Genomic DNA, 112,472 nt, shown 5'->3' on the forward strand with positions numbered 1-112,472 from the left:
CCCGCAACCACACAGACCTACAGCTTCCACGCCGACGTCACAATCTTCGAGAAGGGACTTGCCTCCCGTCCCCGACGCTAAACGCAACGGCGTTGTGCTCAACCCCGCTCTGTGATCATGCTGGACGGGGCCGGTCCGTCAGGCGGGCGCGATGAGACGGCCACTCGTCGTCGAGGATCGAGTAGTAGGCGCTGTCCCGCCAGGTGCCGTCGGGGCGCCGGTACTGCCGGCGCAGGGTGCCTTCCCGGACGCCGCCGACGCGTTCGATGGCCGCCTGCGACCGGAGGTTGAGGATGTCGGTCTTGAGCACCACACGGCTGAACCCGAGGGTGTCGAAGGCGTGGTCGAGCAGCAACACCTTGCATTCCGTGTTGACGGCGGTTCGCCAGTAGGCCCGGCCGTACCAGGTCGAGCCGATCTCGATGCTCGTGTCGAAACCGCCGACGTCCCAGAAGCCGGTGGAGCCGACGGCCCGGCCGGCCTCCCGCAGGATGACGGCGAACTGGACGGTCTCAGGCCGGTCCAGGAGGCCGGCGACCTGGCGCCGCAGGTCGGCCTCGGAGGCGGGCATGGGGGACGACCGCCACCGCCAGACCTCCTCGTCACCGCCGCCCGCCGCGTAGAGGTCGGGCACGTGGTCGAGCGTGAGCGGCGCGAGCCGTACGGAATCGCCTTCGAGGACAACGGGGTCCGGCATCTTCGCGGTCATGCGCGACACCGTAGTGAGACGCGGCGGCACTTCTGGATAGCCACTTCACGCCGCTTTCCCCGCACCACTTTCTCCGCGCCGCTTCCCCGGCGGTCCCCGGGTGGTCTCCGGGATGTTCGTTAGCGGGGGTTCCGGGTGAGGGAGGGGATGGTCCGGGCGTTGGCCGAGTCCTCGATCAGTTGGGCGAGGCGCCTGCGCCGAGTGTCCTCCCGCTTGGCGCTGATCACCCAATGGGTCGAGGCCCGGCGATACCAGGCGGGCCGGCTCTCGAACCACGCCCACGCGGTCGCGTTGGCCCGGAACTCGGCCTCGTACTCCTCGGGGAACTCGACCGGCTGCCGCTGCTCGTGCGAGTAGATCCCCGAACGATCCTCGGATCGATTCTCGAACGCCTTGAGCCCCGCCGGATGCATCAGCCCGGCCTCGGTGAGCTCTCCGACCTTGGCGATGTTGACGGCGCTCCACGTGCTCCGCGCCTTACGAGGGGTGAAGCGAATCTTGTAGGAGTGCTCGTCGACGCTCTTGCGGACGCCGTCGATCCAGCCGAAGCGCAGGGCCTGGTCCACGGACTCGGGCCAGGTGATGCCGGGTTTGCCCGTGCCCTTCTTGTAGTAGCCGACCCACAGCTCGCTCTCGGTGGCGTGGTTCGCCGAGAGCCAGGCGCACAGTTCCTCGGGGGTGGCGAAGAACGTCGGTTCCATGAGCCGAGGGTACCGTTCGACAGGCATACCGTCTGGTCGGTACGCTACTGGCGTGAACGCTGACCCGCCCGGCCTCGACCTCGCCCGTCTCGCCGACCACCTCCAGAGGGAGGGGCTCACCGAAGGGCCGCTCACCGCCGAGATGATCACGGGCGGCAAGTCGAACCTGACCTACGTCGTCCGGGACGGCTCTGGGCACTCTCGGGGCGCTGGGGAGTCTCAGACACCTCGGACGTTCGTGGTCCGCAGGCCGCCGCTCGGGCACGTGCTCGCCACCGCTCACGACATGGGCCGGGAGTATCGCGTGATGAGCGCCCTCCAGGACACCCCCGTGCCGGTGCCCCGGACCTACCACCTCTGCCAGGATCCCGACGTCATCGGCGCGCCCTTCTACGTCATGGAGTACGTCGAGGGAGACCAGCCGCCGCTCACCCCCCGGCTGGCGCATGGACTGGTCGACGTGCTGGCCGCGCTGCACTCGATCGCGCCCGACGGCGTCGGCCTCGGTGACTTCGGTCGGCCGGACGGCTTCCTGGAGCGACAGGTCGGCCGGTGGAAGCGCCAGCTCGACGCCTCGCGCAGCCGCGAGGTCCCCGGGATCGACGACCTGTTCGTACGGCTCTCGCAGGCGATCCCCGACTCGGGCAAGGCGGCCATCGTCCACGGGGACTTCAAGCTGGGCAACACTCTGATCGACGGCGACGGCCGGGTCAGTGCCGTCCTGGACTGGGAGATGTCCACGCTCGGCGACCCGCTCACCGACTTCGCGCTGTTCCTCCTGTACGGCGAGTTCACGACGCTCGACAACGGGGCCCTGGGCGAGGCGCCCGACACGGGCGAGCTGGCCGCCCACTACGCCGAGGCGTCCGGCCGCGACCTGTCCCGGCTGGGCTGGTACATCGGCCTCGCCTGTTTCAAGCTCGCGGTGATCGCCGAGGGCATCCACTTCCGCTACACCCAGGGGCTCACGGTCGGGGACGGCTTCGCCGAGATCGGCGAGCAGGTGGCCCCGCTGGTCGCCCGAGGTCTCAGGGAGGTCTGAATGAATTTCGCGTTCGACGACACCACGATCGAGCTTCAGGCGAAGCTGCGGGCCTTCATGGACGAGTGCGTCTATCCGGCCGAGCACGCCTTCGAGGAGCAGTCGGCCGAGAGCGGCTGGAGCCCGCCGCCCCTCCTGGACGATCTCAAGGGCGAGGCGCGTAAGCGCGGCCTGTGGAACCTCTTCCTGCCGGGCGAGGAGGGGGCCGGGCTCACCAACCTGCAGTACGCGCCGCTCGCCGAGATCATGGGGAGATCGCCCGCCATCGCCCCGGCCGCGACGAACTGCGCCGCGCCCGACACCGGCAACATGGAGCTGCTCGCCCAGTTCGGCAGCGAGTGGCAGCGCAAGGAATACCTCGAACCGCTGCTCAACGGCGAGATCCGGTCGGCCTTCGCGATGACCGAGCCCGACGTGGCCTCCTCGGACGCGACGAACATCTCGACGTCCATCACCAGGGACGGCGACGAATACGTCATCAACGGCCGCAAGTGGTTCATCACCGGCGCCATGAACCCCAACTGCAAGATCTTCATCGTGATGGGGAAGACCAACCCGGACGCCCCTTCGCACCGCCGGCAGAGCATGATCCTCGTGCCGCGCGGCACCCCGGGGGTCACGGTCAAGCGCGGGATGAAGGTCCTCGGCTACGACGACGGCGACCACGGCGGTCACGCCGAGATCGTTTTCGAGGACGTGCGGGTGCCCGCCGACCATCTGATCGGCGAGGAGGGCGGCGGCTTCGCCATCGCCCAGGCCCGCCTCGGGCCGGGCCGCATCCACCACTGCATGCGGCTGATCGGCATGGCGGAGCGGGCCGTCGACATGATGTGCGAGCGCGCCCTGTCGCGCAGCACGTTCGGCAAGCCGATCGCGCAGCAGGGCGTGGTGCAGGACTGGATCGCGGAATCCCGCGTGAAGATCGAGCAGCTCCGCCTGCTCGTCCTCAAGACGGCCTGGCTGATGGACACGGCCGGCAACCGCGGCGCCCACGCCGAGATCCAGGCCATCAAGATCGCGACTCCGGTTACCGTCGAGTGGATCCTCGACAAGGCGATTCAGGTGCACGGCGCCGGAGGGCTCAGCCAGGACTTCCCCCTCGCCGGCCTCTGGGTGGCCGCGCGGAGCCTCCGGTTCGCCGACGGCCCCGACGAGGTCCACAAGCGCTCCCTGGCCTACCGCGAGCTGAAGAAGCACATGTCCTGACAAGCCCGGTTCTCATGCCGGATCATGTCGTACGGCCCAGCCCTCGTGAGGCAGAGCAGGCTCAGCGTGACCGCAGGCGACGACTTTGAGGTGATATTTCGTGGCATGGGATGAGGCGGCGATAAGGGAGCGGGCCCGAGCCTTCCTGGCGGAGCACGATCCGGCGGCGATGGACCGGCTCGACTTCCTGCGCGCCCGGTTCGACGCCGGGCTCGCCTGGGTTCACTTCCCCGAGGGTCTGGGCGGGCTGGGCGCGCGACGTGACCTCCAGCCCGTCGTGGAGCGGGAGCTGGCGGGCACGCCGGGCAACCGGCCGGGGCGCATCGCCATCGGCCTCGGCATGGCGGCGCCCACGATCCTCGCCTTCGGCACGGACGAGCAGCGGAAGCGGTTCCTGCGGCCGCTGTGGACGGGGGAGGAGGTCTGGTGCCAGCTCTTCAGCGAGCCGGGCGCCGGGTCGGACCTCGCCACCCTCGCCACGCGGGCCGTCAGGGAGGGCGACGAGTGGATCGTCGACGGCCAGAAGGTGTGGACGTCGGTCGCCCACTTCGCCCGCTGGGCGATCCTGGTCGCCCGCACCGACCCGGACGTCCCCAAGCACCGGGGGCTCACCTACTTCGTGTGCGACATGCGGGCTCCCGGGGTCGAGGTGCGGCCGCTCCGCCAGATCACCGGTGAGGCCGAGTTCAACGAGGTCTTCCTCACCGGGGTGCGGCTGCCCGACTCGCTGCGGCTGGGCGAGGTCGGCGACGGCTGGCGGGTCGCCCAGACCACGCTCATGAACGAGCGGGTGGCCATCGGCGGCACGCCCACCAAGCGGGCGATGATCGACGTTGTCGCCGAAACCTGGCGCTCCCGGCCGGAGCTGCGTACGCATGCGCTGCACCAGCGGCTCCTCGGGCTCTGGGTCGACTCAGAGATCATGCGGCTCACCGCCGCGCGGCTGCGCGAACAACTCGCCGCCGGACATCCCGGGCCGGAGGGGTCGGGCATGAAGCTCACCTTCGCCCGGCTTCACCAGGAGCTGTCCGGGCTGGAGGTGGAGTTGCTGCGCGAGGACGGCCTGGCCTACGACGACTGGACCTTCCGCCGCCCCGAGAGCGTCGACTTCCTCGGACGCGAGGCCGGCTATCGCTACCTGCGGGTCAAGGGGAACTCCATCGAGGGCGGCACCTCGGAGATCCTGCGCAACATCATCGCCGAACGCGTCCTCGGGCTGCCGTCGGAGCCCCGTGCCGACAAGGACGTCCCCTGGAAGGACCTTCCCCGTTGATGGTCTCCTCCCGGCGAGGATCCCGCGCGGCGCCCCGCCGCGTTTCCTCCGCCGCCCGAAGTCTCCACGGTCGAGCAGTTGTGATGAGTGAGGAAGTGGGAAGCCCGTGACTCTGCTCTATACCGAGGTCGAGGAGGAGTTGCGGGCGGCGGTCCGCGATCTGCTCGCCGACAAGAGCTCCTCGTCGGCGGTGCTGGCTCGGGTCGACGCGGCCGCTTCGCCGGGCGGCATGCCGTACGACATGGATCTGTGGAAGGCGCTGGCTCGGGACATCGGCGTCGCCGGGTTGCTCGTCCCGGAGGAGCTGGGCGGCGCCGGGGCGTCGGCCCGCGAGGTCGCCGTGGTGCTGGAGGAGCTGGGCCGCGCGGTCGCTCCCGTACCGTTCCTGAGCAGCGCCGTCCTCGCCACGACAGCTCTGCTGGGCGCCGGGGGCGGCGCCGCCGCCCGGGGCTTGCTGGAGCGGCTGGCATCGGGGGAGACCACGGCGGCACTGGTGGTGTCGTTCGCCGCCTCGCCGTACCAGCCCTTGAGCCCGGCGGTGACGCTGGACCCGAGCCCGGAAGCGGCCCCGATGCCGGATGGGGCGGGCGCGACGGGCCGGGTCACCGGCGTGATCGGGGCGGAGGCCGCCGACGTGCTGCTCGTTCCGGTACGGCTCTCGCCCGGCGACGGCGTGGCACTCTGCGCGGTGGACGTCTCGGCGGCGGAGGTCACGACCGTGCCATCGCTCGACCTCACACGGCCTATCGCGACGGTCTCGTTCTCCGAGGCCAGAGCGGAGGTCCTCGGAACCGCCGCCGGCGTCCGGGACGCTCTGCTGCTGGGCGCGGGGCTGCTCGCGTCGGAGCAGCTCGGGGTGGCCGAGTGGTGCCTTAACACCACGGTGGCGTACGTCAAGGAGCGCAAACAGTTCGCCCGGCCCGTCGGCTCGTTTCAGGCGATCAAGCATCGGCTCGCCGACCTGTGGCTGGAGGTCGTCGGCGCCAGAGCCGCCGCCCGGAACGCCGCCGACCTCCTCGGGACCGTGAACTCGGCGGCCTCGGAGGCGGCCGGCTCAGACGCTGCGAGTTCGGCCGGTTCGGGCGCGGCTCCTTCGAACGTGGCGGTCGCGGTCGCGGTGGCGCAGGCGTACTGCGGGGCGGTAGCCGTACACGCCGCGGAGGAATGCGTGCAGTTGCACGGCGGGATCGGGATGACCTGGGAGCATCCCGCGCATCTCTACCTCAAGCGGGCCAAGGCCGACGAGATCGCGCTGGGCACTCCGGGCGACCACCGCCAGGCCCTCACGGAGCCGGCCGGCCTGCCGGGACCAGTGAGCTGAGCAGGAGGTCGGCGAAGTGGCGGCCGACCTCCGGGCCGGAGAGCGGCCCGTCGGGGTGATACCAGGTGCCGAGGTGGTGGACCGAGCCGAAGAAGAAGTCGACCACCATCTCGGCGGGGATGTCGTCACGGAAGACCCCGGCGCGCTGGCCCTCGATCACCAGGTCGCGGAAGCGCTCGTGGTAGCGGCGGCGCTCGGCCCGGACGTTCTTGTAGGTCTCGGGGGAGAGCTGGTGCATCGACCGGAAGAAGATCTTGGAGTCGTCCAGGTTCTCGACCGTGGTGACCACGACGTCGGTCGCGGCGGCGTGCAGGCGCTCGGCGATCGGCCCCTCCGCGTCGGCGAACCGGGTCAGGCGCTCCATCTGCATGCGTAGCACGCGGCCGTAGATCTCATGGAGCAGATCATCTTTCGAGCCGAAATAGTGGTACATAGCGCCCTTGGTGACGCCGGCCGCCGCGACGATCTCCTGGACGGACGTGCTCTCGAAGCCGCGCTCGGCGAAAAGCCGGGTGGCTTCGGCGAGCAGGCGCTGCCGCACCGGCTCCTCCACGGTGGCTGCGCTGCGCGCCATCGTGACCTCCTTATCGACTGTGCGACACCAGCATACCGACTGGTCGGTCAAGAGGGTCGCCGATGCGGGAGATTCCCCGGTACGGGTGGCGGAAATGCGCTACTTCCCTCACCTTAGGGGAGCTGGGGTTCCCACTCGGGTATTCCGCGTATAGCTTCGTGCGGTCGTTTCCTAGTGCCGGGTCCTAGTGTCGGGGAGTTGCGGTGCCCAGCGGGTCGATCTATGTGCCGCGTGACGAGAAGTTCACCGGGGCGTCGCCCCAGAACCTCTATGAGACGTTCTGGTTCGCCGGGCGGAAGAACCGGATCCGGGTCCGCGTGGCCCTCGCCGTGGCCGGGTTCGCGGTGGGGAACGTGCTCGCATACCGGTCGGGGGCGGCGGCCGCGTTCTTCGCCGGCCTGGCGCTCGGCGCGGCGGCGGGGCTCACCCATCTCCTGATCGTCTGGCGGCTCCACGAGCGCACCGCCGTGTGGCGCGGCAGGCGCCGCGGCGAGGTCCTCACCGGCCGTCTCCTCCGGCGCGGCCTGCGCCGGTACGGCTATCGCGTCATGGACGGCCGGGCCGTACCGGGCGAGGCGTCGATCGACCACCTCGTCATCGGGCCGGGCGGCGTCTGGATCGTGGACAACGAGGCATGGGCGCCGGACACCTACATCGCGCGGTACGGCGAGCGCCTCTTCTTCGACGAGAAGTTCGGCACCTCGGTGGCCAAGGGGCTCATCGGGGCCGCCACGTCGATGGCGGAACTGCTCACCCGGGAGACCGGCATCCCGATCACGATCTCCCCTGTGCTGGCCGTGCACAGCGGCAAGATCGGGGCGCGCGGCGGGATGCTCGCGGGGGAGGGCCTGACCGTCGCCTACCCGCGCAGTGTGGCCCGGTGGATCCGGTCGCAGCGGACCGCCACCCTGACGGCCGACGAGATCGAGCTCCTGTCCCGCACCGCCGCCCGCATCCTCCGCCGCCTCCCCTAATTGGTAGACGTTGGTAGATGTTGGTAGACGTTGGTGGTGATCGGTGGTGATCATGCACACCTTCCCTGAGTGCGGCCGTTGCCTGTGCCATCCCTCATCGTGATCATGCGGAGATTCCCTCGCGGCCCCGCGGCCTGGCCACTTCTCGTTCGTGATCACGCGTAGCCCGCAGGGCTGTCGACGCGACGAAGGTTCCAGCGGGCGAATCAGGCGAGGGTCTCGATGAACTCGGCGAGCTGGGCGACGTTGCGGCACTCGTACATCGGGACGACCGCGCCGTAGGCCGTGGCGACGGAGTCGCCGGTGTCCCACTGCGGGCGCGGCTCGGGGTTGAGCCAGTAGGCGTGGCGGGCCTGTCCCGCCAGCCGCTTGAGCGTGTCGACGGCGGCCGCCTGATAGTTGGATCGGGCGTCGCCGAGGATAAGGAGCGAGGTCTTCGGGCCGATGGCGTCCGGGTAGCGCTCGGCGAACCTTTCGAAGACCTGGCCGTAGTTCGTGCGGCCGAACCGGATGATGTCGGCTTCCTTGGACATTCGGCTGATCGCGTCGAGGACGTCGGCTCCGGGGCTGAAGAGCTTGGTGATCTCGTCCACGACGTCGACGAACGCGAACGCCCGCACCTTGGTGAACTGCTCGCGGAGCGCGAACGTCAGCAGCAGCGTGAAGTGGGAGAACGTGGCGACCGAGTCGCTGGCATCGCACAGCACGACCAGCTCGGGCTTGTGCGGGCGCTTCGGCCGGAGCCGGGTGGTGAGCGGCACGCCGCCCGTGGACAGCGACGCCCGGACCGTCCGGCGGAAGTCGAGCCGTCCACGGTGTCCCAGCTTGTGCTTGATCGTCAGCCGGGTGGCGAGCCTTCGGGCGAGGGGATAGACCTCCCTGCGGAGCTGAGCGAGCTCGGCATGCGTGACCCGGAGGAAGTCGATCTTGTCGATGGGCGGCTTGACCGTCGTGCGGGCGATCTTCTCGATGCCCGACTCCTCCGCGATCCTGCGTCTGACATCGGAGGCGACGGCCTCCTGAAATGCTGCGATATTTCGCCTTATCTGCTGACGAGCCACCTTCTCGGGAAGGCCGCCTCGCGCCTCCAGCATTCGATCGAGCAGCCTCGCCACCAGCGTGTCGGGGGAGAGGGCGCGCAGCACCGCGTAGGAGAACCACGACTGCCGTCCGGCCGCTGCCTGGACCCGCCCGAACCGGCCCACCATTGCCCTGGCGAACTCCCGGAACGCGGGATCACCGGGGTCGCCCATCAGAAGCTCGGCCAGCCGGTCCCGCAGCTCGGGCAGCTCCGCGCGCTCCAGATCGATGCCGAGATCGCTCGCGCCCTCATCGGTGCCGGCGTCCTCGCGAGAGCCGTACGAGTCGTACCAGTCGTACGAGCCTGGGACGACGGGCGGGAACCACAGGTCGAAGAGCGCGTCGAAGCCGGGCCGGTGCGTCGGCCGCTTCACCAGTGTCGCCGCGTACGCCTCCCGGAGCGTCTCGCGCTCGGCCAGGTCGATCACGGTCAGGGCGTTGGCCGCGTCGAGCCCCTCCGCGAGCGACACCGGCAGCCCGGCCCGCCGCAGCGCGTGGACGAACCCGATGTGCCGGTCGACCAGCGATGGCGGCGTCATGACCGAGCGGGCAGTCCGAGCTCTTTGGCGGCCCGGACCTGGTCGGAGTTGTGCTTGAGGACCACGCCCAGCGTCTTGCCGATCGCCGCCTCGTCGAGCTCCGTACGGCCGAGCGCGAGCAGGGTGTGGGCCCAGTCGATGGTCTCGGCGATCGACGGCGACTTCTTCAGCTCCAGGCCGCGCAGCGTGGCGACCGTACGGGCGAGTTGCTCGGCGATGCTCCCCGGAAGGCCGGGGACCTGGGCGAGCACGATGTCCCGCTCCCGCTCCGGCGTCGGGTAGTCGAGGTGAAGGTAGAGGCAGCGTCGCTTGAGCGCCTCCGACAGCTCGCGGGTCGCGTTCGAGGTCAGCACGACGTACGGCTTGCGCGCGGCGCTGATCGTGCCCAGCTCGGGGATCGTGATCTGGTAGTCGGAGAGGATCTCCAGGAGCAGCCCCTCGACCTCGACATCGGCCTTGTCGGTCTCGTCGATGAGCAGCACGGTCGGCTCTTCGCTCCTGATCGCCTTCAGGAGAGGGCGCTCCAGCAGGAACTCCTCCGAGAAGATGTCGTCCCAGGCGTCGTCGTCGGCCTGGATGCGCAGGAGTTGTTTCTTGTAGTTCCACTCGTACAGCGCCCGCGCCTCGTCGAGCCCCTCGTAGCACTGCAGCCGGATCAGGCGGGCGCCCGTGGCCTCCGCGACGGCCTTGGCGAGCTGGGTCTTCCCCACACCGGCGGGCCCCTCGGTCAGCAGAGGCTTGCCGAGCGCCCCGGCCAGGAACACCGATGTCGAGATGCCGTCGTCGGCAAGGTAGTCCACGGCGGTCAGCCGTTCCCGGACCTCGTCAGGCGAGGCGAACCACATCTGCGCTCCCAACCGTAGACCGAACGTTGTTCTAGCGTAGCCTGGTTTGACTGGTTCGGGCGGTGCGATAATCTCTAAGAGCTCTGCGCCGCTAGCTCAGTTGGTTAGAGCAGCTGACTCTTAATCAGCGGGTCCGGGGTTCGAGTCCCTGGCGGCGCACAGATCCAAGCCCAGATCATCTGATCTGGGCTTTTGTGGTCGCCATGCCAGCGGATCCGTCGTGGACGTTGGTCGAAGCCGGTTCAGTCCTTCATCAGTCGGCTCACGAATCCCGCGTCAAGAAGGCGCTCATAAGCGGCTCGCACCTGATCGGGGACATCTTGCTCGATCGCGAAGCCCCATTTCGGATATTCGATGATGCGCTGAAGATCCCCTACGAGCATGTCGACGACCAAATGATCATCACCGATCGACTTCACGTAATCGTTCAGGGCGAGCGGCTCGGAGGCACACACCACGTCGACCTCCGGCCAGACTTTGCGACAGGTGGCGAAGGCGCGACGTTCCATATAGGGCTTCGAGATCAGCAAGACGGAATCCACTTCGAAGGGTGCCAGCAACTGGCGGGAGAAGGCGATGTTGTCGCCAGTGTTTCGGGCACGCGACTCTACGACGATGGCTTCTTCGGGAACGCCGAGCTCGATCGCGTGTTCCTGGTAGTGCACCGCTTCTCCTCTTGGGAATCGGCTCGCGGTGGTGGGGCTGGTGGCGCCGCTGAAGACCAGGAGGGGAAACAGGCCGGAGTGGTAGAGACGCGCGGCGAACGTGGCCACACCGAGATCGTGGCTGCCGAGCCCGATCCCGGCTGAACATGGCCGGACCAGGTGATGCATCTGGTGATAGTCCCAGACCACTTCGGCATCAGCCCACTGGTCGTTGGTGACGGCGGTTCGCTCGTTGTTCACGAGGCTTCCCTTCGGTGTTGATGATCGTTACGGATCGATTCGATGCTGGTGAGCTGATGGGCGAGGCCGTAGCGCGCTGCGGTTCGCGATGTCGCGTTCCAGGTTGTCAGCTGGAAATCTCGCGAGCCATCGGCTCAGGAGGGCAGTAGCAAGGCGATAGTCCTGACGGCTCAACAAGATCGCTGATCGTTCCAGATCATCGGTCCAGCTCTCGTACTCCCAGGCGACAGACCAGGCGTCGCGGACTGGCACAAGATTTCCGGTGTCAGCGAGCAGTCGCTGGAAGCGCACCTGCTCGGCGGCAGCGAGCCGGGCCGGCGCGGTATCGAGCACGGCCTGTGTGTCCGGCCGAGGCCGGGTGCCCATGCCCTGGGCCTCCCATTTCGACACGGTTCGTACGGCGACACCAAGATGCTCGGCGAAGGCTCGCACGCTCATTCGCTTGGCGAGCCGGAGTGCGCGAGCCTCTCTGCCGGTCCATTCGCACACGGTGAACACAGCCGACTCCCTTCTCCTGCCCTCATCGAAACACACACCCGGCATGGGTTCCGTGTAAGTGCAACGGAGGTGCCACTCCTGGTGCGCGTGCTGCCGCCCGGCACGGTCGCCCGCCGAGCCCGCGTACTGCTCCGCGAGGTGCTGGCGAAAGCCGGGGTGGACGAGGAGAAGGTGGGTGACGCTGAGCATCGTCACTGAGCTGTCGGCCAACGCGGAGGCGCACGCATACCCGCCTTTCGAGTTGCGCATCGCTTACCTGGACGGCAGACCGGCGTGGTGTGAACTCGTCGGGATTGCGACCTCGGTGGCATCCCCGCCACCAACGCCACCATCGCCGCGGGCACCGCCTACCTCCCCAGCAGCGTGATCAACGTCGGAGCAGGCAGCCGCGCCAGCCTCAACGACGCGGTCGAACTCGCCCGCCACCTCGTCGGACGACACCTGTCTATCGAGCAGACCACCGCCGGCAGCGGCGATGTCCCAGTCACCTGCGCCGATCCATCTACTGCGCAGCGCACCCTCGGCTGGAACCCGCGAACGGACCGGGTGACCGGCATGACGGCGCAGCTCCAATGGCTGAAGAATGCTTCGAGATCAGGCCACCTGCTGGTGGCCGGAGGGAGCGCTGGACCATGATTAAGCACGACGGAGACTTCGGCATGCCCGGCTCGCTGGCCCAGGTGCTGGCCGACGTCGGTGCGGAACGCGCCGCTCAAGACGCGATGTGGGGAATCCAGGACCTCCCCGACGGGACAGGCCCCCACGGCGAGGCCGCCGCGGAGCTCGCCAAGCAAGAGACATCGGCCGCGTCGTCCGATGGTTCGCTGACCTGGCGGCACATCTTGATCGAGGAGGTGCTTGAGGCCTTCGCAGAGGACGATCCAGACAAGCTCCGAGCCGAACTCGTCCAAGTCGCCGCCGTCGCCACCAAGTGGATTCAGGCACTCGACCGGCGGCTTTCGCCGGGCGCGGCACAGGATAGTGGGGACCGCTGAGCCGCTCAGCTTCAGGACCAGCCGCGCTTCAATGCGGCTCTGGCGGATGATCAGGTGTGCCCTCGCGGTGCTCCTGCCTGATGTGCCACCTCCGAAACCACCACATGACGGCCTCAGCTCCGTGCCCGATCGCCGTTCATCGGCGGCCCGAATATGGGGCGGCTATTCGGAGTAGGAGGCGTGGCACTCGCCGTCGCTGGTGGACTGGTCGACGATGTTCCTGTCCACGATGATCGTGCAGGTGACGGGCGCCTTCTTCCTCTTCTTCTTTCCGCTCACGTAGTGGGCCTCGCTGGCGGAGACGGTGACGTCCGAAACGGAACCGGAAATGGTGTAGGTCTTCTTGTGGGGAAGCCCGACTTCCTCGGACGAACCTTCGCGGGGGGTCGTGATGTCTATCTGCCCGGCGACGGAGCCTTCGGCGCTGGAGATCTCCACCTCGACCGTGTGCAGAGTATTCGCATGGATGACGGCCACACCCAGGCCGACGAGGGCCACTATGCCGATGACGGATGCGACGATGACACCGGTATAGCTCCGAGCGCGCGGTGCAGCGGGAAACTTGCCCGGGACGTAGGTGGGGACGGAATTCCTCCTGGAGGCCGCCACGATGGCGAGAATGATGGCCGGGATCCACGTGAGTCCACCGGTGAAGAATCCGAGAATGAAGCAGGCCCAAGCCGCCATGCGCGGGCCACTGCCCGGATCGTGAGCGGGCACGACGACCGGAGGTGCGAGGTAAACGCCGGTCGGCGGCGGCGGGGGGGACGGCATAGGCAGGGCCGTCGGGCTGATTTCCATTCCTGGGATGCGAGGCAGGTCGGCGAAGATTTGGTCCAGATCGCCCCAGGTGATCGCGGACTGCGCCGCGGCCACTCGGAGCATCAGTTCGTCCTTGGACAACCGCCCGACAGCGAAGTGCTCTCGCAATATCGCACAGGCCCGATCCCGCTCCATGTCCGCGACGCGCATCTGAGGGTTCACCAGAACTTCTCCATGCTGTTCGGGGCCTCGTCTCCGTGAACAACCTATCCAAGGAAAGCCGCAAAGGGCGCCGGCGTATATTTATCCGCCTATCGCTCATTCACCGGCTGTCCCATTACGACTCCCCGCCGTACGAAGAATGACCACACGCCGAGGCCGCGCCCGCCGGCAGATCAATACAGCGTTGAACGTGCCGCTTCCCCTCGGACGAACCCGTGGACGAGCTCGTGCGAGAGATCCAGTTGCTGCTCGGCGACTCCTCAACCACGCTGTTGACGACCCTTTTCGACTACTACGGGCTCCCTGGCGACCTTCCGGGAATGGCGACGCGGCCGTCTGGCAGTCCGTACGAAAGGGTCGCCCATGTGGAGCGGGGCCACGGCGCAAGCGTCGCAGGGATGCCGTTGCAGTCGGCTGATGCGCTGACCGTGATGACCTCGACGTACGCCGCCGGGACGTGGTCGGCCGCCGGCGCGGCGGACCGGCCACGGTCGCCTCCGCCGTGCCCGAGGCTCCGGGCCCTCTTCCGACGGGGGGTGAGATGGCACTTGCCGTGGGCGGCGCCGTACGACAGCCTAAAAATGATCTAACAACACCATAAAGGGGGCACAGCATGGAACAGCGTCGTGTCGTGGTGTCGGGCGGAGGCACCGGGATCGGGCTCGCGACGGCGGAGGCCTTCGCGGCGGACGGCGACAAGGTGATCATCCTGGGCCGCCGCAGGGACGTGCTCAGCGAGGCGGCGGCCAAGCTGAACAGCGCCTACGACGGTGAGTTGGTGAGCTGGATCCCCGCGGACCTGTCCGACCCGGAGCAGACTAAGTCGGCGGTGGAGACGATCGCGCGGCAGGGCCCCGTCGATGTGATCGTGACCAACGCGGGCGGCAACGTCGCCTCCAGCCACGACGGCACTCTGGCCGGCATCGCCGACGCGTACCGGCGCAACTTCGAGGCGAACGTGCTCACCGCCGTGCTGCTCACCGAAGGGCTCCTGCCGCACCTCAACCGGCCCGGTGGCCGGGTCGTCCACCTCTCGTCGATCGCGGCGCTCCGCGGCCCGGGCTCGTACGGCGGCTCCAAGGCCGCGATCCACGCCTACACCTTCGACCTGGCGCAGCAGCTCGGGGCCGAGGGAGTGACCGTGAACGCGGTGGCGCCGGGATTCGTGGCCGACACCGAGTTCTTCGGCGACAGGGCGACGCCGGAGTTCGTCCAGGCGCGGATCAAGCAGAGCCTCACCGGAAAGCCGGGCATGCCGTACGAGATCGCGGCGGCCATCAAGTATCTGGCCTCACCCGAGGCCGCCTACATCACCGGCCAGATCCTCCACGTCAACGGCGGGGCGATGCTGGGCCGCTGACGCCCAATCACCCAACGCCCAATCACCCAACGCCCAATCGGCCAACGCCCAATCCTGGGTCGGGGACCCCACCGGCTCCGCCGCGATCCTCGCTTCGATGGCCACAGTCTCCACTGGCGTGCCCGGTGGGGGCTGTTTCTGCCATAACGAGCCGCCGTACGGCCCGCGCCTTCGACGCCGAGATCCGGCAGCCCGTTGAGTGTGATCGTCGTCATGTTCGAGGCTCGGGGTGCCCGCTCGGGTTGACTCCCCCTATTCCTACTTGAAATACTGGGAATGTCCGAAACGTACTACCCCTGACGGCTCGGCGCGAGGTGATCCATGCACCTCAGCGGCCCCCCGCCGCTTCTGATCGCGCCTCCATCCCTCCGCTCTCCGCCGTGTCCTCCGATCGTGTTAGGGGCTTTATCGCCATGTGGAAATTCCGGCGTCGTGCACTTGTGGCACTCTCCCTCGTCGCCCTCTCGCTGGCCGCGGCCTGCGGCTCCTCGACCGACGCGGCGGGCGGGCGGTCGCCCGGCGGCGCGGTGCTCAAGCTGCAGGACCCCGGGAACTCCGGTCCGCTGGCGTACGCCAAGCGCGAGGGCATCCTCGAAAAGCGGCTGGCGGCCGTCGGCGCGTCCGTCGAGTGGGGTGGCAACTACGCCTCGTTCACCGCCACGTTCGACGCCGTCCGCTCGAACAGCATCAACCTCCTTCAGGGCGCCATCTCTCCGGCGCTCGGCTACCTGGCGAACGGCAAGGACATCAAGATCTTCTCGGTGGCGGATTCGGTCACCGACCCCGCCGCGCCCCAGACGGACGGGCTGGTCGTCCCGCCCACCAGCCCGATCAAGGGCGTCAAGGACCTGGTCGGCAAGCAGGTGGCGGTCAACAAGGGCGGTAAGGGGGAATACCTGCTGCTGCTCGCCCTCGAACAAGCGGGCGTGCCGGTGGACCAGGTCAAGCGGGTCTACCTCAACCCCGACCAGGCGGCCTCCGCCTTCGCCACGGGGAAGGTGGACGCCTGGTGGGCCATCGTCCGGGCCTATCCGGAAGTCGTGGCGAAGGGCGCCCGCGTCCTCGTGCACGGCCGCGACCTGCCGGACCGCGACCTCACCATCTACGCCGCGCGCACCGACCTGCTGCAGCAGCACCCTGACGCGGTCCGCGTCTTCCTCCAGGTGCTTCAGGAGCTGACCGAGCAGTCGAAGAAGGAGCCGGAGAAGTTCCAGAACGTCTTCCTCTCCCAGGGGCCGACGGCCGTCTCGGGTCCGCGCCTCGAGGTGGAGATCGCCAAGACGAGGAGCGCCACGATCCCGCGGGCGATCACTCAGGCGGACTACAAGTACATCTCCGACGTGGCGGCGGTGTTCCGCAAGTACGGCGTGCTGTCCGTCGACGTGAACCCGGCCGACGTCGCCTTCGACCTGCAGAAGTCATGACGCTCCAAGCGGTACGGCCGGACGCCGTCGGGCTCGAGCCACCCGAATACCTCGGCTCGGCGGGAAGGCCCCGGACGCTGTCCATCGGGATCCGGTTCGTCGTCCCCCTCCTCCTGCTGGCCGTGTGGTGGTACGGATCGAGCAGCGGCCGCATCCCGGCCGATGTGCTGGCGTCTCCCGGCGCCGTCGTGGGGGCGTTGCGCGAACTGATCGCGACCGGCCAGCTCGGAGATTTCCTGCTGGCCTCGGGCCGGCGGGCCGGGCTGGGCGTGCTCCTGGGGGCGGGCGCCGGGCTGCTGCTCGGCGTGGCCTCGGGGCTGTCGGCGCTCGGCGAGGAGCTGATCGACCCGGTGATGCAGATGAAGCGGGCCGTCCCGTTCCTGGCGCTGGTCCCGCTGTTCATCTCCTGGTTCGGCGTCGGCGAGACATTCAAGATCGTGCTGATCGCGGTCGCCGCCACCGCCCCGATGTACGCCTACACATACCTGGGGGTTCGCGGAGTCGACCGGAAGGTCGTGGAGGCGGCACGCGGGTTCGGGCTCACCGGGATCCGGCTCGCGGTCGCGGTGGTCCTGCCCAGCGCCTTGCCGAACATCCTGATGGCCCTGCGCATCTGCCTGTCGGTCTCGCTCACCGGCCTGATCGCCGCCGAGCAGATCGGCGCGACCGAGGGCATCGGATATCTCGTCACGCTGGCCCAGCAGTACTACCGGAGCGACTACATGGTGCTGTGCATCGCGATCTACGCGCTGCTCGGCCTGACCTTCGACCTGCTCATCCGGGGCGTGGAACGGCTGGCCATGCCCTGGCACGGACACGTGGCGGCGCGATGAACGACACCGGAACCGAAGCGGTGAAAGACACCGGAACCGAAGCGGTGAAAGACACCGGAACCGAAGCGGTGAAAGACTCCGCGCCGGACGCGGGCACGCCCGATTTCAACGTGAACGGCCTGGCGGTGAGCATCCGCGGTCTCCGCAAGTCGTTCGGCCCCAAGACCGTGCTCGGGGGGAGCGGCCTGCCCGTCGACCTGGACATCGAGCGGGGCGAGTTCCTCGCGCTGCTCGGGCCCAGCGGCACCGGGAAGACAACGCTGCTCCGCATCCTGGCCGGGCTGGAGCGTCAGGACGAGGGAACCGTGCTCGTTCCTCCTCGGCGTACGACCGTCTACCAGGAGCCGCGGCTGGTGCAGGCGCGGCGGGTCCTGGCGAACGTCACCCTCGGGCTGCCGCGCTCGGCGCGCGCCGCCGCGCTGCGCGCGCTCGCCGAGGTCGGGCTGGAGGGGTACGGCAGGGCATGGCCCGCCACGCTGTCGGGCGGGGAGGCGCAGCGGGTCGCGCTCGCGCGGGCGCTCGTGCGCGACCCGGAGGTGCTGCTGCTCGACGAGCCGTTCGCGGCCCTCGACGCGCTGACCCGGCTGCAGATGCAGGAGCTCGTCGCCGAGCTGTGCGCCCGGCACCGCCCCGCCGTCGTGCTCGTCACCCACGACGTCGAGGAGGCCGTACGGCTAGCCGACCGGGTCCTCGTGCTCCGCGACGGGGAGTTCGTGCTCGACGAGCGCATCGACCTGCCCTCTCCGCGCGACCGCAACGATCCCGCCTTCGTGGCCTACCGGCGCCTGTTCCTCTCCCGGCTCGGCGTCGCCGCCGCCTCCCACTGATCAACCACTGATCAACCACTGATCGACTCCGGTCGCACAGTCATTCAGTAAGGAGTCCTGTGTCCTCCATCGGCAAGATCGACAAGATTGACAAGATCTGGTTCACGCGTTGCCCCGTGCCCACCGCCAGCGGGCTGGCCTACAACCTCGGCTGGCTGACCGAGGAACTGGGGGACGTCGGCGTCCTCCAGGACGCCCCTCCCGAGCTGGCCGACCGGCATTTCGATCATCAGCTTCTCGGCCTGTTCCGCGAGGGGGGCAACGTCCCCGCGCTGGCCGCCCGGTCCGAGGGGGCGCAGACCCGGCTCGTCGGCCTCACGTGGATCGAGGAGTGGCAGGTCATCCTGGTCCGCCCCGGCTCCGGCATCACGGGGGCCGCCGGCCTCAAGGGCGCCAGGGTCGCGCTCCCCGCCTGGGCCGCGACGCGGGCCACGAGCTTCCCCCGTGCCATGGCGCTCCACGGCGTCAAGGGCGCGCTCACCCAGGCCGGGCTGACCCTGGACGACGTCACCTTCGTCGAGGTCGCCCAGCCGCAGCCGTCGGTCGGCGCTCTCGCCGGGGCCGCCCCGCTGGGTGCCGGGCCGCGCTCGTTCTCCTGGCCCGGCATCGCGGAGCTGGCGCGGGGCGAGGTCGACGCGGTGTACGCCAAGGGCGCCCGGGCGGTGGACCAGGCCAGGGAGATCGGCGCGGTCGTGGCGGTCGACCTGGACGCGCATCCGGACCGCCGGACCCGGGTCAACAACGGCACGCCGCGCCCGATCACCGTCCACGAGCAGCTTCTCACCGACCACCCGGACGTGGTCGTCGCGTTCCTGGCCCAGACGCTCCGGGCGGCCGACTGGGCTGCGGACAACCTCGACGGAGTCCGTACGATCCTGGCCCAGGAGACCCGCTCCGGCGCGGAGGGCGTGGCCACCGCCTACCGGAACGGCTTCCACACGTCGCTGCATCCGGACCTGTCCCAGGAGCGGCTCGATCTTCTCCGCATCCAGAAGGACTTCCTCCTCGTCCACGGATTCCTCGCCGCCGACGTGGACCTCGACGCCTGGGTCGCGCGAGAGCCACTGGAGCAGGCCCGGCTCACGCTGAAGGCGGCCGCATGACCGAGTTCTTCGTCACCCTGCCGACGCGCGGGGACGGCGTCCGCGGCGACTGGCACCCGGACTTCCAGCGTCCGCTCCCGCCGTCCTTCACCGACGTACGGCAGGGCGTCTACGGGCCGTTCGACCATCTGGCCCAGATCGGCCGGGCGGCCGAGATCGCCGGCCTGACGGGCGTGCTCGCGCCGTTCGATCCTCAAGGGGAGGAGTCGACCGTGGTCGCGGCCGGTCTGCTGCGGCAGAACCGGAACCTGCGGGTGCAGGCCGAGTTCCACCCCGGGATCGCCACTCCGGTGTACGCCGCCAAGATCGCGGTCTCGCTCCAGCGGTTCTCCGGCGGGCGTCTCGACTGGCGGCTCGCCGTGGACCTCGATCCGGACGTCGCCCGGTCCCAGGGATACCCGCTGGAGGACCGCTACGCGAGGGCCGACGAGTTCCTCACCGTCGCGAAGGGCGTGTGGCACGAGCCGGGCTACACGTTCGAGGGGCGCTTCTACGAGGTCCTCAATGGCGGCTTCTCCGAACCGCCTTTCATCGGGCAGGCCTTCCCCCGCGTCCACCTGTCGGGCACCTCGCCCGAGGCGCTCGCCCTGTCCGCCCGCCACGCCGACGTGCACGTCTTCGACCCCGGCGACGACCTGGAGGCGGCCATCCCGAAGCTTCCCGGCGTGCGGTACGGCCTGCGCCTGCCGAGTCCCGCCGGGCGGGACGAGGAGGAGCAGGCGGCGGTGATCCGCGACTACATCGACCGCGGCGTCTCGGCCTTCTTCCTGGAGGTCGAGCCGCACATCGAGGAGACCTACCGCTTCGGGGAGCGGTTGCTCCCGCTGCTCGTGAAGGAGGGCGCGCATGCCCATTGACATCTACTGGCGCATCCCCACCCACGGCGACCAGCCGTTGCTGCGCCACCGGACGCCGACCCGCGGCGATTTCGCGCCCACGGCCCCGGGGAGCGTGACACCGGGCCTCAGGAGCGGCGCGCCCGACGGGTACAGCTACCTCGACCACATGGCCGACATCGCCAGGGCGTCGGAGCTCTCCGGGTTCGTCGGCGGCCTGCTGCCGTCCTTCCCCTTCACCGACGACCCGTGGGCGGCGGCGGCCAGCCTGGCGCGCGAGACGACCACCTACCGCTTCATGATCGCCTTCCAGCCCGGGTTCCTCCACCCGGTGCAGGCGGCGCGCATGTCCGCCAGCCTCCAGCGGGCCACCGGCGGCCGGGTCGTCTACAACATCATCTCGGGCGGCGGGGGGCCCGGCCAGCTGTGGTGGGGCGACAAGGTCGACCACGACGACCGCTACGCGCGCACCTCCGAGTTCCTCGACGTGCTCAAGGGCGTCTGGAACGGCGGGCCGTTCGACTACGAGGGCCGTTTCTACCGGGTGGAGGGCGCTCGGCTGCCGGAGCCGCTGGCCCGCCAGCCGTTCCCCGAGATCTACTTCTCCGGGTCCTCCAAGGCCGCCATCGAGGCGGCGGGGAGGCACGCCGACTACTACCTGTCGTGGCTGGAGCCGTTCGGGCCGCTCGCCGAGAAGTTCGACCAGGTGCGCGCGCACAGCACCACCCTGGACCGCTCGCCCAAGTTCGCCGTCCGCATCGACGTGCTCGCCCGCGAGACCGAGGAGGAGGCCTGGGACGAGATCCGGCGGGGATGGGACGGGATCGATCCCTCGGTGCTGCGGGACGCCACGGGTGACTCCATCGGCTGGCAGCGCAGCCAGTCGTTCGTCACCGGGAAGATCACCGGCTACCGCGACCTCGAGGTCGAGCCCAACGTGTGGGGCGGATTCCATCTGCTCCGCGGCGGCCCCGCCTTCGGCCTGGTCGGCAGCTACGAGCAGGTCGCGCGGCGGCTCGACGAACTGATCGAGCTCGGCGTCGGCGCTTTCATCCTCGCGGGCGTTCCCCACCTCGAAGAGGCCTACCGCGTGGGCGAGCGGGTGCTCCCGCTGCTGCGCGGCCATGACATCCGTTACGAATCACCAGTTTTGGAAGGGACCCGTTCATGACCATCCGCGTCGGCTACTTCCCGAGCAACAACTCCCTGTGGGTGCTGCGGCACCGGGGCATCTTGGAGCGGTCGATCCCCGACGTCGAGTGGGTCGATCTGCGCAGCCTCCCCGCCGGCGTACGGCCCGCCCCGGCGGACGGCCTGCCGTCGCTGCACGGGGACCACCTCTTCGACGGCGGCTACGACTTCATCGGCACGGGATCCACTCCGCCCGTGACCGCCCAGGCGAAGGGCCACGACATCGTCTATGCCGGAATCTCGGGCCCTCGGCACGAGAACGGCCGGCTCATCGTGCTGGAGGACTCGCCCATCGCCGGGCTGGCGGACCTGAAGGGCAAGCGGGTCGCGCTCGCCCACGGCTCCTGGCAGACCACGCTTCTCCTGTTCGCCCTCGAACGCGCCGGTCTGACCTGGAAGGACATCGAGCCGGTCGACGCCGGTGTGGACGCGGGACGGCTCTTCCTGAACGGGGAGGTCGACGCGTGGGTCGGCTCCTATCCCTCCCTGACGTCGGTGGAGAAGGAGGCCGCCACGCGCGAGCTGGTCGCGACGGACGGCCTGTTCAGCCACCGCTCGCTCTGGTTCACCCGCCGGGACTTCGCCGAGAAGCACCCCGAGGAGTTCGCGGCCATCGTCGCCGCGATCAAGGAGTCGGACGCCTGGATCCAGGAGAACTACCGCGAGGCGGCCGAGTTGTTCGCCGCCGACGACGGGGGCGACGTCGACGCCTGGGAGAACGCTCTCCGCAAGAGGCCCTTCGGCGTCCTCCCGGTGACTGAGGAGTTCGTCGCGGAGCAGCAGCGCGCGGCCGACCTCTTCTACGCCAACGGTCTCATCGACCGGAAGATCGTCGTCGCCGACGCCGTGCTCAAGTAGACCCCGCCGAACGCGGATCGCCACCTCATGACCGCCGCCGGACTGTACGGCTGCCCGGCGGCGGTCTTCGGCGTGCCGCCGCGCGCTCGGGCACGGCCCCGGAGGCTTCGGCGAGGTTTCGGTCCGCCGGCACTCGCTTTGGGAGCGCCGGAGGCGGGTGAATGGTCCGGTGAATGGGACGATTCCGGCCTTTCGGATGTGAACGCGGGGTGATGGATCTCCCGCTGGAGGGGGCGCCCTGCCGCGCCCCTCCCATCGACGTACGGAACGTCCGGTTGGGGGTGACCCGTACATCATTTCCCTTTTTCTGAATCGGGAGTCCCAGGTGATGGGGCAGTGACCCCGCCCGCCGGGCCCGCGCCCGAAACCCGCCGTCGCGATATCCGGTCAATCGCCGTACCGAATTCCGCGACAATTCATCCCCGATTTTACATCGACGAATTCCCGCCGTTTTCCTCTGTGTTCGCTTTCTATTCACTGCTTTGTTTTGATCCGCCATGTGGCGAGTTCCGGGCGGTCCGCAATCCGCGTCAACAGGCATTTGATCTGTTCGTGAGATGTTTCCTCGCGGGACGGTCCCCTCCGGCCGTTCGGGGCTTTCCTGGGAACTCGTCTTGTGGTGCAATTCATTTCGGCTGACTCCTTGACAGGACGGCGGATGCACACGGACGATGGCCGGAGAGTTAGGAAACGTTCTTAACTACAGCCGCATGGACGGTCTCACCGGGGGGCCGCCGCCGTGCCGGCCGTACCACCTGTTCCACGTCGCGCTCTCGCGTCCTCGGCGGCGGCGAAGCGGCGGCGGCTCGTTGGGCGTATCTCACGCTGGGTGACCGAGGTGGAAGAAGGGGGCCCGCCGTCGATGTCCGATAACGCGGCGTCCAATAACGCGGCGTCCGATAACGCGACCGCCCGCGCCCCCGTGGCCGTAGCCGAAACCCGAAGACCGCAGAGCCGGAGCTGACGGGGCGGAACGGGGCGGGGCGTGGCGGAAATGACGATCGTGAGTGACGTGGAGAGGGGATCGATGCTGTACTCCGGGATCGCCTGGACTTCCAACGGCTACGAGATCGAGGTGGTCGGCGAGGACGGGCGGCACGCCACGCCACCGGTCCGGTTCGGGGCGGGACAGCAGCGCGAGATGATCGCGTACCTGCAGGGCATCGCGAAGCCGTCCGGGCAGTCCCTCGTCACGGTCGTGGAGAGCACCAACGGGGTCCTGGACGGCGGCATGATGGTCTCCGGGCTGGACGTCTACCGCGCCGATCCGTGGGTGCTGCCCGAGCGGCCGCTCTTCGGCTCGGTCACGGCCGGCGCGCTGGCGCAGGCCGCCCGGCAGGACCTCTCCGCCCTCGCCAGGTTGCAGATCGATGGCGGCACGCTCACCGGCCGCATCCACGAGCTCGACGCGGGGATCGCCGAAGCCGCGGCGGCCGAGGACGCGCTGACCAGGGCGGGACGCTGTCTGCGCCACGGCGGGCGGGAGCGGGCGGACATCGCGCTCACCTTCGACGACGGCCCCAACCCGCCCTACACCGGGCAGATCCTCGACATCCTGGAGCGGTACGGCGTGCCGGCCACGTTCTTCTGCGTCGGGCTGCACGCCAGCGCGCGGCCGGGGGACATCGCCCGCATCGCCGGAATGGGCCACGCCGTGGGAAACCACACGTGGTCGCATCCCTTCCTCCCCGACCTGTCCCGCCCGCAGCTCGGCGAGCAGATCGAGCGCACCGAGGAGGTGCTCGCCAACGCCGGGGGCACCGTGTCGCGGCTGTTCCGGCCCCCCTACGGCTCCCGCACCCCCGAGGTCATGGACTGGCTGGCCGCCCAGGACGTGACGGTCGTGCTGTGGGACGTCGAGCCGTTCGACTGGGCGCTGCCGGGGCCCGGCGTCATCACGGAGAAGGTGCTCGCCCAGGCACGCCCCGGCTCCATCGTCCTCATGCACGACGGCGGCGGTGACCGCTCGCAGACCGTCGCGGCCCTTCCCGGCGTGATCGAGGGGCTCCTCGACCGCGGCTACCGCTTCGTCCTGGTGGACGAGCTGCTCGGCCCCCACCAGGCCGCCTGACCTTTCCCGTTTCCCCCTATCGCCCATAGAGGATCATTCTTCCCACCCTCGACGACCATCGACGACCTCACTCGCTCCGGCATCCGCCGATCGGCGTGAGACGTCTCGCGCATGCACTGACTCGCACCTGTTATGAAGTTCCACACCTCATGTGACAGGAGAGCACCATGACGATCTCCATCGAGGACACCGAGCCCGGCATCGGCCCCAGCACGCTCCGGCGGCTCGTCGCCGCGTGGCCGAAGCGGGCCACCATCCGCACCGACATGAACAAGGTGGCCAACCCCGACGAGCCGTACGACCCGGAGCTGCTCGACTACCCGATCCGGCTCATGCCGTTCGGGCAGCACCCGGACTACCTCGCCGCGTCCGAGGAGCAGCGGATGCAGGTGAACACCCTGGCCTGGCTGGCCTACAACGAGCGGGTCATCGCCGCCGAGGAGTACGTCGCCAACCCGACGTTCGAGATGCTCGCGCACGGCGTGTTCCCCGGAGTCGACCGCTACGAGGCCAAGGAGGCCGTCCAGCAGTCCCACATCGACGAGGTGTGGCACACGTACATGCACATGATCGCCATGCAGCGGACCCGGGAGGCGCGACAGGTCACCGCGGAGCCGGGGGGCTACTCCCACCCGGTGACCAATCGCAGGCTGTACGCCCTGGAGGCCGAGACCAGCGAGCGCTGGGAGAGGGACCTGCTCTACCTGCTGTGGACGGCGGTGGGGGAGATCAGCGTCAACGCGTTCCTCGACCTGATGGCCAGGGACAAGACCGTCCAGCCCATGCACGCCCTCGTCGCGCGGCTGCACGCCCGGGACGAGGCGGCGCACGGGCCGGTGATGCTGGAGGTGATGAGGGAGGTCTACCCCCACCTCAACAAGGAGCAGAAAGAGCTCTTCATCAGGGCCCTGCCCGCGTCGATCATCGCGTTCGGCGCCGAGGACTACGAGCTGTGGCCGCAGATCCTGGAGTTCGCCGGCATCCCGAAGGCCAGGGAGATCATCGAGGACTGCCAGTCCGCGCCTGGCAACGAGCTGCTCGTGACCGACTTCTCCGGGGTCCACCGCCTGGTCAGGGAGCTGGAGATCGAGCATCTCGTCGAGTTCGACTTCTCGACCAACCAGATCACCGCGTGACGCCGACATACAGAGGGTTCGATGATTCTCACGGGGCCAGAGATAACCGCTGCGGCCGAGGACGGGCGGATCGGCATCTCGCCGTTCAGCATCGACCAGGTCAATCCCAACAGCTACAACGTACGGCTGGGCGAGACGCTGCTGACCTACACCAACGAGGTGGTCGACGCGTACGAGCCCAACCCGACCGAGGTCATCCCGCTCGGTGACGAGGGGTACGTCCTCCAGCCGAACCAGCTCTACCTCGGGCACACGGTGGAGAGGGTCGGGTCGGACGTCTACGTTCCGCTGCTGTTCGGCCGGTCGTCCGTCGGACGGCTGGGACTGTTCGTGGAGATCACCGCGCCGATCGGCGACATCGGCTTCCACGGGCAGTGGACGCTGATGCTGTCGCCGGTCCGCCCGTTGCGGGTGTATCCGGGCATGAAGATCGGCCAGATCATGTTCTTCGTGTCCTCGGGTGAGATCGACCTGTACTCCGGGAAGTACCAGGCGTCGGAGGGCCCGCAGGCGTCCCGTTACTGGCACGACAGGATGGCCACGCTGTGATCCTCACCGCGAAGGCCATCGCGGCGGCCATCAGCCGGGGGGACATCGTCATCGACCCCTTCGACCCCGGCCGCATCTCGCCCAACGCGTACGACTGGCGCCTCGGCGACCACATCCGGGTGTGCGACACCGACCTCGACGCGGCCGTCTCCACCCCGTTCACCGAGCTCCGCATCCCCTCGGAAGGGATGGTCCTGCTCCCCGGGAAGCTCTATCTCGGCGTCACCCACGAGCGGACCTCATCCGAGCGGTACGCGCAGATGATCAACGGGGACCACACGATCGGGGCGCTGGGCATCTGGGTGCACGTCTCGGCGCCGCTCGGCCACGTGGGCCACGCGATCCGGTGGACGCTGGAGATCCGGGTGGCCCGGCCGGTGCGGGTCTATCCGTACATGACCTTCGGAAAGATCATCTTCTTGACCACGTTCGGGTCGACGGCCAGTTACCAGCGCATGGGCAGCAAGTACATGCGCACCGGCGGCATCGACATCTCCCGCCTCTACGAGGAGCTGATGTGACCACGATCACCGGAGTGGACCTCCCTCCGGGCAGTCCCGGTGGCAGCGTCGAACTTCTCCGGGACCTCTACCTCGCGCCTGACCGGCTGATCCCGGCCGACGTGTTCATGCTGGCCCCGCCGGACGCTGCCTCTGGCTCCGCCTCCGACTCCGGCGCGCCCGGATCGGACCGTCCGGCGCTGCTCGCGGTGCCGGGCAAGCAGGTGGACGGCGCGGGGTTCTGGGCCTACGTGGACGCCCTCGCCGCCGCCATCAGGGAGCGCTTCCCGGCCGCCGGCTACGGGGTGGTTCACCTCCAGCACCTCGCCTTCGGCGCCACCCCGGCGCTGCTCCGCGCCTTTCCCCGGCACCCGCATCTGGCGCTGGTCCACGGCACGGACCTGCTCTTCGCGGCCGACCACCCCACCCAGGCCGAGGTGCTGAAGGAGGCCGTCGCCGCCGCCCGCGCCATCGTGGTGCCCACGACCGCGATGGCGACCCTGCTGGGCCGCCTCGCCCCCGCCGACTCCAGCCGCATCGCCCACATCCCCTGGGGCATCCCCGACCACCTCCTGTCGGAGCCGCCCGAACGGCACCGCCACGCCGGGGGAGACCTGCGTCTCCTCTACGCGGGCCGGCTCACGGCCGAGAAGGCGGGGAGCGGCCTGTTCGAAGCCCTCGCCGGCCTCGACGGCGTCACGCTCAGCGTGGCGGCCCCTCCCGCGGAGTATCGGAGGCTGGACGAGGAGTCCGGCCTCGCGGGGGTCCGCTATCTGGGCTGGCTGTCGCGGCCCGACCTCTGGCGGGCCTTCGCCGAGCACGACCTGCTCATCGTCCCCTCGACGAGGCTGGAGGCGTTCGGCCTGGTCGCGGTGGAGGCGCAGGCGTGCGGGCTGCCCGTGCTGTACCAGCCGGTCCCGGGGCTGCTGGAGGTGCTGGGCGATTCCGCCATCCCGGTCGACCTCGCCGCGGGCCCGCACGCCATCGCCGAGGCCGTCTCCTGGCTCAGGAAGGACCCGGCGGCGCTCGACGACGTCAGGGCCGCCGGCTACCGCAACGCCGCCAGGTTCCCCCTGTCGCGCACCGCTAAAGAGCTTCAGGCGCTGTCGGAGCAGATCCAGGGCTGACCACCGCCACCGGCCCGTCCGGCGGGATGTCTCAAGCGGCCGTCATGGGCCGGGGGCGCCCACCTCTTGTTCCCTCAACGTCCACACCCCCGGGTGCCTGTACGGCCCGCCGGGGCCGCGCAGCCGTACGTCTCCATGATCACGACGAGGAGTCAGCCAGTGAACGAGCTCGACCGCTTGGTCAACGCCTGCCTGCTGCCCGGCTTCGGGGGCACCGAGGCGCCGCCCTGGGTGCACGAGGCTCTGGAGCACGGCCTGGCGGGGGTCACGATCTTCCCCGCCAACCATGCCGGCCGCCCCGGGTCGATCGCGGAGATCGCACGTGCCCTCCGTGAGACCCGGCCCGACGCGCTGGTCTCGATCGACGAGGAGGGCGGCGACGTCACCCGGCTCGACTACGAGACCGGCAGCGCCTATCCCGGCAACCTCGCGCTCGGCGTGGTCGACGACCTCGACCTCACCCGCCGGGTCGCGGCGGCGATCGCCGCGGACCTCGCGGCCAGCGGCGTCAACTACAACCTGGCGCCGTCGGTCGACGTCAACAGCGACCCGGACAATCCGATCATCGGGGTGCGCTCGTTCGGTTCGGATCCCGAGCGGGTCGGGGCGCACGGCGCCGCCTACGTCCGGGCCATGCGGGACGCGGGCATCGCGGTGGCGGTCAAGCATTTCCCCGGCCACGGCGCGACCGTCAGCGACTCCCATCACTCCCTCCCGGTGATCGACTGCGATCTCGACACGTTCCGGCGGCGCGAGCTGGCCCCGTTCGTCGCGGCCATCGAGGCCGGGGCGGCGAGTCTCATGACCGCGCACGTGGTGTTCGAGGCGCTGGATCCCGGCACGCCCGCGACGGTGAGCCGCCGCATCCTGCACGACCTGGTGCGGGTCGAGCTCGGCTACGAGGGCGTGCTGGTCAGCACCGCCGTCGCCATGGAGGCCGCCGCCGGGCCGTCCGGCATCGTGGCCACCGCCGTACGCGCCTTCCAGGCCGGGGCGGACCTGCAGTTGCTCGGCCCCCTCGACGGCGAGCCGTTCTGCGCCGCCATCCGGGCCGGGGTCGCCGACGCCGTCCGCGCGGGCGAGCTGGACGTGTCGGTGCTGGAGACGGCCGCCGCGCGGGTCGCCGCCATGCGCGCCGGGGCCGTTCCGCGCCCTGGACCCGCCCCCGACCGCTCGGTGGGCCTCGAAGCGGCGCGCCGCGCGGTCCGCGTGACGGGCGACGTCGTCCTGAGCGGCCCCGCGACCGTCGTGGAGCTGCGCGCCCCGGCCAACGTGGCGGTCGGCGAGGCGCACTGGAGCGTGACCGAACGGCTCGCCGACCTGGGGCTGGTGGCCCACAGCCACCGGGTGGACGAGCACGGGGCCTCGGCCGAGGAGATCGTGGAGGGCGCGAAGGAGGGGCCGCTGGTGATCGTCGTCCGCGACGCCTACCGCATCCCGTGGCAGCGCGCGTGGGTCGGGAAGGTCCTGGCCGCGCGGCCCGACACGGTCCTGGTCGCCGTCGGCATGCCGGACGACGCGGCGGCGGCGACGGGCCCGAGCGTGGTGACGTACGGCGCGGGCAGAGTCAACACCCAGGTCGCCGCCGAGCTGCTCGCCGGGCGGCGTGCGGGCTCGCTGGACGGGTCGCTGGACGGGTCGCTTCAGGGGCCTGCGGCGGGCGAGGGAGTCGCGGCCGATGAGTGACGCGGGCTCCGAGGTGTGCGTCTTCTGCGACATCGTGGCGGGCCGGCTCGGCGCCGAGATCCTCTACGAGGACGACGCGACGGTGGCGTTCCTCGACAACACCGCCGTGATGGAGGGGCACACGCTCGTCATCCCCAAGCGTCACGCGGCCGACCTGTGGGAGATCACGGAGGAGGACGCCGCCGCGGTGATGCGCACGGTGCACCGGATGGCCGGGCGGATCCGGGAGGTGTTCGACCCGGACGGCCTGACGCTGTTCCAGGCCAACCGCGACGCGGGCTGGCAGGACCAGTTCCACCTCCACGTTCATCTCGTGCCGAGGGAGGACGGCGACCACCTGTGCCGCCCGTGGAAGGCGGACAAAGCCGACCCGCGGGCCCTCGCGGCCACCCGCTCCCGCCTCGCCTTGACGTGACGCCGTACGGGAAGGACGGGCCGGTGGGAATCGGTGGCGACGCTCGGCACGACCGGACAGCCTCAGCGCGGATGCCGCCATAGGATGCCGCGGTGAGCTTCGAACTTGGTGTCTGGTGGGAGGCCTTCCCGATCACGGAGGAGGAGGCCTCCCTCAAGTACGCCGCCTGGTGTCGCGGGGAGCGGTCTCGTGGGGACCGGCGCCGTGGGGACGGCGCGACGGCCGAGCCGAGGTTCGAGGTCGCGGCCTTTTACGAGGAGCTGACTTCGGACTTCCCCGATCTCACCGCGGACAACTACGGGAGCTCGCCGTGGTCCACGCCGCTGACGGTCGGGGCCGACTTCGTGCTGATGTCGATGGTCTTCCCCCGCGCGGGCGAGGTCTGCCGCGTCGTCCAGGAGCTCGCCGTACGGCACGGCCTGGTCTGCTTCGACCCGCACGGCGAATCGGTGAGAGCACCCACGGGGATCACGATGGCCGACGGCTCCCTGATCGTCGGCCCCGACGCCGAGGCGATCTCGCGACGGCTCGGCGCCTCCGAGCCGCCGCTGTAAGCCGCTCCGCCGCCGGGCGCATGGTGAACGCTCCTCACTCAACGCGGCGGGGCTACTTCCGAGGGGACCCGCGCCTCCAGCCGGCGCACCCTTGGAGAAAGGAGCGCGGCGAGACAGCACAGCACGATGATCACGGCGCATCCGGCCAGCGCCGGCTTCGAGCCGACCAGGATGGCCACCGGCCCCGCGATGAGGAGGCCGATCGGGCCGAACATCAGTGAGCCCAGGACGTCATAAGAGCTGACGCGCGACTGCCGCTGAGCCGGCTCAGCTGTGGGTTGGTTATGGGGTCAGTTCGGCCAGGCGCCGCAGGGACCGGCGCAGGAACGTCGCGCTGAGGGGTCTGATCACGGGCCAGCCGAGCCGTACGGCAGGGCCGAAAGGCAACTCGAGGTCTTCCTCCCACACGATCGTGCTGCCGCCTCCGGCCCGGGGGAGCACGCGGAACAGCCCGGTGCCGCGCACGAGCCTGCCGATGTGGCGGACGGCGACCTCGTGCGGCGGGTCCCAGGAGGTGATCTCCATGGTGTCCAGGAAACCCACCGGCCCGATCCCGGTGAAGGCCGCGAGGCCGCTGCCGACGCTGTGGCCGTCGCCGGAGACCACGCGGGCGCGGGTCAGCATCATCCACTCACCGTGCCGGGGCCAGTCGGTGAGCAGGGCGAAGACCCGCTCGGGGGCCGCGTCGGCGTCCACCGCCACCGAGAGACGGCCTGGGGAGGTCTGCTGAAGATGGCGCGAGAACGAGGTCATACCCCTTCTTCGTACGGCCCGCCCCCGCCGGACGCCCCCGCCCGGACACGGCCCGGGCCCCGCTCGGAGTCAAACGGCACCGGACGGGGATTCATGTGGCACTCGGTCCCCGGGCGCCGCGTGGACCCGGGTGCCGCCCGTAGGCGGCGCTCACGCGAAGCGGATGTCGTGGGCGGTGGCCTCGGCCGCGGCGAAGCGGAGCAGGTCCGCGCCCTCGGCCGCCAGCGCGTCGCGGGCACCGGAGGACAGCGGCTGGAAGGGCTCGATCTCCAGGACGGCCGAGCCCCCCGTCTGCACGATCCGCCACAGGCCCGCGACGAAACCGTCGACCAGGATGGTGGCCTTGATGATTCCGTTGACCGTAAAGACGATCTTGCGGTGCTCCTCGGACATGATCCGGGCGCGGTCGGCGTGCGAGAGCAGCAGGTTGTCGAACTCGGGGATGAACCGGACCGGCACATCCGTGTCCGGATCGGGAAGCGGGCCGTCCGGCAGGTCGAACAGCTCGACCCCGTGCTCGTCGCGGTGGACCACCAGATCCGGCAGCCTCTTCACGACCGAGCGTAACCCGGTCAGGCCGGACCACGCCTGCATGTCCTTGACAGAGGCCGGTCCGAACGCGGCCAGATAACGAAGGACCATGGCGTCGATCGCGGAGCCGTCGCCCACCGGCTCGCCGAGCCACGACTCCACGCTGGTGTGCCTCGCCTGAGAGACGGCGCCCCAGATGCCGCGCGGTGGGACCTGGACCAGCGGCACCCCCACCCGCACGGCGCGCGACAGCACGTCAGGATTCGGCCACTTCTCCGCCAGCAGCATGCCGATCTCGTTGAACGTCAGCGGTCGCTCCTCGACGAGCCTCCGCCCCTCGGCCACGACCTCTTCCATGTCCGCCCCGTCCAGCCGCTTGGCGTAGGAGGTGCAGAACCATCGGTCGAGGACGGGCTGCACGACCGGCCGCAGGACGAGGCAGTCGCGGGCGCTGACCAGGTGGATCGTGCCGCGCATCAAGGCGATCCGCACGGCCGCCCGGTCAAGCAGGAGTCGCGCCAGGTCGCCCTGGCGGAAGCCGAGCAGCCGCGTCCACAGTCCGACGTACGGCGGAAGCGGGGCCTGGGACTGCATGCCGACGAGGTGCTCGATCGCTGCCAGGGCCGTCAGCGGATGGCGGCGCAGGAGCAACTGGCGCTCCAGCAACGCCCTGTTGAGCGCGCGACGGGTCAGCATGCCGCCAACTCTAAGGACCCCCGCCGACATTTTCGGCTGTACGGCGGCTCGGCGGCGTCCTGCGCCCGCTGCTCGCCGGGATCGAGACGTTCCGCCGGGACGCCGGATCGCGGGTGCGGCGGGCACTGCTGCTGCTCGCCTCACGCAACGCGGAGCTGCTCAGCCGCATGCGGCACGAGGCGGGCGACGCGGAGGGGGCGCTGGCGTCGTCGGACGAGGCCGTCCGGGATGATCGAGATCCTTGAACACGGTCCCGCTCGGCCCCGGCCCGGTTATGCCAGGGCGTACACCATGGCGCTGACGGCCCACGCGTACGCCGACGCCCACGAGCGGGAACGGTCGGCCGACCTGGCCCGCGACGCGCTCGCGCTGGCCCGCCGCACCGGTGCCGCCCGAGCGCTGCGAGAGCTCGGCCGGTTCCGCCTGCCTCCGGCCGCGTCCACGCGCCGCCGCATCCTGCCGTAGCCCGGGGAGGCGCGGTCAGCGCGCCTCCCCGGGCCTGCTCGGCGGGCGGGTCAGGACGGATCAGGGACAGGTCAGGGACGGATCAGCGGACGACGCTCCAGAGGGCGGGGACGTTCGGGGGCTCCCAGCCCGGCTGCGACGTGTGGCTCTGGACGCACTGGTAGTTCGTGCCCTGGTAGGACACGCGGGTGCCGGCTGTGTACGACGTCCACGCCTGCCAGGCGGGGTAGCTGCCGGGGTTGGTCGGCGTGGGCGTGGGAGTCGGAGTCCGAGTGGGCGTCGGAGTCGGCGTCGGAGTCGGCGTCGGAGTCGGAGTGGGAGTGGGCGTGGGAGTGGGGGTCGGTGTGGGGTTGGGGCCTCCGGGCCCGGCGATGCTCTCCACCCATGACTTGTGGAAGGCCGCGTCCGTGTAGATCGACGGCCCCTGGCCGCAGATGCCCGACGTGCCGGCGTGGGTGCCGCCCGCCAGGAGCCAGACGCCCGCGACCTTGATGATCGCCGGGCCGCCCGAGTCGCCGTAGCAGGCGCCGCGCCAGCCGGACGGGTTGCCGACGCAGATCTCCTCGGCCCCGGTGCCGCACTGGCTGTCGGGCCGGATGTCGGTGTCGAGTTGCTGGAGGGTGATCGGCGGCGGCATGGGCTGCGGGTCGCTGACGGCTCCCCAGCCCAGAAGGCGGATCGCCGAGCCGACCGGAGTGGACGACGCCAGGTTGATCGGCGCGTACGAGACCGGAGAGGCCAGCTTGACCAGGGCCGCGTCACTGGCTCCACTGGGGTTGACGATCACCTGGGCGGCCTTGACGACGACGCCGCCGGAGGTCCGGTTGTTCGACCCGATCCTGGCCTGGAAGGTGCCGGGACCCTCGTCGTGGACGCAGTGCTTGGCGGTGTAGAGCCACTGAGGCCTGATCAGCGCGGCGCCGCAGAAGTGGTCGCCGCGCAGGGTCTGCAGGGACACCATGAAGGGGTACGCCTCGGTGGCGTCTTGCCCGCCGATGATCTGGATCGTCACGTCGGGGCTCGGGGTGGGGACGGGAGTCGGCCGGGGTTTGCTCGCCGCGTTCGCGGCCACCGGTAGGCCCAGACCGGCGATCAGGACACCCGCGACGAGCAATTTAAGGGATGCACGCATGGCTCTCCTCGTAAGGGAGACGGGGGGACGTCCCTAAAGGTGAACTGTGCGTGAAAGCACCCGCAAGAGCCGAAATTTCGCAACTAGCTGTGCTATTTCGCTTCGGCGGGGCAGGTCGTAATGTCACACTGCTGGAGAGGCGGCATGACACAGCGGGGCGGTCGGCTCGGCGGCCCCGCGCACTCCAGAGGTGCCGCCATGACCCGATTCGTTCGTGAAGAGCACGTCGAAGTCGCCGACCTGCTGCTCTCGGGCCCCTTCCATCACGCGTTGCGCGCCGCCATCCGGGAAAGCGCCCTCACGCTCGAACGGCTGCGCTGCCGGATCATGCAGGCCGGCATCCCGATCGCCCTGTCCACGCTGAGCGACTGGCAGCAGGGAAACCGCCGCCCCGGGACCGAGCGGTCCATCCGTGTCGTCGAGGCGCTGGAGGACATCCTGGGGCTGCCGCCCGCGTCACTGCGCAACCTGCTGGAGCGCAGCTCGACGAAGCTCGACGAGCGTGAGGGAGCCCTCGGCGAGCTGCTCGACCGCCTTCCCGGGGCCAGGAGCCGCGACGCGCTCATCGTCAGCGATCAGCAGAAGGTGGCGCTCGACCGGCGCGGTGCGGCGTACCGGATGTGGAACCGCACGCTCATCAGGGCCCGCCGTGACGGCGTGGACCGCCATGTCGTCCGTTACTTCGGCGACCCCGGCTGCCTGATCGACGACGTCATTCTGCTGCCACTGGAGAACTGCCGTCTGGGCCGGGTGGAACGCCATCCGTCCGAGCCCGTGCTCGTCGCGGAGTTCCTCTTCGACGCGACGCTGCGCGCGGGCGACACATGGGTGTTCGAACACGGGGCCGTCGACTACACGGGTCAGCCCAGCAACGAATACGGGTACGGCTTCCGCCACCCGGTGTCGCAGTACGTGCTGGAGGTGCGGTTCCACCCCGAGCGCCTGCCCTCCGGCTGCTACTCCTACGCGCGCCACGGGCTGAGCGGCCCGTTGCACCGGACCGGGTCGCTGGCCATGAACCCCCACCACGCCGTGCACCTGTCCGCCGCCGACGTGTCGCCCGGCGTGCTCGGCATCATGTGGGACTGGCCTGATCGCCCCTGCCCGGCGCCGTACGGCATGGCCGGTGCATGATCGCCATGCCCGGACACCAAGCTCCGAAGCCATGACCGGGAGCCCGTGCATGATCACGATCGGTGAAGGCCGAGTTCAGAGGCCACAGTCCGGAATCCGTGCATGATCACGAGCGCCTGGGTGTTATCGAAATGAGATCTACATCGAAACAGTGCGTGAGCGATCGAAAGACCGGGCCCGGATTCGCCACGACAAACGCGCCCCGGGGCTGCCATATTGCTGGGGCGGAGGCGCGGCGCAGTGAATGTGAGGTTTCATGGCCGCATTTCTGGCACGGCGCTTTCTCAACTACCTGGGGCTCATCGTGCTGGCATCCAGCCTTGCCTACGCCCTCGCGGCGACCGCGCTCGACCCTCGGGCCAACTACACCGACCGCCGCCCTCCACCGCCTCCCGCCGTGGTGGAGGCCACGCTGAGCTCGCTCAACCTGAACGACCATGAGCCGCTCATCCAGCGGTACGGCGTCTGGATCACCGGCGTGCTCCACGGCGACTTCGGCAGGACCTGGGAGGGCGAGTCGATCAACGCCCAGATGGGCCGCCGCATGGGGGTGAGCCTGCGCCTGCTGCTGCTCGGGGTCGTGCTCGGCTCGGTGACCGGGGTGCTGGTCGGCGCCTACAGCGCCCTCCGGCAGTACCGGCCCGTCGACCGGTCCATCACCGTCCTGTCCTTCGCCGTCCTCGCCACCCCGACCTTCGTCCTCGGCACCGCGCTCTCGATCGCCGCGACGTGGGTCAACCAGCGCGCCGGGACGAAGATCTTCTCCATATCCGGGGAGGCGACGCCGGGCCTGGAGGGCGGCTTGATCGCCCATCTCGCCGACAGGGCCGGCCATCTGGCGATCCCCACGCTCACGGTCGCGCTCGGCCAGATCGCCGTCTACAGCCGCTACCAGCGCGCCATGATGCTCGACGTCCTCGGCGCCGACTACGTCCGTACGGCTCTCGCCAAAGGCCTGCGCCGCCGTACGGCGATGCTCAAGCACGCGCTCCGCACGGCGCTCATTCCCGCCGCCACCTTCTTCGCGTACGGCTTCGGCCTCCTGCTGGTCGGCTCGACCTTCACCGAGAAGATCTTCGGCTGGCATGGGATGGGCGCCTGGTTCGTCGACTCGATCAACCGGCAGGACACCAACGCGGTCGCCGCCGTCACGCTCTTCAGCGCGGTCCTCGTGCTGCTCGCCGGGCTCCTCTCCGACGTTTTCTACGCGATCCTCGACCCCCGGGTGCGGGTGAGATAGGTGCTCATCCACGAGGCTCCGTCACCGCACGACGAGGCACGGCCTGACGCGCGGACCGGTGAGGTGCGGTCGCACTCACGCGGCGCGCTGGTGGCCCGGCGGATGGCCCGCAACCCGGAAACGGTCGCCGGGCTGCTCCTGCTCGCCGTCCTCACGGTGCTGGCCCTCGCCGGGCCGGCCCTCTACCCGTGGGACTACGGCCAGAAGGACTTCACGGCCTTCCTGCGGCCCCCGTCGGCCGAGCACTGGTTCGGCACGACGCAGATCGGCTCCGACGTCTTCGCGCTCAGCCTGCGCGGCATGCAGAAGTCGCTGCTCATCGGCCTGCTCGTCGCCGTGGTCTCGACCGTCCTCGCGGCGGCCGTCGGGGCGTGCGCCGGCTATTTCGGCGGCTGGGCCGACCGGCTCCTGATGTGGCAGGTCGACCTGCTGCTTGTGCTGCCCGGCTTCCTCATCATCGCGATCCTCTCCCCGAAGCTGCGGGAGCGAGGGTTCCTCATCCTGGTCGGCCTGCTCGCGATCTTCGGCTGGATGATCACGGCCAGGGTCGTGCGCGGGCTCACGATCTCCCTGCGGGAGCGGGAGTTCGTCCAGGCGGCCCGATACATGGGCATCCCCGCACCGCTCATCGTGCTGCGGCATGTCATCCCCCACCTCGCCTCCTTCCTGATCATCGACGGAGCCATCAGCGTGAGCGGGGCGATCATCGCAGAGGCCGGCCTTTCGTTCTTCGGCTTCGGCGTCCAGCCGCCAGACGTCTCGCTCGGCACCGTCATCGCGGCGGGGGCCTCAGAGGCGGTGCCGCATCCGTGGCTGTTCGCCTTCCCCGCCGGGCTGCTGATCCTCATCGTGCTCGCGGTCAACCTCGTCGGCGACGGCCTGCGCGACGCGCTCGACCCGGCGTCGGCCCGAGGCGCCCGATGAAGGCGGGAGGCGCCCCGATGACGGGCCCGGCGTCTCGGGGGACGGGGCAGGAGAGCGTGCTGGTCGTGCGCGATCTCCATGTGACCTTTCCCGGGGGCGTGCTCGCCGTGCGCGGGGTGAGCCTCGACCTGGCGAAGGGAGAGGTGCTCGGCATCGTCGGCGAGTCGGGCTCCGGAAAGTCGATCACCTCGCTCGCCGTCATGGGCCTGCTCCCGGCCGGCGCGCGGGTCCGTGGTTCGGTACGCCTGGGGGGCCGGGAGCTCCTCGGTCTCCGCGACCGTGAGCTGGCCGCGATCCGCGGCGGCCGCGTCGCGATGATCTTCCAGGATCCGCTCTCCTCACTCACTCCCGTCTACACGGTGGGCGACCAGGTCGCCGAGGCGGTCAGGGCGCACCAGCGGGTCTCACGTGACCAGGCCGGGAAACGGGCCGCCGAGCTGCTGGACCTGGTCGGCATTCCCGCGGCACGGGGAAGGGCCTTTCCGCACGAGCTCTCCGGCGGCATGCGCCAGCGCGTGATGATCGCCATGGCGGTGGCCAACGACCCCGACGTGATCATCGCTGACGAGCCGACCACGGCGCTGGACGTGACCGTGCAGGCCCAGATCCTGGAGGTGCTCAAGGCGGCCAGGGAAGCCACCGGCGCGGCGATCCTGATGATCACTCATGACCTCGGGGTCATCGCCGGACTGGCCGACCGGGTCATGGTGATGTACGCCGGCAGGCCGGTGGAGGTCGGCCCGGTCGACGAGATGTACGCCCGGCCGCGCATGCCGTACACGATCGGGCTTCTCCGCTCCGTCCCCCGGCTCGACCTCTTCGATCCGGGTCTGACGCCGGGACGGGGCGGCGGCCGAACGCTCATGAGCATCGAGGGCAGCCCGCCGCCGGCCCGGGATCTGCCGCCGGGCTGCGCGTTCGCGCCGCGCTGCCCGCTCGCCCTACCGGCCTGTGAGGCGGCGGAGCCGGAGCTCGCACCGGCGTCCGCGGGGGACACCGGGCATCGGGTGGCGTGCGTCCGCGCGGACGAGATCGCCCAGGGCCTTCCGCTCGTACGGCCCGCCGCGCGAGGGCAGAACGGCTCGCCGCATCCGCGAGACGCGAAGCATCCGCACGCCCGGCGTCCGAGGCATGTCCGGCCGTCGGTGCTTGTGGTGGACGGGCTGGTGAAGCACTACCCCCTGGTGAAGGGGGCGGCGTTCAAGCGCCGGGTCGGGACCGTGCACGCGGTCGACGGCGTCAGCTTCGACCTGCGCGAGGGGGAAACCCTGGGCCTGGTGGGCGAGTCGGGCTGCGGCAAGACCACCACGCTCCAGCAGATCATGGAGCTGGCCGCGCCGCAGGAGGGCCGCATAGCCGTGCTCGGCCGGGACACGGCGGAGCTCGGCCGCGCGGATCGGCGGGCCCTGCGGGCGGACCTGCAGATCGTGTTCCAGGATCCGCTGTCGGCCCTCGACCCCCGGATGCCCGTGGGCGACATCCTCGCCGAGCCGGTGCGGGCCCACGGCGGCAGGGGACGCCGGGTGGGGGAGCTGCTGCGGCTGGTCGGCCTGGACCCGGACCTGGCCTCGCGCTACCCGCAGCACCTGTCCGGCGGCCAGCGCCAGCGCGTCGGGATCGCCCGCGCGCTGGCGCTGGAGCCCAGACTCGTGGTCCTGGACGAGCCGGTGTCCTCGCTCGACGTCTCGATCCAGGCGGGGATCATCAACCTGCTGAACGAGCTGCGCGACCGCCTCGGTCTCTCCTATCTCTTCGTGGCCCACGACCTCGCGGTCGTACGGCACGTGGCCGACCGGGTCGCGGTCATGTACCTCGGCCGGATCGCGGAGATCGGCTCCGTCGGCGAGGTGTACGGCAGGCCGGCGCATCCCTACACGCAGGCGCTGCTGTCGGCGGTGCCCATCCCCGATCCCGTCAAGGAACGGACCCGGCGGCGCATCCTCCTGCACGGCGATCTTCCGAGCGCCGCCGACCAGCCGTCCGGATGCCGGTTCCGCACCCGATGTCCCACCTTCGCGGCCCTTCCGGCGGCCGATCGCGAGCCGTGCGTCACCCGCCGACCGGCCATGCGGATTCTGAACGGGACGGACCAGGCGGTGGCCTGCCATCACGCCGAGGCCGTCCCCGTCCTCTGATCCTCGCCGGCCGGACAGGAGCACCTGGTCAACCAAGGGAGCACACCGTGAAATCGATACCGAGGCGCGTCGCGGTCCTCGCCGCCTCACTCGCCCTCGTCCTGACCGGCTGCGCCTCCGGAGGACAGGACGGCAAGCCCAAGATCGCCGAGGTGACGAGGGTCCTCGACATCAACCCGGTCTCCCGCGACCGGCTGCCCGACGGCGGCACGCTGCGCTGGCCGCTCGACGAGTTCCCCGAGCAGTGGAACCCTCTGCACCTCAACGGCGACGCCGCCGCGGACGTGATGAACGCGCTGATCCCCAAGGCGTTCGTGGTCGACTCCAAGGGAGTGCCGTCGCCCAACCCGGACTTCGTGCTCGACGCCAAGCTGAAGCCGTCGGCCAAGCCCACGGTGACGCTGACGCTGAACGAGAAGGCCCGGTGGTCGGACGGCCACCCGATCACCGCCGCCGACTACATCGGCGTGTGGCGGGCGATGACCGGCGCCGGCAAGGGCTTCCAGACCAGGGACCCCACACCGTACGACCGGATGGAGAAGGTGGCGCAGGGCGCCGGGCCGTACCAGGTGGTCGTGACCTTCGCCCAGCCGTTCGCCGACTGGCAGGCGATGTACGCCAGCCTGCTCCCCACTTCGACGACCGGTCACTCCGACGTCTTCAACCAGGGCTGGGTGGGGAAGATCCCCGTGACGGCGGGGCCGTTCAAGGTCGAGTCCATCGACCCCACGGCCGCGACCGTCACGCTGGTCCGCGACCCCTACTGGTGGGGCCGCCGGGCCAAGCTCGACAGGATCATCTTCCGGGCGATGGACCCGGACGCTGTCGTCAACGCGTTCGCCAACGACGAGCTCGACCTCGCCCAGGTCGGCCGCAGCGCCGGGTACTACGAACGTGCCAAGCGAGTCGGCGTGTCGCTCCGCCGCGCCGACTCGCCCAACACCCGGTTCCTCATGCTGAACGGCGGCTCCGGCCCCCTGACCGACGTGCGCGTACGGCAGGCGATCCTGCTGGGCCTCGACCGGCAGGTCTTCGCCAGGTCCGGGCTGGAGGGGATGGACTGGCCGGTCCGGACCCTCGACAACCACTTCTTCTCCCACGGCCAGGAGGGCTACCAGGACAACACGGGCGGGCTCGGCAGGTATGACCCGAAGAGGGCCGCCGCGCTGCTGGACCAGGCCGGCTGGACGCTCCCCCCTGGCAAGCGGTTCCGCGAGAAGGACGGCAAGGAGCTCAGGCTTCGCTATGTCATCGTCACCGGCGTGGAGGTGCACAAGTCCCAGTCGGAGCTGACCCAGGCGATGCTCGAACAGATCGGCATCAAGGTCGACATCCAGGTCACCCCGGGCGGGGAGTTCTTCGAGAAGTACATCCGGCCGGGCAACTTCGACATCACCGGCTTCGGGGTCACCGGCGACGCCTTCCCCATCTCCTCGAATCAGGGCGGCTATCTCACCCCCACGAAGAACGCCAACGGTGAGCTGCTGACCAGGGGAAACGAGGCCAGGATCGGCTCGCCGCAGCTCGACGACCTGCTCAGGCGGGCGGCGGCCGAGCTGGACCCGGCGAAGGCCCGGCGGCTCGCCAACGAGGCCGACGCGCTCATCTGGCAGGAGGTCAACAGGATCATGCTGTTCCAGAGCCCGGAGATCTGGGCGACCAAGCCGACGCTGGCCAACCTGGGCGCCAATGCCTTCGCGACCGTCCGCTACGAGGACATCGGCTTCACGAAGTGACCCCGCGCCGCCGGGCCGGTCGTCAGGCGAGCTCCGGTGTCCGGAAGAAGGGGCACCGGTTCGGCGGGCTCGGCGGGCTCGGGGGGCCACTCCCAGGCGATGCCGCGCACTCCGGAGGAGACGTTGGCGACCGGCAGGTGGACGGCGTGATGGGCGTTCAGCGCCAGATCGCCCAGCCGGCGGGCCGGCGCCGCCAGCCCCGCGCGGGCGTACGCGTGGCATCCGGCGGGGAGCGCCGCCGGATCGAACCGGATCTCCATGAGGTAGTGCCCGACGTGGTGGCGGAACCCATGGCCGAACTCCCTGGCGACCGTCTGGTTCATGTCGACGCAGTCCCATTCGAACACCCAGGTGTCGCCTCTGGCGAGCGTCTCGTCGAAGAGCAGCTCGACCACCATGACGGGCTCGGACGGATGGCGCAGGACCCGGCCGAGCCTGCAGTAGTCCAGCGGGCGGACCGCCAGCCGTTCCGGATCCGAGCCCGCCTCCCCGAAGCACCGGACGAAGTAGCGGTCGACGCCGTCGTGGGTGGCCCGGATCAGCACGCGGGTCCGCGCCGACACCGCGACGCGGCGCCCGTCCAGGGTCACCGTCTGGTGCTTGGTCACGACCTCGACATCGCTCTCGTGGGAGCCGGGGAGCGCGCCCAGCAGCTCGCCCAGGGCGCGGGCCCGCTCGTCGAGCCCTGCCCGCCGCCGGCTGCCCGGCTCGGTGTCGCGCTCCAGCAGCGCGAGCAGCGAATGCCGCGGCATGCCCAGGATGTCCTCCAGCGCCGCCACCACGCGCAGCGACTGCCTGCGCTCGGGCCTGCTGCGGCCGTGCTGCCAGTCGCTCAGCGTGGAGAGCGCGACGGGCAGGCCCCGGCCGACGAGCCGGGCACGTAACCGCTCCAGCGTCAGCCCACGTTCGCGGATCGCCTCCCGGAGGGCGAGATGGAATGACTCGGCGCGCGCTGGGAGTTCTTCACCCTTCATGACGATGCTCCCCATCTGACAACCCGCTCCACATTAGCGATGGCATGCCGGCAAGGTTGCCGTACGGCACGCCGAGTGCGTGGCGTCATGGGCAACTCCGCACAGGCGCGCTGATCGCCGCGGGCGCCCGTCAGGGAACGCGGACGAGGCCGGGCACGCCCCCTCTGGGCGCGCCCGGCCGGACATCAGTCGCGGTTGGGCTTCAGCCCTGGTCGGACTCGTCCTGCGACTTCGGGAAGCCGATGACGATCATCTCTGTGTCGTCGACCTTTCCGGGGACGCGGCCGAGCACGGCCCAGGCGGGTGCCGTCCCCGCGAGTGAGCGGGTGAGGCTCGCTGTTAGGTTGAAGGCCGTCGAACCGATTACTTCGCCGGAGGAACGCATCACGATGTCGGCCGGATCATCGCTTCCGCCGTCCCTGTCGCGCGTACTGGCGCGGCCCGCCCCGGCCGCGAGCCTCTCCGACATCAAGCACGTGGTCTTCGTGATGCAGGAGAACCGGTCGTTCGACCATTACTTCGGGCGTATGCGCGGCGTGCGGGGCTTCGGAGACCGCAACGCCGTGGCCACCCGTGCGTGCAAATCCGTGTTCGAGCAGGACGGCGTGCTGCCCTTCCCGGTGCGAGAGGCGGCCAGGGGCGCGGGAGCCGACCCCATGCTGCTCGACACCCACGACCACAGCTGGCTCGGCACCCAGAACGCCTGGGCGATGGGCTGGCACGACGCCTGGGTGCCCAACAAGGGCCACTCCACCATGGCCTACTACGACCGTCATGACCTGCCGTTGCACTACGACCTGGCGGACGCGTTCACGATCTGCGACGCCTACCACTCCTCGGCGCTGACATCCACGACGCCCAACCGCAACTACCACATCTCCGGCTATACGGGCTATGAGCCGGGCACCGGGCAGCGGGCCGTCGACAACGACGCCTGCGAGGAGGACGGGCACGCCGGCTACACCTGGGTCACGGCGCCCGAGTTGCTGAGCCAGGCCGGGCACAGCTGGCAGGTCTACCAGGAATGGGACAACTACCAGTGCAACAACCTGGAGTTCTTCGCCACGTTCAAGGCCGTCATGGCGAAGCTGGGGCAGACCAGCATGCACTCCTTCTACGAGGCGGTCCGGGCGGCCGATGACCCGGCGCCGCTGCTGGCGGAACTCGACGAGAGGGTGGCCCGGCTCGACCCCGCGGACCGGGAGCTCTACGACCGGGCGCTCCGCCGTACGCGCACGGGGGGCCTGGGGGAGTGGTTCTCCGCCGACGTGGCGGCCGGACGCCTTCCGGCGGTCTCCTACATCGTGACCTCGCTCGCGGATTCCGAGCACCCGGAGGGGTCTTCCGCCGTCGAGAGCGGGAAGATCATCTACCAGGTCCTCGACGCGCTCGCCTCGCATCCCGGCGTGTGGGCGAGCACGGCCGTCTTCATCACGTACGACGAGAACGACGGCTTCTTCGATCACGTCCCTCCGCCCGTCCCGCCGGACGGGACGCCGGGCGAGTTCGTCAACGGGCGGCCCATGGGGCTCGGCGTCCGCGTGCCTATGATCGTGGTCTCGCCGTGGACTGTGGGAGGCAACGTCTGCTCCGAGACGTTCGACCACAGCTCGACCGTGCGCTTCCTGGAGTCCTGGCTGGGCATCAAGGCGCCCGACATCAGCGCCTGGCGGCGTACGGTCGTCGGCGATCTCACCTCCGCCTTCGACTTCGATGTTCCCCTGGCGCACCCGCTCGCGGAGGCACCCGGCCAGAGTGCGGACCCCGACGTCCCGGCGCCGGGGGTGGCCGCCTCCTCGGGCGGGCGGTGGTATCCCGCCGTCCCGGCCGAGCAGCGGATGCCCGTGCAGGAGCCGGGCGCCAGGCGCGCCCGCCCTCTGCCGTACCAGCCGGACGCCTCCGCGCGGACCACCGGCCGTGCGGTCGAGATCACCATGACCAACGGCGGTACGGCGAGCGCCCACCTGGCGCTGCACAGCTACCTCGGCGAGTTGGTCCGTCCCCTCCACTTCGATGTGCTCGGCGACCTCCGAGAGGTGGTCTACTTCCCGACCGACGCGTACGACCTGGTCCTCACCGGGCCGAACGGCTTCCGCCGGGAGTTCCGCGGCGTCCTCAGGGACCCCGTCGAGGTCACCAGCGAGATCGACGCCGCCAGGCGCACGATCACCGTCCACGTCCGCAACACAGGCGGCTCACCGGTGCAGGTCGCGATCTCACCCCTGGCGTACGGCGGGGCTCCCCAGGCCGTTCAACTGGCGGCGGGAACCACTGGCCAGATCCCGTGGGAGACCGAGACCGGCTGGTACGACCTGAGGCTGACCGTTGCCGGGAACACCGCGTTCGCCCGTCGCCTGATGGGCCACATCGAGAACGGCAGGCCCAGCATCACAGGCTGACCGATACGCTCCGAGCCGGTCCTCTGGGCGTGTCCGGAACATCGCGATTTGAAGACCGATGGCCGGGTAGGGGGCGATCGGGCCTGGTAGGTGATGTTGCGATGCCGGTGACTCTGGCGCTGGCGGGGGACACGATGCTGGGACGTGGCGTGGCCGATGTCCTGGCCGAGTCGGCGGACCCCGCCCGGTTCTTCTCCGCCGACCTTCGCGAACGGCTCGCGGAGGCTGACCTGTTCGTCCTCAACCTCGAATGCTGCGTCTCTGATCTGGGCCACAAATGGGACGCACCGGGCAAGCCATTTCACTTCCGCGCGCCGCCGGAGGCCGCCGACCTGCTCGCGCGGCTCGGCGTGGGGTGCGTGACCCTGGCCAACAACCACGCGCTGGACTACGGCCCGGAAGCGCTGCTCGACACCCGTGAGCACCTCCTCCGTGCCGGGATCCGCAGCGTCGGAGCGGGGGCCGACGAGGACGAGGCACGCCGGCCGGAGGTGATCACGGTCGACGGCCTCCGCGTCGGGGTGCTCGGAGTGACCGATCATCCCGCCGACTTCGCGGCGTCAGCCGTACGGCCCGGCGTGGCCTATGCCGACCTGGTCACGGGTGTGCCGCCCTGGCTCGTCGCGCAGGTCAGGCGGCTGTGGGACCGGGCCGATGTCGTGCTGGTGACGCCGCACTGGGGGCCGAACATGACGGACCGGCCGCGGGCCTACATCCGGTCCGCCGCTCGGGCTCTGACCACGGCCGGGGCGACGCTCGTCGCGGGTCATTCCGCCCATGTGTTCCACGGGGTCGCCCCGCCCGTGCTCTACGACCTCGGGGACTTCCTCGACGACTACATCGTGGACGCCCGGCTCCGCAACGACCTGGGGCTGCTGTTCCTCGTGACGCTCGACGAGCGCGGGCCGCTCCGGCTGCGCGCGGTGCCGATCGAGCTGCGGTATTGCCGGACGCGGCTGGCCCGCGATGAGGACTGGCGCTGGATCCGCGACCGGTTCAGCGCGGCCTGCGCCGGCCTGGGAAGCTCCGCCGCGGAGGAGGACGGCCTGCTGGTGGTCGAGATGAGATGACCCCCCCCGCCGCATGCGGAGCCGGTGGCCGACCACCACTGGGACGTCCACCGCCGGCCGGCGGGATGTCGCGGCCAGGCGGGATTATTTCTAGGGTGAAAACGGTTATCGCTCCCGTCGAACGGCCCATCGTCCCGGAGGGAGCTGGATTGGCCAGGAACGAGCTGCGACCGGTGGTCAAGCTGCGATCGACGGCGGGCACCGGTTTCACCTACATCACCCGCAAGAACCGCAGGAATGACGCCGACCGGCTGAGCCTGCGCAAGTACGACCCGATCGTCCGCCAGCACGTCGTCTTCAAGGAGGCACGATGAGGAAGAACATCCACCCGGCCTATCACTCCGTGGTGTTCCGCGACGCCAGCGGCGGTTTCGCCTTCCTGACGAAGTCCACCATGACCAGTGGGAAGACGATCGAGTGGCAGGACGGCAGGACGTATCCGGTGGTCGACGTCGACGTGTCCTCGGCAAGCCACCCCTTCTACACCGGCCGTAACCGCGTGCTCGACAGCGCCGGAAGGGTCGAGCGCTTCAACCAGCGGTACGGACGTCGTTGACGGCCACGACCGGCGCGCTGACAACAGTGACGGGGCGTACGAACCGGCTCAGGCGGCTCCAGGCGTAGAGGGCCGCGCGAACCACCTCGTGGCAGCGCCGCCCGGACCGTTTCCCACGGCCCGGGCGGCGTCGTTGCGCTGCGACCCTGGGCGATGGCGCTGCGAACGGCGGCGCGAACTTCGCTCCGAACGCAGCGTCGCCGTTCAGGCGTCGGCGGCTGTCAGGCGTGGACGAGCGGAGTGTCGACGAGATGCTCGGCGAGGAACCACGCCTGAAGCTCGCCGGTCCGGATGACCTCGGACACGAGCAGGTCGTTGGTCCCGTCGTCGCCCATCTCGGCGGTCCGCGCGGCGGCGTCGTGCGCGGCGACGAGGATCGTCTCGTGCGCCTCCAGCAGGCGCGACAGCATGGCCGGAACCTCTTCCACGCCGTCCGGAGGCCGCGGGATCACGGTGACCTCGGCGACCTGCCGGGGATCTCCGATCGCTACCCCGCCGAGGGTCTGCACCCTCTCGGCGATCATGTCGATCAGCGGCAGCTGCTCGGTGGCGTGCTTGTCCAGGAGCAGATGCAGCTGGTAGAACGTCGGGCCACGCATCAGCCAGTGATGCTTCTTGTAGAGGCTGTAGAGGATCTGGGTGTCGGCCAGGATCTGGTTGAGCCGCTGGCAGGAGTATGCCCGGGTCTCCATGGAGAGGCCGATGGGAAACTGCCGTACCGTCCCGAACTCCTGGATCTCGATCCCCTTCTGGTGCAGCCACGGCTGGCTGCCTCCACGGTGCTGTGCTTTGGCGGAAGGCTTGACACCCAAGGCGTCTCTCCTCACTCTCGGGGGCTGGCGGCGGCTTCAAAAGGCCACCCTCCTGAGTGTTCCCGCAGGCCACGCCTATGGGATCGCTGGGGGCCCTTATGTGTCCATTTATCCGGTAAAGACCTGGCGATGAACCGGACCGGCGAAAGCCGCGTACCTCGAAAGTGTTGAGACTTTCACGCCAAAGGGGGCTTCCCCTCAGGGGCCGCCGGACGCTCGCCGTCCGGGTCGCCGCCCCCGCCCTGCTGTTCGCGGCCGCCTGTACGGCAAGCCATGCCGGCCCGGTCGAGGTCACCCCTGTAGAGGTCGGCCCTGTAGACGCCGGACCTCCGCCCACGGTCGAGCGGCTCGCCGCCAAGGCCGGTTGCACGCCGGAGATCCAGATCGACGCGAAGGAGCTCCGGCAGGGCTTCTGCCAGACCTCCATCGGGCGGTTCTTCCTCACCACGTTCGCGACTCAGCAGGGGAAGGATGAGTGGATGGACCAGGCTCCGGAGTACAGCCCGCATCTCGTCGGGAACCTGTGGACCGCCCTCGCCCCTCGCTCCGTGCTCGATAGGCTCCGGCGGAAGATCGGGGGAGACCTTCACCTCAAGGACCACAGGACGAAGAGTCCCGCGCCCCAGTGACGCGAGCCCTTGGAGAAGCGTGAAGCTGGCATCGCGTTTGCCAGGATTATATGAGAATTAATCTCGTATTACCGAAGCAATATCTGGTTTGCCCCTCGATCTCGCGATGTCTAAGGTGGAGTCATGTTCCGGATCAGTGAGTCGGCGGCGTTGCTGGGAGTGAGCGCCGACACCGTCCGGCGGTGGGTGGACGCCGGGCGGCTGGCCGCCGAGCGGGACGCCAACGGGCACCGGATCATCTCCGGCGCCGACCTGGCCGCGTTCGCCAGATCGCAGGCGGCCCGCGACGAGCACGGCTCCACGTCGTCGGCCCGCAACCGGTTCCGCGGCATCGTGACCGAGGTGGTAAGAGACGGCGTGATGGCCCAGGTGGAGATCGCCGCGGGCCCCTTCCGGGTCGTCTCGCTGATGAGCCGGGAGTCCGCCGAGGAGTTGGGCCTGGAGCCCGGCGTCGTGGCGGTCGCCGTGGTGAAGTCCACGAACGTGGTCGTCGAGATTCCCAGCGCCTGACGTGGCCGCTCCGAGGAGGTCGATGTGAAGGTGGGGCCAGGGTGAAGGTCAGGAGCCTCGTCTCCGCACTGCTGCTGATGGTGCTGCTCGCCGCGGCGGGATGCGCCGGTGGGAAGAAGGAGCCGGAGACCCTCACGGTGTTCGCGGCGGCGTCGCTGACCGAGTCGTTCGGCACGCTGGGCAAGGAGTTCGAGAAGTCGCACCCGGGCGTGACGGTGAAGTTCAACTTCGGCGGCAGTTCGACGCTGGCCCAGCAGATCGTCCAGGGCGCTCCCGCCGACGTCTTCGCCGCCGCGAGCCCGGCAACCATGAAGCAGTCGGGTGCGCCCTCGCCGAGGATCTTCGCCCGCAACCGGCTGGAGATCGCCGTGCCGAAGGGCAATCCGGCGCATGTGGCCGCGCTGAAGGATCTCGCCAACCCCGCCATCAAGGTCGCTCTCTGCGCCGAGCAGGTGCCATGCGGTGCCGCCGCCGTCAAGGCCCTCGCCGCCGGTGGCGTGACGGTCAAGCCCGTCACGCAGGAGCAGGACGTCAAGGCCGCGCTGGCCAAAGTCAGGCTGGGCGAGGTGGACGCCGCGCTGGTCTACCGTACGGACGTCAAGGCGGCGGTGGGCGCGGTCGAGGGGATCGAGTTCCCCGAGGCGGACAAGGCCATCAACGACTATCCCATCGCGACCGTGCCGAAGACCGCCCACCTGGTCCTCACGAGGGAGTTCATCGACCTCGTCCTGTCCGACCAGGGCCGCCGCGTGCTGGCCGACGCGGGCTTCACCCCGGTCTGATCCAGCCACGGGGTGAGGAATAGAGCACCGTGCCTTTGCGGCTACTGCTCGGTTTTGGTGCGGTCGTGCTTGCCGTTCATCCAGTAGCAACGGGTGGTGCGCTCAATGGTCCTGGAGGAGAGCTGGATGAGGGCCGGAGGTGGCCCTGGGAAGAATCCCGGAAGCGTATTGGCAAACAAGCGCGTGCAAATGAATGACGCGAGATATCGGAACGCCGGAGGAACTGTTTGCTAGTTAGGTATCGGGAGGGCGACATCGTCTCTGTCCCACTGGAGGAAAGGGTTATCGCCCTCGCCCAGATCATAGCGAAACTGCGGAGCAATGTGCTGCTCGCCGTGTTCGGAGGACGCTTTTCACCGTCTGCATCACTTCCCCCCTCGAACTTTTCCGCTGAAGACCCTGTCCTGCTTTTCGAAACCATGGACGTGTCACTACGTCAGGGCGTATGGAAGATCGTTGGACATCTCGGGCCTTCGAAGGGCATAGTTCCCCCAATGTTCAAGGTGCCCGCAGGGCCTGAAGGTGAGTATCACATTCAAGATATATACGGCAACATCCGCAGGGTGGCCACGGTGGACGAGATTAGAAGCTTAAGAAACCCTAAGTCGTATTCACCTGCGCTGGCGGAGGATGCCATTCGAGCATTCAATGGTATGGGCCCTTGGCTGGAGGCCTATGACGAAATGCTGGCTGACTGGGATGAGATACACGGACTCGCCGAATAGCATTACGTATCGAACGCCACGAAGTGGTTCCGCGAGTTGCCCGCGGCGTTACGGGTGTTCATCGGGCCTCCACCGGCTCCGCTGCCGTGAGGCGGCGGGCGGTGCGTTCGGCCGTGGCTTTGGCCCACCGGCCTGTGGTCGCGAGGCCGACGCACAGGACGAGCACGCCGTACAGCGCCATGATCCACCAGCCCACGTGGGCGGCGCGGATGAAGCCCGAGCCGTGCGCGGACACGGCGACGACGGACCCGGCGATCGCCACGCCGAGGGACTGGCCGACCTGGCGGCTGGTGGAGGCGACGGCGGCGGCCACTCCCGCCTGGGCCAGCGGCATCCCGGACACGGCCGTGGTGGTGATGGGCGGGTTGAGCATGGCGAACCCCAGCCCGAAGACCACGTAGATCGCCAGCAGCACCGGAATGGGCGTGGTCAGCGTGATCTGGGTGAGCAGCACTCCCGCCGCCGCGACGCAGGCGCCGGCCACGAGGAGGGACAGCCGCGGCCCACGCGTGCCGACCAGCCTGCCCGACACCGGCCCGAAGACGAGCGAGATCAGCGCGATCGGCAGCGTGTACAGCCCGGCCTCCAGGGCGGACAGCCCCCGGTGGCTCTGGAGATAGAGCGTGTTGAGGAACAGGAAGGAGCCGAGGGCGGCGAAGCCGGACACGGCGATGGCCGCCGCTCCCGAGAACGGCGCGCTCCGGAAGAACCGCACGTCGATGAGCGGCTCGTCCCGGCGCGGCTCGTACACGAGCAGCGCCACCAGGGCGAGCACCGCGACGGCGAAGCATCCCATGATCAGCGGAGATGTCCAGCCGGCCTCCGGGCCTTCGATGATCCCGTAGGTCAGCGGCCCCAGCAGCGCGATGACCAGGATCTGCCCGACGGGGTCGATCCGGCGTGCCTTCGCCGCCTTGGACTCGGGGACGAACCGCCAGGTCAGCGCGATCGCGAGCAGGCCGATCGGCACGTTGATCCAGAAGATGGCCCGCCAGTTGACCGTGTCGGTGAGCAGCCCGCCGACGACCGGTCCCAGCGCCATGCTGATGCCGACGACACCGCCCCACACGCCGATGGCCTGCGCGCGCTCGCGCCGGTCGGTGAAGGTGTTCGTGATGATCGACATGGCCACCGGGTTGAGCATCGAGCCGCCGATCGCCTGGACCGCGCGGAAGACCACGAGCCACAGGAGGCTCGGCGCGACGCTGCAGAGCACCGAGCCGGTCGTGAAGACGGCCAGGCCGGTCTGGAACACGCGCCGCCGCCCGATCCGGTCCGCCGTCGAGCCGGACAGCATGAGCAGGCTGGCCAGCGTGAGCGTGTAAGCGTCGACCGTCCACTGGAGGCCCGAGACGGGAGCGCGCAGCTCACGCCCCAGCGCCGGCAGCGCCACGTTCACGATCGTGTTGTCCAGCGAGACGATCAGCAGGCTCATGCAGCAGATGAGCAGAACCGAAATCCGCCTTCGGCGGCTCATGCAGCGACACCTCATTAGTTGTACTAAGGAAACGGTACAACTCAGTCCCCACGTCTTGCCGTACGGCTGAACAGAATGAGATTCTGCTTCGCATGCGCGCGACGGCGAACGGGATCGAGATCTGCTACGAGGTGTTCGGCGAGCCCCATGACAAGAAGGAGGGCCGCCCGCTCCTGCTCGTGATGGGGCTCGGCATGCAGATGATCGGGTGGGACGAGGAGTTCATCGGACTGCTGGTGGCCAAGGGCCACGAGGTCGTCCGGTTCGACAACCGCGACATCGGCCTTTCCACCCATCTAACCCACGCCCCCGACCTGCTCGCGGCCCTTGGCGGGGACACGTCCGGCGCGCCGTACACGGTGGACGACATGGCGGACGACACCGCCGGTCTGCTGGACGCCCTCGGCTGGGAGAGCGCGCACGTCGTAGGCGCCTCGATGGGCGGGATGATCGCGCAGGCCCTCGCCATCCGGCATCCGGGCCGCGTCCGCAGCCTCACCTCGATCATGTCCACGACCGGCCCCGAGGTCGGCGGTCCGACCGAGGCGGCCATGGCCGCGCTGCTGGTCCCTCCCGCGCCGGGCCGCGAGAACGCCATCGAGCGGGCGCTGGCGACGTGGCGCGTCGTCGGCTCGCCGGGGTACGCGATGGACACCGAGCACGTCGCCCAGGTGGCCCGCGAGAGCTACGACCGGGCCTACGACCCCGCCGGGGCGGCCCGCCAGCTCGTCGCGATCCTCGCCTCGAAGGACCGTACGGCAGGCCTGCGCGGGCTCACGATCCCCGCGCTGGTGATCCATGGCGAGGACGACCCGCTGGTCACCCCGCCGGGCGGTGCCGCCACGGCCGACGCCATCCCGGGGGCCAAACTCCTGACCTTCCCCGGCATGGGGCACGATCTGCCCCGCGAGCTCTGGCCCGAGATCGTGGAGGCCATCACCGAGCTCACCGGCCGGGAGGCCGCCGTCTGACGGCCTCCCATGGTCGCGCTCAGACCTCGAGCTTGTCCTCGATCGTGCGGAGCTGGTGCCGGGCCATCGCGAGGTTGGCCCGGTTGCGGTCGAGGGCCAGGTAGAGGAACAGACCCTTGCCACCGCGACCGGTGAGCGGGCGGATGATGTGGTACTGGCCGCCCAGCGTGATGAGGATGTCCTCGATGGCGTCCTTGAGCTGCAAGGCGTCCATCGCCCGCAGCTTGGCCTTGACCACCTCGGTGTTGGCCGCCGCCGCGACCTGGAGGTCGAGCTCCTTGGAGCCGCCGAGCGTGCCCAGCGCCATCCCGCTCCCGTAGTCGACCACGGCGGCGCCGATCGAGCCGTCGATGGCCAGCATCTCCTTGAGAGAGACGTCCATGTTCGCCATGTGCTGTTCTCCTATTCGCGGTGTTCGCGATATTCGCGTTCGACGATGGCGGCGAGCTTGGCCGCCGTCTTGCGTCCCTCGATCCGGAGCAGGCCGAGGTTGGCGCCCGGGCCCGCGAGAACGGTGAGGACGAGCTTGGGTCCCGCGGCGTAGCTCGCGGTGTGTCCCCGGGTGCCGGAGATCAGGGTCTCCTGGAGGTGGCCGACCCGGGCGAGATCGGTCATCCGGCGGCTCATCGACAGCAGCGCCGACGTGAGCGCGGCCGTCTGCTCGGTGTTGGCGGCCATGTCGGTCGTCACGAGCATGCCGTCCACCGTGCAGGTGAGCACCCCGGTGATCTCGGGCGCGCGGGTCCTGAGAAGGACGAGCTCCTCCTGAATTTCACGGCGCAGATCCATCGAGATCGCCTTTCCGGCCCGCTTGAGCCACGTGCGCGTGATCACTGCAGTGCCTCCAGCGCGTCACGCAGCCTGATCAGCAGGTTCATGTCGGCCGGGTCCCCGCTGACCTCCGGCAGACCGGCTCCCTGGTCGGCCCCCGCATGCCGTACGGCCGCGCGCGGCGTCGCCTGCGCGGCCCGCTTGGGCAGCGCGGGGGCTCCTGGTCCCGGCGATCCCTCGGCCGCGGGGGTCCCCGGTGATCCCTCGGGCGGCGCCGGCGTTCCCGATCCGGGCGATTCCTCGGGCGGCGCGGGGGTTCCCGGCTCGGGTCCCGTGTCGAGCAGCCCCGCGGACGCGAGCTCCCGTACGGCGAGCAGCGTCGAGTAGGCCGGACGCCCGAGACGGCGGGCGAGCTCCACCGGGGTGGCTGTGGCGTCGGCCGCGAGCAGCACCTCCCACTGCGCTGCGGTGAGGACGACGTGCTTGCCGGGGATGCGCCGGAGGGGAACGACCGGCCGGGTGTCGAGCTCCGCCGACGGCCACACGCCGTCGAGTCGCGACCGCCTCCGTACGCACTCGCGGAACAGGCCGGAAACGTCGAAGAACCAGTGGGTGCCGAGCCAGTGCGTGTCCCCGTCGCGGTACCGCGTCCGAGGGGCCGCCTGCTGATGCGGCAAGGCGGACTGGAGCAGGAAGAACGACGCGTCGAGAGTCGCGCCGAGAACGCAGAACTGCAGCTCGCCCCGGCTGAGCACGCCCTCCCGCACCAGGAGGTCGCCGCCCTCGCCTCCAGCGCCGGCGGACTGCCGCGCTTCGCGCACACGGGCGGGGCTGATCCGGCCGGAGGTCGTCAGGAGGTCCTCCACGCCAGGCGTGTCGGCGCACTCGGCATACGACACGTGGCCCCGGGTGAAGTAGAGGGTTCCGTCCTTGCCCACCCGCAGGGAGCCCGTGGCGCCCTTCTGGGCCAGGCCGGTGAGCACCGCGTCGAGGGTGGGGGCGGCCATGGCTCAATGGGCGATGAGCTGGTGGGTGATGGTGCGCAGCCGCCGCCGCGCCAGGGCGAGGTTCGAGCGCTCCAGGTCGAGCCTGAGGCAGATCAGCAGCGGGCCGTCGAACATCATCTCCATGGGCCTGATGAGGTGGTAGCTGGTGTCCGTCGTGATGATCACGTCCTCGATCCGCGCGGCGGTTCCGTCCGCCGACGACAACGCGATCCCGTCGAGCGTGGCGCGGAATGCCTCGGTCAGCCCCACGGCCGATCTCGCCGGATCCGGCACGCCTTCCCCCGCCACCGCCATTCCACTGGTGTGGTCCACGAGAATCGCGTCGAGCGCGCCGGGGATGGACATGGCCTCGGAGAGGCAGTCCTCAATCCCGATCACCGGCAACTCCTCGCCACGTAGCCGACACAACCTGGCCAAGGTTAGAGATATCGGCGCATGTCCAATCAGTGGTGCGGAAATTTGCGCAAGGGCCAGATAAACAAATTCGTCACACAGAATAAGGATTCTTCTTCTGTGATGATAAATATCGGTTTTTGTGAGAATTATTCGGTTTGCGGAGGGGTTGGATCTGGGCCCCCGCCCAGCCGTGGGGCCTGCGGGCCTCCATGGTGCGGGTCGTGATCCAACATCACCTTTGTCCAAAGTATCCATCAGGTACTTATGGCACGATGAAGTAACCGGTATCCGATGGGTACCATCCCGCCGAGCGACATCGCATCGAGGGAGAACATCGTGAAAATCTTGTTGATCGGCGCCACCGGGATGATCGGCTCACGGATCGCCGCCGAGCTGGAGAGCCGGGGGCACGAGGTCACCCCGGCGTCGCGGGCGACCGGCCTCGACGCGTCGGACGCCTCGTCCGTCGCGAGGGCCGCCGAAGGGCATGACGCCGTGGTCAGCGCGGTCGCGCCGCCGCGTGACGGCTCCGACCCCGAGGGCCCGCTGCTCGCCGTCACCCGCGCGCTCATCGAGGGTGTACGGCAGGCCGGCGTCCGGCGGCTGATCGCACTGGGCGGCGCGGGCGGGCTGGAGGTCGCGCCGGGGACCCGGCTCGTCGACACGCCGGACTTCCCAGAGATCTACAAGAAGGAGTCGCTCGCCCAGGCCGCGGCCCTGGAGGTGTACCGCGGCGTCGAGGACCTCGACTGGACCTACGTCGCGCCCGCCGCGGAGATCGCTCCCGGTGAGCGCACGGGCTCCTTCCAGGTCGGCGGCGACCGGCTGCTGACCGACGACGAGGGGAGAAGCTTCGTCTCGGCCGAGGATTGCGCGGTCCTGGTCGCCGACGAGCTGGAGAAGGGCGGCCACATCCGTCAGCGCGTCACGCTCGCCTACTGACGGCCGGTCGGGGGACTGGCGAGGGACGGGCGGGGGAACGGGCGCGACAGCCGTACAGAATGGGAGGCGTGGAACGGATTCTGGTCAGCGCCTGCCTCCTCGGCAGCCGCGTGCGGTACGACGGAGGCGCCAAGACCAGCGACGACGAGCTGCTCGCCGCCTGGAGGGCCGAGGGGCGGCTGGTCCCGTTCTGCCCGGAGGTCGAGGGCGGGCTGCCCGTCCCGCGGCCGCCCGCCGAGATCGAGGGCGGCGTCGGCGGCGCGGCCGTGCTGGCGGGAGCCGCCCGGATCCTGACGCCGGACGGCGAGGACGTGACGAACGCCTTCCTGTCCGGGGCGCAGCAGGCGCTGGCCGTGGCCCAGTCCTTCGGCGTACGGCTGGCCATCCTGAAGGAGGGCAGCCCGTCGTGCGGTTCCCTGCGGATCTACGACGGCACCTTCCGGGGACGGCTGACCCCGGGCCGGGGCGTCACGGCCGCCGTCCTGGAGCTGAACGGCATCCGGGTCTTCGGCGAGGACCGCATCCCGGACGCCGCCGGCCACCTGGCGGGTCTTGTCAGGGAGACAGCGGATCGGGGACCGCGAGTTCCGGGTCCTGAGCGGTGATGATGGCCTTCTCGTCGGGCTTGTAGACGAGGACGTTGTCCACGTAGGACCGCACCGCCGCGTCGAGGCCGACGTCCTTGCCCGCCGCCTCGGACATGAACCAGCGGTGGTCGAGCACCTCGTGGAAAAGCTGGGCGGGCTCCAGCTTGCGCCGCAGCTCGGCGGGGATCGCGTTGACGACGGGCTGGAAGATCTCGGCCAGCCAGCGGTGCGCCACGATGGCCTCGTCCTCGTGGCGCAGGCCGTTCGAGACGCGGAAGGAGTCGAGGTCGTTGAGCAGCCGCCTGGCCTGGTTCTCCTCGACGTCGAGGCCGGTCAGCCGGAGCAGGCGGCGCTGGTGGTGCCCGGCGTCGACGACCTTGGGCCGCACGAAGAGCCGCGACGTGCCGGCCTTGCGGCGGATCATCATCTCGGCGACGTCGAAGCCCAGCGAGTTGAGCCTGCGGATCCGCTGGTCGACCCGGTGCCAGTCGAGCTCGTCGATGAGCTCGTCCTCGGTCAGCTCGGTCCAGAGCCGGTTGTAGCGCTCGACGAGCTGCTCGGAGAAGGCCAGCGGGTCGATCGTCGGGTGGAGCAGCCCGCCCGCCTCCAGGTCGAGCATCTCGCCATAGATGTTCATGTGCGCGACCTCGATGTCGTGCGACCGCTGGCCCTCGCTGATGGCGGGGTGGAGCTCGCCGGTCTCCGCGTCGACCAGGTACGCCGCGAAGGCGCCCGCGTCCCGCCGGAAAAGGGTGTTCGACAGCGAGCAGTCGCCCCAGTAGAACCCGGTCAGGTGCAGCCGTACGAGCAGGACGGCCAGCGCGTCCAGCAGGCGGGTGAGCGTGTCGGGCCGCAGGGAGCCGGACAGCACGGCCCGGTAGGGCAGCGAGAACTGCAGGTGCCGGGTGATCAGCGCGGAGTCCAGCTCGGAGCCGTCCTTGGCGGTCCGCCCGGTGACGACGGCGACCGGCTCCACGGCCGGGGTGTCATGCCGCGCCAGGTCCCACAGCAACTGGTACTCCCGCTTGGCGTACCGCGCGCTGATCTCCTTGATCGCGTAAACGCGGCCGGAGAGGCGGGCGAAGCGGACGACGTGCCGGGAGATGCCGCGCGGCAGCGTCACCAGGTGGTGGACGGGCCAATCTTCGAGGGGGACGTCCCAGGGCAGCCGGATGAGGTCGGGGTCACTGGGGGCACCGATCATCTGCAGGGGCACCGATTGCTCCTATTTTTGAGGTCTTCATGAACCAGTGTCCCGGATAGAGTCGAGCGCTATGACGCCGCTCGACGACTTCCTCGCCTGGTATCTGGCCGAGCATCCGGTCAGAGCCGCCCTTCTCGGAGCAGACGGATACGACCACACTCTTGGGGATTTCAGCGAAGCCGGGTTCACGGCCAGGGAACGAGCCGCCGAACAGTGGCTGCGCCGCCTGTCGGTGGACTCCGCCACGCCTGGCCCGACGGGGTCGGGGGCGGACAGGCCCGCCGCGTCGCCCGCGGGTGAGGTCGCCCTGTCGTTCGCGGACGAGCCCGCCGTGTCGCTCGCGGATGAGATCGACAGAGAGCTCGTCGTCTCCTTCCTGCGCGGATCCGTCGCGAGCGCCCGCTGGCCGGACTGGCGCCGCGACCCGGCGCCCTATCTCGGGGCGATCTTCGGCTCGATGTTCACGCCGTTCCAGCAGCGGCTCAAGCCGGAGCCGGAGCTCGTCGAGGCCGCCGTCGCGCGGCTGGCCGAGGTGCCCGCCGTCCTCGCCGCCTGCCGGGCCAACCTCGACCCAGGCCTCGCGGCCGGCCTGCTCGTCAAGCGCGGTCTCGACCAGGCGCGTACGGCCCGGCGCTTCCTGACCTCGACTCTGCCGGGCGAGGTCCGGGACGCCGATCTGCGGGTGAGGCTCGCGCGGGCCGCCGAGCCCGCCGCCGACGCATTCGACGAGCTCGTCACGTTCCTGGAGGGCTTCGAGGCGAGCGGAAGCTGGCGGATGGGGGAGGAGCTCTACTCCACGCTGCTGCGCGAGCGGGAGATGCTCGGCTACGGCGCGTCGGAGCTGCACGAGAAGGGCCGTAAGGCCTGGGACGAGCTCGACGCCCGGATGCGGGAGGTCGCCACCCGGCTCGGCTCGGGGGAGTCCCCGGGTGACTGGCGGGCCGCCATGGAGGCCCTGATGGACGACCACCCGCCGACGCTGGAGGCGATGCGGGCGGAGTATGAGGCCGAGACGCTCCGGGCCCGCGACTTCGTCCGCGACCGCGGCCTGGTGACCTTCCCGGAGGGGGAGGAGTGCCAGGTCCTCCCGTCGCCGGAGTTCCAGCGGCCCATCCTCGCCGTGGCGAACTACCTCGCGCCGCCGCCCCTGACGACGTCGCGCAGCGGCGTGTTCTTCGTGCCCTTCACGCCGGACGGCTTCACCGGCGAGCAGGTGCGGCAGCGCCTGCGGACCAACTCGCGCGCCCAGATGCCGTCGATCGCCGTGCACGAGGCCTACCCGGGGCACCACTGGCATCTGGCGTGGATGGCGGGCAGCCCCCGGACCGTCCGGAAGGTCTTCCGCACGCCGTACTTCGTGGAGGGCTGGGCGCTCTACGTCGAGAAGATGATGCACGAGCAGGGGTACTTCGACACGCCGGAGACCGAGCTGGCCCACCTGGACTGCCGGATCTTCCGCGCCGCCCGGATCGTGGTCGACACGGCCCTCCACTGCGGTGAGATGACGATCGCGGAGGCCGAGGAGTTCATGGCCACCAAGGCGTCGCTGTCGCCGGGGACGGCCGTGGGCGAGGTGAGCCGCTACTGCGCGTGGCCGACCCAGGCTCCGTCGTACCTGACGGGCGCGCTGGAGATCGAGCGGATCCGGGGCGAGTACCACGGCGATCTCCGGACATTTCATGACACGATCGCCGGTTCCGGTGGCCTCCCCCTGGGTCTGGCCCGCAAAGCCGTCCTCCCCCCCACCGCGTGATGATCACGCGGGAGGGGCGGGAGGGTGGGGTCTCGGGCGGCGGGGGTGGTCCGGCGGGGTGAACGCCCGGGTGATGACGTCGGCCAGCTGGGTCTCGGTCAGTACGGCCGGCGTCCCCACGCCGAGGGCCCGGACGTAGACCTCGCAGAGCCACTCCAGCAGCCGGGTGGCCTCGAACGCCTTCTCCAGGCTCGTCCCGATCGTGATGCCGCCGTGGTTGGCCATGAGCGCGGCCTGCTTGCCCGCCAGCGCCTCCCGGACGTTGGCGGCAAGCTCCGGCGTGCCGTACGTGGCGTACTCGGCCACGCGTACGGCGCCGCCGAGCAGCAGGGCGTTGTAGTGGATCGGCGGCAGCTCCGTCATGGTCGAGGCGACCACGGTGGCGAAGACGGAATGGGTGTGGACCACGGCCCCGGCTCCGGTCGCGGCGTAGACCTCCAGGTGTGTCGGGGTCTCCGACGACGGCGCCAGGTCGCCCTCGACGATGAAGCCCTCCAGATCGAGGATGGGGCAGTCCTCCGGCCTGAGCCGGTCGAGCGGCACGCCGGAGGGGGTCACCGCGACCAGGTCGCCGTCCCTCGCACTGAGGTTTCCCGAGGTCCCGATGACGAGGCCGAGGTCCGCGGCACGCCTGCCGTACTCGCACAGTTGCCGGCGCAGCTCCTCCATGCGGTGAATCTAGACGATCGCCCGAAATAACTCCAGCCTGGTCTATACCAGCTAGTCGAGGGCCCTGTCATGGGCCGTTTCCCATGACAGGGTGATCCTACCTTTGATTAGGTATTTAACCTGGACAAACACCGATATATCCTCTGATCGCTGGCGCGGATTCATCCCAGTCGGATTACGGGTTGGTCTAGACCGACCGGAACACCTTGACGCCCCTTCTGGGCTGGCCGTACGTTCCACCAAACGTTTAGGAAACTTTCCTAATTGACCCCGCCACAGGAGAGTTGATGACCAACAGCCCCCGCGAGATCACGCGTCGTCAGATGATGCGCCGCGTCGGCCTCACCGCGCTAGTCGCCGGCCCCGCCGCCGGTTTCCTCAGCTCATGTGCCACCTCGGGTGGCGACTCGACGCCGTCCGCGGCTCCCACCAGCGCCGCAGCGACCTCGGCCAGCAACCCGTTCGGCGTCAAGGCCGACGCGCCCCTCGAGGTTGTGATCTTCAAGGGCGGTTACAGCGACGAGTACGCGACCCAGTCGCACGAGCCGCTGTACAAGAAGGAGTTCCCCAAGGCGGAGATCAAGCACCAGGGCATCCAGACGATCAGCCAGACCCTGACGCCGCGTTTCGCCAGCAACGACGCGCCCGACGTCGTCAACAACTCCGGCACCGACAACCTGGACGGCGGCGCGCTGATCGCCGCGGGCCAGCTCCTCGACCTGACGCCGCTGTTCGAGGCCCCCTCGATCGACGACCCGAGCAAGAAGGTCAAGGACACGATCGTCCCGGGCACCATCGAGTCCGGATTCGGCGGCGACCCGGCCAAGCCGTACACGCTGAACTACGTCTACACGGCCTACGGCCTCTGGTACGACGCGAAGCTGTTCGAGAAGAACAGCTGGACCCCGCCGAAGACCTTCGACGAGTTCAAGACCTTCTGCGAGGCCGCCAAGGCCAAGGGCATCACCCCGTTCGCGTACGCCGGCAAGAACGCGTCGTACTACGCGTACTGGATGATCCTGATCTCCGCCGCCAAGATCGGCGGCAACCAGGTCCTGATCGACATCGACAACCTCGTCGACAACGCCTGGAACAACGACGCGGTGAAGCAGGCCGCCGCCGCGTGGGCCGAGATCGGCAAGTATATGGACAAGTCCTTCGAGGGCCTGATCCACACCGAGGTCCAGACCAAGCAGAACCAGGGCAAGATCGCCCTCTACCCGTCCGGCTCGTGGCTGGAGTCGGAGCAGGCCAAGGACACCCCGGCCGGCTTCGAGTACGCTCTCGCGCCGACCCCCTCGGTGTCCGCGAGCGACAAGATGCCATACGAGGCGATCCGCGCCGCCGCTGGTGAGCCCTTCGTCGTCCCGTCCAAGGGCAAGAACCCGCAGGGCGGCCTGGAGTACCTGCGCGTCATGCTGTCGAAGGAGGCCGCCAAGGCCTTCACCGAGAAGACCAAGAGCCTCACGGTCGTCCTCGACTCCACCGAGGGCCTGACGCTGTCGCCCGGCCTCACCAGCGTCGCCGCCGCGCAGAAGGCCGCCGGCGCCAACGTGGTGACGTACTCGCTGTTCGAGACCTGGTACAAGGAGCTCGAGACCGAGCTGCGCAAGCAGACCAACGCTCTGATGTTCGGCCGGATCAGCGCCGACGAGTTCGCCGCCAAGATGCAGAAGGCCGCGGACAAGGCCAAGGCCGACTCCTCCGTCGCCAAGCAGACCCGGAGCGTGTGATCCAATGCGGCATGGCAAGCTGTCGCCCGCGGTGCTGAGGAAGTACGGGTTCGTCACCTCTTTCCTCGCGGTGCCGCTGGTCCTCTACGGGTTCTTCGTGGTCGCGCAGTACCTCCAGGCGTTCCAGATCTCGTTGACCAACTCGAGGGGTATCTCGCCCAACTTCGACTACGTCGGCCTGGACAACTTCACCAGGCTGTTCGACGACGAGGTCTTCTGGGCGACGGTCCGGCACCACGGGCTGCTCCTGCTTGCCATGCCGCTGGCCACCATCACCATCGCGCTCCTCTTCTCCTTCCTGCTCAACCTGGGCGGCGGGCAGAAGAACGGCCGGATGACCGGTGTGCCGGGGTCGGCCTTCTACAAGGTCGTCTTCTTCTTTCCGCAGGTCCTGGCCGTCGCGATCGTCGGTGTGCTGTTCCAGGCGATCCTGCGGCCGGACCGGACCGGCGTCATCAACAGCGCGCTCGACGCGGTGGGCATCGATCCCGTGGGCTGGCTGATCAACCCCAGCTTGGCCCTGTGGACGATCATCGGCGTCATGGTCTGGCAGGCGGTCGGCTTCTACGTCGTGCTGTTCTCAGCCGGCATGTCGTCGATCCCCAAGGACGTCTTCGAGGCCGCCGCCCTCGACGGCGCCGGGCGGCTCACGCTGTTCTTCCGGATCACCCTGCCGCTCCTGTGGGACACCCTGCAGGTCGGCTGGGTCTATCTGGGCATCGCCGCCTTCGACGGCTTCGCCTTGGTCCAGGTGTTGTCGGTGGACCGCGGGGGCCCCGACAACGCCACGACCGTGCTCCCCCTGGAGATCTGGCGCACGGCCTTCACCTACTCGAAGTACGGCGTCGCGTCCGCGATGGGCGTCGCGCTCTTCTTCATGACCCTGACGTTCGCGGTGCTCACCCTGCGGGTGACCCGGCGCGAGAGGATCGAGTTCTAGCCATGGCGACTGACGTGATGCCCGTGGCCTCAAGCCAGACCTCGACCCGTCCGAAGCCGCGCCGTACGGGCGGCGGAAACGTCTTCGGAGGGCTCTCCCACCTGGCGCTGGTGATCTGGGCGATCCTGGTGATCTACCCGATCGTCTGGACGTTCCTGGGGTCCTTCAAGACCAACACCGAGCTCTTCGGCGACAACCCTCTGGCGCTGCCACAGCACTTCGCCTGGGACGCCTGGGGCCGCGCGTGGGCGAAGGCCCACATCGGGCTCTACATGGTGAACACCATCAAGGTCGTGGCGATCTCCACGTTCCTCACGATGTTGTTCGGCTCGATGGCCGCCTACGTGCTGGCGAGGTACACCTTCTTCGGCAACCGGGCGATCTATCTGCTGTTCGTCTCCGGCCTGTCGTTCCCGGTGTTCCTCGCCCTCGCCCCGCTGTGGCTGACGATGAAGAACCTCGGCCTGCTCGGCACGCACACCGGTCTGGTCATCGTCTACGTGGCCTACTCGATGCCGTTCACGGTGTTCTTCCTCACCGCGTTCTTCAAAACGCTGCCGACCTCGGTCGGCGAAGCCGCGATGATGGACGGCTGCTCGCACACCCGCACGTTCTTCCAGATCATGCTGCCGATGGCCAAGCCCGGCCTGATCAGCATCACGATCTTCAACGTGCTCGGCCAGTGGAACCAGTACCTGCTGCCGATCGTGCTGCTGCCCGGTGACGCCCAGGACAAGTGGCTGATCACCCAGGGCGTCGCGAACATCTCAACCAACGCCGGCTACGAGGCCGACTGGGCCGGGCTGTTCGCCGCCCTGAGCATGGCGATCATCCCGGTGCTGATCGTCTACATCATCTTCCAGCGCCAGATCCAGTCCGGCCTGACCTCGGGTGCGCTCAAGTAACCGGGCTCGATAACCGGGCTCGATGACTGGGCCCGGCTTATGGCGAAGCCTCCGCCTTTCGTGATGTCCTGAAGGCATGTACGAGGCTTCCGAGTGGCGCCGCGACGGAGAAACCATTCGCCGGACCGTGACCGCTCCCGACTTCCGTACGGCTATCGCGATCGTCAACGACATCGCCGAGCAGGCCGAGGCGCTGAACCACCACCCCGACATCGACATCCGATGGCGGACCCTGCACCTGGCGCTCACCACACACGATGCGGGCGGCCTCACCGACCTGGACTACAAGCTGGCGGCCCGCATCGACGCCATCGTGGCCGACCACCAGGCGTAGCCGCCCGGGCGTGCGGCGTCAGGTGAAGAGCGCCGGGGGCGGGACCGGGGAGAGGACCGCGTCGCCGTCCCGGATGGGCGTGGCGCCGGCGACGAACTTCACCAGGTCCTCGTCCGACACGCATCTCGCCTGGGTGAGGCCGCCCGCGGCCTTTCTCGTCAGCGGGCCCACCGGCAGCTCCGCCGGTGAGGCGGCGACGATCAGGTTGCCGAAGCGGCGGCTTCGCAGGACGCCGGGCTCGCCCAGCAGCGCGACGTGCCGGAAGGCCCCCGCGACGGTGGAGACGAGGCGCCTGGCGAAGGGCAGCCCCCTCCCGTCCGCCACATTGATCACCAGCGTTCCGGTGGGCCGCAGGATCCGGGCGACCTCCGCCATGTACTCCGCCGTGGCCAGCTCCACCGGCATCGTGGCGCCCGAGAAGGCGTCCAGCACGAAGAGATCGGCCGACCCGTCCGCCAGCCCGGCCGCGGCCGTACGGCCGTCGAGGACGCGGACCTTCAGCCGGGGAACGGACTTCAGCCGGAGCTGGTCGCGCACGAGCTGCACCAGCCCCGAGTCGGGCTCGACCACGATGTGCCGGGAGCCGGGCCGCTTGGCGGAGATGTAGCGGGGGATGGTGCAGGCGCCCCCGCCCACGTGCACGGCGTCGAGCGGGCCCTCGGGCAGGCAGTCGATGACGAGGGCGGCGAGCTGCACGTAGGAGAACTCGAGGTAGGTCGGGTCGGCCAGGTCAACGTAGGACTGGGGGACGCCCTCCACGCTCAGCATCCAGCCGTCCGGCCGGTCGAGGTCCCGCAGGAGCTCGACCTCGCCGGAGGTCACAGGGTAACGGCCCGGAACCGGCTGTCTCTCCTTTGGCACCCTTGCGTCTCCTTTGGCGTGATATAAGGCACTCGTACCCTCCACGAGAGGTCCGGCCCCCCGATGACAAACCGTATGCGCAAGCGGGTCCTGCTCGCGCTCATGACGGTCGCGGCCACGATCTTCCTCTCGGGCGTGCTCGGCCTCATCGTGTCCGCGAGGCAGCGCCCGGCCGCCGCGCCGTTCGAGGCCACGCCCAGCACGCTCTCCGCCGCGCCGTCGGCCACGCCGGCGAGGACGCTGACCCTGACGGTGGAGGGCTCGCCGGAGGAGACCGCAGCGAGCTACCTGCGGGCATGGGCGTCCGGCGACTACGAGAGCATGCGGGAGATGACCGACGAGCCGCCCGCGGACTTCGTCGACCAGCACCGGCAGTTCGAGGAGGCCCTGGACGCCGAGTCCGTACGGCTGACGCCGGGTCAGGCCGTCAAGACCGGAGACGAAACGGCCGACGTGCCCTTCACCGAGTCGCGGGACATGAAGGGCCACGGTCCCTGGGCGTTCGACTCCATGCTGCATCTCGCCGTGCGGGACCTCACCTGGAAGGTCGTCTGGAGTCCCGCCGTGCTGCATCCCCGCCTGGCCGAGGGCGGCCACATCGTCAGGTCCACGCCCACCGCTCCTCCCTCGCGGCTCGTCACCCGCGAGGGCCAGGAGTTCCCCGAGGCGAACGACGCCGAGCCGTACCTCGCGAGCCTCAACCGGAAGCTGCCGGCGCCCGAGGCGGGCACGCCCGTCGGATGGGCGGTCGTGGTGGCGAACCCCGGCCAGCCCGAGATCCCGCTCCTCGACTACGCCCCCGCCGCGCCGAAGGGGGTCAGGACGACGATCGAGTGGCCGGTGCAGGCGTCCGCGGCGCGGGCGCTGGACGGCGTGCAGAACCCCGCCGCGGTCGTGGCGGTGCGGCCGTCGACCGGCGAGATCGTCGCCGTGGCCGACCGCCTGGGCGACCACAAGGCGTTCGAGCAGAAGTACGCCCCCGGCTCGACGTTCAAGACGATCACCGCGGCGGCGCTGCTCAACGCCGGGATGTCCCCGGACGACTCCGTCGAGTGCCCCGCGACCTACACCATCCCGAACGGCCGGCGGATCGACAACTTCCGGGGCGAGGACCACGGCACCATCTCCCTGCGCGAGGCCTACGCGCTGTCCTGCAACACGACTTTCGCCCGGCTGGCGGTGGAGCGGCTGAACCCGGACGTCCTCGTCGACGAGGCCAGGGCGTTCGGGTTCGGCGTGCCTCTGGCGACCGGCGCGGGAGGCACCTGCGGCAGCCTGACACGGCCGGAGAACAACGACGGGCTCGCCGAGGACTCATTCGGCCAGGGGACGGTCGAGGCGACCCCGCTGTGCATGGCGCTGGTCGCGGCCGCCGTCGAGAGCGGCGTCTGGCGGCCTCCTCACCTGATGCCCACCGGTGCGGGTGACGTGCCTGGCGACGACCCGCAACCGGAGAGCGTGACGCTGCCCCAGGGAGTGGCGGACGGGCTGCGCGGACTGATGAGCGCGGTCACCACCGACGGCACGGCGGCCGGGGCTGGGCTGCCGGAGGGCGTCTCCGGCAAGACCGGCACCGCCGAGGACTGGCAGCACGGGGCCGACCACGCCTGGTTCATCGGCTACCGGGGCGACCTCGCGTTCGCCGTGTTCGTCGAGCACGGGGGCACCGGACGCAACGCCGCCGTTCCCATCGCCGCCCGCTTCCTCAGCGCTCTGTAACGACGGCGGGGAGATCGGCGCGGGGGCGGGTGGGCCGGAGGCAGGCGTAAGACCGTGCCAGTGACCACCGCGCTCGCGAAAGGGCCGCGAACGCGGCCTCACCAGAGCGCGACTATCACGGCCGGCCGGAGCGCCCGCCCGTCCCCGCGCCTACGGTGACACAGGGCCTACGGAGGGGAGGACACAGGGCTTACGGCGGGGACTGTGCGCGTCACGGGGCCTACCGTGCCTACGGCGGGGAGGTGACCGGTGGCGGTCGCGTGGCGTGAGTCACAACCTACGGTCCCGTAACCTACGGTATCGTAGGTTGCATGACGACGTTCACTGTGGAGCGGATGACCAGCACTGTCGAGCGGGTCACCAAGCCGAAACTCCGTGGATGGTTACACGCGGGCGCGGTGCCCGCGACGCTGGTGGGCGGGTTCCTGCTCGTGGCGCTCGGGCCGACCCTGCAGGCCCGGCTCGCCTCGGTGATCTACGCGATCACCTCCGGCCTCCTGTTCGGCGTCTCGGCGGCCTATCACCGCGGCAGGCTGTCGCCGCGGGTGGCCGAGGTGCTGCGCCGCCTCGACCACGCCAACATCTACCTCGTGATCGCGGGCACCTACACGCCCTTCGCGGTGCTCGCGCTGGACGGGATCGCCCGGGCGGCGGTTCTGTCGGTCATCTGGACCGGCGCGCTCGCCGGGGTGCTGTTCCGGGTGCTGTGGCTGCGCGCGCCGCGCTGGCTCTACACCGCTCTCTACCTCGGTCTCGGGTGGACCGCCGTGTTCGTCATGCCGCAACTCCTCTCGGGCGCCGGCCTGGCCGCCGGGATCCTCGTCCTCGTGGGCGGCCTGCTGTACAGCGCGGGAGCCGTCGTGTACGGCCTGCGCCGCCCGGACCCCTCCCCCCGGTGGTTCGGCTTCCACGAGGTCTTCCACGCCTTCACGCTGGCCGCGTACGTCGTGCAGTACGTCGCCGTGTCCCTGGTCGTGTACGCCGCCGCCTGAGTGGAAATAACCATCTCCCATAACGGGAGGAAGTGGGCCGATGCGGGAACTACTCTCCAGCAACTGGTGGCTCCTCGCCCTCAGGGGAGCGCTGGCGATCCTGTTCGGGATCGTCGCCATCGTCTGGCCCGGGATCACTCTGCTGGCACTGGTGATCCTGTTCGGCGCCTATGCCATCGTGAACGGCCTCTTCACGCTCGCCCACGCGATCCGCGGCACCACCGGCCAGTCGCGGGGCTGGCTCGTCTTCTCCGGCGTCATCAGCCTCATCGCCGGCATCCTGGCGTTCGTCTGGCCCGGGATCACCACGCTGGCACTGCTACTGGTGATCGCCGCCTGGTTCGTCGTGACCGGGATCTTCGAGATCGTCGGCGCGATCGCCATGCGCAGGCAGATCGAGGGGGAATGGCTGCTGGTCCTCAGCGGGGTGGTCTCGGTCGTCTTCGGCGTCCTGCTGTTCATCTGGCCGGCCTCCGGGGCCCTGGCGCTCGTCTGGCTGATCGGCGTCTCCGCCATCGTCTTCGGCGTCTCCCTGCTGATCCTGGCCTTCCGCGTCCGGGGTCTCGGCGGCTCGGCGTACGCAGGTGGGCGGCATGAGGGACCTGCCCCGGTAGTCTGAAAAATGTCCTCCGCTAGACACATCTCAGCGGAAACTATTCACAACCAATGCCGCCCATGAGGGAATCATGTTGTTCCCGGCGTAATGCGGAGGCGACATGGACCCCAGCGCTGTGCACGACGGCCTCGCCCGGCATCTCCTCGTCGACGGCTTCCGGCTGGTGCTCGATCTCGACAGGAGCTCCGGCTCCTGGCTGGTCGACATCCGCGACGGCAGGAGATATCTGGACTTCTACACGTTCTTCGGCTCGTCCCCGCTGGGGATGAACCCCTTCGCCGACGATCCCGAGTTCATGGCGCTGCTCGGCCGGGTGGCGGCCAACAAGCCCGCCAACTCCGACCTCTACACCGTCCACCTGGCCGAGTTCGTCGAGATCTTCCAGCGGGTCCTGGGCGACCCGCAGCTGCCGCACCTGTTCTTCGTCGAGGGCGGCGCGCTCGCCGTGGAGAACGCGCTCAAGTGCGCCTTCGACTGGAAGAGCCGGTGGAACGAGGCCAACGGCCGCCATCCGGGCCTCGGCACCAAGGTCCTCCACCTCACCCGCGCCTTCCACGGTCGCAGCGGCTACACGCTCTCGCTGACCAACACCGACCCGGTGAAGACCGACCGGTTCCCCAAGTTCGGCTGGCCCAGGATCGACGTCCCCGCCATCCACTTCGGCGACGTGGAGGAGGCCGAGGAGCGCGCCCTGGCGCAGGCCCGCGAGGCGTTCGGCCGGTTCCGCCACGACATCGCCTGCTTTATCGCGGAGCCCATCCAAGGAGAGGGGGGCGACAACCACATGCGCCCCGAGTTCCTCCAGGCCATGCAGGCGCTCTGCCATGAGCACGAGGCCCTGTTCGTCATGGACGAGGTGCAGACCGGGGTCGGCATCACCGGCACGCCCTGGGCCTACCAGCAGCTCGGCCTGGCGCCCGACATCGTGGCCTTTGCCAAGAAGGCCCAGGTGGGCGGCATCATGGCGGGCCGCAGGGTGGACCTGGTGCCCGACAACGTCTTCACGGTCAGCGGCCGGATCAACTCCACATGGGGAGGCGGCCTGGTCGACATGGTCCGCGCCCGCCGCATGCTGGAGATCATCGAGCGGGACGAGCTGATCCCCAGAGCCGCGATCCTGGGGGAGAAGCTGCTCGGCGCGCTCCAGGCGCTGGAGGCCGAGGGCCTCGTGCGGAACGCCAGGGGCCGGGGGCTGATGTGCGCCTTCGACGTCCCCGACCGGGCTGGGCTGATCTCCGGGCTCCGCGAGAAGCACGGCGTTCTCGTCCTCCCCTGCGGGGAGCGGTCCGTACGGCTACGCCCGGCCCTGTCCGTGCAGCCCGAGGAGCTGGAGCACGGCCTGGCCGCCCTTCGTCAGGCGCTGGCGAGTGCGCTCGCCACTCCCTGACCCCGGTGCGGTGACCACCGGGACGAGGAGCGGATCTGCGGGTGGGAACCTAGGTGCCCGGGTCGGCTCCGCCGAGCCAGCGGCCGATCGCGGTGACGCGCGATTCGACGCCGAGCTTGGCGTAGATGCGGTTGACGTGGTTCTTCACGGTCTTCTCACTCAGGAAGAGACGCTGGGCGATCTCGCCATTGGAGTGACCTGTCGCGATCAGCTCCATGACTTCGGTCTCCCGTTTGCTCAGCCCCATTCCAGTGCGTTCGTCGACTCTCATCCGGCCTCCGTCGAAGAGTCAAAGATCGCCGAGGCCCCCGCGCATCCGGCGTAGCGGTTGTCAGCGAGCATAACCCGCAATATCAACCTTTGGGGGCAATGTGGGCTGACTTGCTTGCGTCAGTGCCATGATTTGCCCGCAAAACGTCAACAGTCAGGGCCGTAACCAGAAACGGCCGGTCCGAATGGACCGGCCGCCGCCGCTTGGGGTGAGTGATGGGACTTGAACCCACGACATCCAGGACCACAACCTGGCGCTCTGCCAGCTGAGCTACACCCACCATGTCCGCCGCTTGAAGCGGCGTACGAAAGAAGTGTAGCGGCATTCGGGAGGTGTCCGCTCCACCCTTCCGTCAGGATCCGGAGATCGCCTCGGCCACCTCCCGGGCGGTCGCCGAGTCGGGGCCCGGCTGAGGTACGAAGACGGCGGCCCGGTAGTAGCGGAGCTCCCGGATGCTCTCGGTGATGTCGGCCAGGGCCCGGTGGCCGCCCTGCTTCTCGGGGGAGGCGAAGTAGACCCGCGGATACCACCGGCGGGCCAGTTCCTTGATCGAGGAGACGTCGATCATGCGGTAGTGCAGGAAGGCGTCCACGGCCGGCATGTCCCGCGCGATGAACGAGCGGTCCGTCGCGATGGAGTTGCCACACAGTGGGGCCTTCTTGGGCTCGGGCACATGGGCGCGGATGTAGTCGAGCACGATGGACTCGGCCTCGGCGAGCGTCACCCCGCTCGCCAGCGCCCGCAGCAGCCCGGAGGCGGTGTGCATCTCGCGCACCACCTCGGACATCTGCGCCAGCGCCTCCGGCGGGGGTTTGATGACGACGTCCACACCCTCGTCCAGCTGGTTCAGCTCGCCGTCGGTCACCACACAGGCGACCTCGACGAGCGCGTCACGGCCGAGGTCGAGCCCGGTCATCTCACAGTCGATCCAGACCAGCAGGTCAGTCATGCAACAAGCGTAGTAGGGCGGTCATCGCGCTTCGAGCGAGTCCAGCACCCGCTTCAGCACGGACTGGTCCAGATTGTCGGGGACGGACATGTAGAGCAGAGCGGGACGCTGCCCCTGACCCAGGTCAACCAGGACGAAGGCCCCCTTCTCGGTCTTCCACTTCCAGTGGTTGGCCTTCGACTGCTTCGAGAAGTCCATCTCGAACTCGACCAGCCACGCCTGGTGGCCGCTGACCTTGATCGCCTGGTTGCGGAGCACCTTGCGCTCGTGCGGGGGCGAGTAGAACACCGGCTCGTAGTTCACCAGCAGCGCGCCCGTGAGGTTGCGCAGGTCCTGCGGCCCGCCGTACGGCACGACCTGCGGGAGCTTCCCGGCGAAGACCGAGCCCACCCAGTCGCCGTTCTTGCCGTCGTAGTTCTGCTGGGAGATGGCCGTGTATCCGCTGGTCCACACGGGCAGCTCGGCGGGCTGGCGCGGGTTGTAGACCTCGGTCGCCTTGGGGACGATCCATGGATCGCCGGGGAAGGCATAGGAGAGCCCGGCCGAGGTGTCGGTGATGCGGCCGTCCGACGGCTGGGGAAGCTCCTGCAGCGGCGGCGGGGACGGCTCGGGGCTCGGCTCGGGCGGGACGGTCGAGTCCAGCGGAGGCGTGGGGGCGACGGTGTCGGGACTGGCGATAGTGGTGCTCGCGCGGTTGTGCACGAGGAACACCGCTCCGCCGATCACCAGGGCGATCGCCACCACGACCGCCACGCCCCCGGCGACCCACGCCCAGACCGGCGTGGCCCGAGGCGGCTGCGCCCCGAACTCCGGCATGGAGAACTGGGCCGTGTTGCCCGGATACGTCCCCTGCCCCGGGTAGCCCGCCGGACCGGGGTAACCGCTCTGTCCCGGATAGCCCCCCTGACCCGGGTACGCACCCTGTCCACCCTGTCCCGGATAACCGGCCTGCCCGGGATGGCCCCACGGCAGCCGGCCCTCCGGCTGCCCTGTCTGTGGCGGGAAGTGCGGCGGGAACTGCGGAGCGATGTTCGGCCCGGTCTGCGGCCCCGTGTTCTGGGACGGCGGTTGCTCAAGCGGTTGCTCGATGGGCTGCCCAATGGGTTGCCCAGTGGTCTGCTGAAGGGGCTGCTGGCCGGGCTGCGGCTGCTGCTGAGAGGGCGCCTCGCGCGGGTGCGTCGCGTCGGTCCACTGGGAGCCGTCCCACCAACGCAGTTGCGGGGAGCCGTACGGGTCGGGGTACCAGCCCGCGGGGGTCGTCGTCATGCGGGTCACATTAGTGAAATCAGCATTTATACGAGAAACTCGCTTTGTCCTGTATCGGCTGCCCTGTGGTAGTGGGGGACAGGACGCGCAGGGTGGCCGTGCCCTTGAAGGCCCCCTGCCCGGTCACATGCCAATGCAGCGGAAGATCCACCGACGTGGTGCCGGAGCGCACGATCTGCTCCTGCTCGGGCAGCTTCTCCCCGTCGCTGCGGAGCCAGACGAAACGGATCGTCCCCGACCCGCCATTGGTCGTCACGACGCCGGCGAAGTTGGCCGTGCCGTCGCAGCGCACCGTCTTCTTGGGAGCGCGGACGTCCACCTTCTCCGCCGCGACGCCGAGGCCGGGCGACTGGCGCAGCCACAGCACCACGACCGCGATCAGGATGGCGAGCAGCACCGTCCCGGCCCACGCCGTCTTCCGCCGCCGCCGCCGCGACCTCGGCCTGGGCCCGTCGACGCCCTCCTGCGCCTGCAGCGTCGCCATCTGGTCCCGCCCGGACCGCCAGATCTGCGCCGCCGTGGTCTCGGTCGGCACCCCGGGCCCGAAGCGCATCATCACGTCGTCACCCGCGGTCGGCGGTGCCGTACGGCCCGGGCCGCCTGAGGGGGCCACGCCTTCCGCCGGCACGTGCAGCAGCGTGACGATCTCCCCGGTGTCCGGCGTGGGGGGCGGGGGAGAGGTCCGCACGTCGGCGGCGGCCCACACGTGGAGGGTCTCCACCAGCCTCTCCCGCGTCGTGAACCCGGCGGGAAGCACGTCGCGCCCGGCCAGGAGCGTGTCGCGGGCCGCGCCGAGGCCATGGGTGGACGCGGTGGTGGCGGCCCGGTCGAAGAGCGCGGACGCGTCGCCGTGCGCCCAGTTCGCCGAGAGGCCCCGGGCGAGCGCCGCCCAGGCCGCGATGTCGCGCTGCGGGGACGCGGGCTCGCCCCGGAGCACCTCCAGCAGGCCCCGCTCGGCCAGCATCGCCGACCCGTCCTCGCCGATCACCACGGTGCCGGGGTGTAGGGCGCCGTGAGTCAGCCCCGCGGCGTGTACGGCCAGCAGCGCCTGGGCCGTCTCCACGAGGATCGTGCCGACGCTGCCCGCATCGGGCCGCCGGCCGTCGGGGGCCGAGGCGGAGCCGGCGAGCAGGTCGGCGACCGTGGGCATGGCCCTGCGCGTGGTGATCAGCCAGACCTCGCCGCGCGCCGTCACCAGGTCGGCCACGGGAAGGAGCGCGGACATCCCGCTGTGCGACAGCCGCTGGTCGGCGGTGACGGCGGCGACCAGCCGCTCGCGGGCCTCCGGCCCGGACACCGCACGCGTGTCGAACCGCAGGACCCCTGACAGCGCGCCCTCGGGGGAGATCGCGTCACTCCACGTGCCGACCTCGCTGACTCGGGTGCGGCCGGTGAGGCGGTAGCCCGCGATCGTCGCGCCGTCGTGCATCTACCGCCGCCTCCGATGCCTTCCGGTCATTCTGCGTACACCCAGTGTGGCGGGAACGAGACCAGTCGTCACCAGGCCGACCGCGAGAGCCCCCATCGGGACCGCCGACGGATCAGCCGACGGATCTGCCGCCGGGTCAGCCGTCGGATCAACCGTGGGGGACTCCGGCGACGCGGGCGCCACGGCGGGCACCCGGCTGGTCGGGGTGGGGCTGGTGCTCGGCGGATCCGTCGTCGGCGTGGGCGTCGGCGTGGGCGCCGGGGGCGGCGTCGGCGAGTTCGGCGGATCCCCCGGCAGGTGGGCCGTGACGGTGGGGTCCGGATCCGGCTGCGACTTGGTCGGCTTGGGCGTCGGCTTCTTCGTCGGTTTCGGAGTGGGTTTCTTCGTCGGCGTCGGAGTGGGCTTCGGGGTGGGCTTGACCGGGGGCCTCACGGCCGTGATCGTCGGCCTCGGGGTGACGCGGACGGTCGGGGTCGCGGTGGCGTGCGTGGCCTTCGGGGAGGGCGTGTCGCCGGGCTCGTCCGAGGGGGTGTCCTCGGGCGCGGCGGTCGTCGGGTCGGCCGGGATGGACGCGGGCGGCGTCTCGACCGACGTGCCCGCCTGGAGCGTCGTCGTGCCGCCGCTCATGGAGCCGACCAGTGCCGCCGTACCCCCGGCGATCACCGCCATGCCGACCAGGGTCAGGCCGATCTTCATGCCGGCCCTGCCGAGGAGACCGCCGCCCAGCTTCGTCTCGGCGAGCGAGGTGCCGACCTCGGGGGCCTCCTCGGTGAGCGGGAAGAACGGGAGCAGCAGGCCGGCGAGCGCGGCCAGCCGCCGGCGTCCCCGCTCCTCCCATGCCGGGCCGTACGCCTCGGCCGCGACGGCCTCGAGATCCTGGACGAACGCCTCGGCCGACTGCGGCCGCTCCGACGCGTTCTTCGCCATGCCCCGCTCGATGAGCTCCCGCAGCGGGGGCGGCACCTCCTCCACCGGGGGAGGCGTGGTCTGGTGCTGCCGCGCGAGGGCCGCCATGTTCTGCGCCCGGAAGGGGCGGGTGCCGGTCAGGCACTCGAAGAAGACGACGGTCGCGGCGTAGACGTCGGTGGCCGGTCCGGCCGGAGCGCCCATCCACTGCTCGGGAGCCATGTACGGCGGCGTGCCGGACGCGCTCACGCCCTCTCCGGTGCGTGCGGCGATGCCGAAGTCGACGAGCTTGCTGCTGCCGTCGGCCTCGACCATGACGTTCTCGGGCTTGTAGTCGCGGTGGACCACGCCGACGGAGTGGGCGGCCGCCAGGCCGAGCAGCGAGCCCTTGAGCACGGCCAGCGCGGCCTCCGGGCCGGTCGGGCCCTCGGAGCGCAGCATCGTGCGCAGCGAGACGCCGTCGATCAGCTCCATGACGATCGCGGCGCCCTGCGGCGTCTCGTAGTACTCGTAGAACCGCGCGGCGTGCGGGTTCGGCTTCATCGCCGCGAGCAGCCGGGCCTCGTGCCGGAACCGGGCGACGAAGTGGAGGTCGGCCTGGAGCTCGTCGGAGAGGTACTTGATCGCTACCAGGATGTCGTTGGCGTCGTGCCGGGCGAGCACGACTTTGCCTGCGCCCCCCGTGCCAAGCTCGCGGATCTCGGTATAGCCGGGGACGCGCCAGGCGCCCGTCTGGCCGTACATACGGTCTCCTCAATCGCCCGGGGCCCCCGCCATGACGAGACCGTAGCTTAGGTGACGACCAGCCCAGTGAGATGAAAAGTCATGAAATAGTCGTGGATCTCTGTCAGGCCAGGTCAACATGGTGCAAGTCAGGACATCGCACTGTATGACGGCCTATACGCGCTGTAACCACGTGTGCGTATGTGACGGTTCCATGCGGGTGTGTCTCATGCGGGTGTGCGGCATGCGGGTGTGACGCTCACGCGGGTGTGACGGTGCAGGCTCCGATCTTCTTGGTGCGGGTGGCCACGCCACTCGCCGCGTTCGGCGCCGTCGCGGCCGTCACGCCCCACCCGGTGCCGCACGGCAGGCGCGAGTAGGTGAACTTCATCGTGACGGTGTAGCTGGTCCGGCCCGACAGGGTGACCGACTGCGAGCCGACGGCCTTGCCCCTGAGCAGCCAGGTCACGGTGAGCTGCACCGGCTTGGCGTTCTCCGTCGTCACGGTCACCGCGGTCGTCGCCGCCGTGGCGACCCGGGTCAGGCGGTTCACCGTTACGCCCGTGACCGCCGCCGGGCAGTCGACCCTGATGGTCCGGGACGCGCCGCCCGAGGGCGCGTCCGGGTCGGTCGTGGCGGTGATGGTGACCGTCTCGCAGGGCCGCCGGCCGAAGGTGAACGACAGCGTGCGGGTATAGCTCTTCTTCCCGGACAGCGTCGCGGCCCGCTGGCCGGACTGGCCGTCGGAGGACGAGAAGTCGCCGGTCAGCGCGACCTGCCCGGTGCCGTCGGTGGTGACCTCCACCTTGGCGGTGGCCACGCGCGGGTCCGTCATGGCGAGCGACAGCACCTTGACGCCGGTGACGGAGGTGGGGCATTCGGGCGTCTTGACGGTGATGCTCCCCGTGCCGCCGCCCGCCGCCGGCGTGGTCGTCGCCGTCATCCCCAAGGTGCCGCCGCAGGGGCGGCTGCCGAGGTCCTGGCTGACCGTCTTGACGTACTTCTTGGCGCCCTTGAGCGTCATCTCCCGCGTGCCGGCCGCCTTGCCGTTCACGGTGAAGCGCACGGTCAGCGTGACCTTCGCGGTTCCGCTCGTCACGACGGTGACCGTCCCGCTCGCCGTAGGCGCGGCGGCGACCGTACGGCTCGCCGTGCCGTACGGGAAGGGGCGGAGGGAGAGCGCGGCGGCGGCGGGACCGCCGCCCGGGCCGAGCGTGAGACCGCTGACGTGCACGCTGACCACCTTGGTCGGCGGCGGGGGCGTGACGGACGGCGACGGCTTGGGGGAGGGCTTCGGGGTCTTCGTCACGCTCGGCGTGGGAGGGGCCGGCGTCTCGCTCGGGCTTTCGCCCGGTGCCGCTGAGGATGTCCCCGTGGGTGTGCCTGTAGATGTCCCTGTGGGTGTCGGCGCGGGTGTCTCGCCGGGTGTGGGCGGCAGAGCCACTGACGGGGCCGCGCTGGCCGACGGCGCGGCCACAGGCGTCGTGCGATGCGCCCGGGACTGCCCGGTGAGGGCGAACGCCGTGATGCCCCCGGCCGCCAGCACCAGGATCCCCGCCCCGGCGGCGAGCCGGACCCGGTGCCGCTTGACGGCCCGCAGGACGGTCTGGAAGAGCGAGGTGCCGATCTCGGCGGGCGGCTGCCGGTTGAGGGGGAACGTCGCGGCCAGCACGGCGGCGATCGCGGCCAGCTTGCGCCTGCCCCGCTCCTCCCAGTCGGCGCCGTAGGCCGCCGCGGCGACCTCCTCCAGCTCCGCGACGAACATCGCCGCGCTGGCCGGCCGCATCGCCGGGTCCTTGGCCATGCCCCGCTCGACCAGTCCGCGCACCGGCTCCGGCACCTCCCCGGCCGGGACGGGCGCGGTCTGGTGCTGGTGCCGCAGCACCACGTTGTCGGTGGCCTGGTAGGGGCGATGCCCGGTGAGGCATTCGAAGAAGACGGCCGTCGCGGCGTACACGTCGGACGCCGGTGAGGCGGCCAGGCCGGTCCACTGCTCGGGCGCCATGTACGGCGGGGTCCCGGCGGGGGCCATGGCGTCCCCGGCGCGCACGGCGATGCCGAAGTCGACGAGCTTGCTCGCGCCGTCGCCCTGGACCAGCACGTTCTCCGGCTTGTAGTCGCGGTGGACCACGCCCGTCTCATGCGCGGCCGCGAGCCCGAGCAGCGATCCCTTGAGTACGGCCAGGGCCGCCTCGGGCCCGGTCGAGCCCTCCTGGCGCAGCAGCGCCCGCAGCGAGGCGCCGTTGACGAGCTCCATGACGATGGCCGCGCCCTGGTGGGTCTCGACGTACTCGTAGAGCTGGGCCACGTGGGGATCGTCGAGCTCCACCAGCAGGCGGGCCTCTCCACGGAACCGTGCGAGGAAGCCGGGCTGCCCGCGCAGGTCCTCGGAGAGATACTTGACGGCCACGCGGGCGCCGGACGCCTCGTGCACCGCCAGCACGACCCGGCCCCCGCCACCCGCGCCGAGTTGGCGCACCACGGTGTAGCCCGGCACGTTCCAGTCGCCGGGGGCGGTCATGCGGCCTCCTGGGATGCGGCGGTCCGCCTGGCTGATCGGCGTCCCGTCGAGTGAACAGGTTGGCCAAAGTGTGCCCAATCAGTGGGGAGCCGCGCTATCCCTGTACCGAATGTGGTCGGGGACGGGGATGCCCGAGGGCAGGAGCGGGTCGGGCAGGGGCTCGCCCCACGACACGACGAGCGGCAGCACGCCCGCCCATACGGGCAGTTCGTAGTCCTCCTCGTCGTCCTTCGGCGGGCCCACCCGGATCTTGACCGACGCCTCCTCCAGGGAGAGGGCCACGACCGCCGTTCCCGCGAGCTCCTTCCGGTCCGGCGGCCGCACGGCGTCCCACTGCCCGGGGGCGAGCTGCTCGGTGATCGCACGGAGGGCGTCGAGGCGCTCTCCGTCGTCCTCCACCATGCGGGCCTCGCCGTAGATCATGGCCGAGCGGTAGTTCACCGAGTGGTGGAAGGCCGAGCGCGCCAGCACGATGCCGTCCACGTGGGTCACGGTGACGCACACCGGCCCGGCGAGCGCCGCGCGGAGCGAGGCCGCTCCCGTCGAGCCGTGCAGGTAGAGGGTGTCGCCGATCCTCCCGTAACCGGTGGGGATCACTCTGGGGCAGCCGTCGGCCACCACTCCGAGATGGCAGATCAGCCCGGCGTCCAGCACGGCGTAGAGGTCGGCGCGGTCCGTGCGGCCGCGGTCCTTCCCTCGGTTCAGGGTGGTACGTGCGGTAGTGGAGAGCATGTCCGTTACGTTAGGCCGAAGTGGACTGGTGGAACATGTCCACTTACCGTCGCCAATGGGAGACCACTTTGCGCACGCACATCGACCTTCCGCTGGTCGTGGACCGGTCGGCGCCGGTGCCGCTGGCCGTACAGCTCGGGGACCAGCTCCGGGACGCCATGCGGAGCGGGGCGCTGAAGACCGGGGAGCGGCTGCCGTCCACCCGGGGGCTCGCGGGCGTGCTGGGCGTCAGCCGCACCGTCGTGACCGAGGCCTACCAGCAGCTCTACGCCGAGGGCTGGCTCGACGGGCGGCACGGGTCCGGCACCTACGTCGCGACGACGGGCGACAGCATGATCACGCGCGATGGTTCCGCTGGTCAGGGGCGGGAGCCGGGAATCCGTGCCAGATCACGAACGGGAAATGCGCAGGTGGGAGCGGGCGCCCGGGAATCTGTGCATGATCACCCCCTATTCGGCCCGGGGGTGGTGGACCTGCGGCCGGGGCGGCCGTGGGTCTTCGGATACGACGCGGCGGCCTGGCGGCGGGCCTGGCGGAGCGCCGGGGAGCTTCCGCCGTCCGACTGGCCCGACCCCTACGGTCATCCCGAGCTGCGGGAGCTGCTGGCCGGGCATCTCCGGCGGGCGCGCGCCGTCCCCGCCGGGGCGCCGAACGTGATGGTCACCCGGGGGACCGGCCACGGGCTCGACCTCATCGCGGCCACCCTCATCAGGCCCGGCGACAGAGTGGGAGTGGAGGAGCCGGGATACCGGAAGGCCCGGAACGTCCTGGCCGCACGGGGGGCCGAGATCGTCCCGTGTCCCGTGGACCGCCAGGGAGTCATGGTCGAGGGGCTTGCGGACGATCTGCGCGTCATCTACACGACTCCGGCCCATCAGTATCCCTGCGGGGGGCGGCTGCCGATCGCGCGCAGGGAGCGGCTCCTCGCGTGGGCCCGCCGCACCGGCGCGATCGTGATCGAGGACGACTACGACGCCGAGTTCCGCTACGACGTGGCGCCGCTGCCCGCGCTCTACGGCCTGGACCCCGGCCAGGTGGTGCTCCTCGGCACGCTGTCGAAGTCGCTCAGCCCGGACATCGGCCTCGGCTGGCTGGTGGCCTCCGAGGACCTGCTCGACGCGATCGCCCGGCGGCGGCACGATCTGTCCGACCGCACCTCCGGGCCGGTTCAGAAGGCGGTCGCCACCCTGCTGGAGCGCGGCGACCTCGACCGGCACCTGCGGAGGATGCGGCTGGAGTACGCCCGCCGCCGCGCCGCCATCGTGGACGCGCTCGGCCCCCTCGGCCCGCTCATCCGGGGGGACACCGCCGGGCTGCACGTCATGATCGAGCTTCCGGCGGAGGTCGTCCCCGGCCTGGTGAAGCGCGCCGAGGAGCGCGGCGTGCTGTTCGACACGACCGCGCGCCACCACCACGGCCCGCCCCGGGTGCACGGCATCGTGCTCGGGTACGGCTCGGCCTCGCTGGCCGACGTGAAACGCGGCTGCGCCGTGATCAGGGAGTTGCTGCCCTGAGGGACCTTCGGCGTGCGCATTCGTCCCTTACTTGACCGGTGCGCTAGATCACGCGCTCCAGGAGCCGGAAGTCCTCGCGCGGGCGGGGGAGCGCGAACTCCGGCGGCACGTCGCCGACGATTCGGGTGATGTCGATCGAGCCCGGATCGCCCTCGCACGCCCCCGGCACCTGGGAGTGGCCATAGTGCCCCCCGCGCGCCCACAGGCGGGCGCTCCGCTCGGCGGCGAGCGAGTGCGGGAACGGCAGGGGCGGCCCGGCCGGCCAGCGGCGCGGCACGTCCCACGAGTCGAGCCAGGCCAGGATCTCGTCGAGGCCGTCGAGCTTGGTGTCGGTGAACGGTTCGTGCGCCGAGCCGATGACCCGGATCTGCACGCAGGTCCGTCCGTTGCGGCCCCGCTCGGAGGGCAGGCCGCTCGCGGCCCGCATGGGCGGGAGCAGTTGGACGATCTCCCCGGCCACCGGGTTCCACACCAGGTGGGAGGGGCGTTTGAGCTGGATCAGCCGCTGGGCCACGGACCGCGCCGAGACCCCGTGGGGGTCAGCCGGCCAAATGAACCAGACAGCCCGCGGAGCTCCGCCGTACATCCGGCCGGAGTCCTCGGGGGAGGGAAGTCGACTGGCGCCGGGCAGCCATGCTTGGGCCACAATGCCCCCTCAAATCCTCGGTCGCGTGGTTTCTCCCCTTTCGCGCTTCCGCTGACACCTCGCGAAGCCTGATTGTTACTGGCCGGTGGCCATCCGGCCGAGGCCTCGCCGGGTGCGGCGGACGACGGCGTAACCGCTGGTGAGGATGCGTTCCTTGAGATAGACGAGAGGGACGCCACGCCCCTCCACGGCCAGCCGGAAGCGGGCCATCGTGGTGCTCCGCCCGACCGTCAGCCGGGGGATGGCGAGCAGGTCGTGGCGGTCGGCCGCGATCGCGTTGCTCACGGCGCACGCCGCCCAGTAGCCCGCCTTCCGCACCTCGCGGCGCACCCTCGCGCTGGAGTAGCCGTACGGGTAGGCCATGGTCGTCACCGGGCGGCCGATCCGGTCCTCCAGCAGCGCCTTGTTACGCCGCAGCTCCTGGCGGAGCTCGTGGTCGCGGAGCTGGTCGAGCTGGGGATGGCTGTGGCTGTGCCCGGCGATCTCCACGCCGTGCTCGGCGGCCTCGCGGGCCTGGCTCCACGACAGCATGCGGTCGAGCGGCCGGCCCGCTGCCTCGGTCCCGGCGTCGTGGACCCATCCGCTGGTCAGGAACACCGTGGAGGGGATGCCGAGGCGGTCGAGGACGGGCAGGGCTTGCGCGTGGAAGTCGGCGTAGCCGTCGTCGAAGGTGACCACCACCGGCCGGGCCGGCACCTCCCGCCCGGGGCGGTTGAGGGAGGCCACCAGCTCACTGACCGTCAGGGGCGTGAACCCGGCGTCCTTCAGGTAGCCCATCTGCTCGGCGAAGTCCCCCGGCCGTACGGCATGCGGTCGGGTGTCCCCGTTCGGGCGGTCCGTCACCGAGTGGTACATCAGGATGGGCACCCGGGTCATGAACGGACCTTCAGCCGCACGGTGCCCACCACGTAGCCCCAGGTCGTCCAGGCGAGGCCGATGACGATCGCCGCCGCGCGGCCCAGCCCCGCGAGGTCACCGCGTACGGCGTGGCCGAGCCCGCGGAGCACGCCCATGGGCAGCGTCTTGAACGTGTAGTCGCGCTCGCTGGAGAGCCCGTCGCCCGCGCCGACGCTGTGCGTGACCAGCGCCTTGGACAGCCCCTCGGCGTAGCACCTCGACCGGAAGTAGGCGAGCGTGGCACGCGCCTCCGGCACCTTGTGGCCGATGGCCGCGCCCGGCTCGAACAGCATCACCGAGCCGGGGCGCCGCTGCGACAGCCGGATGCAGAACTCGGTCTCCTCGCAGCCCAGGGGGAGGCTCCTGCGCCCCTGCACGTTGCGCCCGATCCCGGTGTGGAAGCCGCCGACCTCGCCGACGACCTCCCTGCGGAAGGCCGCGTTGCCGCCCATCACGTTGCGGATCCGGGCGCGCCGGTCGGGCATTCCCCGGTAGGTGCAGCCCACCGTCCAGTCGAACTCCTCGGGGAACCAGCGCGGGCGGCGGCCCGTCACCCACAGCGGCCTGGTGAGGCCGCCCACGCCGACCACGGCCGGATCGGCGAAGTCCGGCTCGAAGGCGGCCAGCCAGCCCGGGTCGGCCACGGCGTCGTCGTCGAGGAAGGCCACCACGTCGCCGGTCGCCGCCTCGACCCCCGTGTTCTTGCCGCCCGACAGCCCCCGCTCGTGGGCGTTCTCGACCACGATGGCGTCGGGATGCTCCCGCTTCAGCTTGAGGTGCAGGTCGGGATTGTGGTCCACCACGATGATCAGCTCATGCGGCTGCCGCCGCTGTCCGCGCACCGAGTCCACGGCCGCCCTGATGTCGTCCCAGCGATCCTCGGTGTAGACGCAGATGACGACGGACGTCCTCAGAGTCGTCGGCAGGGTCATGCCGCGCCCTGGTCGGCCGCCGCGGCGGGCGTGGGAGCCGGCTCCAGCCGGGCCGAGCGCCGCCGCTCCTTCACGATCGTCCGCAGGACCCGCAGCCCGTCCCGGACGGCCCGCAGGTTGCTCTCCCCGTGGATCCGGCAGCGCTCATGGCTCGGCACCTCGTGGATGCGCAGCCCCGCCTGGGCCGCGCGGATGTTCATCAGCGTCTCCACCTCGAATCCCTCGCAGTCGAGGTCGAGCACGGGGAGGTGGCGGGCCCAGAAGGCGTTGTAGCCGTAGCACAGGTCGGTGTAGCGGGTGCCGTAGATCCAGTTCACGAGCGTGCGGAGCACGGTGTTGCCCAGCCTGCGGCTGAAGGTGAGGTCGTCGCTGCCGCCTCCCGGGATGTACCGGGACCCCTTCGCGAAGTCGGCGCCGCTCACCAGCGTGCTGACGAACTGGATGATCTCGCGGCCGTCGGTGGAGCCGTCGGCGTCGATCATGACGATGATCTCACCGGTGCACGCGGCGAACCCCGCGGCCAGAGCGTCTCCCTTGCCCCGGCCGCGCTGGTGCACCACCCGGAGGGTCGGGCGCAGCCTGCGCGCGACCGCGACCGTCTCATCGGTGGAATGGCCGTCCACCAGCACCACCTCGTGGACCCACTGCGGCAGCGTGGCGAACACGTGAGGCAGGTTCTCCGCCTCGTTCATGGCCGGGATGACGACGCTCACGGTGGGGGCGACGGCGAGATGGGGACCAAGCGCTGTGTAGCGGTCCGCAGTCGGCAGCGACCGCAGGGTGGCGAACTGAGACTTGACGCTCTGCTCGGTGATCTCGGGACTCATGGTGACTGAAATGTCCTTCCGGGCGGTCTGTCATGAGCGGAGACTGCCAACGGACCGGCGCGACTGGATGGAGAGGCGGTCCATCCCGGTCTTGGGGCAGGAACTCGGGGGTGGGGTGGAGGGAGACGGGAACGCGAGCCCGGTCAGTGCCCGTGGAGGGGGTTCACGGATGACTCCGGCCGGGGTGCGGTACGCCGCCGGACGAGCTTCAGGGTTTCGAGCCCCCCGGCGCGGATCGTCGTGGTGATCACCTGGAGCCTGCCCCCTGTTCCACTGGTGCCTGTCTCCGGTAGAGCAACCGGATGACGAGCAGGAAGAAGCCGAGCACTCCGATGGTGGCCACCCCGGCGCGGGGAGACCAGGCGTCGAAGAGAAGCATGGCTTCGGCGAGTAGGACGTTGATTGTCAGACTTGCCGCTGCGCCCACCGTAAACATGGCGAGTGGGTCACGATCACGCAACAGTCCCGCGACCGCGGCACCGGGAACGACCAGGAGAAAGAGCGGCGTGAGGAAGACGCGGGCCGGGGTCTGGACGTCCGCCAGCGCGAGCACCGCGCCGGCTGCGCACGCCACGGCGAGCACGACCTTCACGACGGTGCCGTTCCTGCCCATGCTTCCTGACTCCTGGCTGGTAGAGGCCCTGGGGCCACTGTGACCTCGGATGGCGGCCCGTTCATGGGACCAACCGGCGTCACCGGACGTCAATGGCGACGCCTCAGGTGAGTCACGGGTTTACCGGATCACTGGGGAGAGCCGTGATGTTATCCGACATGTTGTAGGACGCTCACGCTCGGGCACAGGTTAGGCCGGACAGTAAGGTGATCAGTCAAGGGCTAAATAGGTCACTCAGGCGTCAATTAGGAGAAAAGCCAAATTTCGGGCCGCGATTTACCGGCCGGATTGCGGTCAGGGCGTGGCCGGGGCCGATGAGGCCAGCGACGAGGGCGAGGCCGACGGGTCGTCCGCGGGCGGGGTGGTCGGGGGATCCGACGGTGTGTCCGTGCCTCCGTCCCCGCCCTCTCCGTCGTCCTGCCCGTCCCAGGAGACCCGGCAGGACGGGTTGCCCGCGGCCGACCGGAAGGTGATCAGGCCGCGGCCCGGCGAACCGGGGTCCTCGACGGCGAGCATGATCCGGCCGTTCGCCCCCGCCCTGAGCCTGCCCCGGCTCGGCGCGACGATCACCCCTTCCGAGGTGGTCGCCGTCCACTCCACGTCGGCGTTGCGGGCGGACAGGGTGATCACGCCTCCGGCGGCCGGGCCGAGACTCCCGGGGCAGCTCGCCGACAGCGCCGCCACGCCGCCGGGCCTCGCATGCGGGGTCCGGAGGGGTCGCCGGACCGGCCGGGTGGTGGCGGTCGGCCCAGTCGTCGGCCCAGTCGTCGGCGCGGTCGTCGGCGCGGTCGTCGGCGTGGCCTGCTCGCTGGGGTCCGCCGGGTCCGCCGATTCGCTTGGGCCGGCGGCTTCGGCCGGGTCGGCCGGGTCGGTCGTGTCGCCCTCCGACGGGCCGGGCATCAGCGTGCCGGGCGGGGCCGGTGCGGGGTCCATCGCCTCCAGGTGGCTGGCGGGCGCCTGCCCGGAGACCAGCGCCACCGCGCCTGCCGTACCGAACACGCAGGCCGCCGCCAGCAGGATCGGCGTCACGCGCCGTGCCCGCCCGTCTGCCCGCCCGTCTGCCCGCCCGTCCGCTCGCCGGTCATGGGAACCGCGCCGCCCACGGGTCCGTTCCCTGTCCCGGCGGGACCGCCTCTCGGTCACCACCGGAAAGCCCTGCCGATCGAGGTGGCTCCCCTGCTCGGTGATGGCCGTCCTGGTCGTGTCGCGCTCGGGGTTGACGCAGGTGTCGATGACCCGGCGGCGCAGCGACAGGGGAGGGAACGCGATGGGGAGCATGTCGAGCAGCCGGCCCGCGGAGACGTGCCGGTGACGGCCCTCCGTGCAGACCTTGCAGCCGCTGATGTGCCGGCTCAGCCGCTTGCGGAGCATCGGGCTGAGCGGGCCGTCCTGCCACGACGCGCCGACGCCGATGTCCACCAGGGCGGACAGGTCCGGGCAGTGGGCGCGCCCCGTCCGGGCCAGGATGATGGCCGCCGCGGAGTTCTCCAGCTGGTCGCGGGCCCGTGCCAGGCGGGCGGACGCCTGCCGCGAGGTGAGGCCGAGCACCGTCCCCACCTCGGCGGGGGTGAGCTCGTGCCTGGCGGACAGCTCCAGCACCTCGCGCTCGTGCCGGCCCAGCTCGGAGAGCGCCTCGGACACCAGCGCGCTGAGCTCCGGGTCCGCCGAGTCCTCCAGCACGGCCGTCGGCCCGGTGCCGCCGGTGGGCGTCCGGCCGCCCGAGCGCGCCGCGCACTGGAACCGGGTCAGCGCGTACAGCCAGGCCCGCAGCCGCACCGGCTCCTTCAGCCGGTGCGCGGACCCGTGGGCCGTCACCAGCGCGTCGTGTACGGCTTCCGCGGCGAGCTCCTGGTGGTGGAGCAGCGAGTGGGCGTAGTCACTGAGCCGGTCGGCGTACGCGTCATAGAGACTGGCGGGCGCGTGCGTGTCCGCGCGCCGAAGCGCCTCCAGCAGTTGATGATCGTCGGCACGACCGACGTCCGGCCATCCGGGCAACGAACATTCCTCCCCGTTCGACGGAACCAGATCTCGCCAGTCCCCACACGAGAAGGACGCCGCCTCCGCGGGCCTCGTTTACCCCTTCGCCGACCATGCTCAACCGGCATGACCTGCGAAAACTGATGCGCGAGCCGACCTCTGGGACCTCTGTGAAAGGGGGTCCCAGAGGGACCGGCTACTGCTGGCCGGCGGCCCCGCAGTCCGGGGCGCAGAGGCGGCGGGCGATGCCCTTCAGGAAGATGTTGCGGATCTCCAGCACCGTCTGCGGGAAGAACGCCGCGCCTCCGGTGGCCTTGGCGATCGAGGTCATCTGCGCGCGGTTCTCGTCCTTCGTGGTGTTGAACGAGATGATCAGGATGTTTACCGGCCTCTTCGGGTCGTACGCCTGCTTCAGCTTCCGCAGGATCTGCGGGTTGGAGATGCCGCCGTTGGGGTCGTCGTTGCCGACTCCGTCGGTGAACAGGATGATCGTGTTGACCTTGTCGGCCTCGTACTCCTGGGTCATCTTCTGGTAGGCCGCCCAGAGCGTGTCGTTCAGGCCGGTGTTGCCGGTCTTGATGGCCCGCAGCTGCCGCAACCCCTGCGCGATGAGGTCGCGACGGGTCACCCCGTTGATCTGCTGGGCCAGCGGGCCCATCGGCACGATCTCCTTCCAGTCGACCCCCTCGCCGCGGAGGTTGTCCGAGAAGACCCAGGTGCCGATCTCGGTCTTCTCCGGGAACAGCTTCAGGCCCTCCTGCGCGACACCCGAGATGGCGCGCATGCGGCTGACCCCCGTGCTGTCGGCGGGAAGCGCCATGGTGCCGGAGATGTCGAGCAGGGCCAGCAGCTTGGTGCCCAGCTTGATCTGGTGCCATGCCTGGGCGAGCTTCGTGATGGTCGCGGCGTCGGGGAGCGGGAGCTCGACCGGCTTCTTGGCGCTCACGCCGTTCTCGGCCTTGAGCAGCCCGCCGCCCTTGCCGTCAGGCGTACGGAAGCCGTAGTCCTGCACCGTCTTGCGCCCGGAGGCCGAGGTCAGCTCGGCGGCGAACGACTCGGCCGCCTTGCGGACCGCGTCGCTCTTGGCCGTGATGACGATCGGGTAGTCGAGGCTGACCGTGCCCTCCGCCGGGTAGAGCGCGACGGCGGGGTTCGACGGGGTGGTCTTGGTGTTGAACGCCCAGACCGACTGCTCGGAGGCGACGCCGACCGGGATGCGCGCGGCGGCCTTTGTGAGGGTGGCGAACAGGCTGTCGGGGGAGGGCACCGTTGACTCCGACAGCTGGCGCAGCACGCCGACGAGGACCTCCTCGCCGCCGCCCGCGGCCTTGAGGACGTTGGCCCCCGCGAGGAGGGCGCCCAGCCCGGCGGCGTTCTGGGTCGGGTCGAGCGCCAGCACCCGCACCTTCTTGGCGAGGCCGTCGGGGTTCCCGGCGTTGGCGGCGCTCATGAGGCCGGTCCAGCTCGCCGGGCTGAAGGCCGCCTGGAGCTTCTCGGCCCCGGCCTTCGACGCCGTCAGCACGATGGGGGAGTGGGCGGCGCTGCCCGCCGGCTTCGCCGATCCGTCCTTCGTCAGGCCGGCCAGCCACAGGCTGGAGTCGGGCACCCAGATGTCCGGGTCCACCTTGGCGTTGGTGGGGCCGCTGCCCGACATCGCGTTGGCCACGTCGGCGGAGTCGGCGGCCTTGACCGTGACCGCCACGCATTTGCCGTCGATTGCCTTGCCCGCCTGGGTGAACCTGCCCGCGACCTTCTGGACGGCGGGCTGGATGTCCGGCGAGGCGACCACCGACAGGGCGATCTTGTCGCTGCCGCAGCTCGGGTTCTTGTTCACGACCACGTAGGCCGCGACGCCGAGGAGCACGGCCAGGGCCACCGCGCCGGCCAGCGGGACGAACACCCTGCCCCGGCTGGCACGCCGGCGCGGTGGCGGATCGTTATAGGGGTTGAAGCCGCCCTCGAGTTCGTCTGTGCGGTGCCGTCCGCCCACGGTGTCCTCTTTGATGTCGAGTGGCCTCCGACAGTGCGCGCCTCTGCGGGACCATATGGGAGTTCCTGCGTAATGCTTACGGAACGATACTGGCAAGGCCAACAGGGGCAAAACGCCGGTTTTGGTGCTGTGATTACCAAAGGTTATGAAATCTGCGCATCTTGTGAGTCGAGTTGCGATATGTCTTGACAGTGGCCGGACGCGTTGTATCGTCTTGCGCAAAGTGAGGGGAGCAGCCGGTGACGATGGTCGTGGACGGCGCCGCGGCCCCGGCCCGCGGGGAACCATCCCGGCGGCGGCTCGGCGATCTGGTCTTCATCGAGTTCGCGGATCCGGGCTGGACGCCGGAGATCAGGCGGGCGCTGCGGGAGCTCGGCTGCCTGCGGGAGATCGCGGTGAGCGGCCGGATGGGCCGGGCGTGGACCGATCCCGGCATGGGCTTCGCCGTTGTCCGGACGCTGCGCTCGCTCGGTCTCGAACTCGCGCTCCTGACCCTTCAGTGGCGGCGCGAGTGGCCTCACCTCCAGCCCCCACGTACGGCAGGCCCCTCAGGTGCGGTCGCTCCCGGCGGCGGCATGCTGACCAAGCTGGTCGTCGTCACGACCAATCCGGGCGCGCTCGCCGCGCCCCGGTGAGCCCTGTCGGCCGCCGGATCGGGGCATATGCCGCGCAGGCCGTACCCTTGGCGGGTGGTCATCGGAGTCGAAGACGCCGCCGATCCCCGCCTCGCGGACTACGTGCGCCTGCGCGACGTGGACCTGCGCAAGAGCCTTGAGGGGGAGCGCGGGCTTTTCGTGGCGGAGGGGGAGAAGGTCATCCGGCGGGCCGTCGCGGCCGGGCATCCGGTCCGGTCGGTGCTGACGACCGCCAAGTGGCTCGACCAGCTCACCGACGTGATCGAGGGCGTCACGGTCTACGTGGTCTCCGACGAGGTCATGGAGGGGATCACCGGTTTCCAGGTGCACCGGGGCGCGCTCGCCTCGATGGAACGGCTCCCGCTGCCGCCGGTCTCCGGCCTCCTCTCCGGCGTCCTGCCCGGCGCCCGGCAGCCCCGCCGGATCGTCGTGCTGGAGGACCTCGTCGACCACGGCAACGTCGGGGCGATCTTCCGCTGCGCGGCGGCGCTGGGCGTCGACGCCGTGATCCTGTCGCCGCGCTGCGCCGACCCCCTCTACCGGAGGTCCGTGAAGGTCTCCATGGGCGCGGTGTTCGCCATCCCGTACGCCCGTATGGCCGACTGGCACGGTGGCCTGGCCGAGATCCGCGAGGCGGGGTTCCAGCTCCTCGCCCTCACGCCGGACCAGTCCGCCGTGCCGCTGGACGAGGTCCCGCTCGTGGACCGGGTCGCGCTGATGCTCGGGTCGGAGGGCGACGGCCTGTCCTCCCACTGGCTGCACGAGGCCGACCATCCGGTGTGCATCCCGATGAGCCGCGCCGCCATGGACCTGGGCGTCGACTCCCTCAACGTCGTGGCCGCCGCCGCCATCGCCTGCCACGGCCTGATGCGCGGCTACAGACTCCTGCCCCTATCGCCGTGATCATGCAGGGTTTCCCGGGGAGCGCGGGGACGTGGGGTTTCCTGGATCGTGATCATGCATGGGTTCCGCCGCACGTGGTCTGATCAGCGCCGGCACCGTCGGTGATCATGCGGTGTCCGCCCGGTGGGCGCACCCTCGTCATGCATGATCACGCCGCGCGAAGCGCCAGGTGGGACGGTGTGAACGGGAACATGTGCATGATCACGCGGCGGTCGCGCGGCGATCACGCGGCGGGGGTGTCGGCAGTGCCGTCGTCGTCGTCGCCGGACATCTCGTCGCCCACCCAGCGCAGGAGCTTGCGGGCGGTCGCGAAGCGGCCGGCGTCGCTCACGTCGCCCAGCACGACGCCGATGAACGTGTGGCCGTTCCGCACGGCCGCGAACGTGAGGCAGTATCCGGCCTTCTGCGTGTATCCGGTCTTCAGCCCGAGGGTGCCGTCGTCGCCCAGCAGCTTGTTCGTGTTGTGCCAGACGTGCGCCCGATGGAGGCCCGTCTTCGTCAGGACGCGCTCACGGCTCTTCGCGATCGTCGCGATGACCGGGTCCTTCAGCGCCAGGCCGGCCAGCGCCGCCTGGTCGCGCGCCGTCGAGTACGCGCTGGACGGCAGGCCGTCGGGGTTGGTGTAACGCGTGTCGGCCAGCCCGAGGGAGCGGGCCGCCGCGTTCATCCTGGCCACGAACTTCGGCGTGCCCGGGCCGTACCGCTCGGCCAGCGCGTGGGCCGCGTCGGCCCCCGAGGGGAGCATGAGCCCGTAGAGCAGGTCGCGGACCGTCAGCCGCTCGCCCGCCCGCAGGCCGGCGTGCGTGGCCCCGCTCGTGGCGGCGTGCCGTACGTCCGCCTTGGTGATCGTGACGACGTCGTCCAGCCTGGCCTGCTTCCGCACGACGTAGGCGGTCATGACCTTGGTGAGGCTCGCGACCGGCACGCGTCGCGTGTCCCGCTTGGCGAACTGGATCGTTCCCGCCGTGGCGTCCACCAGGTAGGCCTCGCGGGCGGTGACCGGAGGAGCGTCCGCCGCGGCGGCCGTCGTGCCGACCAGGGAAGGGGTGAGGAAGGCCGCCGCCAGCACGCCGAGTAGCCCGATACGCATCCCGACATGATCGCATGACGCGGATGGTCAGGAGGCCACGGGCGCCTTCCGGCCCCTCCGCCGCCACATGAGGTAACCCGCGACCGCCGCGGCGACGACCGCGAGGACCGCGACGGCCAGCGCGGGCGACCGCACGGCGAGCCCGGCCCAGGCCCACAGGAGGGAGTAGAGCCCGAACGCCGTGATCGGCACCCACGTCAGGCAGCCGAGAGCGCTCGCCACGAGATACCACCGGTAGTCGACCCGCAGCGCCCCGGCGACCCAGGGCAGCGTGTGCCGCAGGCCCGGCACCCAGAAGCAGCCGTACACGGCGAGGGCGCCCCACCTGCGTACGACGTTCTCGACCTGGACGATCCGCTGCCGTCCGAGCTTCCTGCCGGCGCGCGACCGGTAGAGCGCCTCGCCCAGCTTGCGGCCGACCCAGTAGTAGACCTGGAACGCGCCGAACAGCGCCACCGCTCCGATCGCGACCACGAGCCACAGCGGCAGGCCGAGGATCGAGGCGGACGTGGGGTCGGGTATCCGCACCTGCTCTCACCGCCGGTCACAGAGTTCCTGAGCTGTTCCTAGGACATTCCTAACTTAGGCCATTGCTAAGGTCAGCCTTACCTTGCCCTTGCCGTCCGTTCGCCGGTCACCCGTGCCCGCCGAGGGCCTGGCGGGCGTCCTCGACCCAGCGCGGCACGCCCACCCGCTCGGCCACGGCCAGCGCCTTGTCGTAGTGCTCGCGGGCGGGCAGGCCGAGCCGTACGGCGAGATCGCCGAGCGTCTTGGCCACCGGCCAGAGGGCGACCACGCCCGTGCCCGCCCCGCCGATCCGATCGTGGAAGGGCGCGAGCTTCTCGTACGCCTCCCGCATCCGGTCGGCGTCGTCGAGCAGCATCCCGGCCAGCGCCCGCCAGATCAGGCCCAGCTCATAGAGGAAGTCCGTCCGCACCGGCTCCCGCGTGGTGGCGATCACCCGCGCGTCCTTGTCGTGACCGGCGGAGGCCAGCGCGACGGCGTACGGGTCCAGCGTCCACTTGGCCCCGCGCTGGTGCGCCTCTCCGAGCGGCTCGACCATCTCGGCCGCGCGGCCGTCCACCAGATGCAGGCAGAACGTGGCGATCAGCGGCAGGTCCTGCCGGCCCTCCAGCATGCCGGCCCTGGCGGTCAGCCTGGCCGCGTTCCGGTAGGCCCGCTCGGCCCCGGCGTAGTCGCCGGTGATCATCAGCCGCTGCCCGGCGTACCAGGCACCCACGGCGGCGGGGGCGGGCAGGTCGTACTGCCGGCCGAGCCGCTCGGCCTGCGCGAGATGCGCGTCGGCCTCGGCGAAGTCGCCCCGGGCCGCCGCGCACTCCAGCAGCACCAGATGGGCGAGCGTCTGAACCGCGATCTGGCCCGACTCCGCGCCGACCCGCAGCAGCTCGCGGCCGATCGTCTCGCGCTCGTCCACCTGCGTGAGCGTGTACGACTGGCGGAGCCGCCCGCTGAGCGCCATCGCGAGCAGGGCGGGGTCGCCGCTCGACCGGGCCAGTTCCTCGGCCTCCAGGGACGCCTGGTAACCGCGCTGCGTGGCGGAGCCCTCCAGCTCCAGCGCGAGCGTGGCCAGCAGGCTCGCCCGCAGCGACTGCTCGCCCGGTGGCAGCTCGACGAGGGCCTTCTCGGTGACGTCGACGATCTCCCACGCCGTGCGCGTGAAGTCGCGGGCGATGCCCTTGTGCGGGACCGCCAGCGCCGCCGCGACCCGCGCGGTGAGCTCCAGGTCGCCGAGGGGCAGGGCCACGTCCATGGCGTCGCGGCGGTGCGCGCGGGCGGCGGTCATGTCACCGCACAGGGCGAGCGCCCGGATGAGGCGGAGCTGCAACTCCAGCCGGTCCTTCACGCCGCCGCCACCACCGGCGTGGGCGCGGTCGAAGGCCGCGATGGCCTGCTGCCACAGCGAGGCCGCCTCCCGGTGCGCGAACCGCCGCTCGGCCTGCTCGGCCGCCAGCCCCGCATACCGTACGGCTTTCGCCGCCGTCTCCACCGTCCCGGCCGCGTCGTAGTGGTGGGCCAGCGCCGCCACGTCGCCCGGGGCGCGCCGCTCGATCACCGAGGCCACCGCCCCGTGCAGGCGCGACCTGCGCAGCCGGGAGGCATCGGAGTAGATCGTGTCCCTGACCAGGTCGTGGTCGAACCGGAGCAGCCCGGGGCCCGGCTCCGTCACGAGCCCGGCCAGCAGCGCCGCCTCCACCGCGTCCACCACGGCGTCCTCGTCGCCGGACACGTCCACCAGGACGTCCACGTCCACGTCGCGGCCGATCACCGCGGCCTGCAGCAGCACCTGCTGGGCCCGCTCGGGCAGCCGGGCGATCCGCCGCCGCAGGACGTCGCGGACCCCGGAGGGCACCTCTGAGATGTCCGCCTCGGCCTCGAACAGGCGGACGGTCTCCTTGATGAAGAACGGGTTGCCCCCGGCCCGCTCGACGATCGTGCTGACGACCTCGTCGTCCACGTCCCGCACGCAGGTCGCGCGGACCAGCTCGGCCACCGAGGCGTCGTCGAGCCCGTCGAGGCCCACCCGCACCGGCTGGAGCCGGGCGAGCGCGGCCAGCACGTCCTGCTGCTGGTCGTTCAGCTCGCCGTCGCGGCAGGTGACGACCATCAGCACCCGGCTGGCGGCGAGCAGGCTGGGCAGCGCGCGGAGCAGGGCGAGCGTCTGGTCGTCGGCCCAGTGCAGGTCCTCGAGGACGATCAGCAGCGGGGCCTCGCGGGCGACGGCCGACAGGTAACCGCCGACGGCCCGGTGCAGCCGGAAGCCGCCCGACGCCTCGTCGTCTCCGGTGTCCGGCGTGGCGTCGTCGAGCAGCGGGGCCAGCAGCGCGGCGTATTCGCCCGCGCCCCTCCTCGCGATGAGCGTCCGCAGCACCTCGACCCACGCCCAGCCCGGCGGGGTCGCGCTGCTGTCCGGACAGCCGCCCGCGGCCGCCACCCATCCCTCGGCTTCGAGCTGGCCGGACAGCTGCCGTACCAGTGTGGTCTTGCCCGCGCCCGGGTCGCCGCCGATCACGGCGACCGTGAAACGCCCCGCCTGCGCGCGCGGCGCGGCGGCCGCCAGCGTGGTCAGCTCGGCGTCGCGCCCCACGAACGGCTCGGGTTCGAGGGGCGGCAAGGCTCCCGTCTCGATCGGCCGGGGCGGCCACGTCGCCGTGATCTCCACGGCGCGGCGGGCGGCCGGGAGGACCAGGTCGAGCCCCGAATCCTGGGACAGGATGTCGGACTCCAGCTTCCGCAGCGCGGGCCCGGGGTCGATGCCCAGCTCGTCGTCCAGGATCGCGCGGGCCTTGCGGAGCGCGGCCAGCGCGTCGCCCTGCCGCCCGCAGCGGTAGAGGCCCAGCGCGAGCAGCCGCCAGCCCTCCTCGCGCAGCACGTGCTGGGTGGTCAGCGCCTCCAGGTCGGGCACTGTCTCGGCGTGCAGGCCCATCCGGAGACCCGCGTCGGCGTGCCGCTCGCGGGCGACCAGCCGCAGCTCGCTCAGCCGTGCGACCTCGGCCTCCGCCCACGGCTGGTCCGCGAAGTCGGAGTACGGCGTGCCCTGCCAGAGGCCGAGCGCCGATTCGAGCCTGGCCCGCGCGGCCTGGGGGTTGTCGTCCAGCCGCTCTCCGGCCGACCGGACGGTCGCCTCGAAGCGCAGGGCGTCCACCTGCTCGGGCGCGGCGCGCAGGGCGTAGCCGGACGCCACCGTCACGAGCAGCCGGTTCGGCCCGCCGCGTGGCCGGTTGGGTTCGAGGACCCGGCGCAGCCGCGAGATGTAGACCTGGAGCCCCGACTGCGCGCCCTTGGCGGCGTCGTCGTCCCACAGGTCGAATAACAGGGTGTCCACGGGGACGACCTGGCCGCGCGCCACGAGCAGGCGGGCCAGTACGGCACGCTGCCGCAGGCCGCCGAGGTCGAGCTCCCCGGCGCCGTCGTACGCCTCCACCGGGCCGAGGACCCGGAACGCCACGGCACTGGTGAGGTGCCCTGAACCTGCCGGCCCCGGATTTGCGGGCCCCAGATTTGCGGGCCCTGGAGTTGTCGGCCCTGGATTTGCGGGCCCTGGATTTGTCGGCACAGAGCTCATCGGACGCTCATCCGCCGCCGCGCCGTGCCCGTGCCCATGCCCGTGCCTATGCCCGTGCTCACGCCCGTGCCTGTGATCGCGCTCGTGGTCATGCCCGTGGTCGTGCGTGTGGTCATGCGCATGTGGTCGCCGCCGGGCGATCGTCGCACGCCGTGCTCGCCCGCTCCTGCTTGCCGCTCCATGTCAGCCGCAACGGTATGCGCGCCCGCGAAGCGGGCACAAGGTCTTTGCCAACGCCGACACCCTCACTCTCCCAGACTGTGATCCTAGGTGATCACGTGGCCCGGGTTGGGGGAACGGCGAGCGCGGCCTCGGACTCGGACCTGGCCTGGGCGGCGCGGCCGTCGCGCCTGCGGAGCAGCGCCCATCCGCCCAGCGCCAGCCCGCCCCAGGGGATCTCGATCGTGTACGTCCAGAAGCCGAAGAGAATGGCGGCCGCGGTGGCTCCGCTCGCGGGCTGTCCGAACGCGCCGATCAGCAGGGCGGCCACACCGCCCTCCATGATCCCCGCGCCGCTCGGCGTGACGAGGGCCGTGGTCAGCACCCGGCTCAGCGCGAAGACGGCGACCGTCTCGGCCGGGCCGGGATAGGAGCCGGTGGCCATGAGACAGGCGGCCATGATCAGGCACTGGAGAACGAGGAAGCTGATCATGCCGAGCGAGAGGCCGAGCCACTTCCTGTGGATGATCTCCGCGGTGTCCCGGCGGAGCCGTTCGATGGCCGCCGAGGCGGCGTGCTCGGCGGGCCGGAACCTGGGAGGCGCGAGCCGTACGAGACCGTCGAGGGCCCGGCCCAGGGCGCCCGCGGCGCGGTCCCAGTAGAGCGCGGCGGCCACGACGGCGACCAGCGCCAGGATGGAGACGGCTCCCGCCCATCCGGCCTTGGCCACCGTGGGGTTGGTGGCCTTGCCCGCCATGAGCAGGCCGAGGATGCCCACGGCGGGCAGGATGAACCGGAACAGGGAGTTCCAGATGCCGGTGACCAGGGTGTAGACGACGATCGGGCGGTTGGCGAAGCCCCAGCCCCGGGTCATGCCGAAGGTCACGGCGACGCCGGCCGCTCCGCCGAACGGCAGCAGGTTGCTGACCGCGCTCCCGGCCGCGTTGAGCGTCAGCGCCTGCAGGTGGGTGAGGCCGGGCAGCGCCGAGGTCATCACGAAGGTGTACGCCCAGAGGCTGGCCAGCCACAGCGCCGTCATCAGGGCGATCGTCTGCCAGCTCAGCCTGCCGAACTCGCGGCCGATCTCATGCCAGCTCACCTTGGCCCCGGTCAGCGCGTGCACGATCTGCGGCAGGTAGACGACCAGCGCGACGGCCAGCGCGAGAGACGCCGTGGAGAGGGCGATCTGCAGCCACTTCTTGTTCACTCGCGACGCCCCCACTTGTCTCGGTCCCCTCCAGTCTGCCGGGAGATCGTAGTGGCGGTCTCCTCCTGGGGGATGATCGAACCCCTAGGGGACGCCGATCAGCGCCGATCAGCGCCGATCCAGGGGGTGTCGATCAGGGGGTGTCGAACGGGTGCCGCAGCCTGGTGCCGGGCGGAAGGCCGCGCCGTACGTACCACTCGGTGCCGAAGACGAAGCGGTACACCAGGCGGGGGATCTTCAGCATGGCCCCCAGCGTCCGGTCTCCGTCGCCGCCCGTGGCCTGGCTCGCGTGGGCGGCCATCGCGGCCCGCTTCGCCCTGGCGAACCTGCGGACGTTCACCCGGTGGGTGATCACCTCGCTGGGGGAGTAGGCGCGCTCGAAGCTCCTGACGTCGATGGAGGGATAGAAGCGGGCGGCCAGCCGCACCCCCTTGAGGAGCGGGTCCCGGTTCGCCGTCGCCTCCAGCACGATCGGCGTTCCGGCGATCTCTGCCGCCCGCGTGCCGACTCGGTAGACCTGGACGTGGTCGGGATGGCCGTACCCGCCGGAGGGGTCGTAGATCGTGACCAGGTCGGCGGTCTCCTCCTTGAGGATCGCGGCCAGCCGCTGCGCCGCCTCCTCGATGTCGGCGTCGATGAACGCGTTCTCCGGGCGGTCGTCCGCCACGCCGCCGTCGATGGCCAGGCCGGAGTCGCCGTACCCGAGCTGCACGACCCGGGCGCAGCCCAGCGCTGCCGCCGACTTGTGAAGCTCGTCCATCCTGGTCCTGGCGAGCTCGTCGCCGTGCGGAAGCTCGGCCAGGCCGCGCTCCCCGGCGGTCGCCACGACCAGCACGACCCGGTGCCCCTCGCTCGCCAGCATCGCCATGGTCCCGGCGGTCAGCAGCGCCTCGTCATCGGGATGGGCGTGGAAGAACACCGCCGTTTTCATCCCGGCTCCCTTGTCCCGGCTGCCGAACGTTGTCATCGTGCTCCACGAAGTGTCGTCCTCGTCCTGCCCCATGATCCCACGTGGGGCTCCCGGTGTGCGGCCGCCCCTCCCCGTCATGTCCTGGTCATGTCCCTCGTCATGGCCCGGTCATATCCCTCGTCATGTCCCCGTCATGGACGCGGTTTGATGGGCGTCGCCCACTCTGCCAGGCTGGCTCGGTGAGGATCCTTCACATCAGTGATTGCTACCTGCCGCGGCTCGGGGGCATCGAAGTCCAGGTGGCCGACCTCGTCAGGGCGCAGCGCGAGGCGGGCCACAGCGTCGAGGTGGCGACGGCGACACCGGGGGAGAGCCTGCCCGGCGTGCACCGCGTGGTGGCCGCGCTGCCGTTCGACCTGCCGGTGCACCCGCGCGGCACCTCCCACCTGCTCCGGCTCATGACCTCCCTCCGGCCCGAGGTGGTCCACGTCCACACCGGCGCGGTCTCGCCGTTCGCCTGGATGGGCGTGCGCGCGGCCGTACGGGCGGGGCTGCCGGTCGTCGTGACGGTGCACAGCATGTGGGATCCCGTGACCCGGGGCGTCTACCGGGCGTTACAGGCCGCGTTCGAGTGGCGGCGGTGGGGGCTGGTCGCTACCGCCGTGAGCGAGGCGGCCGCCCGCCCGATCCGCGCCGTCGCCGGGCCCCGCGTTCCGGTGCAGGTCGTGTCCAACGGGCTCGACGTCTCCGCATGGCGGCCCACGGTCCCGGCGGTGCGAGGCGAGGCCGTCCACGTCGTGGCGGTGGGGCGGCTGGCGCCGCGCAAGCAGCCGATGCGGCTGCTGAAGCTGTTGGAGGCGGCGCGCGCGCGGGTGCCGAGGGACGTCATGATGCGGGCCACGATCGTGGGCGACGGCCCCGCACGGACCCGGATGGAGCGCCACCTGCGGGCGCGGCGGCTGGACTGGGTGTCGCTGCCCGGCAGGTTCAGCCGGGAGCAGATCAAGGACCTGCTCGCCTCGGCCGACGTGTTCGTGGCCCCGGCGCCGCGCGAGTCGTTCGGCCTCGCCGCGCTCGAGGCCCGCTCGGCCGGAGTCCCGGTCGTCGCCCGCGCCCAGAGCGGCGTGGCCGACTTCGTGCGGCCCGGCAAGGAGGGCCTGCTGGGAAGGACCTTCGACGACCTGGTCGCGGCCGTCGTCAGGCTGACCCGCGACACCGAGCTACGGCTGTCGATCGCCGAGCACAACCGGGAGACGCAACCGGTGAAGTGCTCCTGGCCCGCCGTGCTGGAGGGCTTCGGCCGCTGCTACGAACTGGCCCGGAGCTGAACCGCCTCGGGCCGTGACCTTCTCAGAACGGAAGGACCCGGCCCGAAGGGGTGCGCAGGTCGACGGGCTCGGGGTGCTTCGGTGGCCGCGGTCGCGGCACGATCTGCACCTTCTTCATCGGGGCCCTCCTCTCAACTCTTGCCGTCATGATTCCCAAGAAATCATCAGGATTACCCTCGCGGGGTAACTTCTACTTCCGCTGATGTGCTCAGGTCGGTTTTCAGGCGAGGCGGGTCGCTCCCGGCGAAGGGCGACGTCCAGCAGCCGGGTGATGTCGTCGGCCCGCTCGACGTAGCGGCCGATCCAGTAGAGGGTCTCGGCGATCCGGCTCAGCAGCTCCCTCGTGGCCGTCACTGCTGCTCCACGTCCCACGCATCGGCTAGGGCATATGAGCCGAATATGTCCGCCATGTCCGGAGCGTAGGAAACCCATGTTTCGGCGATGTTTAGCGATGTTTCAAGTCATGTCCGGTTCGCTGTGGCCAGGTACGCGGGCCAGCTCGATTCGCAGGAGCCGTACGGACTGCGCGATCCGGACAGCCCCGTGGCGAACTGGTCGAGGTTGTTCGTCCCGATCAGTACGGCTCCCGCCGCCAGAAGCCGGTCCATGATGGGCGCGGATCGGGACGGCCGGTACGCGTAGCCCGGGCAGGCGGCCGTGGTCGGCATGCCGGCGACGTCGATATCGGCGGGCGTGAACTCGCCAGTCCGGTAGCCATAGGCCAAGGCGGTCAGCTGCAAGGTCGTAATCGGCACCAGCTCACCCCTCAATGAGTTTGTCGATTGTCGACAAATCGCCTCACGAGTAAAGACGGCGCCCGGTCAGGCGGGGGCGTGCATGATCACGGCCGTCATTTGCGCGGGTCGGGGGGTGCGTGCGGGAAGGCGCGCATGATCACGCCCGGGGGTGGGGTGGGAGGTGGCGGGCGACCTCGGCGTAGGCGGACAGGGTCAGTTCCCAGAACCGGGGGACGTCGATTGAGGTGCCGACCAGGGCGTTGGGGATCCGGTCGCGAAGATCGAAATCGACCACTGTCATACCCGACGTGAAACGGCCCACGGTCTCGACCTCGACCACGGCGGGCTGTATCTCGATCAGCGTCGGGTCGATCAGGTAGGCGATCGCGCAGACGTCGTGGACGGCCGGGCCGTCGTCCGCCGTCACCATGCCGTAGAACTCGACACACGGCACGAGCAGGTCGGTGCCCAGACGTCCCATCGCCCGCATACGGTCGACCACGGCTCCCGTGGCCAGGGCGGACCGGCTGACGTCGAGGCCGATCATCGTGACGGTCCAGCCGGCGGCGAAGACGATGGCCGCCGCCTCCGGGTCGGCCGCGATGTTGAACTCGGCCGCCGGGGTGAAGTTGCCCCGGGTGTAGGAGCCTCCGAGGATCACGAACTCGCGGGCCCATTCGGCGATCCGCGGCTCCTTGCGTACGGCCAGGGCCACGTTCGTCAGCGGGCCGATGCCCACCAGCGTGACCTCGCCGGGATGTGCGGCGAGCGTCTCGATGATGAAGTCGACGGCGTGCCCATCCGCGAGCGGAAGGGTGTGGGCGGGCAGGCGGGCGTCTCCCAGCCCCGAGTCTCCGTGAACGTCCGCCGCGTCGACCCGGCTCCGAAGGAGCGCTCCAGGGCTGCCGGGGACGACGGGAACCTCGGGAAACCCCAGGAACTCCCTGAGCTTCAGGGCGTTGGCCGTGGTCTTCTCCAGCGAGACGTTGCCGCCGACCGTGGTGATCCCCAGGATTTCCAGCTCAGGGCTGCCGTGGGCGAGGGTGATCGCCAGCGCGTCGTCGATCCCCGGGTCACAGTCGATCACGATCCTTCTCACCCGGGCAGCCTATGGCGACCCCTGCCGCCACCCCCACCCGGCCGGTCGGTTCCAGGGCGTGCGCAGCGGATAGGGGAGCTATCTGATAAGCGCGGAGTGCTTGATTTGGCGGCGTTTTCTGAGGGCCATGTCGATCTGGAGCTCCATGACCCGGGCGCGTTCGTGATCTCCCTGCGCGGCGCTCGCCGCGGCGAGATTCCTGGCGACCCGGAGTACGGCTCCCTCGACATCCTGGAGATGCGTTTCCCGCGCCCAGTTCTCGCTCATCGGGTCGAGGCCGAGGACATTCAGCATCGCCCGCACCGAGCGGCATTTCGCGGCGGCCATTTCCACGTCTCCGGAGCCCAGCGCGGCGTTGCCCTCGCCTACCGCGGCGTGTACGGCCGACAGCGCCTGCGAGACGTTCAGGTCGTGGTCCATGGCCTCGCTGAACTGGATGGGAAGAGCGGAACCCGGCTCTGAGCCGAGCTCCGAGGCGACCCGGAACACGAACCGTTCGATCCGGCGGTAGGCCGTGGCCGCCTCCTCGACCGCCTCCACCGAGAATTCCATCGGAGAGCGATAATGGGCGGCCGCGAGGTAATAGCGGAGCTCCACCGGGCGAATCCGATCCAGCAGGGCCGGGACGGCGAGCGGGTTGCGGACGTGCTTGCGAATTTTCTCACCCCGGTGCGTCACCGGCCCGTTGTGCAGCCAGAAACGCGCGAAAGAGTCTCCCGCCGCACGCGACTGCGCGATCTCGTTCTCGTGGTGCGGAAATATCAGATTTGCCCCGCCGCCGTGGATGTCGAATTCCGTGCCGAGGTATTTCCGGGCCATGGCCGAGCATTCCAGATGCCACCCGGGCCGTCCCTCGCCCCAGGGCGCGGTCCAGAACGGCTCGCCCGGCTTCGCCCGCTTCCACAGCGCGAAATCGCGTGGGTCGCGTTTTCCCCGCTCGTTCTCCTCGGTGATCCGCATGTGCTTCGCCTGCTGCCCGGAGAGTGATCCGTAATCGGCGTAGGAATCGACGGAGAAGTAGACGTTCCCGTCGGACTCGTAGGCGTGGCCGGCGGCGACGAGTTCCTCGATCATCTCGATCATCTCGGGGATGTGGCCGGTCGCCCGTGGCTCCACGCTGGGCGGAAGGCAGCCGAGCGCGGCGTACGTCCGGGCGAAGGACCGGTAGACCAGATCGGTGATCCGCCACCACGGCTTCCCCTCGGAAAGGGACCTGCCGATTATCTTGTCTTCGATGTCGGTGACGTTACGGCACAGCAGCACTTTGTAACCCTTGGTCCTCAGCCACCGATGCAGAATGTCGAAACTCACCTGCGACCTGATCTGCCCGACGTGCGGCGGAACGACGACGGTGGGGCCGCAGAGATAAATGGACACCATTCCGGAAATTCGGGGGGTGAAATCACGCACTGTGCGACCATGCGTATCGTAAAGGCGAAGACCCACCTAGCCGAGGGTAAGCGACTAATCCGCTCGCTGTCGATAGCGCCCCCCGGGGCCCGCGGCCGCACATCGCGAAATACGGATTGTGAGGCAGGCCGTACGGGGAAGCCCCCGGAAGTGCGGGGGAAGTGCGGGGCGAGTTCCGGGGAGTTCGGGGGAAGTTCCGGGAAGTTCGGGGAAGTGCGGGAATAAGGGCCCGGCGTCCGGTGGTTGCGTCCGGCATGGAACCGACCAAACGGGGCCGTGTCCGCGTCGAGGCGACGGCCAAGCGTGTGCGCGCCTATGTCAACGGGCGGCCGGTGGCCGACACCATCCGCGCCCTGCTGGTGTGGGAGGTGCCGTACTACCCGACCTACTACTTCCCGGTCGACGACGTCGACATGGAGTCGCTGAAGGCGACCGGCCGGAAGGAGCACTCCCCGAGCCGGGGCGACGGGGAGCTCCATGACATCGCCGGCAGGCCCGACGCCGCCCTCGTCTACGGGGACGACGCCCCGCTGGAGCAGATCCGCGGGCACGTCCGGCTCGACTGGAAGTCCATGGACAACTGGTTCGAGGAGGACGAGGAGGTCACCGTCCACCCCCGTGATCCGTACCGGAGGGTGGACATCCTGGCGAGCTCCCGGCATGTCCGCGTGGAGGTCGACGGCGTGACGGTCGCCGACTCGCGCAGCCCGCGGATCCTGTTCGAGACGGGGCTCCGGCCGCGCTACTACCTGCCGAAGACGGACGTCCGGTTCGACCTGCTCCACCGCTCGGACACGGTGACCCACTGCCCGTACAAGGGCCAGGCGGAGTACTGGTCCGTGGGGGAGGGCGAGGGCGGCAGGGACCTGGTCTGGTCCTACCCGGCGCCCCTCCCCGAGAGCCAGAAGATCGCCGGCCTGGCCGCCTTCTACAACGAGAAGGTGGACCTCTACGTGGACGGCGTCCTCCAGCCGCGATGACGGGCCATGACGCTACCTGCGGATGACGTGGAGGACGCTGGCGATCCGCTCGGCGGCGGTGACGACGTCGGAGGCGTGGCCGATCCGGCCCGCCCACGACAGCCAGTACCACCACTCGCCGTCGTTGGCGTTCGACGCCAGGACGTCCTCGGCCATGGCGGGGGCCATGGGGTTGACCACGCGCAGGCGCGGGTAGAGCCCGGCGGGCGCCGACAGGCGCACCTGGAAGGAGTGGGCCTCCAGTTGAGCGGCGAGCCGCTCGAGATGGTCCATCGCCTCACTGCGATCTGCCGTCATGGTGGCCTCCGGGGGGACGTTGTGGCCCATCAGTTGGGACCTAACACCGGAAAGGGTGAACCCGTGCTGTCCTACCGGCAATCGCGGCGATTCCACGAAACCGTGCAATAACCAGGGAACTCGTGGGTATTCCGTGGAACATCCTCGGGTCCCGGGCCACGAACGCATAACGGTGCGGGGTGGTTCGGTACATGCGGGTTTACGTTGGGGAAATATCCGTAACTGCGACACTCCAACTGCGGAGGGGCACGTACATGGCCCGTGGAGAACATTCACCCGCATGCGCTCGTCGCTGGCGTGAGCAGGCCGAAGCCCGGCAGTGGACGCTCTGGCAGACGGTCCAGGCGATCCACGGATGTTGCGGCGTGAGCATGCTCAAGGCCCACCGGCTCGGCCGCGGCTGGTCGGCCAGGCAGGCGATCGAGGAGCTGGAGTCCCTGTGTGAGCGGCAGTCTCTCGGCCTTCCCCGCGCCAGCATCGACCTCCTGAACGCCTGGGAGAACAACCGGGCGCGCCCCCGCCCCCAGACCATCGACCTGCTCGCGCGGCTCTACAGGGCCAACGCCGTACGGCTCGGCCTCGCCGCGGACTACTGCGAGGACCAGGGCGGCCAGAAGGTGGTCGTGGTCGGCCCCGGCCAGTCCGAGGAGCCCGCCCACCTCGACGACGCGGGCGGCGACGACACCGAGCGCCGGGCGCTCTTCCACCAGGCCATGCTCCTCGGCACGCCGAACGGCCGGTTCTTCGCCGAGGTCGAGGGCACCCGGCACGATCTCGACCGGACCCTCGCGGCGGGCACGGTGACCGAAGACCAGCTCGACCGGCTGGACGAGCAGGTCCTCCGCTACCGCCGGGAGTACATGACCACGCCGCCGATGCCGATGCTGTGCCGGGTCATGCTGGAGCTCTCCGACGTGCGGAAGCTGAGCGGGGCCCGCCAGCCGTCCTCGGTCCAGCGCCGCCTCCTCACCGCAACGACCATGCTCGCCCTGCTGTCCGCCGACGCGCTGATGAAGCTGGGCGACACGCGGCAGGCCCACGCGTGGTACGGCACGGCCCGCGCCGCCTCCGACGACGTCGGCGACCTCCGCCTGCGCGCCCTCGTCCGGGCGCAGCAGACGATGCTGCTCTACTACTACGGCGACCTCAACGAGACCGTACGGCTGGCACGGGAGGCCCGGATGCTGGCCGGGTCGGCCCCGAGCTCCCCGGCGGCCCTCGCGGCGGCGGCCGAGGCGCGGGCGCTGGCCCGGATGGGCGACGGCAAGGCGGCCAGGATCGCCCTCGCGGAGGCCGAGCAGATCTTCGCCCGCATGCGCGGCATGAGCCAGGACGACCTGGCCTTCGTCTTCACCGAGAAAAGAATGATGTTCTACCGGACCGGGACGCTGATCGAGCTGGGCGACGCCGAGCAGATCAACGGCCTCGACGCGTTCCCGTCCGGCTTCCACACGATCGACCCCGCCCTGATCCTGCTCGACCAGGCCAGTCACCTGGCCAGGAACGGGGACCACGAGGAGGCCTGCCGGATCGCCGCCGAGGCGCTGCGGCAGGTGCCGGCCGAGCACCGCACTTCGATCGTGGTCACCCGGGCCAGGGCGCTGCTGGCCGACGCTGACCCGCGGCTGCCCGCCGTACGGCATCTGCGGCAGGTGCTGGCGGAGTCGTCGCCACGGCTGGCCCTGGAGGGCCTGCTGCGTTCGGATGGTCTCCTGCCGGCTTCTGAGACCGGTCTGAGCCGCGCGTGAGGACCATAGTCCGGCCGCTGGCCGACGAGGCGTTCGGGCTCCTCCGCGATGTCTGCGGGCAGCTCGGGGTCGACGCCACGGGCGCGCAGCTCCTGCGGCTGCGCAGCAACGCGGTGTTCAGGCTCCGCGGCGGCACAGGCGACATGGGCGACATGGGCGACATGGTTGTACGGATCGCGACCGCCCCCGACGCGCTGACCCGGCTGCCGGTCGTGCTCGCGGTGGCCCGCTGGCTCGCCGACCGGGGCTTCCCGGCCGTGCGGCCGGTGGACGAGATCCCCGGCCAGCCGATCGTGTACGGCGGGCGGGCGGTCACGTTCTGGAGGTACGTCCGGTCGAGGGGCCGTCCCACCACGAGCGAGCTGGGCCGGGTGCTGCGCAACCTGCACCGGCTGCCGGTGCCGCCCATGGCGCTGCGGCGGCTCACCGATCCGCTGGCCGAGGTGCGGCACGCCGTGGAGCATCGCGCCGAGGTGCTCACCGCCGGACAGCGGGCCTGGCTGAGCGACCGGATCGAGGAGCTCACCGGCCGCTGGCAGGGCCTGGAGACCGGCCCTCCCGTCCTTCTGCACGGCGACGCGTGGATCGACAATCTGCTGCGATGTCAGGACGGCCACGTCGTGCTGTGCGACTGGGACGGCGTCGCCGTCGGGCCCCGTGAGTGGGACCTGGTGCACACCTACCACGGGCAGCGCCGGTTCGGCCTGTCCGCCGCCGACGTGGACGACTTCGCCCACGCATACGGCTCTGACCTGCGGCTATGGCCCGGCTACAGTACGCTGATGGAGGTCAGGGACATGTACGCCGTGGGGATCCACATCCGCAACGCGCTGGGCGACCCGTTCTCCCGGCAGGAGCTGCCCCGCAGGCTCGACTCGCTGACCCGCGGCGACGGCCACGCCCGCTGGTATATGGCTGCCCCTGCTTAGGTGTTTGGAGATGTGGGTAGGCTGCGTATAGGCTGCTGGTGTTGCAGTGGTGGTTTCCAAGAACGTGTTCTTTCCAAAAAGCGCACTCGGGAATTTCCCGACAGCGGGCGTGCTTGCTTTTCCAGCGTTTTTCGCGGATGCAGGGTAGGGTCCGCTAGCAGCCCCGTGTCATCGACCTGGTGACGCGGTGAGGCTCCCGAAAAGGAGAAGCAGTTGTCTGAAGGCACCGTCAAGTGGTTCAACGCCGAAAAGGGCTTCGGGTTCATCGCTCCGGACGACGGTACCCCTGACGTGTTCGTTCACTACTCGGCGATCACCTCGAGTGGTTACCGCAGCCTGGACGAGAACCAGCGCGTCAGCTACGTGACCGTCCAGGGCAACAAGGGTCCGCAGGCCGAGCAGGTCACGCCGCTCTAAGCTCTGAAACATAGCTCTACGAGCAGCTCCGGGACACCGTCCCGGACGGCTCGCAGAGTTCGTCAAAACAGCTCAACGGTTCGAAATCCGGGCCCGCGTCCGCTCCGGCGGCGCGGGCCCGGATGTTTTGCCGGGCCTTTGCCGGGCAGCCGGAAGGGTCATGAGACTGAGCATGACGTCTGACCTGTGGTGGAAGAACGCGGTCGTCTACTGCCTGGACATCGAGACGTACGCGGACGGCGACGGCGACGGGATCGGCGACTTCCGCGGAGCCATCCAGCACATCGACCATCTCGACAGACTGGGTGTGACCTGCATCTGGCTGATGCCGTTCTTCCCGACGCCCGACCGCGACGACGGCTACGACATCACCGATTTCTACAGTGTGGACCCCCGCCTGGGCACGCTCGGGGACTTCGTCGAGTTCATGCGGGTGGCGAGGGACCGCGGCATCCGGGTGATCGCCGACCTGGTCGTCAACCACACCTCCGACGAGCACCCCTGGTTCAAGGAGGCCCGCTCCAGCAGGGACTCCCGCTACCGCGACTGGTACATCTGGTCGGACAAGCCCGAGCCCGACGACCCCAAGGGCATCGTTTTCCCCGACAAGGAGAACAGCCTGTGGGAGTTCGACCAGAAGACCGGACAGTATTATTTCCACCGGTTTTACCGATTTCAGCCTGACCTGAACACGGCCAATTCCGAGGTGCGGGACGAGATCGCCCGGATCCTCGGATTCTGGATGGAGCTGGGACTCTCCGGCTTCCGCATCGACGCCGTGCCGTTCCTGATCGAGCAGGTCACCGACACCGACACAGGGACCGACGGCCAGAAGCTGCCCGACCCGCACGAGTTCTTCGCCGACCTGAGGGCCTTCATGAACCGCAGGGACGGCAGCGCCGCGCTGCTCGGCGAGGTGAACCTGCCCTACGACGACCTGGTCAAGTATTTCGGGAGCTCCCTCGGCAACGAGATCACGATGTGCTTCGACTTCATCGGCATGCAGCGGACGTACCTCTCGCTGGCCCGCGAGGACGCCCGGCCGCTCGCGGCCGCGATGCGGGAGCGTCCCCGGCCGCCCAAGGACAGCCACTGGGCGACGTTCGTCCGCAACCACGATGAGCTCACCCTCGACAAGCTCAGCGACTCCGAGCGTGAGGAGGTCTTCGCCGCCTTCGGCCCGGACAAGGACATGCAGCTCTTCGGCCGGGGCCTGCGACGCCGCCTCCCCACGATGCTCGGCGGAGACATGGACCGGATCAAGATGGTCTACAGCCTGCTGTTCTCCCTGCCGGGCACTCCGGTCCTCTTCTATGGCGAGGAGATCGGCATGGGGGAGAACCTGGAGCTGGAGGGCCGCCAGGCCGTCCGCACGCCCATGCAGTGGACGCCTAACCGCAACGGCGGGTTCACCACGGCCGACCCCTCGAAGATCCACAATGCCATGCCCAAGGGGGACTACGGCCCTGAGGAGGTCAATGTCAGTGCCCAGCAGCGGGATCCCGACTCGTTGCTGCTCTGGATCACCCGGCTCATCCGGCTGTACCGCGAGTGCCCCGAGTTGGCGTGGGGCGAGTCCACCGTGCTTGATTCCACTGGGCTCGACTCCGGGGCCTACTCCGTCCTCGCCCACCGGGCGGACGCGGACGGCGAGACCGTCGTGGCCGTGCACAACTTCAGCGACGCCGAGACCAAGGTCGAGATCGCACTCGACGGGATCGGCTCGTCCAAGGTGCTCACCGACCTGCTCGTGGACGGCACGATCGAGATCTCCGACGACGGGCGCGCGGAGTTCGAGCTCGGCCGGTACGGCTGCCGCTGGTTCCGCGTCTCCACCCCCGAGACCGCCCCGGCCGACTCCGCCGACGCCTCCTGAGGTCGTTTTCGCTGGTCACGTCCCTGATCCCCAGGGGCCGGCGCCGTACGGCCCCTAACCTCGGCTAGGGGGCGCCTCAGGGCTGTGTCGGGCCGATTTCCGATGGGCTGTTCGAAGGCCCATGGCCACAGTGATGAGCCATGGGGATGCGGTTCAGCGATATCAGGGGGCGGCATGACAGGTTGGATCATGCCGGGTATGTGATCGTCGGCGCGGGTGTGACCGCGATGGTGCTCCTGCACCTGGTGTCCGGCCTCGACCCGCTGCGGGACATGATCAGCGAGTATGCCTTCGCGCCGCACGGCTGGCTGCTGCCCGTCTCGCTGGTGCTTCTCGCGTCCGGCTCGGCCGTGCTCGCCGTACGGCTGGCGCGGCTCCACCGCGGGGTCGCGCTGCTGGCGGGCCTGTGGAGCTGCTGCCTGCTGCTGGTCGCCGGGTTCCCCACGGACCGGCCGGGGGTGTCGCTGTCGATGTCAGGTGGGATCCATCGTTATGCCGCGTTCATCGCCTTCCTGAGTATTCCGATCGCGGGGTTGGTCCTCTCCCGGATCACGGGCGCGGGGGGCGGAAGGGGCCCAAGGAGCGGAAGGGGCGCAGGAGGCGGAAGGAGCGCAAGGGCGGCCCGCGCGCTCAGCCTCGTCGCGCTGGGGTCGCTCGTCCTCGTGGTCCTGCCGTACGCCGTAAGAGCGCTGGGCCTGGACCCGGGGTGGGTGCCCGCCGGGCTGACCCAGCGCCTCACCGTCGCCTCCGAGGTGGCCGCGCTGATCGCGATGAGCCTCTCAGCCTCGGCCGGCTCAGCCTCCGCGGGCTCAGCCTCTGCTGGCTCAGCCTCCGCAGGCCATGAAGGTGAACGCGTCCTTGGGCATCTTGTAGGAGTCCCGGACCCTAACGGCTCCCGTGCCGGTGTCGAGCTCCAGGATCGTCATCGGCGCCCCCGCCATGTCGCCGGCGCCCGTGACGTGCATGGTGATCTGGTGCTCACCCGTCCAGTCGAGCATGTACGGAAGGTTCTCCTCGGAGAGTTTGAACCGGATGGTCCGTACGATCTGGTCGGTCCCGATGTCGTAGAGCTTGAGCACCGGCCTCTGCCCGGTTCCCGTGAGGAACGCGACGGTGCGGCCGTCCGAGGACAGGGCGTGCGGTTCGTTGTTGGCGACGACCTGGGGCGGCTCGACCCGGCTCAGCTCGTTGCCGCCGGTGTCGTAGGTCACGAGCTGGGTGGTGTTGTCGTCGGTCGTCACCCCGGCCAGGACCGCCTGACCGTCGCCGCTGAAGCTCTGGAAGATCGTGTTCCCCGGGATCTCTCCGGGCTTGCCGGGATGTGAGGTGTCGAACACGCGGGTCGGCTGCCTGTTGGTCTCGTCGTAGTACTCGACGGCCAGGTGCTCGCCGTCCAGCGAGAGCTTCAGGTCGAGCCCTTCCATGCCGATGCCCCGGGGGAGCGCGATCTTCGGCATGACGTGGACGGCGCCGCCGAGCTCGCGGACGACCACCCGGCCGTCCGACTTGCGGAAGTAGGCGACGGTCTCGCCGTCACCGCTCACCGCCATCGGCGCGGTCATGCTCTTGTTGGTCTTGCCGTTGCTCGCGCGCGGCCACACCAGGGCGTCCTTCAGCACGACCTGCTTGCCTCCGCGCAGGCCGAGCCGCCACGGCCCGCAGGGGAACTGCGCGCCGTCCTTGGTCTTGCAGGCCTTCACCGACGCGTACCGAATGGAATGGCGGCCGTTCGCCTCGGCCTGGGCGGGGGTCGCGGTGGCCGCGAGGGCCGGCGCGGAAACGGGCGGCGTAGAAAGGGGCAGCGCGGATAGGGTCAGTGCGGAAAGGGTCAACGCGGCCAGCCCTTTCCGGGCGAGGCCGGCCTGCTCCCGTGCGGCCGGCGGGGTGGTCTTCTTCATGGCGATCTCCTTCTCCCATGAATGAGACCCCGCTGCCGCACTCGTGGTTGGTCACATCTCGGCATCAGATCGCCGGCGCGCTACTCCAGGGTTTCCAGGGCGTCCTCGATCGCCCGGTGGAAGGTCGGATAGGCGTACATCATGTGCCGGAGCCGCGCGGTCGGCACCTCGTTGTGCACCGCCACCGCCAGCGCGCCGAGGACCTCGCCACCGGCGGGCCCGGCGCTCGTCGCACCCACCAGGACGCCTCGCCCGGCGTCCTCCACCAGCTTGACGAGGCCGTCGTTGCCGGCCTTGTGGATCCAGCCGCGGGCCGACTCGTCGACGGCGGCCAAGCCGACGCGCACCCGGAGTCCCTCGTCGCGGGCCTGCTGCTCGCTGAGGCCCACCGACGCCACCTCGGGATCGGTGAACGTGGCCCGCGGGACGGCCCGGTAGTCGGCCGCCGGGCCGCCCTCGCCCAGGATGTCCCTGGCGGCGATCCGGCCCTGGTAGACCGCGACGTGGGTGAACGCCGCCCGGCCGGTCACGTCGCCCACCGCCCAGACCCCGTCGGCGGCCCGCATCCGCTCGTCCACCTCGATGAACTCGGCCGACTCGTCGAGACCGGCGGTCCCGGTGCCGATGGCCGTCAGGTCGGTGCGGCGGCCGGTGGCGACGAGCAGCCTCGTCCCGCGAACCGTCTCGCCGCCCTCCAGCGTCAGCGTGAACCCCTCGCCGTCGTGTGCGACCCTCTCGGCCTTGGTCCCGGTCCGTACGGCGATGCCCTCCCGGGTGAACACGTCGGCCAGCAGCCTGCCCGCCTCCGGCTCCTCCTGGGGCAGCAGCCGGTCCGCCGCCTCCACCAGCGTGACGCGCGTGCCGAAGCGGCTGAAGACCTGGGCCAGCTCGGAGCCGACCGAGCCGCCGCCGAGGACGATCAGCGACTCCGGTGTTTCCTCGGCGGCGACCGCCTCCCGGTTCGTCCAGTACGGCGTGCCGTTCAACCCCTCGATGGGAGGGATGGCGGGCTCGGTGCCGGTGGCGATGACGATGCCGCGCCGGGCCCGCAGCACCCGGCCGCCGACGGTGACCTCTCTGGGCCCGGTGATCCGCCCGTGGCCGCGGACGAGGTGGCCGCCCTTGCTCTCGAAGCGCTCCGCCGGGACCTTGTCGCTCCAGTCGTCGGTGGCCTCGTCCCTGATCCTGCGCGCCACCGGCGTCCAGTCGGGACGCACGTCGGCCGAGCCCGCCATGCCGCTGATCCGCCGTCCCTCGGCGAGCAGGCCGGACGCGCGGATCATCATCTTGGACGGCACGCAGGCCCAGTAGGCGCATTCGCCGCCGACCAGGCCCGCTTCGACTCCCGCCACGCTGAGGCCCGCCTCCGCGAGCCGTCCCGACACGTCCTCGCCGCCGGGTCCCATGCCGAGGACCACAATGTCAAACTCTGTGTCGTATTCGGTCATGGCGGTTATCTGCCCAGCGAAAGCCGTACCGCACGGCTGTGAGGCATCCGCCCCCGAAGCGTCAGATGAAGCCGACGTCAGATGAAGCCGGTGTCAGATGAAGCCGGTGTCAGATGAGGCCGAGCTCCTTGACGGCGTCGCGCTCCTCGATCAGCTCGTTCACCGAGGCGTCGATGCGCTCGCGGGAGAACGCGTCGATCTCCAGGCCCTGGACGATCTCCCACTTGCCGTCCTTCGACACGACGGGGAAGGAGGAGATGATGCCCTCGGGCACGCCGTACGAGCCGTCGGAGGGGATGGCGGCCGAGGTCCAGTCGCCCTCGGGCGTGCCGTTCACCCAGTCGTACACGTGGTCGATGGCGGCGTTGGCGGCGGAGGCGGCCGACGAGGCGCCACGGGCCTCGATGATCGCGGCGCCGCGCTTGGCGACCGTCGGGATGAAAGTGTCGCGCAGCCACGCCTCCTCGACCTGCTCAGCGGCGATCTTGCCGCCGACTTCGGCGTGGAAGAGGTCCGGGTACTGCGTCGCGGAGTGGTTGCCCCAGATCGTCATCTTCCTGATCTCGGTCACCGGGACGCGGAGCTTCGCCGCGAGCTGTGAGAGCGCGCGGTTGTGGTCGAGGCGGGTCATCGCCGTGAAGCGCTCGGCCGGGACGTCCGGCGCGGCCGACTGCGCGATGAGCGCGTTCGTGTTGGCCGGGTTGCCGACGACCAGCACGCGGATGTCGTCGGCCGCGTGGTCGTTGATGGCCTTGCCCTGCGGGCCGAAGATGCCGCCGTTGGCCTGGAGGAGGTCGCCCCGCTCCATGCCGGCCGTACGAGGACGCGCGCCCACGAGGAGCGCGACGTTGGCGCCGTCGAACGCCTTGGCGGGGTCGTCGGAGATCTCGATGCCGCGCAGCAGCGGGAACGCGCAGTCGTCGAGCTCCATCGCGGTGCCTTCGGCGGCCTTGACCGCCTGCGGGATCTCCAGCAGGCTGAGCTTCACCGGGGTGTCCGCGCCCAGGAGCTGGCCCGAGGCGATGCGGAAGAGCAGCGCGTAACCGATCTGGCCGGCCGCGCCGGTGACGGTCACTTTGACGGTCATGACGATCCCCATTCGCGATAAGTGTGACTCACGGATGCTACCTGTCCCAGGTGATCCCCTCTTGACGGACCCGGCGTAGTAGTCGTCCCCTGTGTCTGCTGTACCTGCGCCTGCTGTACCTGCGCCTGCTGTACCTGTGTCTGCTGTACCTGCGTCAGCGCCGGAGAAACGTCGTCACGGCGTCGAGGAACTCATCCGGGCGCGTCGTGTGGATGTCGTGACCGCCCTCGATCGTGACAATCCGGCAGCCCGGGATGCGTGAGGCGAGATCGGCGACCTGGTCCTGCGGAAGGTGGCTGGTCGCGCCTCCGGCGATGACGAGCGTCGGCGCCGTTATGTCGGCGAGCCGGTCGAGCCACGCGGGGTCGGGGTGGTTCCGCTGGTAGGTGGTCTCCTCGACCATGGCCCAGTCGAAGGAGAGAGGCCCCTCCGGCCGATCGGGCAGCGATACTCCGGCCGGATGCGGCGCGGGCACGTCCTCCAGCACCATCCGCTCGATCAGGCCGGGATGCTCATCGGCGATCAGGAACCCGACGAAGCCGCCGAGGGAATGAGCCACGATCGCCGTGCGCGCCACGCCGACGTGGCCGAGCAGGGCGACCGTGTCATCGCGCATCAGTTCCAGGCCGTAGGCGCCCGGACAGTCGCTCTGGCCATGGCCTCGCAGGTCCGGGGCGTAGACCCGCCAGGAAGCGGCGAGGCGGTCGATGACGCCCTTCCAACCGGAGTGATCCGCGCCGCGCGTGCAGCAGGAGCAACGGGGGCGCGTCCGCGTCCCCGGAGACCTGGAAAGCCAGCCGTACGCCGTTCACCTCGGCGAAGTGGAGATCGCTCATCCGCCCACGCTAGGCGTTCCTCCGGTCGCCGTGCGGCGAGGTTCGTCGCGGGCGAAAGCAACTTCGCGGCGGTTGTGTCCCTGGCGAACCGAGCTGAAGGTAGATCTTTAAGAAGGGAAGATCGTTTCATGCATTACGAACAGGCGTTCGTATAGAGTGTCGATGTGGCGGTGATGATGGACGGCTTGAAGCTCATCCGGCAGGGTCTGGAGATCCTGGCGGCCGAGCCGCTTCTCGCCGACCCTTTCGAGACCATCGGTGACCCGAATGCCGGCATGGACATCGAACGGGCCGAGATGCTGGCCAAGGCGAGAGCTCAGGTGCTGGCGGGACAGGTTCAGGCGTTGCAGGAGCTGGTCGCCGACCTTGAGGTCGAATCCGCTCGGCGTCTGCACCGCTTTTCCGAGATGGACGGCGCTCGCCTGGTCGGCCAGCGTTCGAGCGCCTCGTTCCTGCAGCAGGTCTGCGGCCTCCGCGATGGAGAATCGGTGGCCCGGGCACGTGTGGCCGAGTGGTTCGAGCGGCTGGAGCCTTCTCTGGAGGCGCTCTCGCGACGGCGGATCGGGCTCGGTCATCTTTTGGAGATCGCCCATGGGGTCGAGCACGCGGTCCAGAGCG

General features: G+C 70.1%; 113 protein-coding genes, 2 tRNA genes and 2 pseudogenes (1 of these 117 running past the window's edge). 64 read left to right on the forward strand and 53 right to left on the reverse strand.

Annotated elements, in window-relative coordinates; all coding sequences use genetic code 11:
• Nucleotides 1-115: 115 nt before the first annotated feature.
• Both ABH927_RS24430 and ABH927_RS24435 read right to left on the reverse strand, forming a co-directional pair.
• Nucleotides 116-709, reverse strand: coding sequence for a GNAT family N-acetyltransferase (locus tag ABH927_RS24430; protein ID WP_370024928.1), 594 nt, complete (start codon nt 707-709; stop codon nt 116-118).
• A 119-nt stretch (nt 710-828) separates the two neighbouring features.
• Nucleotides 829-1,410: a YdeI family protein gene (locus ABH927_RS24435; protein ID WP_370024930.1), complete on the reverse strand. Its 582-nt coding sequence runs from the start codon at nt 1,408-1,410 to the stop codon at nt 829-831.
• A gap of 52 nt (nt 1,411-1,462) precedes the next feature.
• On the opposite strand from ABH927_RS24435, the gene ABH927_RS24440 reads away from it, so the two are divergent.
• From ABH927_RS24440 to ABH927_RS24455, 4 genes are all read left to right on the forward strand, one after another.
• Complete coding sequence (locus ABH927_RS24440) at nt 1,463-2,452, forward strand: phosphotransferase family protein (RefSeq protein ID WP_370024932.1); 990 nt, start codon at nt 1,463-1,465, stop codon at nt 2,450-2,452.
• The gene (locus ABH927_RS24445; protein ID WP_370024934.1) at nt 2,453-3,658 is read left to right on the forward strand and encodes an acyl-CoA dehydrogenase family protein; all 1,206 of its coding nucleotides are present in this window, start codon (nt 2,453-2,455) and stop codon (nt 3,656-3,658) included.
• Nucleotides 3,659-3,758: 100 nt separating this feature from the next.
• The gene (locus ABH927_RS24450; RefSeq protein WP_370024936.1) at nt 3,759-4,931 is read left to right on the forward strand and encodes an acyl-CoA dehydrogenase family protein; all 1,173 of its coding nucleotides are present in this window, start codon (nt 3,759-3,761) and stop codon (nt 4,929-4,931) included.
• A 106-nt stretch (nt 4,932-5,037) separates the two neighbouring features.
• The gene (locus tag ABH927_RS24455) at nt 5,038-6,252 is read left to right on the forward strand and encodes an acyl-CoA dehydrogenase family protein (RefSeq protein ID WP_370024938.1); all 1,215 of its coding nucleotides are present in this window, start codon (nt 5,038-5,040) and stop codon (nt 6,250-6,252) included.
• On the opposite strand, the gene ABH927_RS24460 is transcribed toward ABH927_RS24455, so the two are convergent.
• The gene (locus ABH927_RS24460) at nt 6,215-6,826 is read right to left on the reverse strand and encodes a TetR/AcrR family transcriptional regulator (RefSeq protein WP_370024939.1); all 612 of its coding nucleotides are present in this window, start codon (nt 6,824-6,826) and stop codon (nt 6,215-6,217) included. The two genes, ABH927_RS24455 and ABH927_RS24460, sit on opposite strands and share 38 nt — an antisense overlap.
• A gap of 203 nt (nt 6,827-7,029) precedes the next feature.
• Between ABH927_RS24460 and ABH927_RS24465 the strand changes: the two genes are divergently transcribed.
• On the forward strand, nt 7,030-7,800 hold the full coding sequence (locus ABH927_RS24465) for an NERD domain-containing protein (protein ID WP_370024940.1): 771 nt from the start codon (nt 7,030-7,032) through the stop codon (nt 7,798-7,800).
• Between the two features lie 206 nt (nt 7,801-8,006).
• On the opposite strand, the gene ABH927_RS24470 is transcribed toward ABH927_RS24465, so the two are convergent.
• On the reverse strand, nt 8,007-9,419 hold the full coding sequence (locus tag ABH927_RS24470; RefSeq protein WP_370024942.1) for a VWA domain-containing protein: 1,413 nt from the start codon (nt 9,417-9,419) through the stop codon (nt 8,007-8,009).
• Nucleotides 9,416-10,264, reverse strand: coding sequence for an AAA family ATPase (locus ABH927_RS24475; RefSeq protein WP_370024944.1), 849 nt, complete (start codon nt 10,262-10,264; stop codon nt 9,416-9,418). The genes ABH927_RS24470 and ABH927_RS24475 overlap by 4 nt, the downstream gene beginning before the upstream one ends.
• An 85-nt stretch (nt 10,265-10,349) precedes the next feature.
• On the opposite strand from ABH927_RS24475, the gene ABH927_RS24480 reads away from it, so the two are divergent.
• A tRNA-Lys gene (locus ABH927_RS24480) sits at nt 10,350-10,423 on the forward strand.
• Nucleotides 10,424-10,506: 83 nt separating this feature from the next.
• Here the strand turns inward: ABH927_RS24480 and ABH927_RS24485 are convergent.
• Nucleotides 10,507-11,169, reverse strand: coding sequence for a YdcF family protein (locus ABH927_RS24485; RefSeq protein ID WP_370024946.1), 663 nt, complete (start codon nt 11,167-11,169; stop codon nt 10,507-10,509).
• Between the two features lie 27 nt (nt 11,170-11,196).
• Nucleotides 11,197-11,667 carry a helix-turn-helix domain-containing protein gene (locus tag ABH927_RS24490; RefSeq protein ID WP_370024948.1) on the reverse strand — a complete coding sequence of 157 codons (471 nt, stop codon included), beginning with the start codon at nt 11,665-11,667 and terminating at the stop codon, nt 11,197-11,199.
• Between the two features lie 69 nt (nt 11,668-11,736).
• On the opposite strand from ABH927_RS24490, the gene ABH927_RS24495 reads away from it, so the two are divergent.
• The 3 genes from ABH927_RS24495 to ABH927_RS24505 all read left to right on the forward strand — a co-directional run bounded on the left by ABH927_RS24495 (nt 11,737) and on the right by ABH927_RS24505 (nt 12,662).
• A complete protein-coding gene (locus ABH927_RS24495; protein ID WP_370024952.1) occupies nt 11,737-11,865 on the forward strand; it encodes a hypothetical protein in 129 nt (42 codons plus the stop codon).
• Between the two features lie 165 nt (nt 11,866-12,030).
• A complete protein-coding gene (locus ABH927_RS24500) occupies nt 12,031-12,303 on the forward strand; it encodes a hypothetical protein (RefSeq protein ID WP_370024957.1) in 273 nt (90 codons plus the stop codon).
• Nucleotides 12,300-12,662, forward strand: a complete 363-nt coding sequence (locus tag ABH927_RS24505) for a hypothetical protein (protein WP_370024963.1) — start codon at nt 12,300-12,302, stop codon at nt 12,660-12,662. The genes ABH927_RS24500 and ABH927_RS24505 overlap by 4 nt, the downstream gene beginning before the upstream one ends.
• Before the next feature lie 162 nt (nt 12,663-12,824).
• Here the strand turns inward: ABH927_RS24505 and ABH927_RS24510 are convergent, their stop codons facing one another.
• Nucleotides 12,825-13,646, reverse strand: coding sequence for a DUF1707 domain-containing protein (locus ABH927_RS24510; RefSeq protein ID WP_370024967.1), 822 nt, complete (start codon nt 13,644-13,646; stop codon nt 12,825-12,827).
• A 215-nt stretch (nt 13,647-13,861) separates the two neighbouring features.
• Here ABH927_RS24510 and ABH927_RS24515 point away from each other — a divergent pair, with 215 nt between their 5' ends.
• The 17 genes from ABH927_RS24515 to ABH927_RS24595 all read left to right on the forward strand — a co-directional run bounded on the left by ABH927_RS24515 (nt 13,862) and on the right by ABH927_RS24595 (nt 30,116).
• On the forward strand, nt 13,862-14,236 hold the full coding sequence (locus tag ABH927_RS24515; RefSeq protein ID WP_370024971.1) for a hypothetical protein: 375 nt from the start codon (nt 13,862-13,864) through the stop codon (nt 14,234-14,236).
• Nucleotides 14,237-14,259: 23 nt separating this feature from the next.
• Nucleotides 14,260-15,006, forward strand: coding sequence for an SDR family NAD(P)-dependent oxidoreductase (locus ABH927_RS24520; protein WP_370024975.1), 747 nt, complete (start codon nt 14,260-14,262; stop codon nt 15,004-15,006).
• A 440-nt stretch (nt 15,007-15,446) separates the two neighbouring features.
• Complete coding sequence (locus tag ABH927_RS24525) at nt 15,447-16,430, forward strand: ABC transporter substrate-binding protein (RefSeq protein WP_370024979.1); 984 nt, start codon at nt 15,447-15,449, stop codon at nt 16,428-16,430.
• Entirely contained in the window at nt 16,427-17,263 is an 837-nt protein-coding gene (locus ABH927_RS24530) for an ABC transporter permease (RefSeq protein WP_370024985.1), read from the forward strand. Before ABH927_RS24525 ends, ABH927_RS24530 begins: the two co-directional genes overlap by 4 nt.
• On the forward strand, nt 17,260-18,090 hold the full coding sequence (locus ABH927_RS24535; protein ID WP_370024991.1) for an ABC transporter ATP-binding protein: 831 nt from the start codon (nt 17,260-17,262) through the stop codon (nt 18,088-18,090). The genes ABH927_RS24530 and ABH927_RS24535 overlap by 4 nt, the downstream gene beginning before the upstream one ends.
• A 59-nt stretch (nt 18,091-18,149) precedes the next feature.
• Nucleotides 18,150-19,193, forward strand: coding sequence for an ABC transporter substrate-binding protein (locus ABH927_RS24540; protein ID WP_370024996.1), 1,044 nt, complete (start codon nt 18,150-18,152; stop codon nt 19,191-19,193).
• Nucleotides 19,190-20,050 (forward strand): LLM class flavin-dependent oxidoreductase, encoded by an 861-nt coding sequence (locus tag ABH927_RS24545; protein ID WP_370025001.1) that lies wholly within the window; start codon nt 19,190-19,192, stop codon nt 20,048-20,050. Before ABH927_RS24540 ends, ABH927_RS24545 begins: the two co-directional genes overlap by 4 nt.
• Nucleotides 20,040-21,200, forward strand: coding sequence for an LLM class flavin-dependent oxidoreductase (locus tag ABH927_RS24550; RefSeq protein ID WP_370025010.1), 1,161 nt, complete (start codon nt 20,040-20,042; stop codon nt 21,198-21,200). Before ABH927_RS24545 ends, ABH927_RS24550 begins: the two co-directional genes overlap by 11 nt.
• Nucleotides 21,197-22,078 carry an ABC transporter substrate-binding protein gene (locus ABH927_RS24555; RefSeq protein ID WP_370025025.1) on the forward strand — a complete coding sequence of 294 codons (882 nt, stop codon included), beginning with the start codon at nt 21,197-21,199 and terminating at the stop codon, nt 22,076-22,078. Before ABH927_RS24550 ends, ABH927_RS24555 begins: the two co-directional genes overlap by 4 nt.
• Before the next feature lie 994 nt (nt 22,079-23,072).
• On the forward strand, nt 23,073-24,149 hold the full coding sequence (locus tag ABH927_RS24560) for a polysaccharide deacetylase family protein (RefSeq protein WP_370025029.1): 1,077 nt from the start codon (nt 23,073-23,075) through the stop codon (nt 24,147-24,149).
• Nucleotides 24,150-24,316: 167 nt separating this feature from the next.
• Nucleotides 24,317-25,285 (forward strand): diiron oxygenase, encoded by a 969-nt coding sequence (locus tag ABH927_RS24565; protein ID WP_370025032.1) that lies wholly within the window; start codon nt 24,317-24,319, stop codon nt 25,283-25,285.
• Nucleotides 25,286-25,306: 21 nt separating this feature from the next.
• The gene (gene dcd, locus ABH927_RS24570) at nt 25,307-25,834 is read left to right on the forward strand and encodes a dCTP deaminase (RefSeq protein ID WP_370025036.1); all 528 of its coding nucleotides are present in this window, start codon (nt 25,307-25,309) and stop codon (nt 25,832-25,834) included.
• A complete protein-coding gene (locus ABH927_RS24575) occupies nt 25,831-26,355 on the forward strand; it encodes a dCTP deaminase domain-containing protein (protein ID WP_370025040.1) in 525 nt (174 codons plus the stop codon). Before dcd ends, ABH927_RS24575 begins: the two co-directional genes overlap by 4 nt.
• A complete protein-coding gene (locus ABH927_RS24580; RefSeq protein WP_370025044.1) occupies nt 26,352-27,461 on the forward strand; it encodes a glycosyltransferase family 4 protein in 1,110 nt (369 codons plus the stop codon). Before ABH927_RS24575 ends, ABH927_RS24580 begins: the two co-directional genes overlap by 4 nt.
• Nucleotides 27,462-27,620: 159 nt before the next feature.
• A complete protein-coding gene (locus tag ABH927_RS24585) occupies nt 27,621-29,147 on the forward strand; it encodes a glycoside hydrolase family 3 N-terminal domain-containing protein (RefSeq protein WP_370025048.1) in 1,527 nt (508 codons plus the stop codon).
• Nucleotides 29,140-29,562 (forward strand): HIT family protein, encoded by a 423-nt coding sequence (locus ABH927_RS24590; protein WP_370025051.1) that lies wholly within the window; start codon nt 29,140-29,142, stop codon nt 29,560-29,562. The genes ABH927_RS24585 and ABH927_RS24590 overlap by 8 nt, the downstream gene beginning before the upstream one ends.
• Before the next feature lie 92 nt (nt 29,563-29,654).
• Nucleotides 29,655-30,116 (forward strand): hypothetical protein, encoded by a 462-nt coding sequence (locus tag ABH927_RS24595; RefSeq protein WP_370025061.1) that lies wholly within the window; start codon nt 29,655-29,657, stop codon nt 30,114-30,116.
• 38 nt (nt 30,117-30,154) lie between these two features.
• Here ABH927_RS24595 and ABH927_RS24600 read toward each other — a convergent pair whose 3' ends face one another.
• The 3 genes from ABH927_RS24600 to ABH927_RS24610 all read right to left on the reverse strand — a co-directional run bounded on the left by ABH927_RS24600 (nt 30,155) and on the right by ABH927_RS24610 (nt 32,096).
• Complete coding sequence (locus tag ABH927_RS24600) at nt 30,155-30,331, reverse strand: hypothetical protein (protein WP_370025067.1); 177 nt, start codon at nt 30,329-30,331, stop codon at nt 30,155-30,157.
• A gap of 67 nt (nt 30,332-30,398) precedes the next feature.
• The gene (locus ABH927_RS24605; protein WP_370025069.1) at nt 30,399-30,869 is read right to left on the reverse strand and encodes an SRPBCC family protein; all 471 of its coding nucleotides are present in this window, start codon (nt 30,867-30,869) and stop codon (nt 30,399-30,401) included.
• 150 nt (nt 30,870-31,019) lie between these two features.
• Entirely contained in the window at nt 31,020-32,096 is a 1,077-nt protein-coding gene (locus tag ABH927_RS24610) for a winged helix DNA-binding domain-containing protein (RefSeq protein ID WP_370025075.1), read from the reverse strand.
• 113 nt (nt 32,097-32,209) lie between these two features.
• Here ABH927_RS24610 and ABH927_RS24615 point away from each other — a divergent pair, with 113 nt between their 5' ends.
• Nucleotides 32,210-32,341, forward strand: a complete 132-nt coding sequence (locus ABH927_RS24615) for a hypothetical protein (RefSeq protein WP_370025081.1) — start codon at nt 32,210-32,212, stop codon at nt 32,339-32,341.
• Nucleotides 32,325-32,561, forward strand: a complete 237-nt coding sequence (locus ABH927_RS24620; RefSeq protein WP_370025088.1) for a hypothetical protein — start codon at nt 32,325-32,327, stop codon at nt 32,559-32,561. The genes ABH927_RS24615 and ABH927_RS24620 overlap by 17 nt, the downstream gene beginning before the upstream one ends.
• A gap of 82 nt (nt 32,562-32,643) precedes the next feature.
• Here ABH927_RS24620 and ABH927_RS24625 read toward each other — a convergent pair whose 3' ends face one another.
• Entirely contained in the window at nt 32,644-33,693 is a 1,050-nt protein-coding gene (locus ABH927_RS24625; protein ID WP_370025102.1) for a trypsin-like serine protease, read from the reverse strand.
• Nucleotides 33,694-33,891: 198 nt separating this feature from the next.
• On the opposite strand from ABH927_RS24625, the gene ABH927_RS24630 reads away from it, so the two are divergent.
• From ABH927_RS24630 to ABH927_RS24650, 5 genes are all read left to right on the forward strand, one after another.
• Complete coding sequence (locus ABH927_RS24630; RefSeq protein WP_370025111.1) at nt 33,892-34,827, forward strand: hypothetical protein; 936 nt, start codon at nt 33,892-33,894, stop codon at nt 34,825-34,827.
• Between the two features lie 256 nt (nt 34,828-35,083).
• Nucleotides 35,084-36,067, forward strand: a complete 984-nt coding sequence (locus tag ABH927_RS24635) for an ABC transporter permease (RefSeq protein WP_370025113.1) — start codon at nt 35,084-35,086, stop codon at nt 36,065-36,067.
• Nucleotides 36,068-36,991 (forward strand): ABC transporter permease, encoded by a 924-nt coding sequence (locus ABH927_RS24640; RefSeq protein ID WP_370025117.1) that lies wholly within the window; start codon nt 36,068-36,070, stop codon nt 36,989-36,991.
• Nucleotides 36,992-37,008: 17 nt separating this feature from the next.
• Nucleotides 37,009-39,126 carry a dipeptide ABC transporter ATP-binding protein gene (locus tag ABH927_RS24645; RefSeq protein ID WP_370025123.1) on the forward strand — a complete coding sequence of 706 codons (2,118 nt, stop codon included), beginning with the start codon at nt 37,009-37,011 and terminating at the stop codon, nt 39,124-39,126.
• A 47-nt stretch (nt 39,127-39,173) separates the two neighbouring features.
• Nucleotides 39,174-40,862, forward strand: coding sequence for an ABC transporter family substrate-binding protein (locus tag ABH927_RS24650; RefSeq protein ID WP_370025125.1), 1,689 nt, complete (start codon nt 39,174-39,176; stop codon nt 40,860-40,862).
• Here ABH927_RS24650 and ABH927_RS24655 read toward each other — a convergent pair.
• Both ABH927_RS24655 and ABH927_RS24660 read right to left on the reverse strand, forming a co-directional pair.
• Nucleotides 40,835-41,836: a multiprotein-bridging factor 1 family protein gene (locus tag ABH927_RS24655; RefSeq protein ID WP_370025131.1), complete on the reverse strand. Its 1,002-nt coding sequence runs from the start codon at nt 41,834-41,836 to the stop codon at nt 40,835-40,837. The two genes, ABH927_RS24650 and ABH927_RS24655, sit on opposite strands and share 28 nt — an antisense overlap.
• Nucleotides 41,837-42,038: 202 nt before the next feature.
• On the reverse strand, nt 42,039-42,224 hold the full coding sequence (locus tag ABH927_RS24660; RefSeq protein WP_370025133.1) for a hypothetical protein: 186 nt from the start codon (nt 42,222-42,224) through the stop codon (nt 42,039-42,041).
• Nucleotide 42,225: 1 nt separating this feature from the next.
• Here ABH927_RS24660 and ABH927_RS24665 point away from each other — a divergent pair, with 1 nt between their 5' ends.
• The 4 genes from ABH927_RS24665 (at nt 42,226) to ABH927_RS24680 (ending at nt 45,861) form a co-directional block, all read left to right on the forward strand.
• Entirely contained in the window at nt 42,226-44,235 is a 2,010-nt protein-coding gene (locus ABH927_RS24665; RefSeq protein WP_370025136.1) for a phosphocholine-specific phospholipase C, read from the forward strand.
• A 101-nt stretch (nt 44,236-44,336) separates the two neighbouring features.
• Nucleotides 44,337-45,305 carry a CapA family protein gene (locus tag ABH927_RS24670; protein ID WP_370025138.1) on the forward strand — a complete coding sequence of 323 codons (969 nt, stop codon included), beginning with the start codon at nt 44,337-44,339 and terminating at the stop codon, nt 45,303-45,305.
• Between the two features lie 149 nt (nt 45,306-45,454).
• The gene (gene rpmG, locus ABH927_RS24675; RefSeq protein WP_261583701.1) at nt 45,455-45,619 is read left to right on the forward strand and encodes a 50S ribosomal protein L33; all 165 of its coding nucleotides are present in this window, start codon (nt 45,455-45,457) and stop codon (nt 45,617-45,619) included.
• The gene (locus ABH927_RS24680) at nt 45,616-45,861 is read left to right on the forward strand and encodes a type B 50S ribosomal protein L31 (protein ID WP_370025140.1); all 246 of its coding nucleotides are present in this window, start codon (nt 45,616-45,618) and stop codon (nt 45,859-45,861) included. The genes rpmG and ABH927_RS24680 overlap by 4 nt, the downstream gene beginning before the upstream one ends.
• Before the next feature lie 221 nt (nt 45,862-46,082).
• Here ABH927_RS24680 and ABH927_RS24685 read toward each other — a convergent pair whose 3' ends face one another.
• Nucleotides 46,083-46,673 carry a Dps family protein gene (locus ABH927_RS24685; protein ID WP_370025144.1) on the reverse strand — a complete coding sequence of 197 codons (591 nt, stop codon included), beginning with the start codon at nt 46,671-46,673 and terminating at the stop codon, nt 46,083-46,085.
• Between the two features lie 167 nt (nt 46,674-46,840).
• On the opposite strand from ABH927_RS24685, the gene ABH927_RS24690 reads away from it, so the two are divergent.
• The 4 genes from ABH927_RS24690 (at nt 46,841) to ABH927_RS24705 (ending at nt 49,319) form a co-directional block, all read left to right on the forward strand.
• A complete protein-coding gene (locus ABH927_RS24690; RefSeq protein ID WP_370025146.1) occupies nt 46,841-47,302 on the forward strand; it encodes a hypothetical protein in 462 nt (153 codons plus the stop codon).
• A 123-nt stretch (nt 47,303-47,425) separates the two neighbouring features.
• A complete protein-coding gene (locus tag ABH927_RS24695; protein WP_370025147.1) occupies nt 47,426-47,812 on the forward strand; it encodes a molybdopterin-binding protein in 387 nt (128 codons plus the stop codon).
• 77 nt (nt 47,813-47,889) lie between these two features.
• The gene (gene modA, locus ABH927_RS24700) at nt 47,890-48,594 is read left to right on the forward strand and encodes a molybdate ABC transporter substrate-binding protein (protein WP_370025440.1); all 705 of its coding nucleotides are present in this window, start codon (nt 47,890-47,892) and stop codon (nt 48,592-48,594) included.
• Between the two features lie 494 nt (nt 48,595-49,088).
• Nucleotides 49,089-49,319 carry a hypothetical protein gene (locus ABH927_RS24705; protein ID WP_370025149.1) on the forward strand — a complete coding sequence of 77 codons (231 nt, stop codon included), beginning with the start codon at nt 49,089-49,091 and terminating at the stop codon, nt 49,317-49,319.
• A gap of 58 nt (nt 49,320-49,377) precedes the next feature.
• On the opposite strand, the gene ABH927_RS24710 is transcribed toward ABH927_RS24705, so the two are convergent.
• A complete protein-coding gene (locus ABH927_RS24710) occupies nt 49,378-50,811 on the reverse strand; it encodes an MFS transporter (protein ID WP_370025150.1) in 1,434 nt (477 codons plus the stop codon).
• Between the two features lie 77 nt (nt 50,812-50,888).
• On the opposite strand from ABH927_RS24710, the gene ABH927_RS24715 reads away from it, so the two are divergent.
• Nucleotides 50,889-51,767: an alpha/beta fold hydrolase gene (locus ABH927_RS24715; RefSeq protein WP_370025152.1), complete on the forward strand. Its 879-nt coding sequence runs from the start codon at nt 50,889-50,891 to the stop codon at nt 51,765-51,767.
• Between the two features lie 19 nt (nt 51,768-51,786).
• Here ABH927_RS24715 and ABH927_RS24720 read toward each other — a convergent pair whose 3' ends face one another.
• Genes ABH927_RS24720 through ABH927_RS24735 form a run of 4 tightly spaced genes read right to left on the reverse strand, consistent with a single transcriptional unit; the run spans nt 51,787 to nt 53,923 of the window.
• The gene (locus ABH927_RS24720) at nt 51,787-52,158 is read right to left on the reverse strand and encodes a hypothetical protein (RefSeq protein WP_370025154.1); all 372 of its coding nucleotides are present in this window, start codon (nt 52,156-52,158) and stop codon (nt 51,787-51,789) included.
• A gap of 11 nt (nt 52,159-52,169) precedes the next feature.
• Nucleotides 52,170-52,601, reverse strand: a complete 432-nt coding sequence (locus ABH927_RS24725; RefSeq protein ID WP_370025156.1) for a roadblock/LC7 domain-containing protein — start codon at nt 52,599-52,601, stop codon at nt 52,170-52,172.
• A complete protein-coding gene (locus ABH927_RS24730; protein ID WP_370025158.1) occupies nt 52,598-53,545 on the reverse strand; it encodes a hypothetical protein in 948 nt (315 codons plus the stop codon). Before ABH927_RS24730 ends, ABH927_RS24725 begins: the two co-directional genes overlap by 4 nt.
• A gap of 3 nt (nt 53,546-53,548) precedes the next feature.
• On the reverse strand, nt 53,549-53,923 hold the full coding sequence (locus tag ABH927_RS24735; protein WP_370025160.1) for a roadblock/LC7 domain-containing protein: 375 nt from the start codon (nt 53,921-53,923) through the stop codon (nt 53,549-53,551).
• A gap of 354 nt (nt 53,924-54,277) precedes the next feature.
• Here ABH927_RS24735 and ABH927_RS24740 point away from each other — a divergent pair, with 354 nt between their 5' ends.
• Nucleotides 54,278-54,883 carry an NAD(P)-dependent oxidoreductase gene (locus tag ABH927_RS24740; RefSeq protein WP_370025163.1) on the forward strand — a complete coding sequence of 202 codons (606 nt, stop codon included), beginning with the start codon at nt 54,278-54,280 and terminating at the stop codon, nt 54,881-54,883.
• A gap of 68 nt (nt 54,884-54,951) precedes the next feature.
• Nucleotides 54,952-55,488 carry a DUF523 domain-containing protein gene (locus ABH927_RS24745; protein ID WP_370025166.1) on the forward strand — a complete coding sequence of 179 codons (537 nt, stop codon included), beginning with the start codon at nt 54,952-54,954 and terminating at the stop codon, nt 55,486-55,488.
• On the opposite strand, the gene ABH927_RS24750 is transcribed toward ABH927_RS24745, so the two are convergent.
• Nucleotides 55,439-56,686: a DUF4032 domain-containing protein gene (locus ABH927_RS24750; protein ID WP_370025169.1), complete on the reverse strand. Its 1,248-nt coding sequence runs from the start codon at nt 56,684-56,686 to the stop codon at nt 55,439-55,441. The two genes, ABH927_RS24745 and ABH927_RS24750, sit on opposite strands and share 50 nt — an antisense overlap.
• 58 nt (nt 56,687-56,744) lie before the next feature.
• Between ABH927_RS24750 and ABH927_RS24755 the strand changes: the two genes are divergently transcribed.
• Nucleotides 56,745-58,427, forward strand: a complete 1,683-nt coding sequence (locus ABH927_RS24755) for a DUF885 domain-containing protein (protein WP_370025172.1) — start codon at nt 56,745-56,747, stop codon at nt 58,425-58,427.
• Nucleotides 58,428-58,430: 3 nt separating this feature from the next.
• Here the strand turns inward: ABH927_RS24755 and ABH927_RS24760 are convergent, their stop codons facing one another.
• Nucleotides 58,431-59,096, reverse strand: coding sequence for a class II aldolase/adducin family protein (locus ABH927_RS24760; RefSeq protein ID WP_370025174.1), 666 nt, complete (start codon nt 59,094-59,096; stop codon nt 58,431-58,433).
• Between the two features lie 287 nt (nt 59,097-59,383).
• On the opposite strand from ABH927_RS24760, the gene ngcE reads away from it, so the two are divergent.
• From ngcE to ABH927_RS24780, 4 genes are all read left to right on the forward strand, one after another.
• A complete protein-coding gene (gene ngcE / locus ABH927_RS24765; protein ID WP_370025176.1) occupies nt 59,384-60,829 on the forward strand; it encodes an N-acetylglucosamine/diacetylchitobiose ABC transporter substrate-binding protein in 1,446 nt (481 codons plus the stop codon).
• 4 nt (nt 60,830-60,833) lie between these two features.
• Nucleotides 60,834-61,769, forward strand: a complete 936-nt coding sequence (locus ABH927_RS24770) for a carbohydrate ABC transporter permease (RefSeq protein ID WP_370025178.1) — start codon at nt 60,834-60,836, stop codon at nt 61,767-61,769.
• A 2-nt stretch (nt 61,770-61,771) separates the two neighbouring features.
• Nucleotides 61,772-62,674 (forward strand): carbohydrate ABC transporter permease, encoded by a 903-nt coding sequence (locus ABH927_RS24775; protein ID WP_370025181.1) that lies wholly within the window; start codon nt 61,772-61,774, stop codon nt 62,672-62,674.
• A gap of 76 nt (nt 62,675-62,750) precedes the next feature.
• Nucleotides 62,751-63,008, forward strand: coding sequence for a 4a-hydroxytetrahydrobiopterin dehydratase (locus tag ABH927_RS24780; protein ID WP_370025184.1), 258 nt, complete (start codon nt 62,751-62,753; stop codon nt 63,006-63,008).
• Nucleotides 63,009-63,026: 18 nt separating this feature from the next.
• On the opposite strand, the gene ABH927_RS24785 is transcribed toward ABH927_RS24780, so the two are convergent.
• Nucleotides 63,027-63,869 (reverse strand): spermidine synthase, encoded by an 843-nt coding sequence (locus ABH927_RS24785; RefSeq protein ID WP_370025186.1) that lies wholly within the window; start codon nt 63,867-63,869, stop codon nt 63,027-63,029.
• Nucleotides 63,870-63,932: 63 nt separating this feature from the next.
• Here ABH927_RS24785 and ABH927_RS24790 point away from each other — a divergent pair, with 63 nt between their 5' ends.
• The 4 genes from ABH927_RS24790 (at nt 63,933) to lat (ending at nt 68,583) form a co-directional block, all read left to right on the forward strand.
• The gene (locus ABH927_RS24790) at nt 63,933-65,588 is read left to right on the forward strand and encodes a penicillin-binding transpeptidase domain-containing protein (RefSeq protein ID WP_370025188.1); all 1,656 of its coding nucleotides are present in this window, start codon (nt 63,933-63,935) and stop codon (nt 65,586-65,588) included.
• Nucleotides 65,589-65,899: 311 nt separating this feature from the next.
• Entirely contained in the window at nt 65,900-66,580 is a 681-nt protein-coding gene (locus ABH927_RS24795; RefSeq protein WP_370025191.1) for a hemolysin III family protein, read from the forward strand.
• Nucleotides 66,581-66,620: 40 nt separating this feature from the next.
• Nucleotides 66,621-67,199: an HdeD family acid-resistance protein gene (locus ABH927_RS24800; protein ID WP_370025194.1), complete on the forward strand. Its 579-nt coding sequence runs from the start codon at nt 66,621-66,623 to the stop codon at nt 67,197-67,199.
• A 97-nt stretch (nt 67,200-67,296) separates the two neighbouring features.
• Complete coding sequence (gene lat, locus ABH927_RS24805; protein WP_370025197.1) at nt 67,297-68,583, forward strand: L-lysine 6-transaminase; 1,287 nt, start codon at nt 67,297-67,299, stop codon at nt 68,581-68,583.
• A gap of 49 nt (nt 68,584-68,632) precedes the next feature.
• Here lat and ABH927_RS24810 read toward each other — a convergent pair whose 3' ends face one another.
• From ABH927_RS24810 to ABH927_RS24845, 8 genes are all read right to left on the reverse strand, one after another.
• Entirely contained in the window at nt 68,633-68,854 is a 222-nt protein-coding gene (locus ABH927_RS24810) for a response regulator transcription factor (RefSeq protein ID WP_261583674.1), read from the reverse strand.
• Between the two features lie 204 nt (nt 68,855-69,058).
• Nucleotides 69,059-69,134: transfer RNA gene (locus ABH927_RS24815), tRNA-His, on the reverse strand.
• A gap of 72 nt (nt 69,135-69,206) precedes the next feature.
• Complete coding sequence (gene orn, locus ABH927_RS24820; RefSeq protein ID WP_370025201.1) at nt 69,207-69,803, reverse strand: oligoribonuclease; 597 nt, start codon at nt 69,801-69,803, stop codon at nt 69,207-69,209.
• Between the two features lie 21 nt (nt 69,804-69,824).
• The gene (locus ABH927_RS24825) at nt 69,825-71,069 is read right to left on the reverse strand and encodes a DUF2510 domain-containing protein (protein WP_370025203.1); all 1,245 of its coding nucleotides are present in this window, start codon (nt 71,067-71,069) and stop codon (nt 69,825-69,827) included.
• 19 nt (nt 71,070-71,088) lie between these two features.
• Nucleotides 71,089-72,498 (reverse strand): hypothetical protein, encoded by a 1,410-nt coding sequence (locus ABH927_RS24830; protein WP_370025205.1) that lies wholly within the window; start codon nt 72,496-72,498, stop codon nt 71,089-71,091.
• On the reverse strand, nt 72,499-74,148 hold the full coding sequence (locus ABH927_RS24835) for a serine/threonine-protein kinase (protein ID WP_370025208.1): 1,650 nt from the start codon (nt 74,146-74,148) through the stop codon (nt 72,499-72,501).
• 238 nt (nt 74,149-74,386) lie between these two features.
• On the reverse strand, nt 74,387-76,648 hold the full coding sequence (locus tag ABH927_RS24840; RefSeq protein ID WP_370025211.1) for a serine/threonine-protein kinase: 2,262 nt from the start codon (nt 76,646-76,648) through the stop codon (nt 74,387-74,389).
• Between the two features lie 78 nt (nt 76,649-76,726).
• Nucleotides 76,727-77,380 carry a pyridoxamine 5'-phosphate oxidase family protein gene (locus ABH927_RS24845; RefSeq protein ID WP_370025215.1) on the reverse strand — a complete coding sequence of 218 codons (654 nt, stop codon included), beginning with the start codon at nt 77,378-77,380 and terminating at the stop codon, nt 76,727-76,729.
• A 35-nt stretch (nt 77,381-77,415) separates the two neighbouring features.
• On the opposite strand from ABH927_RS24845, the gene ABH927_RS24850 reads away from it, so the two are divergent.
• Nucleotides 77,416-78,894 (forward strand): PLP-dependent aminotransferase family protein, encoded by a 1,479-nt coding sequence (locus ABH927_RS24850; protein ID WP_370025218.1) that lies wholly within the window; start codon nt 77,416-77,418, stop codon nt 78,892-78,894.
• A 43-nt stretch (nt 78,895-78,937) separates the two neighbouring features.
• Here ABH927_RS24850 and ABH927_RS24855 read toward each other — a convergent pair whose 3' ends face one another.
• The 7 genes from ABH927_RS24855 to ABH927_RS24885 all read right to left on the reverse strand — a co-directional run bounded on the left by ABH927_RS24855 (nt 78,938) and on the right by ABH927_RS24885 (nt 86,776).
• Nucleotides 78,938-79,408 carry a hypothetical protein gene (locus tag ABH927_RS24855; protein ID WP_370025221.1) on the reverse strand — a complete coding sequence of 157 codons (471 nt, stop codon included), beginning with the start codon at nt 79,406-79,408 and terminating at the stop codon, nt 78,938-78,940.
• A 207-nt stretch (nt 79,409-79,615) separates the two neighbouring features.
• Entirely contained in the window at nt 79,616-80,416 is an 801-nt protein-coding gene (locus ABH927_RS24860; protein WP_370025223.1) for a polysaccharide deacetylase family protein, read from the reverse strand.
• A complete protein-coding gene (locus ABH927_RS24865) occupies nt 80,413-81,369 on the reverse strand; it encodes a glycosyltransferase family 2 protein (RefSeq protein WP_370025226.1) in 957 nt (318 codons plus the stop codon). Before ABH927_RS24865 ends, ABH927_RS24860 begins: the two co-directional genes overlap by 4 nt.
• Entirely contained in the window at nt 81,366-82,196 is an 831-nt protein-coding gene (locus ABH927_RS24870) for a glycosyltransferase family 2 protein (protein WP_370025229.1), read from the reverse strand. The genes ABH927_RS24865 and ABH927_RS24870 overlap by 4 nt, the downstream gene beginning before the upstream one ends.
• A gap of 247 nt (nt 82,197-82,443) precedes the next feature.
• Nucleotides 82,444-82,809: a hypothetical protein gene (locus ABH927_RS24875; protein WP_370025232.1), complete on the reverse strand. Its 366-nt coding sequence runs from the start codon at nt 82,807-82,809 to the stop codon at nt 82,444-82,446.
• A gap of 294 nt (nt 82,810-83,103) precedes the next feature.
• The gene (locus ABH927_RS24880; protein ID WP_370025234.1) at nt 83,104-84,804 is read right to left on the reverse strand and encodes an RNA polymerase sigma factor; all 1,701 of its coding nucleotides are present in this window, start codon (nt 84,802-84,804) and stop codon (nt 83,104-83,106) included.
• A gap of 178 nt (nt 84,805-84,982) precedes the next feature.
• Entirely contained in the window at nt 84,983-86,776 is a 1,794-nt protein-coding gene (locus ABH927_RS24885; RefSeq protein ID WP_370025237.1) for a substrate-binding and VWA domain-containing protein, read from the reverse strand.
• A 239-nt stretch (nt 86,777-87,015) separates the two neighbouring features.
• On the opposite strand from ABH927_RS24885, the gene ABH927_RS24890 reads away from it, so the two are divergent.
• Nucleotides 87,016-87,411, forward strand: a complete 396-nt coding sequence (locus ABH927_RS24890; protein ID WP_370025240.1) for a hypothetical protein — start codon at nt 87,016-87,018, stop codon at nt 87,409-87,411.
• A 54-nt stretch (nt 87,412-87,465) separates the two neighbouring features.
• A complete protein-coding gene (locus tag ABH927_RS24895) occupies nt 87,466-88,314 on the forward strand; it encodes a TrmH family RNA methyltransferase (protein WP_370025243.1) in 849 nt (282 codons plus the stop codon).
• Between the two features lie 223 nt (nt 88,315-88,537).
• Here the strand turns inward: ABH927_RS24895 and ABH927_RS24900 are convergent, their stop codons facing one another.
• The 6 genes from ABH927_RS24900 to ABH927_RS24925 all read right to left on the reverse strand — a co-directional run bounded on the left by ABH927_RS24900 (nt 88,538) and on the right by ABH927_RS24925 (nt 95,785).
• Entirely contained in the window at nt 88,538-89,404 is an 867-nt protein-coding gene (locus ABH927_RS24900) for a D-alanyl-D-alanine carboxypeptidase family protein (RefSeq protein WP_370025246.1), read from the reverse strand.
• A 27-nt stretch (nt 89,405-89,431) separates the two neighbouring features.
• The gene (locus tag ABH927_RS24905) at nt 89,432-89,932 is read right to left on the reverse strand and encodes a DedA family protein (protein WP_370025248.1); all 501 of its coding nucleotides are present in this window, start codon (nt 89,930-89,932) and stop codon (nt 89,432-89,434) included.
• Between the two features lie 106 nt (nt 89,933-90,038).
• A complete protein-coding gene (locus tag ABH927_RS24910) occupies nt 90,039-93,371 on the reverse strand; it encodes a BTAD domain-containing putative transcriptional regulator (protein ID WP_370025250.1) in 3,333 nt (1,110 codons plus the stop codon).
• Between the two features lie 113 nt (nt 93,372-93,484).
• A complete protein-coding gene (locus ABH927_RS24915) occupies nt 93,485-93,670 on the reverse strand; it encodes a hypothetical protein (RefSeq protein WP_370025252.1) in 186 nt (61 codons plus the stop codon).
• 92 nt (nt 93,671-93,762) lie between these two features.
• Entirely contained in the window at nt 93,763-94,854 is a 1,092-nt protein-coding gene (locus ABH927_RS24920; RefSeq protein ID WP_370025254.1) for a lysylphosphatidylglycerol synthase domain-containing protein, read from the reverse strand.
• Nucleotides 94,855-94,987: 133 nt separating this feature from the next.
• Entirely contained in the window at nt 94,988-95,785 is a 798-nt protein-coding gene (locus tag ABH927_RS24925; protein WP_370025256.1) for a PIG-L deacetylase family protein, read from the reverse strand.
• 218 nt (nt 95,786-96,003) lie between these two features.
• On the opposite strand from ABH927_RS24925, the gene ABH927_RS24930 reads away from it, so the two are divergent.
• The gene (locus ABH927_RS24930; RefSeq protein WP_370025259.1) at nt 96,004-97,092 is read left to right on the forward strand and encodes a glycosyltransferase family 4 protein; all 1,089 of its coding nucleotides are present in this window, start codon (nt 96,004-96,006) and stop codon (nt 97,090-97,092) included.
• Nucleotides 97,093-97,236: 144 nt separating this feature from the next.
• Here the strand turns inward: ABH927_RS24930 and ABH927_RS24935 are convergent, their stop codons facing one another.
• From ABH927_RS24935 to cysS, 4 genes are all read right to left on the reverse strand, one after another.
• Nucleotides 97,237-97,446 (reverse strand): alpha-E domain-containing protein, encoded by a 210-nt coding sequence (locus tag ABH927_RS24935; RefSeq protein ID WP_370025261.1) that lies wholly within the window; start codon nt 97,444-97,446, stop codon nt 97,237-97,239.
• A gap of 107 nt (nt 97,447-97,553) precedes the next feature.
• On the reverse strand, nt 97,554-97,847 hold the full coding sequence (locus tag ABH927_RS24940; protein ID WP_370025264.1) for an amidase family protein: 294 nt from the start codon (nt 97,845-97,847) through the stop codon (nt 97,554-97,556).
• 139 nt (nt 97,848-97,986) lie between these two features.
• A complete protein-coding gene (locus ABH927_RS24945; protein ID WP_370025266.1) occupies nt 97,987-98,928 on the reverse strand; it encodes a nucleoside hydrolase in 942 nt (313 codons plus the stop codon).
• 78 nt (nt 98,929-99,006) lie between these two features.
• Nucleotides 99,007-100,374, reverse strand: a complete 1,368-nt coding sequence (cysS, locus tag ABH927_RS24950) for a cysteine--tRNA ligase (protein WP_370025269.1) — start codon at nt 100,372-100,374, stop codon at nt 99,007-99,009.
• A 218-nt stretch (nt 100,375-100,592) separates the two neighbouring features.
• On the opposite strand from cysS, the gene ABH927_RS24955 reads away from it, so the two are divergent.
• Nucleotides 100,593-101,318, forward strand: a complete 726-nt coding sequence (locus ABH927_RS24955; protein WP_370025272.1) for a DUF427 domain-containing protein — start codon at nt 100,593-100,595, stop codon at nt 101,316-101,318.
• Between the two features lie 12 nt (nt 101,319-101,330).
• On the opposite strand, the gene ABH927_RS24960 is transcribed toward ABH927_RS24955, so the two are convergent.
• Nucleotides 101,331-101,615, reverse strand: coding sequence for a hypothetical protein (locus tag ABH927_RS24960; protein ID WP_261583647.1), 285 nt, complete (start codon nt 101,613-101,615; stop codon nt 101,331-101,333).
• Nucleotides 101,616-101,986: 371 nt separating this feature from the next.
• Here ABH927_RS24960 and ABH927_RS24965 point away from each other — a divergent pair, with 371 nt between their 5' ends.
• From ABH927_RS24965 to ABH927_RS24985, 5 genes and pseudogenes are all read left to right on the forward strand, one after another.
• A complete protein-coding gene (locus ABH927_RS24965; RefSeq protein WP_370025442.1) occupies nt 101,987-103,363 on the forward strand; it encodes an XRE family transcriptional regulator in 1,377 nt (458 codons plus the stop codon).
• Entirely contained in the window at nt 103,360-104,292 is a 933-nt protein-coding gene (locus ABH927_RS24970; protein WP_370025275.1) for a phosphotransferase enzyme family protein, read from the forward strand. Before ABH927_RS24965 ends, ABH927_RS24970 begins: the two co-directional genes overlap by 4 nt.
• A 213-nt stretch (nt 104,293-104,505) precedes the next feature.
• Complete coding sequence (locus ABH927_RS24975; RefSeq protein ID WP_261583644.1) at nt 104,506-104,709, forward strand: cold-shock protein; 204 nt, start codon at nt 104,506-104,508, stop codon at nt 104,707-104,709.
• A 172-nt stretch (nt 104,710-104,881) separates the two neighbouring features.
• On the forward strand, nt 104,882-106,585 hold the full coding sequence (locus ABH927_RS24980; RefSeq protein ID WP_370025279.1) for an alpha-amylase family protein: 1,704 nt from the start codon (nt 104,882-104,884) through the stop codon (nt 106,583-106,585).
• Between the two features lie 146 nt (nt 106,586-106,731).
• Nucleotides 106,732-107,352: pseudogene (locus ABH927_RS24985) on the forward strand (DUF998 domain-containing protein); the annotation flags it as partial.
• A 57-nt stretch (nt 107,353-107,409) separates the two neighbouring features.
• Here ABH927_RS24985 and ABH927_RS24990 read toward each other — a convergent pair.
• From ABH927_RS24990 to ABH927_RS25005, 4 genes and pseudogenes are all read right to left on the reverse strand, one after another.
• A complete protein-coding gene (locus ABH927_RS24990) occupies nt 107,410-108,483 on the reverse strand; it encodes a hypothetical protein (protein ID WP_370025280.1) in 1,074 nt (357 codons plus the stop codon).
• An 80-nt stretch (nt 108,484-108,563) separates the two neighbouring features.
• Entirely contained in the window at nt 108,564-109,931 is a 1,368-nt protein-coding gene (locus ABH927_RS24995; protein WP_370025283.1) for an NAD(P)/FAD-dependent oxidoreductase, read from the reverse strand.
• Between the two features lie 109 nt (nt 109,932-110,040).
• Nucleotides 110,041-111,018: a malate dehydrogenase gene (locus tag ABH927_RS25000; protein ID WP_370025285.1), complete on the reverse strand. Its 978-nt coding sequence runs from the start codon at nt 111,016-111,018 to the stop codon at nt 110,041-110,043.
• A gap of 154 nt (nt 111,019-111,172) precedes the next feature.
• Nucleotides 111,173-111,757 (reverse strand): annotated as a pseudogene (locus ABH927_RS25005) (alpha/beta fold hydrolase); the annotation flags it as partial.
• Nucleotides 111,758-112,027: 270 nt separating this feature from the next.
• Between ABH927_RS25005 and ABH927_RS25010 the strand changes: the two are divergent.
• A protein-coding gene (locus ABH927_RS25010; protein ID WP_370025443.1) for a DUF222 domain-containing protein crosses the window boundary here: on the forward strand, nt 112,028-112,472 show its beginning. Its footprint extends 1,052 nt past the window's final position; 445 of the gene's 1,497 nt are visible here — the first part of the coding sequence; its start codon is at nt 112,028-112,030; its stop codon lies off the right edge, out of view.

The sequence above is a fragment of the Planotetraspora sp. GP83 genome (genome assembly GCF_041262585.1).
In the GTDB taxonomy this organism is placed as follows: domain Bacteria; phylum Actinomycetota; class Actinomycetes; order Streptosporangiales; family Streptosporangiaceae; genus JAOEGB01.

Excerpts from the sequence above, each read along its gene's own strand:
- ABH927_RS24430 (WP_370024928.1), bottom strand. The coding sequence starts at position 709 with ATGACCGCGAAGATGCCGGACCCCGTTGTCCTCGAAGGCGATTCCGTA.
- ABH927_RS24435 (WP_370024930.1), bottom strand. The coding sequence starts at position 1,410 with ATGGAACCGACGTTCTTCGCCACCCCCGAGGAACTGTGCGCCTGGCTC.
- ABH927_RS24445 (WP_370024934.1), top strand. The coding sequence starts at position 2,453 with ATGAATTTCGCGTTCGACGACACCACGATCGAGCTTCAGGCGAAGCTG.
- ABH927_RS24460 (WP_370024939.1), bottom strand. The coding sequence starts at position 6,826 with ATGGCGCGCAGCGCAGCCACCGTGGAGGAGCCGGTGCGGCAGCGCCTG.
- ABH927_RS24470 (WP_370024942.1), bottom strand. The coding sequence starts at position 9,419 with ATGACGCCGCCATCGCTGGTCGACCGGCACATCGGGTTCGTCCACGCG.
- ABH927_RS24475 (WP_370024944.1), bottom strand. The coding sequence starts at position 10,264 with ATGTGGTTCGCCTCGCCTGACGAGGTCCGGGAACGGCTGACCGCCGTG.
- ABH927_RS24505 (WP_370024963.1), top strand. The coding sequence starts at position 12,300 with ATGATTAAGCACGACGGAGACTTCGGCATGCCCGGCTCGCTGGCCCAG.
- ABH927_RS24520 (WP_370024975.1), top strand. The coding sequence starts at position 14,260 with ATGGAACAGCGTCGTGTCGTGGTGTCGGGCGGAGGCACCGGGATCGGG.
- ABH927_RS24530 (WP_370024985.1), top strand. The coding sequence starts at position 16,427 with ATGACGCTCCAAGCGGTACGGCCGGACGCCGTCGGGCTCGAGCCACCC.
- ABH927_RS24535 (WP_370024991.1), top strand. The coding sequence starts at position 17,260 with ATGAACGACACCGGAACCGAAGCGGTGAAAGACACCGGAACCGAAGCG.
- ABH927_RS24545 (WP_370025001.1), top strand. The coding sequence starts at position 19,190 with ATGACCGAGTTCTTCGTCACCCTGCCGACGCGCGGGGACGGCGTCCGC.
- ABH927_RS24550 (WP_370025010.1), top strand. The coding sequence starts at position 20,040 with ATGCCCATTGACATCTACTGGCGCATCCCCACCCACGGCGACCAGCCG.
- ABH927_RS24555 (WP_370025025.1), top strand. The coding sequence starts at position 21,197 with ATGACCATCCGCGTCGGCTACTTCCCGAGCAACAACTCCCTGTGGGTG.
- ABH927_RS24560 (WP_370025029.1), top strand. The coding sequence starts at position 23,073 with ATGACGATCGTGAGTGACGTGGAGAGGGGATCGATGCTGTACTCCGGG.
- ABH927_RS24565 (WP_370025032.1), top strand. The coding sequence starts at position 24,317 with ATGACGATCTCCATCGAGGACACCGAGCCCGGCATCGGCCCCAGCACG.
- dcd (WP_370025036.1), top strand. The coding sequence starts at position 25,307 with ATGATTCTCACGGGGCCAGAGATAACCGCTGCGGCCGAGGACGGGCGG.
- ABH927_RS24590 (WP_370025051.1), top strand. The coding sequence starts at position 29,140 with ATGAGTGACGCGGGCTCCGAGGTGTGCGTCTTCTGCGACATCGTGGCG.
- ABH927_RS24600 (WP_370025067.1), bottom strand. The coding sequence starts at position 30,331 with ATGTTCGGCCCGATCGGCCTCCTCATCGCGGGGCCGGTGGCCATCCTG.
- ABH927_RS24605 (WP_370025069.1), bottom strand. The coding sequence starts at position 30,869 with ATGACCTCGTTCTCGCGCCATCTTCAGCAGACCTCCCCAGGCCGTCTC.
- ABH927_RS24610 (WP_370025075.1), bottom strand. The coding sequence starts at position 32,096 with ATGCTGACCCGTCGCGCGCTCAACAGGGCGTTGCTGGAGCGCCAGTTG.
- ABH927_RS24620 (WP_370025088.1), top strand. The coding sequence starts at position 32,325 with ATGATCGAGATCCTTGAACACGGTCCCGCTCGGCCCCGGCCCGGTTAT.
- ABH927_RS24625 (WP_370025102.1), bottom strand. The coding sequence starts at position 33,693 with ATGCGTGCATCCCTTAAATTGCTCGTCGCGGGTGTCCTGATCGCCGGT.
- ABH927_RS24630 (WP_370025111.1), top strand. The coding sequence starts at position 33,892 with ATGACCCGATTCGTTCGTGAAGAGCACGTCGAAGTCGCCGACCTGCTG.
- ABH927_RS24635 (WP_370025113.1), top strand. The coding sequence starts at position 35,084 with ATGGCCGCATTTCTGGCACGGCGCTTTCTCAACTACCTGGGGCTCATC.
- ABH927_RS24645 (WP_370025123.1), top strand. The coding sequence starts at position 37,009 with ATGACGGGCCCGGCGTCTCGGGGGACGGGGCAGGAGAGCGTGCTGGTC.
- ABH927_RS24655 (WP_370025131.1), bottom strand. The coding sequence starts at position 41,836 with ATGAAGGGTGAAGAACTCCCAGCGCGCGCCGAGTCATTCCATCTCGCC.
- ABH927_RS24665 (WP_370025136.1), top strand. The coding sequence starts at position 42,226 with ATGTCGGCCGGATCATCGCTTCCGCCGTCCCTGTCGCGCGTACTGGCG.
- ABH927_RS24670 (WP_370025138.1), top strand. The coding sequence starts at position 44,337 with ATGCCGGTGACTCTGGCGCTGGCGGGGGACACGATGCTGGGACGTGGC.
- ABH927_RS24680 (WP_370025140.1), top strand. The coding sequence starts at position 45,616 with ATGAGGAAGAACATCCACCCGGCCTATCACTCCGTGGTGTTCCGCGAC.
- ABH927_RS24695 (WP_370025147.1), top strand. The coding sequence starts at position 47,426 with ATGTTCCGGATCAGTGAGTCGGCGGCGTTGCTGGGAGTGAGCGCCGAC.
- modA (WP_370025440.1), top strand. The coding sequence starts at position 47,890 with ATGGTGCTGCTCGCCGCGGCGGGATGCGCCGGTGGGAAGAAGGAGCCG.
- ABH927_RS24705 (WP_370025149.1), top strand. The coding sequence starts at position 49,089 with ATGTTCAAGGTGCCCGCAGGGCCTGAAGGTGAGTATCACATTCAAGAT.
- ABH927_RS24710 (WP_370025150.1), bottom strand. The coding sequence starts at position 50,811 with ATGAGGTGTCGCTGCATGAGCCGCCGAAGGCGGATTTCGGTTCTGCTC.
- ABH927_RS24715 (WP_370025152.1), top strand. The coding sequence starts at position 50,889 with ATGCGCGCGACGGCGAACGGGATCGAGATCTGCTACGAGGTGTTCGGC.
- ABH927_RS24720 (WP_370025154.1), bottom strand. The coding sequence starts at position 52,158 with ATGGCGAACATGGACGTCTCTCTCAAGGAGATGCTGGCCATCGACGGC.
- ABH927_RS24730 (WP_370025158.1), bottom strand. The coding sequence starts at position 53,545 with ATGGCCGCCCCCACCCTCGACGCGGTGCTCACCGGCCTGGCCCAGAAG.
- ABH927_RS24755 (WP_370025172.1), top strand. The coding sequence starts at position 56,745 with ATGACGCCGCTCGACGACTTCCTCGCCTGGTATCTGGCCGAGCATCCG.
- ABH927_RS24760 (WP_370025174.1), bottom strand. The coding sequence starts at position 59,096 with ATGGAGGAGCTGCGCCGGCAACTGTGCGAGTACGGCAGGCGTGCCGCG.
- ngcE (WP_370025176.1), top strand. The coding sequence starts at position 59,384 with ATGACCAACAGCCCCCGCGAGATCACGCGTCGTCAGATGATGCGCCGC.
- ABH927_RS24770 (WP_370025178.1), top strand. The coding sequence starts at position 60,834 with ATGCGGCATGGCAAGCTGTCGCCCGCGGTGCTGAGGAAGTACGGGTTC.
- ABH927_RS24775 (WP_370025181.1), top strand. The coding sequence starts at position 61,772 with ATGGCGACTGACGTGATGCCCGTGGCCTCAAGCCAGACCTCGACCCGT.
- ABH927_RS24780 (WP_370025184.1), top strand. The coding sequence starts at position 62,751 with ATGTACGAGGCTTCCGAGTGGCGCCGCGACGGAGAAACCATTCGCCGG.
- ABH927_RS24790 (WP_370025188.1), top strand. The coding sequence starts at position 63,933 with ATGACAAACCGTATGCGCAAGCGGGTCCTGCTCGCGCTCATGACGGTC.
- ABH927_RS24795 (WP_370025191.1), top strand. The coding sequence starts at position 65,900 with ATGACGACGTTCACTGTGGAGCGGATGACCAGCACTGTCGAGCGGGTC.
- ABH927_RS24800 (WP_370025194.1), top strand. The coding sequence starts at position 66,621 with ATGCGGGAACTACTCTCCAGCAACTGGTGGCTCCTCGCCCTCAGGGGA.
- lat (WP_370025197.1), top strand. The coding sequence starts at position 67,297 with ATGGACCCCAGCGCTGTGCACGACGGCCTCGCCCGGCATCTCCTCGTC.
- ABH927_RS24810 (WP_261583674.1), bottom strand. The coding sequence starts at position 68,854 with ATGAGAGTCGACGAACGCACTGGAATGGGGCTGAGCAAACGGGAGACC.
- orn (WP_370025201.1), bottom strand. The coding sequence starts at position 69,803 with ATGACTGACCTGCTGGTCTGGATCGACTGTGAGATGACCGGGCTCGAC.
- ABH927_RS24825 (WP_370025203.1), bottom strand. The coding sequence starts at position 71,069 with ATGACGACGACCCCCGCGGGCTGGTACCCCGACCCGTACGGCTCCCCG.
- ABH927_RS24830 (WP_370025205.1), bottom strand. The coding sequence starts at position 72,498 with ATGCACGACGGCGCGACGATCGCGGGCTACCGCCTCACCGGCCGCACC.
- ABH927_RS24835 (WP_370025208.1), bottom strand. The coding sequence starts at position 74,148 with ATGTACGGCCAGACGGGCGCCTGGCGCGTCCCCGGCTATACCGAGATC.
- ABH927_RS24840 (WP_370025211.1), bottom strand. The coding sequence starts at position 76,648 with ATGACCGCCCCCGGCGACTGGAACGTGCCGGGCTACACCGTGGTGCGC.
- ABH927_RS24845 (WP_370025215.1), bottom strand. The coding sequence starts at position 77,380 with ATGCTCTCCACTACCGCACGTACCACCCTGAACCGAGGGAAGGACCGC.
- ABH927_RS24850 (WP_370025218.1), top strand. The coding sequence starts at position 77,416 with ATGTCCACTTACCGTCGCCAATGGGAGACCACTTTGCGCACGCACATC.
- ABH927_RS24860 (WP_370025223.1), bottom strand. The coding sequence starts at position 80,416 with ATGACCCGGGTGCCCATCCTGATGTACCACTCGGTGACGGACCGCCCG.
- ABH927_RS24865 (WP_370025226.1), bottom strand. The coding sequence starts at position 81,369 with ATGACCCTGCCGACGACTCTGAGGACGTCCGTCGTCATCTGCGTCTAC.
- ABH927_RS24870 (WP_370025229.1), bottom strand. The coding sequence starts at position 82,196 with ATGAGTCCCGAGATCACCGAGCAGAGCGTCAAGTCTCAGTTCGCCACC.
- ABH927_RS24875 (WP_370025232.1), bottom strand. The coding sequence starts at position 82,809 with ATGGGCAGGAACGGCACCGTCGTGAAGGTCGTGCTCGCCGTGGCGTGC.
- ABH927_RS24900 (WP_370025246.1), bottom strand. The coding sequence starts at position 89,404 with ATGCGTATCGGGCTACTCGGCGTGCTGGCGGCGGCCTTCCTCACCCCT.
- ABH927_RS24915 (WP_370025252.1), bottom strand. The coding sequence starts at position 93,670 with ATGGAGCGGCAAGCAGGAGCGGGCGAGCACGGCGTGCGACGATCGCCC.
- ABH927_RS24925 (WP_370025256.1), bottom strand. The coding sequence starts at position 95,785 with ATGAAAACGGCGGTGTTCTTCCACGCCCATCCCGATGACGAGGCGCTG.
- ABH927_RS24955 (WP_370025272.1), top strand. The coding sequence starts at position 100,593 with ATGGAACCGACCAAACGGGGCCGTGTCCGCGTCGAGGCGACGGCCAAG.
- ABH927_RS24960 (WP_261583647.1), bottom strand. The coding sequence starts at position 101,615 with ATGACGGCAGATCGCAGTGAGGCGATGGACCATCTCGAGCGGCTCGCC.
- ABH927_RS24965 (WP_370025442.1), top strand. The coding sequence starts at position 101,987 with ATGCTCAAGGCCCACCGGCTCGGCCGCGGCTGGTCGGCCAGGCAGGCG.
- ABH927_RS24980 (WP_370025279.1), top strand. The coding sequence starts at position 104,882 with ATGACGTCTGACCTGTGGTGGAAGAACGCGGTCGTCTACTGCCTGGAC.
- ABH927_RS24990 (WP_370025280.1), bottom strand. The coding sequence starts at position 108,483 with ATGAAGAAGACCACCCCGCCGGCCGCACGGGAGCAGGCCGGCCTCGCC.
- ABH927_RS24995 (WP_370025283.1), bottom strand. The coding sequence starts at position 109,931 with ATGACCGAATACGACACAGAGTTTGACATTGTGGTCCTCGGCATGGGA.
- ABH927_RS25000 (WP_370025285.1), bottom strand. The coding sequence starts at position 111,018 with ATGACCGTCAAAGTGACCGTCACCGGCGCGGCCGGCCAGATCGGTTAC.